The organism is Streptomyces paradoxus, assembly GCF_014202475.1.
GTDB classification, from domain to species: domain Bacteria; phylum Actinomycetota; class Actinomycetes; order Streptomycetales; family Streptomycetaceae; genus Streptomyces; species Streptomyces paradoxus.
On sequence record NZ_JACHGV010000001.1, the window covers coordinates 940,505 to 1,053,410 of the forward strand.

The following is a 112,906-nucleotide window of genomic DNA, read 5'->3' on the forward strand; positions in this document are numbered from 1 at the left end:
GGGCGCCCCCATCGGCGGCGGCAGGTTCCACGACACGCTCTCGGCCCCCGGTGCCGGCGATGTCGTCATCGCGGGCACCCCCGGCAACGACGTGACCTTCGCGGCCGTCCAGTACTACGACGGCTCGACCACGGTGGAGAGGGGCGCGGTCCTGCGCCTGGGCAGCGGCGAACGGGGCGGCGACGGCGGCCTGTACACCGGCGGCGCCCACTACCGGCTCGTCAACGACGGCTCCCTGGTCCTGCGCAACACGGCCAGGCCCCTCACCCTGTCCCGCATCGGCGGCAGCGGCTCCCTCACCCAGTCGGGGACCGCTACGACGACCCTGACGGGCCGGGCGGTCACGTACACCGGGGCGACGACGGTGTCCGGAGGCACCCTCGCCCTGCGCGGCGGAGCCACGCTCACCCAGAGCAGGTCGATCCGGATCACCTCGGCCGGCGCGAGGCTGGACGCGGGCCGGCCGGGTCTGCGCGTGGCGACGACGCTGACCGGCAAGGGCACGGTGAGCGGCACGGTCACCAACGACGGCACGGTGACGACGGGCCTCACCGTCGACGGCCCCTACAGCCAGGGCCCGAAGGGCACACTGGTCGTCCGGGACGAGCCGCTGACGGTGACGGGCCGGGTCCGGCTGGCCGGACACCTCGACGTGCCGGCCACCCTTCGCGCGGGTCGCGAGATCACCGTGATCGACCACAAGGGCGAGGCCGGAATCTCGGGAACCTTCACCGGCCTGAGGGAAGGCGCCCGTCTGAAGCGGGCCGGCACGACCTACCGCGTCAGCTACCGGGGCGGCGACGGCAACGACGTCGTCCTGACGGCCGTCACCTCCCCCAGCCGCTCCGCCACCGCCCCGTCCGCCCCGGCCCCCGCGGACCCGCGCAGTGCCGGGGCCTCGGAAGCCGTCGGTTTCGGCTGGTGGCCCTACGCCCTCGGCGCCGCCCTGACCATCGGCCTCGCGGTGCCGGTGGCGACGCGGCGGGGGCGGAACGGGCGCCGGGGCGGACGGCACGCGGGCCGCGCACGGCGTTGACCCGCCCGGTGCTCACAGCTCCGACTCGCCCCACACCGTCACCGTCACCTCGTCCCCCACCGCCACCCGGCCGGGCCGCAGTACCGCGTACTTGGTGCCGAAGGCGACTCCGCCCTGGGCGGCGCGGCGGTAGGCGGCGAGGGTGCGCAGGGGTTCCGGGCCCGCTCGGGTGCCGGTGTGCTGGTCGACCAGGGTGACCGCGCAGCGGATGGCGAGTTTGGCGTAGCCGAGGTCCGTGCCGCCGATGCGGAGGCGGTGGGCACGGTCCTCGGTGTGGGGGGCGTCCCAGCCGTCGATGACGACGTTGGGGCGGAAACGGTCCAGCGGGAGGGGGCGGGCGCCGCGGGCGGTCAGCCGGGTGTTCAGGAGGTCGAGGGTGGAGCGGGAGATGACGTGCAGGGCGCTGCTGTCGGCGTAGCCCGAGGTGCCGGGGGTCAGGCCGTCGGTCACCCGGTCGTGTTCCGGGGGTGTGCGGACCAGGCGGCTCGGTGCGCCGAGCACGGCCGTGAGCCAGTCCGCCGCCTCGTCGCCCTGGTCGATGCCCTGGTAAGCGGTTCCGAAAAGGTCGACCTTCCGGCGGGTGCCGGTGGCGTCCACCCGGAGGTGGAGGGACTGGGCCTCGGGTGCGGTGAGCGTGAGGTGGTCACCGTCGGGGGTGACGAGGGGGCGGATGAGGGACAGCAGTGGATCCCGGCGTTGCGTCCGGTACACGCCTTCCTCGCTGACGACCATGAAGCTGCGGTCGTGCGCCAGTCCGGCCGGGGTCAGCAGCGCCTCGTCCGCCGACGTGCCGGCGCAGCCCTTGACGGGGTAGTACGACAACTCGACGACGCGTGCCATGACCTTCCGTTCCGTTGCGCGGTTCAGCGGCCGCTGGGGGCTTCGGGGAACCCGAGCCGGGGAGCCAGTTGCCGTGCCTCGGCGGCCCATTCGGCCAGGAAGGCCAGGGCCAGGCCCCGTTCCCGGTAGCGGAGTCCGGCCGGCACGGTGCCCTCGTTACCGTAGGCCACCTGCTCCTCGTCCGCCCGCGCCAGCATCAGGGCCGTGAGCCAGTCGTACTTCACGGCGGAGGCGCACACGCCGAGCCGTACGAGCTGTTCGTCGCCGCGCCAGCCGCTCTCGCGCAATCCCTGCACATAGGCGTCGTACGCCGCCTTGGCCAGGCCGGGCAGCTCGGCGGCGGGCACGAACAGGTCGAAGACGGCGTCCGGGAGGTAGTTGCCGAGGTCCTCGCCGAGGGCGCCGTCGCCGGTGAACGCCCAGTCGAGCAGGACGCTGGTGCCGGCGCCCCCGGAGCGGACGTTCGCCGGCCACTGGTCGAGGTGGCTCAGGGCGCGGGGCAGTGACTCCATGACCGTGAGGAACCACTCGCGGTCGTGGCGGAGGCGGACCATGTCCTCGCGCAGGCCGGGCGGGAAGTGCTCCCGGATCAGCGGGCGTTGCCAGGCCTCGTCGTCGTCGAGCAGGGCCTCACCGGTGGTCCTGTCCGACGTGTAGTCGCGCAGGAAGCCCTGCGAGAGCCACGGGGCGTCCTCCCCCGCGCCGACCGTGCCCTGTGCGGTGCCCAGGCGGTGGGCGTGGTCGACGTGGCCGGTCAGGGTCCAGGTCGTCGCGGGTTCGCCCGGCACGTCCTCCAGCCACAACGCCACGTCGCCGTCCGGTCGTTCGGCGCATTCCAGCAGCCGGGGCGCGCGGATGCCGTGCCGCTGCCAGACCCGGGCGAGCCCGGACCGGTAGACGTACGCCTCGCGGCGCCAGAAGTTCCAGTGCCGCGGGTCGTTGGACGCCGCCCACGAGACGCTGGTCTCCTTCGTGCGCGTCAGCACCTTCAGGACGGCCGACCGGTCGCCGCCGGTGACCCGCCACACCCCGGCCGTGACGCCGTTCCACGGGTTGTGCGGGAGCGGCTCGAACACCGCCTCGTGCGCCGGGACTCTGAGGACCTCACGGACTTCGGCATGCGCTGCGGCGACGTCGGGCATCCCCCGATGCTATGCCGACGCCTGCGCCGTGTCCTTGCGTCCCCGCAGCCACACGTACACCGGGATGCCGGCGAACAGGAAGAGCACGCCCTGGTAGACGGCCGCGTACCCGGCTCCGGCGATCAGCCAGAAGGAGAAGCCGAAGGAGAGGACGGCGACGGTCAGGTCCCGGGCGAGTCCCGCGGGGCGGACGCGGTCGCGGGTGCCCCTGGCCAGCCAGTACAGCTGGGCGGCGGCGGACAGCAGGTAGGGCACGCAGCCGGTGAACGTCGTGATCAGGACGAGGACGCGGAAGGTGGTGTCCGGGCCGGCCGTGTAGTTGAGGGCGATGAGGAGGGTGCCGAGGACCGCGCAGGCCCACACCCCGAAGCCGGGGACGCCGCCCTTGCCGAGACGGGCGAACGGTGCGGGGAAGAGGCCGTCGCGGGCGGCGGCGTAGGGCATCTGCGCGGCCATGAGGATCCAGCCGTTGAGGCAGCCGGTGATCGAGGCGACGGCGACCACGGCGATGGCGGTGCCGCCCCAGGAGCTGCCGGTGATGGCGTTCACGGCGTCGGCGAAGGGGGCGCCCGAGTCGATGAGCCGGTCGTGCGGGACCAGCCCGAAGACGGCGATGATGCCGAGGATGTAGACGAGGGCGGAGGCCAGCGTGCCGAGGACGCTCGCCCGGCCGACCGTGCGCTCGGGGTCACGGACCTCACCGGCGCTGACGGCGGCCGACTCGACCCCGAGGAAGCTGTACAGCAGCAGGGCGGCGGAGGCGGCGAGCGCACCGGAGACGCTCTGGCCGGAGGCGTTGAACGGGCCGAAGTTGTCCGCGTCGACGAAGAACAGGCCGACGGTGGCGAGCAGGAGCAGCGGGACGAACTTCAGGATGGTGGAGACGACCTGGACCGTGCCGACCCAGCGCGTGCCCGCGAAGTTGGCGGCGGCGGGCAGCCAGAGGGCGGCCAGGGCGACGAGGGCCTGGAGGGCGTGGTTGCCGTGCAGGGGTATCAGGACGTCGACGTAGCCGACGACCGCGACGGCTAGGGCGGCGATGCTGACCCAGCACATCGTCCAGTACGACCAGGCGGACAGGAACCCGGCGAACTCGCCGAAGGCGTCCCGCGGGTAGACGTAGAGGCCGCCGGTGACGGGGCTGCGCCGGGCCAGCTTGCCGAAGAGCAGGGCGAGCAGGACGGCTCCGACCGAGAGCACGAGGAAGGCGAGCAGGCTGACCGTGCCGTAGGGGGCGACGGTGGCGGGCAGCGCGAAGATGCCGCCGCCGATGATGTTGCCCATGACGAGGGCCGTGGCGGCGGCGAGGCCGAAGGTGCGGCGGGGAGGGGGTGCCGCAGGGGTGGCCGGCTCGGCGGGTTCGGCGGCCTCGGTGGGGCTGGGGACGGTCATGAGGGTTCCTGTACAAGCGGAGGGGGAGGGTCCTGATCGTAAACCGTCATCCCATATGCTGGTCGACCTGTTCATGTAATGGACACATTCAGCTGGGGGCCGCGGGCGGATCTCGGCTACGGTCGTTCGCATGACGAGCACCATCACCCTCGCCGAAGCCCTCGCCGCCGGGACGGTCGTCCTCGACGGCGGCATGTCCAACCAGCTCGAATCGGCCGGGCACGACCTGAGCGACGAGCTGTGGTCGGCGCGGTTGCTCGCCGAGCAGCCGGAGGCGGTGACCGAGGCGCACCTCGCCTACTTCCGGGCCGGTGCGGACGTGGCGATCACGGCCAGCTACCAGGCCACGTTCGAGGGGTTCGCCAAGCGCGGGATCGCTCGGGAGCGGGCGGCCGAACTCATGGCGCTGAGCGTGGAGTCGGCCCGGGAGGCGGCCCGGCGGGCGCGTGTCCCGCGGCCCCTGTGGGTGGCGGCCTCGGCCGGTCCCTACGGGGCGATGCTCGCGGACGGTTCGGAGTACCGGGGGCGCTACGGGCTGAGCGTGGACGAGCTGGAGCGTTTCCACCGGCCGCGCCTGGAGGTGCTGGCCGCGGCCGGGCCCGACGTCCTCGCGCTGGAGACGGTCCCGGACGCGGACGAGGCCGCGGCCCTGCTGCGGGCGGTGCGCGGGCTCGGGGTGCCGGCCTGGCTGACGTACTCCGTCGCCGGTGGCCGCACGCGTGCCGGGCAGCCGCTGGAGGAGGCCTTCGCCCTGGCCGCCGAGGCGGACGAGGTGATCGCGGTCGGGGTGAACTGCTGCGCTCCGCAGGACGTGGACGGCGCGGCCGCGACGGCGGCGCGGGTCACCGGCAAGCCGGTCGTCGTCTACCCCAACAGCGGCGAGACCTGGGACGCCGGGGCCCGCGCCTGGACCGGCCGCTCCACCTTCACCGTCGGCCAGGTGAAGGGCTGGCAGCAGGCGGGGGCCCGGCTGATCGGCGGCTGCTGCCGGGTCGGCCCGGACGGCGTCGCGGGTATCGCGGAAGCCCTGGAGGCGGCGTAACGCGGCCGCGGCCCACACCGGTCCGGCAGTCCGCGCACACCCCCTCCTCCCCCCTCCCCGCGCTGCTGGCCTCCGCCATGGGAACCGGTTGCTACGGCGTTGCCGCGGTTCCCGCGGGGGTGGGCGCGTACCGGTGCCCGGGAGAGACGAGGCAGGCATGACGAGGAAGAGCGGGGACGCGAGCCGTAGCACCATCCGGGACGTGGCGGCGCGCGCGGGGGTCTCCGCGTCGACGGTGTCCCGGGTGCTGGGCGGCGAGTATCCGGTGAGCGCGGCGACGCGCGGGCGCGTGATGCGGGCGGTCCGCGAACTGGACTACGTGGCCGACGCCCGGGCGAAGGCGATCGCCGGGGCGGGCACGCCCACCCTCGCCTTCGTCCTGGAGGACATCACCGGCCCGTCGTTCGCGCACATGGCCCACGGGGTGGAGCGCGAGGCGACCCGGCTCGGCCATCTCTGCCTGGTGTGCAGCACGGAGGGCGACGTGCGGTACGAGCTGGAGTTCGTCGAGATGATGCGCGCCCAGCGGGCCGCCGCCGTGATCCTGGTCGGCGGCACGGCCGACACCCCCGAGTACCGCGAACGCACCCACCGCATGGCCGACTCCCTCGCCTCGGCCGGTTCCCGCCTGGTTCTCTGCGGCCGGCCTCCGCTGGACCCGGGTGCTCCGGTGACGGTCATCGAGTACGACAACGAGGGCGGCGCCTACACCCTGGTCGCCCACGTGCTCGCGCAGGGCCACCGCCGGGTGCTGTACCTCGGCGGCCGGGCGGACCACACCACGGCCCTGGGCCGCGAACGCGGCTACCTCGCCGCACACCGGGCCCGCGGCCTCGACCCGGACCCGTCCCTCGTCCTGCACGGCGACTTCACGCGGGACGCCGGCCACCGCCTGATGCAGCAAGCGCTCAAGGACGGCCTGGAGTTCAGCGCGGTGGTGGCGGCCACGGACATGGTCGCGGCCGGTGCCCTCACCGCCCTGCACGAGGCGGGCCTGACGGTGCCGGACGACGTCTCCCTCGCCGGCTACGACGACATCCCGTTCGCCCGCGACCTGCACCCCGCCCTGACTACGGTCCACGTCCCCTACGAGGAACTCGGCCGCCTCGCCGTCCGCACGGCGCTGGAGCGCACCCCGGGCGCCCCGGACGAGCACCTGCTGCTGGGGACGCACGTGGTCGTGAGGGACTCGGTGGGGCCACCCCGGGCGCGCTAGTCCCACGGCCGCTCGCGGGGGGGGTGAGCAGCCGTCAGTGCCGCCGCAGCGCGCCCGAGCGGCGCAACCGCCGTACGGCCGACCGCAGTTCGGTACCGCGGGTGGGCGAGACATCGGCCGGGACCGCCACGGGTACGGGTTCCGGGGGAGTGAGGGCATCGGCCTGCCAGAGGGCGAGTTCACGGTCCCGGGGGCCGTAGGCCGTGTAGGCCACACCGTCCTCGGCGTCCGGCGCGCGGTCTCCGAAGACGCGCACCGGATGCCGGTCGTCCCAGCGCTCCCAGCCCGGGGCGCCGTCCGTCGCGAACCGTACCCAGGCCGTGTGCATGGCGTCGGCCAGCTCCTGCGGCGCGCCCTCCCCCGCCAGCTTCTTCGACTCCGGGGCGTCCCCGGTGTCGAAGACGAAGCCCAGCTCCAGCGCGTGGCAGGAGCCGAGACCGGGCAGGTTCGAGGGCCAGGCGAATTCGTAGACGTACGACGGTTCCGTGCGGGCGTCGGCCAGGCGGTGCAGGGGGAGGCGGAGCAGGTGGTCGGTGACGAGCTGGCCGACGGTCTCCGCCGTGCCGGCCTCGGGGTGCAGGGTGCGGTAGCCGCGCGGGACCTCGCTGCCGCAGTGACAGCGGGCCATGGCGCCCGCGACGGCGACGGCCCCGAGGCGGTCGACGCGTTCCAGGAGGCCGCCCGGCACCAGCCACAGCCGGTACTCGTCGCGGGTCCAGCCCATCAGCAGCTCGACGCCGGGGGCCGCGCCGCCGTCCGTGAGGGCCTCCAGGGGGTCGCGGGGGACGACGTCGCCGTCGACGACGAGGCCGAAGGCGGGGCCGCCGACCACCGGGCTGCTCCGTTTTCCCACTTCGGCCTGGGTGCGCAGCAGCAGGTCGCGGTCGACGGCGGCGAAGGCCTCGGCGGTGGCGGGGATCTTCAGCCGGGCGGCCATCCGGCGCACCATCCGCCGCACCTTGGCCCGCTCGGACGCCTCGGGCGGTCCGCTCTGCAGGACGGCCCGGCGCACCAGCCCCTGGGTCTGCGGGGCGGCGACGAGGGCGCCGATGCTGATCGCCCCGGCGGACTGGCCGAACAGGGTGATGCGGCCGGGGTCGCCGCCGAAGGCCTCGATGGCCTCGTGCACCCAGGTCAGGGCGGCGATCTGGTCCCGCAGGCCGGGGTTCGCGGGCGTGTCCGGGAACAGGCCGTAGCCCTCGACACCCAGCCGGTAGTTGATGCTTACACAGACGACGCCGTCGCGGGCGAAGGAGTGGCCGTCGTAGACGGGAACGGCGGAGGATCCTCTGGTCAAGGCGCCGCCGTGCAGCCAGACGAGGACGGGGAGGCGGGCTCCGGGGCCGGGATGCGGGGTCCAGACGTTGAGGTTGAGGCAGTCGTCACCCGGCACGACCGGGTCGGACAGGTAGTGGGCGAAGGCGTCGGAGTACGGCGGTTTGGGCGGGGTGGGGCCGAAGGCGCCGGCGTCGCGGACGCCGTCCCAGGGCGGCAGGGGCACAGGCGGGCGGAAGCGGCGGGGGCCGAAGGGCGGGGCCGCGTACGGTATGCCGCGGAAGACCGCGACACCGCTTTCGTACCGGCCTCGCAGGGCACCGAAGGGCGTCCTCACCACGGGGTCCGTCTGGTCTTCCGTCATACGTCCACCAGCCTCCTCACCGCGCTCGTGCACCGTGAAGATCAGAGCAACTCATTCTGTTCCGGTATTCCGGTGCACGGCGGGTGGGAGGGCTGTTCGGGTTACTTAGGGCGAGCCGCAGCGCGGCCAGCAGTGGGAAGGGACCCGCGGACATACGGTGCTCAGCCTCGTCGAACGCGACGAGGCCGGCATGCGGCAGGCCGTTGTCGTCGAGGTGCCGGTGGACGGGCCGGTGACGCTGGGGGCGACGGTCGAGGGGGCGCAGGCGCGCTTCTGGTACGTACGTGACGGGGTGCGCACGGCGGTCGGGCCGGCGCTGGATTTCGGCCATGTCCGACGACCACGGCTCCCGGCTGCGGTTCAAGGGGGCGATGGCGGGGATCGATGCCCGGGACCTCGTGGACGCGGCGTTCACAGCGGGCTTCACCGGGTTTCGGCCGACCTGCACACCCTGCTGAGCGAGTTGTTCGGGGTTTCGAAAGTTTTGGCCGGCGTGAAGCGGTGAATTCACTTCTCTTCCACCCGTCCTGCGCCGCACCTACGATAGGAAGCGCTTTCTGCCCGGCGATCCCCGTGTCCGCCGTGCGCAGAGCTGGTCGAAACTTTCCACGGCCCTCGGGCGGGCCGGAGAGGTGGGTTCCCGATGGTCCGTACGGCGAGTGCGAGCGCGGCTGCCGGTCCGACGCTGGCGGTCGTGGCGCGCGAGGCGGGGGTGTCGGTGCCGACCGCGTCGAAGGTGGTCAACGGCCGCGAGGACGTGGCACCCGAGACCCGCCGCCGCGTCACCGAGGCACTCGACCGGCTCGGCTACGTGCGCAGACCCCGCTTCGACGCGGCGAAGGCACCCCGGCTGGTCGATCTGGTCGTGCACTCGCTGGAGAGCTCCTGGTCGGGCGCGGTGCTGCACGGGGTGGAGGACGCGGCGCACGACGCGGGCCTGGAGGTCGTGGTGTCGGCGGCCCTGATCCGTTCCCGGGTCGGCCGTCCGGAGCGCGGCTGGCTGGACAAGCTGGTCGCCCGGGGCTCCTCCGGGGTCCTCTTCAACCTGGCCGAGCTCAGCGACTCGCAGTACGCGTGGCTGGAGCAGCACCGCATACCGTTCGTGATGATCGACCCGGTGCAGGAACCGCCGGAGGGCGTGGTCTCGGTGGGCGCGGCGAACTGGCAGGGCGGTCTGACGGCCACGGAGCATCTGCTGTCCCTGGGCCACGACAGGATCGCGGTCATCGCCGGTCACCGGCGCACGATGTGCAGCAGCGCGCGGGTCGCCGGTTACCGTTCGGCGCTCGCGTCGGCGGGGGTCCGGCACCGCGCCGAGTACGTCCGGCACGCCGGTTTCGACGAGAGCGTGGCCCACCGTCGCACGCTGGAACTCCTCGACCTGCCCGAGCCGCCGACCGCCGTCTTCGTCTGCTCGGACCGGATGGCACTGGGTGTCTACGAGGCCTTGGCCGAAAGGGGGTTGAGGGTCCCGGACGACATCAGTGTGGTCGGCTTCGACGACCTGCCGGAGGCCCGCTGGGCCTCCCCGGCCCTGACCACCGTCCGCCAGCCGCTGTCCGAGATGGCCGCGACGGCCCTGCGGTCGCTGCTGCGCATGATGGACGGGCACCGTCCCGAGAGCACGCGCACCGAGCTGTCGACGCGACTGGTGGAACGGGCGAGTACGGCGGCGCCGGCCGACTAGGGGGTGTGCGGCCGGGCCGCGGGTGCAGGAGGCGCTGACGGCGGTGTCTCCGTGGGGAATGCGCCGACGTGTGCCGGGAGTTGGCCCCGTTGCCAGGCGCGCCGTCGGTGTGGCGGCGGCCGTACTCAGCGAAAGGAATGCCGGTCATGACGCGCGACTCGCGCACGATCAGCAACCCGCCCACACTCCACGACCCCACGCCCTTCGGATACAGCCACGCCGTGTCGGCACCCGGTGAAACCGTCTTCATCGGCGGTCAGTACGCCTCGGACGCCACCGGCGCGCCGGTGGCGGGTGACTTCGCAGCGCAGGTGGAACTGGCCTTCGACCGGCTGCGGTCGGCCTTGGAGGGGGTCGGCCTCGGCTACGAACACGTCGTACGGCTCGGCACGTTCATCGTGGACCACGACCCAGGCAGGCTGGAGATCCTGGGCAAGGCCCTGCACGCCCGCTTCGGGGAGCGGCTTCCCGCGCAGACGCTGAGCGGGGTCGCCTCGCTGGCGCTGCAGGGGATGCTGTTCGAGGTCGACGCGGTAGCGATGCGGCCCGCGGTGCCGGACGGCGCCTGACGGAGGCGGGGCGCGCGGGGCGGTGGCCCGCGGTCGCACGGACGTCTGCCGCACACCCCTGGTACGCGTCGCGCGCCCGCCATCGGGGGGAACTGGCCGGGACGGGCCGGCGTCGAACGGTGCGGTGGGGAGGGGCCGGTGTCCGGGGGCGGGGCGGCGGCGAGCAGTGGGGGGACGACCATGACACGCTGGCGGCCGCTTCCGGACGTACTGCCGAGGGAGGCGCGGCACCTCGTCGAGCAGCTGCGGGCCCTGAAGGACCGGACGGGTCTGAGCCTCGCCGAGCTGGCCCGGCGGACCGCTTACAGCAAGTCGTCGTGGCAGCGGTATCTCAGCGGGGCCAAGCAGCCGCCGCGGGGGGCGGTGCAGGCGCTGTGCCGGGTGGCGGGGGCCGACCAGGCGCGGCTGCTGGCGCTGTGGGATCTCGCCGACACGACGTGGCCCCACGGGGTGCCGGTGGCGGCCGGGCCCGCGGGGCCGATGGCGGACGCGCCGCCGGCCGGTGCCGAGTACCGGCGCTGGCGGGCGGCGGCCCTGGTGTCCTTCGGGGTCATCGTCGTGCTGCTGGCCGGGCTGTTGTGGATGCTGCCGGTGGGGAGCGGATGACCGTCACGGCCGGCCGCTCCCCCGGCGGTGGTGCGGCTCAGCCCAGCGTGCGGTAGTGGGCGTACTTCCACGGCCCGACGTTCTTCAGCTTCACCTGGTACTTGCCGCCCACGCGCTTGAAGTTGACGTTCCGCACGAGGCCCTTGTATTGGACGATGTTGCCCGGCTGGCCCTGCAGCCGGGTCTGGGCGAAGTCCCAGCTCTCGCTGACGACGGTGCCGTCGGTCTCGGGGAGGTTGTGCCGGTCCTGCCACCACTGTGTGGCCGACTCGGTCTCCGGCCCGAACGAGCCGTCGATCTGGCTCTTCCTGAAGGGCTGCCACTCGCCCTCGTCGTCCTCCCACTGGGCGCCGTCCGCCCACAGCACGGTCTCCCACAGGGCGATGGCGTTGCCCCGGGCGTAGGCGTCGACGCCGAGGTTCTCCTCGTCCTCCCAGTCGTTGGCCACAGCGCCCTTGCCGTCGATGCCGAAGTAGGCGGGTGCGGCGTTCGCCGACGGAGCCAGGGCGATACCGGTCCCCCCGGCCCCCAGCACCACGGCCGTCATCATCGCCACGGCCCGATTGCGCATGCTCATGCGGTTGTCCTTTCCGAACCGCCGTCCCCCGGCGGGTTTCCCCTGGGGCGGCTCGTCTCGTCTGGCACGGCACAGCCTCACGGGCCGGCGGCATCCGCGGCGAGCCCTGCCGGCGTCCCCGGACCGCCCTGGGACGGTTCACACGCGGTACGGCGGTGTCCCGGCCGGAGACGGGCCGCCGGGGACCCGCCCGGGCCGGGGCCGACGGGAGGGCCGTGTGGCGACCGAAATTTTCGGGTCGGGCGCAGCCGGCGGGCACCTCGGGCGTCCGGCACGGGGCGTCCGACACGGGGGTCCGACACGGGCGTCCGGCACGGGGCGTCCGTTTTCTTCAAGACCGGGCGGTGCGGTCCTGCCTACGGTGGCTCCATGACTGCACGATTCGATGCCATCGGCCTGGTCGTCTCCGACATGGCCGCCTCCGTCGCGTTCTACCGCCGGATCGGGTTCGCCTTCCCGGACGGTGCCGAGGACCAGCCGCACGCCGAGGCCGGACTGCCCGGCGGGCTGCGGCTGTTGCTCGACACCGAGGAGACGGTCCGCTCGTTCCTGCCCGGCTGGCAGCCGCCCGCGGGCGGGGGCAGGACCTCGCTGGCCCTGCGCTGCGACAGCCCGGAGGAGGTGGACGCGCTGTACGAGGAGCTGGTCAGCTCGGGGTATCACGGCGAGCTCAAGCCGTGGGACGCCTTCTGGGGGCAGCGGTACGCCGTGGTGGACGACCCGGACGGCAACGGGGTGGACCTGTTCGCCCCGCTAGCCACCGCGGCCGAGTAGCTCACCCAGCGGCAGACCTGCCAACTCCCTCACATCGCGGGCCAGATGGGCCTGGTCGGCGTAACCGGCCCGGGCGGCCGTCTCCGCGAAGGGCACACCGGCCCGGGCCAGTGAGAGAGCGCGGTGCAGCCGCAGGATACGGGCCAGTGTCTTGGGGCCGTAGCCGAAGGCGGACAGCGAACGGCGGTGCAACCGGCGTGCGCCCAGGCCGAGTTCGTCGGCGGTGGCGGCGACCGGACGGCCCGCGCCGAGGGCGGTGACGATCTGCCGGAGCAGCGGGTCGGGCGGCTCGGCACCGGCCGCCTGCCGCAGCGCCAGCTCCTCCAGGCCGCTCGCCGGGTCGGGGGCCGCGTTCACACGGCCGGACAGGCGCCGCACCTGCGCGGCCGGCCACAGGTCCGCGAGCTCGACGCGCCGGTCGCGCAGTTCGTGCGCCGGAACGCCCAGGAGCGCCGGGGCCGTGCCCGGGTAGAAGCGGATGCCTGCCCAGGGGCCGGTCACACCGTCCGGGAGATACGCGCGGGTGTCGGGACCGGCGACCATCAGCCGCCCGTCGTGCCACAGCAGATCCATGCACCCGTCGGGCAGGACCCGCCCCGCCCCGGGCCGCGTCGGGGTGTTGGTCCACACGACGGCCCCGGGCAGCCGCGACGCCCGCTCCTCGTACACGAAGGCCAGGCTACGCCGCGGCCCGGCGACAGACGCGAGGATCGGTGCCGGTGCGAGTGCCGCTACGCCGCCCGCCCCCGGTACTCCACGGGGCTCACCCCGTACGCCCGCTTGAACGCCGTCGACAGGGCGAACGCGCTGCCGTAGCCGACCCTGCGGGCCACCGCGTCGAGGGTGTCGCCGGTGTCGCGCAGGCGGTCGGCGGCGAGGGCGAGGCGCCAGCCGGTCAGGTAGGTCATCGGGGGTTCGCCCACCAGGGCGGTGAAGCGGCGGGCCAGCGCGGCTCGGGACACCCCGGCCTTGGCGGCGAGCGCGGCGACGGTCCAGGGATGGGCCGGGTCGTCCTGGAGCAGGCGCAGCACGCCGCCGACGACCGGGTCGGCGAGGGCCCGGTACCAGGCCGGGGCCTCCGCCTCGGGGCGTGCGAACCAGGCCCGCAGCGCGGCGATGACGAGCAGGTCCAGCAGCCGGTCCAGGACGACCTCCTGCCCCGGCTCGTCCCGGACGATCTCCTCGGCGACGTACGGCGTGAGCGGGCAGTCCCACACGTCGGACGGGAGGCTGAGAAGCGGCGGCAGGGCGTCCAGCAGCCGTCCGCCGACCTCGCCGCGCATCGGGTAGGTGCCGATCAGCATCACGGTGTCCCCGTCGGACCGGTCGCCCCAGGTGCGCACGCCCAGGTCCATGGAGCCGTTGAGGGGCCGTCCGTCGGGGTAGCGGCACTCCTGGTGCGGCAGGATCACCGCCTGCGGAGGCGTCCCGGGGTCGTCCGCGCAGGTGTACGGGTCCGGGCCGCGGGCGATCGCGAGGTCCCCGGCCCGCAGCCTCGTCCGCTCGCCCCGGTCGGGCACGATCCATGCCTCGCCGCGGACGACGAGCATCACGGTGAGCGGGGCCCGGTCCTCCACGCGCACCGCCCACGGCGGGTCGAAACAGGCCCTGATCATGAACGCGCCCCGTGCGCGGGGCCCCTCCAGCAGACCGGCGAGAGCGTCCATGCGGCCAGCGTAGACGCGGGCGTATGGGAATGAGCCGTTCAGCGATGGTTCCGTGCGGCGCAGGGCAGTTGACTCGACCGTATGACGAACACAGCGGAGAACACGGCACGGAACAGTGCACGGAACACGCAGGTCACGACGGTGGTGGTGACGGGCGCCACGGGGCGTACCGGGAGCCGGGTGGCGCGGGCCGCCGAGGCGGCCGGGCTCACGGTCCGGGCGGCTTCGCGGGCGACGGGCTTCGACTGGTGGGACGCCTCGACCTGGGCGGACGCCCTGCGGGGCGCCGACGCGGCCTACCTCGCCCACCCCTCGGACGTCGGCGCCCCGGGGGCCGCGGAGGTGGTCGGCGCGCTCGCGCGGGAGGCGGCCGGGCTCGGGGTGCGGCGGCTGGTTCTGCTGTCCGCGCGGGGCGAGGACCAGGCCCTGCCCACGGAGGAGGCCCTGCGCGCCTCGGGGGCGGACTGGACGGTCGTGCGGGCGGCCTGGTTCGCGCAGAACTTCAGCGAGGGGCCGCTGGTGGCGGAGCTGCGGGAGCGCGGCGAGCTGGTGTTCCCGGCCGACGAGGTGCGCGAGCCGTTCCTCGACGTGCGGGACATCGCGGACGTGGTGGTGAGCGTGCTGACTTCCGGCGACCGGTACGTGGGGCGGACCCTCACCCTCTCCGGGGGCCGGCTGCTGACCTTCGGGGAGGCGGTCGCGGAGATCGCCGGGGCGACGGGGCGCCCGCTGACGTACCGGGCCGTCTCGACCCGGGACTACGGCGAGGCGCTGGCCGGGTTCGGGGTGCCGCCGGAGGAGGTGGCCGGGATGACGGAGATCTTCGGCACGCTGCTCGACGGCCGCAACGCGCACCTCTCGGACGGTGTGCGGGAGGTCCTGGGCCGCGCGCCCCGGGACTTCGGCGACTTCGTTCGCGAGGAGGCCGCGGCCGGGACCTGGAAGGCCTGAGAACCCGGCGGCCGTCACTGGTCCTCGGGCGGGGGCCCCTCCCCGTTGACCTGGGTGCTCTTCACGTGGGTGTGCTTCACGTGGGTGCTCTTCACGTGGGTGCGCAGCCGGGCCGACACGTCTTCCGGCGGCAGGAAGCGGGACCAGCGTTCCGGGAACTCGGAGGGCATGTCCGGGTCGGCCTCGCCCGCGGCGCTGGCGCGGGCCACGTACTCGGCGACCTGGGCCTGCCGCAGCCGCTCGTTGGCCTCGCGGGCCGCGGCCGTGGCGGCGGCCGGCCAGACCCGGTCGATGGCGGCGTTGACCGCGGCCCCGACGAGCACGGCGAACGCGGACACACCGATCCACAGCAGCACGGCGACGGGCGCGGCGAGGGAGCCGTAGATCGTGGGGCCCTCGACGGTGCTGGTCAGGTAGATCCGCAGCAGGAAGCTGCCGAGCACCCACATGCCGAGGGCGACCAGCGCGCCGGGCACGTCCTCGATCCACGGGGACCGGACCGGGACGGACACGTGGTACAGCGTCGTCAGGAAGGCGATCGACAGGAGGATCACCGTGGGCCAGTACAGGACCTGCACGAGCGTCGTCGACCACGGGACGATCCGCACCACGGCGTCCGGCCCCGCGACCATCAGCGGCAGGGCGACCGAGCCGATCAGCAGGGCCACGATGAACAGCAGGAAGGCCAGCAGGCGGGTCTTGACGATGCCGCGGACTCCGTCGAGGCCGTACATCACGGTGATGGTGTCGATGAAGACGTTCACCGCGCGGGAGCCCGACCACAGGGCGAACAGGAAGCCGATGGAGATGACGTCGGGCCGGCCGCCCTTCATCACGTCGTGCAGGATCGGCTGGGCGATCTCGCGGACGCCCTGGTCGGACAGGACGGTGCGGGAGGCCTCCAGGAGGTTGGTCTGGAGGCTCTGGATGGTGTCGGCGCCGGTCCAGGCGTCGACGTAGCCGAGCAGTCCGATCATGCTGAGCAGCAGCGGCGGCACGGACAGCAGGGTGAAGAACGCGGCCTCGGCGGCGAGGCCCAGGATGCGGTACTCGACGCAGGAGTTGACGGTGTCCTTGAGCAGCAGCCAGGCGGTCCTGCGCTTGGAGACGTTCCGGTAGAGGGCTCGCGCCCGGTGGAGGCGCCCGGAGGGTGTGTCGGGGGTTTCACTTGCTGGCTGCACCCCCTAACGGTATCCGCCGTGACCGGCCCCACTCACCCACAGGCCGGGTCTTCGCGGACCGGGCCGGGTTCGCTGGTGACCAGGCTGCTACCGCGGGGTACTTTCGCACCATGGCAGGCAGCACGCACACCGTGACGAACCAGGTCCCGCCGCTGGTCGGGTACGACGTCTTCTCCGCCGACCGGGCCCTGGCCGACGCGGTCGCCCGGCATCTGGATCCGGACCTGCGCGAGGAGGTCCTCGGCGAGCTGACGGCGCTGGGCAGCACCTCCGGCTCGGCGCAGGTGCAGGACTGGGGCAGGCTGGCCAACGAGAACCCGCCGCGGCTGCTCACGCACGACCGGTACGGCAACCGCGCCGACGAGGTCGAGTTTCACCCGTCCTGGCACCGGCTGCTCGGCAAGGGCGTCTCCGCGGGTCTGACGGCGGCGTGGGACCGGCCGGCCGGGCACCTGCGGCGGGCCGCCGCCTTCGTGCTGTGGACGCAGGTCGAGGCCGGCAACGGCTGCCCGCTGTCGATGACGCACGCCGCGGTGCCCGCCCTGCGCACCGACCCGGACCTGGCCGCCGAGTGGGAACCGCGGCTGACGTCCATGGTCTACGACCAGGAGCTGCGGCCGGCGCACCTCAAGGCCGGGGCGCTGTTCGGGATGGGGATGACGGAGAAGCAGGGCGGCAGTGACGTGCGGGCCAACCGCACGTCGGCGCGGCCCCTGACCGAGGACGGTACGTACGAACTGACCGGCCACAAGTGGTTCTGCTCGGCGCCCATGTCCGACGGTTTCCTGGTGCTGGCGCAGGCTCCGCACGGGCTGACCTGCTTCCTGGTGCCGAGGGTGCTGCGGGACGGCACGCGCAACGTGTTCCGGATCCAGCGGCTCAAGGAGAAGCTGGGCAACCGGTCGAACGCCTCCGCCGAGGTCGAGTTCGACGGGACCTGGGCGCGCCGGGTCGGTGAGGAGGGGCGCGGGGTGCGCACCATCATCGAGATGGTCGCGTCGACCCGGCTCGACTGCGTGCTCGGCTCGGCCGGGCTGATGCGGCAGGCGGTGGCGCAGGCGGTGCACCACTGCTCGTACCGCGAGGCGTTCGGCGGGAAGCTCGTCGACAAGCCGCTCATGCGCAACGTCCTCGCCGACCTGGCGCTGGAGTCGGAGGCGGCGACGACGCTGGCGCTGCGGCTCGCGGCGGCCTACGACGACGGCGGCGAGCAGGAGCGGGCGCTGCTGCGGATCGCGGTGCCGGCCGCCAAGTACTGGGTGACCAAGCGGTGCCCGCCCCTCGCGGTGGAGGCGGCGGAGTGCCTCGGGGGCAACGGGTACGTGGAGGAGTCCCCGATGCCGCGGCTGGTGCGCGAGTCGCCGCTCAACTCGATCTGGGAGGGCGCGGGCAACGTCCAGGCGCTCGACGTGCTGCGGGCGTTGCGGCGGGAGCCGGGCGCGCTGGACGCGTATCTGCGGGAAGTAGGGCAGGCGCGGGGCGCCGATCACCGCCTCGACGGGGCGATCAAGGACCTGCTGACCGAACTCGCCGATCTGGAGGGCGTGGAGGGGCGGGCGCGACGGCTGGCGGAGCGGCTCGCGCTGGTGCTCCAGGGTTCGCTGCTGGTCCGTTTCGCGCCGCCGCAGGTCGCCGACGCGTTCTGCGCGGGGCGGCTCGGCGGCGACGGCGGCGCCGCCTTCGGGACGCTGCCGCACACGCTGGACCTTGCGTCGGTGGTGGAGCGGGCGCGGCCGGTGTGCTGATCCGGCGGGCCCTCGCGCGCGTGCGCGAAGGAGCGAGGGTGGTGCTGCGCCGACACGGCACCACCCCCGCCGCACTGGCCCGTTCGAGCCGCTGAACGCCGCTCGGGACGGCGCCGCTCAAGTTTCGGACACGGCCGGGCTGTCCACCAGGGTTGCAGGGGGTTGCAACTTGCTGCTGACTGTGTGCGGAGTCTGCGCGCGCCACCCGGGCAGAGGGCACTATGAGAAACACAGGAAGAAAGCGATTCCGGGGGGCGCACGCGTATGGACGTCACGCACTTGGCAGCCGTCGACAGCACGCGCGCGGCCCGGGTTCTCCAGCAGGTCCGCTCGGCGCGGCTGGCCGGGCAGCCCGCTCCGGTGGCGCCGCGGCCGGTGATCGAGCGGTCCTGGGAGCGGATGATGCGCAGCGGTGTGGATCCGGACCACGACGTCCGGGCGGATCCGCTGCCCCGCGAGGAGGTGCAGCGGCGGCGCGAGACGTCGGTTTTGCGCCATGTGCTGCCGGTGATGCGGGAGGGGCTGCTGGCGGCCGCGGACGTCGCCCACCACATCATGGTGGTGACCGACGAGGAGGGCCGGGTGCTGTGGCGCGAGGGCAGCCCGCCGGTGCTGCGCAAGGCCGACGGACTGGGTTTTGAACTCGGCGCGGACTGGCGTGAGGACGTCGTCGGCACGAACGGTCTGGGCACCCCGGCCGTGGTGCGCCGGCCCGTGCAGGTCTTCGCCTCCGAGCACTTCGTGCGCTCCCAGGCCGGCTGGACCTGCGCGGGCGCTCCCCTGACGGATCCGCGGGACGGCCGGCTGCTCGGCGTGGTGGACGTGAGCGGCCCTCTGGAGACGATGCATCCGGCCACGCTCGCCTGGGTCGGTTCGGTGGCCCGGCTCGCCGAGGCCCGGCTGCGGGAGATGCACACGGAGTCGCTGGAGCGGCTGCGCGCGGTGGCGGCGCCGGTGCTGGCCCGGACCGGCGGCCGTGCCCTGGTCGTCGACCCGGACGGCTGGACCGCCGCGGTCAGCGGGATGCCGTACGCGCGGCGCGTCGCCCTGCCGAAGTCGCTGTCGGCGGGCCCGAGATGGCTGCCGGCGCTCGGGCTGTGCTCGGTGGAGCCGGTGGCGGGGGGCTGGCTGGTGCGGGCGGCCGACGACGAGCCGGTGCCGCGCGGTCCGGCCCGGATCGTGCTGGACCTCAGGCAGGCGCGGCGCTGGTCGGTGGAGGTGCTCGGCGGGGCGGGCTCCTGGACCCGGGAACTGAGTCCGCGGCACGCGGAGTTGCTGTATCTGCTCGCCGTGCACCGCTCCGGCCGCAGTGCCTCGGGCCTGGCCGGGGACGTGTTCGGTGATCCGGCCCGCACGGTGACGGTGCGTGCCGAGATGTCCCGGGTGCGGCGGTATCTGGGGGCGTTTCTGGAGCACCGGCCGTACCGGTTCGCCGAGGACGCCGAGGTCGAGGTGCTGCTCCCGGACGACCCGCGTGATCTCCTGCCGCACTCGACCGCACCGGGCGTGAGCGGGCGGCGCAGGTCCGCAGCTGCGCCCTGAGGTTCACCGCGCGTGCCGTACAAGCCGCCGCGAGGGGTGCATCTTTCGCATATTTACGGGGTCTTCGTCCCGCGCGCCCCTCACCTGCCGTAGCATCCCTCTACGGGCCACCCCACCTGCTCCTCCGTCAACGTGCGGATCAACAGGCGCAGTTGGCCCGTCTCGGGAGGACGTTATGAAGCATCGCGGCAGACACCGGCGGCGCAGGCGGGGCAGGGCGCTGCGCGCGACCCTGGCCGGGACGGCTCTCGCGCTCACCGCCGCCGCCACCCTGATCAGCGCCTCGCAGGCCACCGTCGCCGACGCCCCCGGGGCTCTCAAGCCGGTCTCCGCGTCCGACGGCGCCGGCCGGTTGCCGCTGGCCGAGCACCGGGTGCCCGGGCGGTGGCTGGACCGGCTCGCGTCGGAGATGGGCCGGCCCGTCGGCGTCGGCACGGTACTGGACAGCGCCGACGTCCCACTGCGGCAGGCGGCGGACTGCCCGGCCCCCGAGAAGCACAGCCTGCCGGTGGAACCGGCGGCCACCCGCGCGTACTGCTTCGGCGGCTCCGGCACCCGGGGCTGGCGGGCCGGCGCGGTCACGACCTCGGGCGACGCGGACGACGACGGCCGCTGGGGCGCGAACCGCGTGATCCTGTCCGGCTGGACCCGGGGCGCCGAGGGCGGCTCCCTGGACGGTCCGGCCCCCGGGCAGGGCCTGGCCAAGGTCGCCTTCGTCGACGCGAACGACCCCGGCGCGCTGCGCTACACCTGGGCCCTGCTGGCCGTCCCGGTGGACGGCGGGCGGGACTACCGGGGGCTGGTCTCCCCGCTGTCCGGCATGGTCTGGTACCAGGACAAGCTGCTGGTGACGACCCGCGAGGGCGACCGGGACGCGCTGTACGTGTACGACATGGACCGCATCCAGCGCGCCACCGTCGAGTCCGACGCGGTGGGCCGGGTGCGGGGCGGCTGGGCGGCCCACGGCTCCCGGTTCGTACTGCCGGCCGTCGGCTCGTACACGCTGCCCGGCGGGGACGACGCGGCCCGCCCGGCCAGCGTCTCGCTGGACCGCAGCACCTCCCCCGACAGTCTGGTCGCGAGCGAGTGGGTACCCGCGGACGGCGACCGGCACACCCGGCTGTGGCGCTACGCCCTGAGCCGGGACCCGGCCCGCTCCGGGCTGCTCGCCACCGACTCCTCCGGGGACGCGGACCCGGTCGAGGCGTATGAGACGAAGACGGCCGACGTGCGGGGCGTGCTGGCCCACCGCACCGGCTGGTACCTGGACCGCGCGTCGGGCAGCCCGGGCGGGCACGGCACGCTGTGGCGCCAGGACGCGGACGGCGCACGGGCGACGGAGTGCGGCACGGACGAGACGCGGCACTGCTGGAGCGGCCGGTCGGGTTCCCTGTCCTACTGGGAGGAGACCGGCGAGGTCTGGTCCCAGTCGGGGCGGATGCTGTTCGCGCTGCCGCTGACGTCGATCGACCGGGCGCTGGGCTGACCGGAGCGGCCCGCCGGGCCCGGGGCCGATCGACAGATGAGCGGGTCGGATGATTTTCTGGCCCGCATGACCTCCATCGCCGTGACCACCTGGTCCCTGGAGCAGACCGCCCCGACCGACCTGCTGCCGGCCGTCGCGCCGGACGGGGACGTCCGGGTCGTCCGCTCCGAGGTGCCCTCGCCCGAGTTCAGCCGGTTCCTGTACGCGTCGGTGGGCGGCGACATCCTCTGGACGGACCGGCTCGGCTGGCCGTACGCACGCTGGGTGGAGCACCTGGAGCGGCCCGGCGTGGAGACATGGGTGGCCTACGACCGGGGCACGCCCGCGGGGTACGTGGAGCTGGAGGCGCAGGACGACGCGGTCGTGGAGATCGTCTACTTCGGGCTGCTCCCCTCTTTCCGGGGCCGGCGCATCGGCGGGCACCTGCTGTCGTACGGCACGGCCCGGGCCTGGGACCTCGCGGACCGCTGGGCGGGACTGGCGCCGACGAAGCGGGTGTGGCTGCACACGTGCAGCAAGGACGGCGAGCACGCGATGGACAACTACCTGCGGCGGGGCTTCAAGCTGTTCGACACCAAGGTCGAGGAGGAGGCGGAGGCCGCCGTTCCGGGACCGTGGCCTGGGGCGTTCCTCGTCTGACCTGGACGGACACCTCGGGAGCACCCGATGTGACCTACAACACCCTTGTCTTGCTGTGCGAGACAAGGGTGTCCGCATCTTGGACGAAGCTGGACTGTGTCCAGATCGCCGTGACACGCTTCCGTCATGTCTGGAACTGGAATTGCCTTGGTGAGTCGGCGGCACGTCGACCTCGGCCGCATGTCCAGCGCCATCTGTCCGGCGCACTGAGCGTACTCAGCCCGCGCCCGACATTCTTCTTTCCTGCCTCACTCCCCGCGCAATGACGCGCCCTATGCCCATGCGCCCGCGCGCGCAGGTCAGAGCCGCTTTCCCGCCTGTCCCGAAGGACGTATCAACCATGGCCGCCACCCCGCAGAACCCTGCTGCCGCGACTCCCCGCCGCAAGGTGAGCCGTCACCGCGGTGAGGGTCAGTGGGCCGTGGGGCACCACACCCCGCTGAACGGCAACGAGCAGTTCAAGAAGGACGACGACGGTCTCAATGTGCGGACACGCATTGAGACGATCTACTCCAAGCGGGGCTTCCACTCGATCGACCCCAACGACCTGCGCGGCCGGATGCGCTGGTGGGGGCTGTACACCCAGCGCAAGCCCGGCATCGACGGCGGCAAGACGGCGATCCTGGAGCCGGAGGAGCTGGACGACGAGTACTTCATGCTGCGCGTCCGGATCGACGGCGGGGCACTGACCACGCGGCAGCTGCGGGTCATCGGTGAGATCTCGCAGGAGTTCGCGCGCGGCACCGCCGACATCACGGACCGGCAGAACGTGCAGTACCACTGGATCCGCATCGAGGACGTCCCCGAGATCTGGAACCGGCTGGAGGGCGTGGGCCTGTCGACGGTCACCGCCTGCGGCGACACCCCGCGTGTGATGATCGGCTCACCGGTGGCGGGCATCGCCGAGGACGAGATCATCGACGCCACCCCGGCGCTGGAGGAGATGAAGCGCCGCGTCCTGAACAACCCGGCGTACTCGAACCTCCCCCGCAAGTTCAAGACCGCGATCTCGGGCTCGCCGGTACTGGACGTGGTGCACGAGATCAACGACGTCGCGTTCGTCGGCGTCCGGCACCCCGAGCACGGCCCCGGTTTCGACGTGTGGGTCGGCGGCGGCCTGTCCACCAACCCCAAGCTGGGCGTGCGGCTGGGCACCTGGGTGTCGATCGACGACGTGCCGGACGTCTACGAGGGCGTCATCTCGATCTTCCGTGACTACGGCTACCGCCGGCTGCGCACCCGCGCCCGCCTGAAGTTCCTCGTCGCCGACTGGGGCGCCGAGAAGTTCCGGCAGGTCCTGGAGGACGAGTACCTCAAGCGCAAGCTGGTGGACGGGCCCGCCCCGGAGCAGCCGTCCCAGCTGTGGCGCGACCACATCGGTGTGCACCGGCAGAAGGACGGCCGGTTCTACGTCGGTTTCGCCCCGCGCGTGGGACGCGTCGACGGCGCGACGATCACGAAGATCGCCGACCTCGCCGAGGCCCACGGCTCGGGCCGGGTGCGCACCACCGTCGAGCAGAAGATGATCGTCCTCGACGTCGAGGAGAACCAGGTCGACTCGCTCGTCGAGGCCCTGGAGGCGCTCGACCTCACCGCCCGGCCCTCCACGTTCCGGCGCGGCACCATGGCCTGCACCGGCATCGAATTCTGCAAGCTCGCCATCGTCGAGACCAAGCAGCGCGGCTCGCAGCTGATCGACGAACTGGAGCGCCGTCTGCCGGACTTCGACGAGCCGCTCACCATCAACCTCAACGGCTGCCCGAACGCCTGCGCCCGTATCCAGGTCGCGGACATCGGTCTCAAGGGCCAGCTCATGCTCAACGACCAGGGCGAGCAGGTCGAGGGCTACCAGGTGCACCTGGGCGGCGCCCTGGGCCTGGAGGCCGGTTTCGGCCGCAAGGTCCGCGGTCTGAAGGTCACCTCCGAGGAACTGCCCGACTACGTCGAGCGCGTCCTGAAGCGGTTCCAGGCCGAGCGCGAGGACGGCGAGCGGTTCGCCGCCTGGGCGGCGCGGGCCAGTGAGGAGGCCCTGTCGTGAGCGAGCGGGCCGCGCCCTTCTACTGCCCCTACTGCGGCGACGAGGACCTGCGTCCGAGCGAGGCCGCGGAGGGCAGGCACGGCGCGTGGGAATGCGCGGCGTGCAGCCGGGCCTTTCAGCTGAAGTTCCTCGGGCTGCTGTCCCGGGGAGCGAAGCGATCCGATTCCGGAGGGGCACAGATATGACGACCGCTCAGGAAGAGCGCACCACCGAGGACCTGAAGCAGCTCGCCGAGCAGGCGGGCCGCGATCTTGAAGGCGCCTCCGCGCTGGAGATCCTCCAGTGGGCGGCGAAGACGTTCGGCAAGCGATTCTGCGTGACCTCCTCCATGGAGGACGCGGTGGTCGCCCACCTCGCCGCCCGCGCCATGCCCGGCGTCGACGTGGTCTTCCTCGACACGGGCTACCACTTCGAGGAGACCATCGGCACCCGCGACGCGGTCGAGGCCGTGATGGACGTCAACCTCATCACGCTCACCCCGGTCCAGACGGTCGCCGAGCAGGACGCGGAGCACGGCCCGAAGCTGCACGACCGCAACCCCGACCTGTGCTGCAAGCTGCGCAAGGTCCAGCCGCTGGAAGAGGGCCTGAAGGACTACCAGGCCTGGGCGACCGGTCTGCGCCGCGACGAGTCCCCGACCCGGGCGAACACCCCGGTGGTCGGGTGGGACGAGAAGCGGCAGAAGGTCAAGATCTCGCCGATCGCCCGCTGGACGCAGGACGACGTGGACGCCTACGTCACCGAACACGGCGTGCTGACGAACCCGCTGCTGATGGACGGCTACGCCTCCGTCGGCTGCGCACCCTGCACCCGCCGGGTCCTGGAGGGCGAGGACGCGCGCGCCGGCCGCTGGGCGGGCCGCAGCAAGACCGAGTGCGGGCTGCACGGATGACGACGACGATTCAGGAGAGTGACGTGACGACCGGAGCCACCGTCTGGCTCACGGGTCTGCCGAGCGCCGGCAAGACCACGATCGCCTACGAACTGGCCGGCCGGCTCCGCGAGCAGGGCCACCGGGTCGAGGTGCTCGACGGCGACGAGATCCGCGAGTTCCTCTCGGCGGGTCTCGGCTTCAGCCGCGAGGACCGGCACACCAACGTGCAGCGCATCGGCTTCGTCGCCGAACTGCTCGCCCGCAACGGCGTGCTGGCCCTCGTCCCGGTCATCGCGCCCTACCAGGACAGCCGGGAGGCGGTGCGCAAGCGCCACCAGGCGAACGGCACCGGCTATGTCGAGGTGCATGTCGCGACGCCCGTCGAGGTGTGCAGCGAGCGGGACGTGAAGGGTCTGTACGCCAAGCAGGCCGCGGGCGAGCTCACCGGGCTCACCGGGGTCGACGACCCGTACGAGGCGCCCGAGTCGCCCGATCTGCGCATCGAGTCGCAGAACCAGACCGTGCAGGAGTCCGCGGCTTCCGTGTTCGCCCTGCTGACCGAAAGGGGACTGGCATGACGACCGTCGCCACCGTTTCCGAGGAGACCGGCAGCCCGTACGCGCTGTCGCACCTCGACGCCCTCGAGTCCGAGGCCGTGCACATCTTCCGCGAGGTGGCGGGCGAGTTCGAGCGGCCGGTGATCCTCTTCTCCGGCGGCAAGGACTCCATCGTCATGCTGCACCTGGCGCTGAAGGCCTTCCGGCCGGCGTCGGTGCCGTTCTCGCTGCTGCACGTGGACACCGGGCACAACTTCCCCGAGGTCCTCGACTACCGCGACCGCACGGTCGAGAAGCACGGGCTGCGGCTGCACGTCGCCTCCGTGCAGGACTACATCGACCGCGGTGTCCTCAAGGAGCGCCCGGACGGCACCCGCAACCCGCTGCAGACGCTGCCGCTGACCGAGAAGATCCAGGCGGAGAAGTTCGACGCCGTCTTCGGCGGCGGGCGCCGCGACGAGGAGAAGGCCCGGGCCAAGGAGCGGGTGTTCTCCCTGCGCGACGAGTTCTCCCAGTGGGACCCGCGCCGTCAGCGCCCGGAGCTGTGGAACCTGTACAACGGCCGGCACGCGCCCGGCGAGCACGTCCGCGTGTTCCCGCTGTCCAACTGGACCGAGCTGGACGTGTGGCAGTACATCGCCCGTGAGGGCATCGAGCTGCCGCAGATCTACTACGCGCACGAGCGCGAGGTGTTCTCCCGCAGCGGCATGTGGCTGACCGCCGGCGAGTGGGGCGGGCCGAAGGACGGCGAGACCGTCGAGAAGCGGCTCGTGCGCTACCGGACCGTGGGTGACATGTCCTGCACCGGCGCGGTGGACTCCGACGCCGACACCATCGAGAAGGTGATCGTGGAGATCGCCGCCTCCCGGCTCACCGAGCGGGGCGCCACCCGCGCCGACGACAAGATGTCCGAGGCCGCGATGGAAGACCGCAAGCGCGAGGGGTACTTCTAGAGATGAGTACGATCACCACCGAGGAACTCGCGGAAACGACGCTTCTGCGGTTCGCCACCGCCGGCTCCGTCGACGACGGCAAGTCCACCCTCGTCGGGCGGCTGCTGCACGACTCCAAGTCGGTCCTGACCGACCAGCTGGAGGCCGTGGAGCGCGTCTCCGCGAGCCGCGGCCAGGAGGCACCGGACCTCGCGCTGCTGACGGACGGCCTGCGGGCCGAGCGGGAGCAGGGCATCACCATCGACGTGGCGTACCGCTACTTCGCCACGCCCCTGCGGCGGTTCATCCTCGCCGACACCCCCGGCCATGTGCAGTACACGCGCAACATGGTCACCGGCGCGTCCACCGCCGAGCTGACGGTGATCCTGGTCGACGCCCGCAACGGCGTCGTCGAGCAGACCCGCCGGCACGCGGCCATCGCCGCCCTGCTGCGCGTGCCGCACGTGGTCCTGGCCGTCAACAAGATGGACCTCGTCGGCTACGAGGAGACGGTGTTCGCGGCCATCGCCGAGGAGTTCACGGCGTACGCGACCGAACTGGGCGTCCCGGAGGTCACCGCGATCCCGATCTCGGCGCTCGTCGGCGACAACGTGGTGGAGCCTTCCGCGAACATGGACTGGTACGGCGGCCCGACCGTGCTGGAGCACCTGGAGACGGTGCCGGTCAGCCACGACCTGAGCCACTGCCACGCCCGGCTGCCCGTGCAGTACGTGATCCGCCCGCAGAACGCGGACCACCCGGACTACCGGGGCTACGCCGGTCAGATCGCGGCCGGTTCCTTCCGCGTGGGCGAGTCCGTCACGGTGCTGCCGTCGGGCCGCGCCTCGAAGATCTCCGGCATCGACCTGCTGGGCGAGCCGGTGGACGTGGCCTGGACGACGCAGTCGGTGACCCTCCTGCTGGAGGACGACATCGACATCTCGCGCGGCGACCTGATCGTGCCGAGCAAGGACGCGCCCGCGACCACGCAGGACATCGAGGCGACCGTCTGCCACGTGGCCGACGCCCCGCTGACGGTCGGGCACCGGGTGCTCCTCAAGCACGGCACCCGCACGGTCAAGGCGATCGTCAAGGACATCCCGTCCCGCCTCACGCTCGACGACCTGTCCCTGCACCCGCACCCGGGACAGCTCGTCGCCAACGACATCGGCCGGGTGAAGGTCCGCACCGCCGAGCCGCTGCCGGTCGACTCCTACGCCGACTCGCGCCGCACCGGCTCCTTCATCCTGATCGACCCGAACGACGGCCAGACCCTCACCGCCGGCATGGTCGGCGAGTCCTTCGCGGCCCCGGAGCCGGTCAAGGACGAGTCCGAGGACGACGGGTGGGACTTCTGACATGACCTTCCCCGACTTCTACTCGATGTTCGCCAAGGAGGGCGGCCGCGTCGGCAGCGGTGCTCTCGGCAGCGGGCAGGGCGGAGTGGCGCGATGTGTGCGCTGACGTACGCGCACTGCCTGCGCGCCCTCACCCCCCACCGCCGTAGACGAAAACCTGCCGACCTCCCGGCCACGACCTGAGAGACCGTGACCGCCGGGCCTCCGAGAGGACCACCTCCCGTGCCTGCTTCATCCGCTCTGCGCCGCGGTTTCGCGGTCATCGCCGCACTTCCCCTGCTCACCCTGGCCGCCTGCGGCTACGGCTCCGAGGCCAAGGACGACGGCGCCGCCAAGGTCGCCGCCGGGGCGAAGAAGATCGACGGTCTCGACACCGTCAAGATCGGCTACTTCGGCAACCTCACCCACGGCACCGCTCTGGTGGGCATGCAGAAGGGCTTCTTCCAGAAGGCCCTCGGCGCCACCAAGGTCGAGTCGGCCGTCTTCAACGCCGGTCCCTCGGAGATCGAGGCGCTCAACTCCAAGTCCATCGACATCGGCTGGATCGGCCCCTCCCCCGCGATCAACGGCTACACCAAGTCCGCGGGCAAGAACCTGCGCATCATCGGCGGTTCGGCGTCCGGCGGCGTGAAGCTCGTGGTCAACCCGGACAAGATCAAGTCGCTGAAGGACGTCAAGGGCAAGCGGATCGCGACTCCGCAGCTCGGCAACACGCAGGACGTGGCGTTCCTCAACTGGGCCGCGGACCAGGGCTGGAAGGTCGACCCGCAGAGCGGCAAGGGCGACGTCACGGTCGTCCGCAGCGACAACAAGGTCACCCCGGACGCCTTCAAGGCCGGGTCGATCGACGGCGCCTGGGTGCCGGAGCCGACCGCCTCGAAGCTGGTCGCCGAGGGCGGCAAGGTGCTGCTCGACGAGTCGACGCTGTGGCCGGACAAGAAGTTCGTGATCACGAACATCATCGTGCGTCAGGACTTCCTCAAGGAGCACCCGAAGGTCGTCGAGGCCGTGCTCAAGGGCTCGGTCGAGACCAACAAGTGGATCAACGCCAACCCGGACGCGGCGAAGGAAGCGGCGAACAAGCTGCTGGAGCAGGAAACCGGCAAGGCGCTGCCCGCCGACGTGCTGGACCCGGCGTGGAAGTCGATCCGGTTCACCGACGACCCGCTGGCGTCCACCCTCAGCACCGAGGCGGAGCACGCGGTGAAGGCGGGGCTGCTGGAGAAGCCGAACCTGAAGGGCATCTACGACCTCGTTCCGCTGAACAAGGTCCTGAAGGCCGAGGGCGAGCCCGCGGTCGACGACGCCGGCCTCGGCGTGAAGTAAGCCCGCGTCCCGAAGCCGCATTGTGAAGAGTTCCCAGGAGGTGACGACCATGGCCACGACCCTCGCCAAGGCCGCCGACGGCACCGAGTCGGCCACGCACGCCGCCCGGATCGACCACGTGTCGAAGTCGTTCGCGGGCCCCGCCGGGCAGCAGCTCGTCCTGGACGACATCACCCTCGATGTCGCGCCCGGAGAGTTCGTCACCCTCCTGGGGGCCTCGGGCTGCGGCAAGTCCACGCTGCTCAACCTGGTGGCGGGCCTGGACCGCCCCAGCGCCGGCGAGATCGCCACGGACGGCCGTCCGGCGCTGATGTTCCAGGAGCACGCGCTGTTCCCGTGGCTGACCGCGGGCAAGAACATCGAACTCGCCCTGAAGCTGCGGGGCGTGCCGAAGGCCGAGCGCCGGGAGCGTGCCGAGGAGCTGCTCGAACTGGTGCGGCTGAAGGGCGCGTACGGCAAGCGGGTGCACGAGCTGTCGGGCGGCATGCGCCAGCGCGTCGCGCTGGCCCGTGCGCTCGCGCAGGAGAGCAAGCTGCTGCTGATGGACGAGCCGTTCGCGGCGCTGGACGCCATCACACGGGACGTGCTGCACGACGAGCTGACCCGCATCTGGCGCGAGACGCAGGTGTCCGTCCTGTTCGTCACACACAACGTCCGCGAAGCGGTGCGGCTCGCGCAGCGCGTGGTGCTGCTGTCGTCCCGTCCCGGGCGCATCGCGCGTGAGTGGACGGTCGGCATCCCGCATCCGCGCCGCATCGAGGACACCGCCGTGGCGGAGCTGTCCGTCGAGATCACCGAAGAACTGCGTGGGGAGATCCGCCGTCATGGCCAGCACTGATTCGACGACCGTCGCGAAGGACGGCAACGATCTCGCCGGGCTGGAGGCGGGCCTCGACGCGCTGGAGACGCGGCAGACGAGCCGGACCCCGTTCCGGCAGACCTTCACCGAGAAGATCCTGCCGCCCGTCCTCGCCGTCGCGCTGGTGCTGGCGGTCTGGCAGGCACTCGTCTCGTTCAAGGTCGTCGACGACCCGACCAAGCTGCCCGCGCCGTCCGCGGTGTGGGACGTCGTCCAGACCGCGTGGCTCCAGGGCGAGTTGCTCGACTACATCTGGACCAGCGTCTCGCGCGGTCTGCTCGGGTTCCTCTTCGCCCTGCTGATCGGCACGCCGCTGGGCCTGATCGTGGCCCGGGTGAAGTTCGTCCGCGCGGCGATCGGCCCGATCCTGTCGGGCCTGCAGTCCCTGCCGTCGGTCGCCTGGGTGCCGCCGGCGGTGATCTGGCTGGGTCTGAACAACTCGATGATGTACGCGGTGATCCTGCTCGGCGCGGTCCCCTCGATCGCCAACGGCCTGGTCTCCGGCGTCGACCAGGTGCCCCCGCTGTTCCTGCGCGCGGGCCGCACGCTCGGCGCCACGGGCCTGAAGGGCACCTGGCACATCGTCCTGCCCGCCGCCCTGCCCGGCTACGTGGCGGGCCTGAAGCAGGGCTGGGCCTTCTCCTGGCGCTCCCTGATGGCCGCCGAGATCATCGCGTCCTTCCCCGACCTCGGCGTCGGCCTCGGCCAGCTGCTGGAGAACGGGCGCAACGCGAGCGACATGGCCATGGTGTTCGAGGCGATCCTCCTGATCCTCGTCGTCGGCATCGCCATCGACCTGCTGATCTTCAGCCCGCTGGAGCGGTGGGTGCTGCGCAGCCGCGGCCTGCTGGTGAAGAACTGAGTCCTATGACGAACAAGCCCGTCCTCCTCGTCATCGCCCACGGCAGCCGCGACCCGCGCCATGCCGCGACGGTGCACGCCCTGGTACGCCGGGTGCGCGCGACGCGCCCCGACGTACGGGTGGAGACGGGCTTCCTGGACTTCAACGTCCCCTCGGTGCAGGGAGTCCTGGAGTCCCTGGCGGTGCAGGGCGTGCGCGACGTCGTCGCCCTGCCCTTGCTCCTCACCCGCGCGTTCCACGCGAAGGCGGACATCCCCGCGGTCCTCGCGAACGCGCCCGCGCAGCTGCGCATCCACCAGGCGGACGTCCTGGGCCCGTCCCCCCTGCTCACGGCGGCACTGGAACGACGCCTGTACGAGGCGGGTCTGACCTCCGCCGACAACTCCTCGACCGGGGTCGTCCTGGCCTCGGCGGGGTCCACCGACCCGGAGGCGATCGCAGTGATCGCAGAAATCGCGCGGGAGTGGCGGCACACCGGCTGGTGCGCCGTGCGGCCTGCGTTCGCCTCCGCATCCCTTCCCCGCACCGAGGACGCGGTCCGCGAACTGCGCGCGCTCGGCTGCTCCCGGGTCGCCGTCGCCCCGTACGTCCTGGCCCCCGGCTTCCTCCCGGACCGCATCGCCCGGGGCGCGGCACAGGCGGACGTCCTGGCGGACGTCCTGGGTCCGGCGCCGGAGGTGGCACGGGTGGTACTGGAACGGTACGAGGCTGCACGGATGCCGTTGGCGTCGGCCGTGAGCGCCTGATACCTCAGCGGGAGGGGCTGACCGTCATGCCGCCGGTTCCTCGTGGGGTTCCGGTTGGAGGGCGAAGGAGTACGGGGCCCAGGGGCCGGTGATCTCCACGCGGAGGCCGGGGACGCCCTGGGCGGCCGCGAGGACGCCCGCGCGGAAGGCGACGACGCGGTCGGCCGGGACGAGGTAGGCGTCGTTGGCGACGTTGGTGCCGGGGGCCGAGCCCGACAGGCTGCCGCGTTCGGGGGTGTGGGCGACGCGGTCGACGGCGAGGGTGCCGGCCGTTTCGGTGAGGCGGGCCGCGGCCTGGGCGACCGTGCGCCAGGCCTCCTCGTTCCTGCGTTGTCTGCGGCGGCGGATCACCTGGTAGGCGCGGCCCACTCCGAGGCCGGTGACCGGGTCCTGCGCGGGCTCCGGGTCCGCCTCGGGCGGGGTGATGTCCGGGGCCGCATAGATCTTGACGCCGAGTTCGACATGTCCTGTGAGGCGGTCGAGGAGGGAGAGGAAGTAGCCGCGGCGGGTGTCGAGGGCCTGCCGGGCGCGGTCCACGTCAGGGTAGACGGTGGCCAGGCGCAGGGGCAGCACGGCGGCGCCGGAGGCGACCAGGGCGGCCACCACGGCGTGGTGGGTGCGGACCGTGGACTCCAGCCAGTCCACGTCGTGGAGATGGGCCTGGAGGGGGATGTCGTCGTAGTCGGCGGGCGGGACGTGGCCGATGGCGAAGGCGAGCTGGTGGCCGCTGACGGCCGGGGCGACCAGGTGGATGGGCTCTCCGGCGACACCGCGCAGGTGGGCCGTGGCCGCCGCGGCCTCGGGGGTGCGGCGCAGGACCGCGTAGGTGTAGACGAGGTTCGTGTCGCTCATGACTGCGGGCTCCTGTCGGTGGCCGTGCGATTCCTCTCGCGAGACTCCGTTCTCGTGCCGTCCGTCCGTAGGTACGCAGGGGGCGACGGGCGCGTTCACGGGAACGGCCCACGGGTCGGCCCGGCCCCGGAGCGGAGGGCCGGACTGACGCCGTGCACGCCCTCCCCGGGGAACCGCCGGGTCAGGTTGCCCGTGCGCTGAACGGGGTCGCCTGGTGGAAGTAGAGCAGCCAGCGGCCCTCCGTGCGCCGCCACAGCGAACTGCGGTGTGCGCGGCTGCCGTCGTACTGGGTGTCGTAGGTGAGGTGGACCAGGTCCGGGGCGAGCTGCACGCCTCTCAGAGCGGAGACGGCGACGGGATCGGCACCGGGCTCGGCGGTGGCGGCGGCCAGGGAGGCGATGATGGCGGCCCGGCTCCAGTGTCGGCCGGAGGCGCCGAACTCGTGGAAGTCGGGGTGCAGCAGCGCCCCGACCCGCTCGGGCGACCGGCGGACCTCCGGGGTGAGCAGGGCGAGTTCGCCCTCCATCGCGGACTCGACGGCCGGGTTGCGCTCAGACACCCGTCATCTCCACCAGCTTGACGACGGTGTTCCAGTTGCGGGTCGTGGCGATCACGCCCTTGTTGATGCGCGGCTTCGCCAGGTGCTCGGCCAGCTTGGAGCGGCCCAGGCCGTTCGGGGCGTACAGGTACAGGGCCCGGTCGCCGAGGCGGAACTCCTCGGGGAGGTAGGCCTCCTGGTCGATCTCGGCGAAGCGGTCGGGGGTGACGGGCGCCGAGAAGTAGGTGAGGTGGAGCTGCTTGGGCTCCAGGTCGGCGGCCGGGAACGGGCAGGCGTCGGCGACGGCCCGCAGATAGGCGTGGTCGCGCACGATCACGTCGACGCCGAAGCCGAAGCGCTTCTCGATGGCCTGCGCGATCTCACCGGCCAGTGTCTCCTCGCCGCCGTGGCCGGAGGAGAACACGGCCTGGCCGCTCTGCAGGTACGTGCGGACGTCCCTGTGGCCGAGGTCCGCCAGGAGCGTGCGCAGATCCGCCATGGGGACCTTCCTGCTGCCGCCCACGTTGATTCCGCGCAGCAGGGCCGCGTATGTCGTCGTCATCCGCTCACGATAAAGCGGCCGTCGTGCCCCGTGGGGGTGGGCACGACGGCCGCCGCGGGCAACTGCCCGGCCCCGTAAATTACTCACCGGTCTTCGCGTGGCACAACCGTCTGCTCAGGATCCACACACCCGAGGAGCCCGGAATGTCTGGCGATAGGTGTAAGGGACCACAGTCCGCGGGCCTCCTCCCCAGTGGGGAGACGGCTCGCTCCATGGGGATGAGTCCGGGCCCCGTCACTTCACCGGACAGCACGACGAGATGGCTTTATCCGGCCCATACCTTCGAAGCGGAAGGGGGCGGCAGGGGGCCGCCACCGCATCTCGAGGGGGCAAGCCCGTCATGGGGAACGGAGACATACGGGTGCGGGGCCTCGCCGCCCGGGCCGGCGGCTGGAGCGCCCGGCACCGATGGGCTGCCGTCGGTATCTGGGTCCTGTTCGTCGTCCTGGCGATGGGGCTCGGTTCGGCAGCGGGCCGGGTCGACGTCAAGGACAGCGACCAGCTGAAGGGCGAGACGCACACCGCCGCGCGGATCATCGAGGACGCCGGGATCGACGAGCCGGCCAGTGAGAACGTTCTGATCCAGGCCAGGGGCGGTGACCTGAAGGCGACGGACGCCGAGTTCCGGGACGCCGTCGACGCCGTCGTGCGGGCGGTCGAGGGCACCGGCCGGGTCACCGGGGTGGCCTCGCCGTACGACACGAAGACGATCTCGAAGGACGGCCGCAGCGCGCTCGTGCAGTTCGACATGCGCGGCGAGTCCGACACGGCCGGCGATCGGGTCGAGCCGGTACTGAAGGCCGTCGAGGGCGTCCAGCAGGACCATCGGGCGCTGCGGATCGAGGAGATCGGCGGCGCCAGCATGATGAAGACGTTCTCCGACGCGTTCGGGGACGACTTCAAGAAGGCCGAGTACTCCGCGGTGCCGGTGGCCTTCGGCATCCTGCTGATCGCGTTCGGCGCGCTGGTCGCGGCGCTGCTGCCGGTGGTGCTGGCGCTCACCGCGATCATGGCGACGATGGGCCTGATGGGCGTCGTCAGCCACGTCATGCCGATGAGCGAGACCGCCAACTCCGTGATGTTGCTGGTCGGTATGGCGGTCGGTGTCGACTACTGCCTGTTCTACCTGCGCCGCGAGCGCGAGGAGCGCGAGGCCGGCCGGGACGCGCAGACGGCCCTCAGGATCGCCGCCGCGACCAGTGGCCGGGCGATCGTGGTCTCGGGTGTCACGGTGTGCGTGGCCATGGCGGGCATGCTGTTCACCGGGCTCGCCGAGTTCGAGGCGATGGGCCTGGCCTCGCTGATGGTCGTCGCGGTGGCGATGGTGGGGTCCGTGACCGTCCTGCCCGCGCTGCTGTCGCTGCTGGGCGGGCGCGTGGAGAAGGGCCGCCTGCCGTTCCTGCGCCGGCGCAAGCAGGGCGCCGGCCAGGACAGCCGGTTCTGGACGGCCGTGCTGCGGCGCGTCCTCGCCAGGCCGGTGATCGCGGCGGCGGTCGCGACCGGAGCACTGCTGGCCATCACGGCTCCCGCGCTCGGCATGAAGACGCAGCAGCTCACGCTGGACCAGGAGTTCGGCGACTCGCTGCCGATCGTCCAGACGTACAACCGGCTCAACGAGGCCTTCCCGGGCGGTTCCGAGCCGGCCGAGGTGGTCGTGAAGGCGGACGACATCAACGCGCCCGAGGTGAAGTCCGCGCTCGCCGACTTCCGTGACCGGGCGATCAGTTCGGGTGCCTCGCGCGGGCCGGTGGAGATCAAGCCGCACGACGCGCAGAACGTCGCGTTCGTCTACGTCCCGCTCGTCGGCGGTTCGGATCTGGACAAGGCGGGCGCGAGCCTGGACAAGCTGCGTGACGAGGTGCGTCCGGCCACGCTCGGCAAGGTCGACGGGATCGAGGCGCCCATCACCGGGCAGGTCGCCGGTTCCAAGGACTTCAACGACCAGCTGGCGGGCGCCGTCGTCCCGGTGTTCGCGTTCGTCGTGGTCTTCGCCTTCGCGCTGATGCTGCTGTCGTTCCGCTCGCTGACCATCGCGGTCACGTCGATCGTGCTGAACCTGCTGTCGGTGGGCGCCGCGTACGGCATCCTCGTCGCCGTCTTCCAGCACGGCTGGGGCGCGTCCCTGGTGGGCGCGGAAGGTGTCGGCGCGATCATCACGTGGCTGCCGCTGTTCCTCTTCGTGATCCTGTTCGGCCTGTCGATGGACTACCACGTGTTCGTGGTCTCCCGGATCCGCGAGGCGCGGCTGCGGGGGCTGGCGACGAAGGACGCGATCCGGCACGGCGTGGTCACCACGGCCGGAGTGGTCACCAGTGCCGCGGTCATCATGGTCGCCGTGTTCGCGATCTTCGGGACGCTGTCGATGCAGTCCATGAAGCAGATGGGTGTCGGCCTCGCGGCTGCGGTGCTCATCGACGCGACGATCATCCGGGGCGTGCTGCTGCCGGCCGTGATGGCGCTGCTCGGCGAGCGCAACTGGTACCTGCCGAAGTGGCTGCACCGGCTGCCGGACCTCACGCACGACGAGACGCCGCAGGCGGTCGCCGGACCGGCGGCGCGGGACGACGAGGGCGAGCCCCTCAAGGTCTGATCACCGCCGCGGAGTCCAGGGCCCGTTGGTTGCCGGTGCAACCAACGGGCCCTTCGACGCCCCGCGTCAGGCGCTTGGGGCAGGTGCCCTCGTCAGGTCAGGCGCCGCACCTGGAGGACCTCCGCGTCACAGCGCACGATCTCCAGCTCCCTCTCCGGGCGGGTGCCGCCGAAGGTGAGGGTGATGTGCCCCTCCGGCCCTGGCCGCCAGCGGCCGGGCACGGCGCCGGGGGCGTCGCCGCGACCCAGCGGATGGTCGACGAAGGTGCCGTCGGGCGCGAACTCCATGCCGCGGCGCCCGCGCGCGGGCGGGAAGGGGAAGTCGTCGGGCCGGTAGACCCGCACGTCCTCGTGGTCCTCCTCGTAGGAGTGGAGCCACGAGCGGAACAGGCCCGACGGGGCTTCTCGCATGACCCGGCCACCTCGCTCACCCATGCTGTCCACATTGCCGCCCTTATGGCGAAGTGACTAGAATTATCAGTGTATGGGTACGGAGGGAACGGGCAACCGAACGCTCCGCCCGGCGTCGCCCGGCCCTCGCGGCGCGTGACAGACGCGCAGTTCAGCCGCGTGCGCGGCACACCCAGCTCCCCCGGGGGACAAGCCATGTCCGATGCACAGGCATTCCTTCGCGCCACCTCGCCCGACTACAGCCGCTGGTGCGGCGCCATGGAGGTGCACCGCAGACTCCTCACCCTGAACCCGGAGTACGCCGAGAACCGGGCCCTCATCGAGAACACCGCCTTCGCCTACGAGTCGATGGAACAGCCCACCGCCCGGCAGGGCCTCATCGACATCCCCGTCGTCGTGCACGTCGTGCACAACACCCCCGAGCAGAACGTCTGCGACGCCCAGATCCACAGTCAGATCGACGTCCTCAACCAGGACTTCCGCGCGGCCAACCCGGACGTGAGCAAGGTGCCGGCGGTCTGGCAGGACCTGGTCGCCGACGCCCGCCTGCAGTTCCACCTCGCCCGGACCGACCCGCTGGGCCGCCCCACGGACGGCATCACGCGGACCCAGACCACGAACCCGGGCTGGGACACCGACGACCTGGTCAAATTCAGCCTGAGCGGCGGTCAGGACGCCTGGCCGGCGGACATCTACCTGAATCTCTGGGTCTGCCAGCTGCGCCGCGGGCTGCTGGGCTACGCACAGTTCCCGGGGGGCGCCGCCTCCACGGACGGCGTGGTCGTCACGCACACCGCCCTCGGGACCACCGGCACCGCCACCGCGCCGTTCGACGGTGGCCGCACGGCTGTGCACGAGATCGGGCACTGGCTGAACCTGCGCCACATCTGGGGCGACGACGACGAGGGCTGCAGCGGCAGCGACTTCGTGGCGGACACCCCCAACCAGGCCGGAGCGAACGCCGGTTCGCCCACCTTCCCCCATGTGACGTGCGGCAACGGACCCGACGGCGACATGTTCATGAACTACATGGACTACACCGACGACGCCGCGATGTTCATGTTCACCAAGGGTCAGTCGACGCGCATGGACGCCACGCTCGACAACGCGCGCCTGACCCTCACCCGCCAGGCCGTCGCGGTGTGACGACGGCCTGACACGGCGGGGCGGCTTCAGGGCCTCGGGGCGGCCAGTTCGGCTTCGATGAGGTCGGCGGCGCGCCTGGTGCCGCCCTCCTCGGCGGTCTGTGCCTGGAGTTCCTTCAGACGGGCGGCCACCTCCGGGTCGCCGGTCAGGGCGAGGGCCGCCGCACGCAGGGTCTCGCCGGTCGCCTCCTCCGTGGGCAGGTACCGGGCCACGCCGAGGCCCTGGAGCATCTCCGCGTTGCCGAACTGGTCGACGGCCTGCGGTACGGCGATCATCGGCGTGGCGGTGGCGAGGCCCTCCTGGCTGCCCCCGGCGCCCGCGTGCGTGACGAACAGGTCGGCCTGCTTCAGGATCGCCAGCTGCGGTACCCAGGTGCGCACCTCGACGTTGGCCGGGACGTCAGCGAACCCGGCCGGGTCGACGTGCTTGCCGACCGCGAGCACCAGGTGCCACCCGGGCAGGTCACCGAACGCCTCGACGCACTCCCGGTAGAAGCCGGGCTGCTTGGTGAAGGCGGACCCGAGGGAGACGAGCGCGACCTTCTCCGCACCGGCCGGCCGCTGCCAGTCCCCCTCGGCGGTGCGGTCGCCCTGGCAGGCGCCGACGAAGGAGTACACCCGTTCGTCGACGCGGTCCGCGTTCGGCTGGAGCGCCTTGGGGAGCAGGACGATCGAGCGGTCGGGCCGGCCCCCGAAGTCGTCGGGGTGCAGGGTGATGCCGTTCTCCTCCAGCCAGGCGTGGAAGCGGGCGTAGTAGGCGCGCCCCCGTTCGGTCTTCTTCGGCTCCTCCCACAGCGGCCGGGCGACCTCCTCCTCGTATCCCTCCCAGGCGACCATGGCCGGCGAGAGGGAGACCGCGGGGACGCCCCAGCGGTGGGCGAGGACACGGCCCGGGTAGGAGGCGATGTCGTGCAGGACGAGGTCCGGCTCGTCGCCCTCGTAGGCCGCGATCAGCTGCGGGAGGGCCTGGATCGCGTCGTCGAGGAACGGCTCGACGTTGTCCAGCAGCGTGCTCCCCCACGCCTCCGGGTCGTCGTCGGGTGAGGGCAGCGTCGAGTTCCAGGGTTTCACCTCGGCGCCGGTGCCCGCGACCTTGTCCGCGAAGACGGGCGGGATGGCGTAGGTCACCCGGTGGCCGCGCGCCACGAGCTCGCGGATCACCTCCAGACTCGGGTTCACGTGGCCGTGGGCGGCGATGGAGAACATGGCGATGTGCGCGCGACTGGTCATGGACCCGACCGTACGCGAGACGAGACGTCTCGTGCAACCTTTGGGGTCCTACGAGGTCAGGACTTCGTGCAGGCGCAGCCACCGCGACGGGGGCACCTCGCCCACCAGCACGCCCGGGTCAAGCCGCGCCGCCCGGAACGCGGCGTCCACCCGCCGCCCCGGATGGGCCCTGCGCAACGAGGCGTGCAGTGAGCCGCCCACCCCGGAGAAGCCCAGCTCGACCAGGGACCGCCAGCCGCCGAAGGCGTCGTCGTGGAGCAGCGGGGTCTCGCGCCGCTCGATGCGGAGCACACCGGCGTCCACGCGCGGCACCGGCCGGAAGCCGTGCCGGCCGACCCGGCCGAGCAGCCGCCACTCGAAGCGGGGCCAGCTGCGGACCGTCAGCAGCGTCCACCTGCCGTAGTCCCCGCTGCGTTTGCGGGCGTACTCCAGCTGGGTGAGCAGGGTGGCGTCGGTGAGGGCGGGGGCGCGCAGGCACCAGTCGACGACGTCCGCGGTCCGGGAGAACGGCACGTTCCCGGCAACGGAGAAGGCCTGCCGGGGTGGACGCGCGGCCAGGAAGTCCCCCTCGACGACACGTAGGTGCGGTGTGCCGGAGAACCGGGCGCGGAGCACGGGCGCGAGCCGCGGGTCGATCTCGTACGCGCGCAGCTCCCGGCAGCGCGCGGCCAGCGGGGCGGTCAACGCGCCCTTGCCCGCGCCGACTTCGAGCAGCAGGGGGACGGGGCCGGGCCGTGGGACGGCGAGCCGGGCGAAGCGTTCGGCGGCAGCGCGGTCGGTGAGGAAGTTCTGCGAGAGGGCGCGGGAAGGCGCGGTGGGGCGGGCCATGGCCTGCGGGTCCTTGTCTTCCGGAAGGTGGAGGAGGGCAGACGAGGGCCCTGACCGGAAGACAGGTGGGAACGAGGGGGCAGGCGGGACGCCGGGCTCAGTGGCTCAGCGGGCGTCGCTCCCCGGGCCGGTCAGGGCTCCGGGGCGGCGCGTCCTGGCGGACGGCGCACAGCCCCGGGCGTGACCGGAGATGTAGATCGCGTCGATACCCACGAGCAGCACGCTAGGCGGCGCCGTGCGCACGGGCAACGGGTTTTCCGCCGGGGTCAGCGCTGGTAGCGGGCGAGCACCAGGTTGCCGTCCTCCTCCAGCCGTTCGCGCAGTTCACCGAGGCCGATGGCTCCGCTGTAGTACTCCTGCAGAGCGGGGGTCGCCACCTTGTCCTTCCACTCCGGGTAGCCCCGGACCGTCTGCGCCGGTGCCGGGCGCAGGTGGGCGGCGAGGGCGGTGCCGGTGGCCCAGCCGTGCCGCGTGGTGCGCAGGGCGGGGTCCTTCAGCGCCTGCGTGCCGGTGGGCAGCATCCAGTCGCCGAGGGCGAGGCGGACCATGTTCTCCGGCCGCAGCAGGAAGTCGAGGAACTCCGCGGCCTCCTTCTTGTGCGGGCAGTCCTCGGCGATGGAGAGGGTCTGGGGGCTGACGCCCTGGGTGGGTCCGGCGGCTCCCGCCGGGGCGGGCAGCACCTGCCAGTCGAAGCCCTTCGGGGCCTGCTGGACGATCTGCTGACGGTAGGAGAACCCGAGCGGGACCATCGCGTACCGGCCGCCGAAGAAGCCGGGCAGTGTGTCGGAGCCGCCGCTGCCCAGGGTGGTGGGCGAGGCGCTGCGGTCGGTGTTGGCCTGGTCGTGGATGGTGCGCGGCACTGTCTGGTCGGCTGCCCCGAACCGGACCGTCACCTTGCCGTCCGGCCCGCGGTGGAAGAGCCGGCCGCCCGCCGACAGGGAGAGGTTGAGCGTGGCGGAGACGGGTTCCTTCAGCGGCCAGGCGACGCCGTACTTCCCCCGGCCGCTGAGGCGTTCGGTGATCCGGCGGAACTCCGTCCAGCTCCACGGCTTCTCCGGTGTCGGGATCCGCACGCCGGACTTCCCGAGCCAGGCGGCGTTGGCGATCAGCACGCGTGGTTCCTGGAGGAACGGCACGCCGTAGACGCCGTCCCCGAAGGTGGTGGTCTCCCAACTGCGCCGCGGGATGTCCGATCTCAGCCTTGCGGACAGCAGGCCGGTGAGGTCGGCGAGGTAGCCGCCGTAGGCGAAGTCCGCGAGGTCGTCGGAGGCGTCGTGGATGATGTCGGGTGCCTCGCCACCCTCGAAGGCGGTGAGGAGCTGGTCGTGGACGCTGTCCCAGGTGCCCTGGACGTACTCGACCCGGACGTCCGGGTGAGTGGCGTTCCACTCCTTCACCAGCTGCTTGTTCGCCTCGACGGACTCCTCCTGCCAGGCCAGGGACTGGAAGCGCAGGGTGATCCGGCCGTCGTCGCGGGTGCCGCCCGAGGAGCAGCCGGCGAGCAGCAGCAGGAGGACCAGGGCCAGCAGGCGGGCGCGCATCAGCTCTTCACCGCCCCGGTGAGCATGCCGCCCGTGATCCGCCGCTGGATGACCGCGAAGACGACCAGGGAGGGCAGGGTGGCGAGGAACGCGGCCGCCGCGAGCGGGCCGAGGTCGGCGACGCCCTCGGCGCCGATGAAGTGGGTGAGCACCACGGGAAGGGTCTGTTTCTCCGGTGTCTTGAGGAGCACGAGCGCGAAGAAGAACTCGTTCCACGCGGTGATGAACGCGAACAGCCCGGTCGCCACGATGCCCGGCGCGAGCAGCGGCGCGGTCACCGAGACCAGGGTCCGCACCCGGCCCGCCCCGTCGACCGCCGCGGCCTCCTCCAGTTCGGGCGGCACGGCCCGTACGTATCCGGCGAGCATCCACAGCGCGAAGGGCAGCGCCCACACCACGTACACCAGCACCAGTCCCGGCACGGAGTTGATCAGCCGGAGGTTCTTCAGCACCAGGAACAGCGGGATGATCAGCAGCACGAACGGGAACGCCTGGCTGACCACCACCCAGCCCGTCACCGCCTTGGCGAGCCGGGTGCGGCGCCGGGCGACGACGTAGGCCATCGGTGTCGCGATCAGCACGGCGACGACGGCCGCCGCGAGCGCGGCGAGCAGGGAGTTGAGGGCGGCCTGCAGCAGCGGCTGTTCGTCGAAGGCCTGCCGGAAGTTGCCGAGGGTGGGGTCCTTCGGGATCCACGTCGGGTGCAGGCTGCCCAGCTCGCGCGGCGGCTTGAACGCGGTGGAGACCAGCCAGAGGAACGGGAAGGCGAGGAAGACGAGGTACGCGAGCAGCGCGGTGTACTGGCCGATGCGCGCCGGGGTGCTGGTCCTCACGCGTCGTCACCTCCCCTGAGTCGGCCGACGAGGAACACGGCCAGGGCGATCGAGATCCCGGCCACCATCACGCACCCCATCGCCGCCGCGTAGCCGAACTGCCCGTATCGGAAGGCCTCTTCGTAGGCGAACAGCATGGGCAGCCTCGTCCGGCCGCCCGGGCCGCCGTTGGTCAGGACGTAGACCAGGGCGAAGGAGTTGAAGTTCCAAATCAGGTTGAGCGCGGTGATGGCGAGGGCGATGGGCCGGAGGGCGGGCCAGGTGACCGTGCGGAAGCGGCGCCAGGCGCCCGCGCCGTCGACCGCCGCCGCCTCGTGCAGCTCACGCGGGGTGTTCTGCAGCCCGGCGAGCAGGGCGACCGTCGTCTGGGGCATGCCCGCCCAGACGCCGACGACGATCACGGCGGGCAGTGCGGTCGCCAGTCCGCTGAGCCAGTCCCGGCCGCTGCCCAGACCGACGTCGCGCAGGGTCTCGTTGAGGATGCCCGCGTCCGGGTTGTAGACGAGCCGCCACATGATGCCGACGACGACCTCGGGCATGGCCCACGGGATGATCGCGAGGGCGCGGGCCAGCCAGCGCAGCCGCAGGCCCTGGTTGAGCAGCAGGGCGAGGCCCAGCGCGAGCAGGAACTGCGGCACGGTCACGCCGACCGCCCACACCAGCCCGATCCGGAACGACTCCCAGAACAGCGTGTCGTGCAGCAGGTCCCGGAAGTTGAGGGCGCCGATCCACCGGGTGGGCTCGGTGCGGCCCGACTGGGCGTCGGTGAAGGCCAGCAGAATGCCGTACAGCAGCGGTCCGGCGCTGAGGACGAGGATCGGGAGGAGAGCGGGCAGTACCAGGAACCAGGCGCCGTGGTCGACGGCCTTCCGGGGCCGGTCCCGGCCGGGTCTGCGGCCGGCCCGCCTCACCTGCGGCGAAGGTGGCGAGGCCTCGGTCACCGATGTCACGGAATCAGCCCCTTTGCACGCTCGGCCGGCCTGGTCATGCTCGTGAAGGCCGTGTGCCTCGTCAAGGCACCGCGTACGCCGCCCGACCTGTGCCGATGCGACACTGACCGGTGGATGGCCGGAACCCGACGGTCGAGGCGTGGACGACGGAGGCGGACGATGGACGAGGCGCGGGCTCGGGACGTACTGGCGGCGGCGGGGGTGCTGCCCGGTGCGGCCGGGGAGGCGCGGTTGCTCGCCCTGGGCGAGAACGCGGTGTTCGCCGCCGGTGACCTGGTCGTCAAGGTCGGGCGCGATGCCGAACTCCTGGACCGGGCGCGCCGCGAACTGGACATCGCGGTGTGGCTCGCCGAGGCGGGCGTGCCGGCGGTGCGGGCCGCGGAGCCGGAGGCGCTGCTGGCCGACGGGCATCCGGTGACGGTGTGGCACCGGCTGCCGGATGCCGTACGGCCCGCCGAGCCGCGGGATTTGGCCGAACTGCTACGGGTCGTGCACGCCACGCCTTCTCCTCCCTTCGGCCTTCCGGCCCGTGACCTGCTGGGCGGTGTGGAGCGGTGGCTGCGGCTCGCGGGGGACGCGGTCGATCCCGCGGACGCGGCGTATCTGCGCGAGCGGCGGGACGGGTTCGCCGCCCGGGCCGCCGCGCTCACGCCGCATCTGCCGCCGGGGCCGATCCACGGGGACGCGCTGCCGCGCAATGTGCATGTCGGGCCCGACGGGCCCGTGCTGGTGGACCTGGAGACGGTGTCGGCGGATCTGCGCGAGCACGACCTCGTGGTGATGGCGCTGTCCCACGACCGGTACGGGCTCGGGGACGAGGCCTACGCGTCCTTCACGCGGACCTACGGCTGGGACGTGCGCGAGTGGGAGGGCTGCGGGGTACTGCGCGGGGCCCGGGAGACGGCCAGTTGCGCCTGGGTCGCCCAGCATGCGCCGGGCAACCCGAAAGCGCTGGCCGAGTTCGAGCGGCGGGTGCGGTCCCTGCGCGACGGCGACGAGACGGTGCGGTGGTATCCGTTCTGACCGCCTGACCGCCTGACCGCCCGGTCGTCCGCTCGCCCGGTCGTCCGGCAGACGCCTCAGACCGTCTCGTCCGCCGGCTCCCGCAGGGGCCAGGTCCCGTCGACGGAGGCGGTCGGATCACCCTTGCCGCGCAGGAAGGCCTGGAAGTCCGCCGCCCACTGCGCGTACCACTCGACCTGGCGGTGGTGCAGGGCCGCCGGGCCGAGGGTGGCGATCTTGGGGTGGCGGTCGGCTATCGCGCCGGCCAGGCGGGCCGCCGCCAGGGCGTCGGCCATGGCGTCGTGGGCCGTGTCGAGGACCACGCCGTACTCGGCGCAGACCGCTTCGAGGTTGCGTTTGCCGCGGCGGTAGCGGTCCACCCAGCGGTCGATGGTGTACGGGTCGATGACCGGGGCCGGGTCCGCACCGCCCAGGCGGTCGCGCAGGGACGGCAGGCCGTGCCGCCGCAGCTCCGCGGAGAGCAGGGTGAGGTCGAAGGCCGCGTTGTAGGCGACGACCGGCACACCTGTCTTCCAGTACGAGGTAAGAACGTCGGCCAGCGCGTCCGCCACCTGGTCGGCGGGTCTGCCCTCGGCCGCCGCCCGCTCGTTGCTGATGCCGTGCACCGCCACCGCGTCCTCGGGGATCGGCACTCCCGGGTCGGCCAGCCACTCCCGGCGCCCGATCGGCTCTCCGCCCCTGACCTCGATCACGGCCCCCGTGACGATGCGCGCCTCGCGCGGATCGGTGCCCGTCGTCTCCAGGTCGAAGCCGACCAGCAGCTCCCGGTGCCAGCCCATGGGCGGTCCCCCTTCTTGTGGTGCGTTCCCCCAGTGGTCCCCACCTTCCCACGCACCACTGACAATCCGAGGACCGCGTTCCGGCTACCCGCGGCGGCGGGCCCCGGAACCACCCGGCATCAAGGCGCAGTTCAGGACACCGGCCGTGAATCCGCCCACATCACCTCGAATTCCTCGCGGTAAGTGGGAAAGAGGCCCGCTTCGTCCATCTCGCCCGACTTGACCACCTTGCCGCTGTTGCGCAGGACGAACACGGGTGCCTCCATGCCCCGGGTGCGGCGCAGATAGCTCTGCACGACCGCGATCCCGTCCGCGCCGTCGCCGTCCACGAGATACGCCGTGAAGCGGGGCGTCTCGTCGAAGACCTGGATCTCGAAGGCGCCCGGGTCGCGCAGCCGGGCGCGCACCCGGCGCATGTGCAGGATGTTCATCTCGACGGCCCGGCTGAGCTCACCGCGCTTGATGCCGAGCTCCCGCTCGCGGCGCTTGACCGCGCTGGAGGCCGGGTTGAGGAACAGCAGCCTGACCCGGCAGCCGGACTCGGCCAGCCGTACCAGACGCCGCCCGGAGAAGTTCTGCACGAGCAGGTTGAGGCCGATGCCGATGGCGTCGAGACGGCGGGCGCCGCCGAAGATGTCCTCGGCCGGGAACTGGCGCATCAGGCGCACCCGGTCCGGGTGGACGGCGACCACGTCGGCGTACCGGTCACCGACCAGGTCCTCGACCGCGTCTATGGGCAGCCGGCGCGCCGACGGCACGTCACCGCCCGCGCCCAGCATCTCCAGCAGCCGGGCCGAGGCCCGCTCGGCCTGGTTCAGCACGGCCTCGGACAGGGCCCGGTTGCGGGAGACGACGTTGCGGGTGACCTCCAGCTCGTCCAGGGCGAGCTCGACGTCGCGGCGGTCGTCGAAGTAGGGCTCGAAGCACGGCCAGTGCTGCACCATCAGTTCGCGCAGCTGCGGCAGGGTGAGGAAGGAGAGCACGTTGTCGTCGGCCGGGTCGAGCAGATAGCCCTTGCGGCGGCTGACCTCGCGGACGGCCACCGCGCGCTGCACCCACTCCTGGCCGGCCGGTCCGGCGGCCGCCACCACCCAGTCCTCGCCGTGGACGGGTTCGTAGACCGGCCGCAGCACTGCGGCGACCACCGCGCGCAGCCGCTGTTCGACGAGGTTGAGCCAGATGTAGGCCCGGCCGGCCCGCTGGGCGCGGGTGCGCACCTCGCGCCAGGCGTCGGCGTCCCAGTCCAGTTCCGGGCCGATCGAACCCGTCGCGTCCATCGGCCGCGCCAGGGACACGGCACCGGTCGGGACGTCTGTGGAGTTCCCCTCGTGACCCTCGTCACCAGGGGGCAGCTCCAGCCCTCCCGAGCCCACCCGCGCACCGCCTTCCGCTCCCCCGAGCACTCCCCTTGTCAACGATCAAGGAAGGGTACTCCGGGAGCGGTCGGCGGTGCAGCCGGATGGGCAGGGTCGATCTCAACGGCGGGGCCGCCAGTGCCCGTTCTGCCGGCCGAGCTCGGCCGGAGTGAGCGGATTCATGGCGGTGACGTCGCGCGGGGCGATGGAGAAGCCCTGCCAGTGGACGGGCATGGGCTGCTGGTCCTCGTCCCGGGCTATGTGGTGGAAGCCGATGTTCATCCAGACCACCGGGTGGGTCAGGGTCTGTCCGTTCACCCACTTGTCGACGGACTTCCCGGCTCCGGGGCCGCAGTTGCCGGGGTTGTGGCTGGCGAACAGTTCGCACTTGTTGTACTGCGTGACGTACAGGTCGTGCTTGGTGTAGCTGCGGCCCGGGTACTTGGTGGTGGGTCCGGGGACGATCTCGTAGGAGCGCGCGTGTCCGTCCTTGTTCTTGCCGGTCGCGCTGACCATGCGCCACCAGCGGTAGTTCTTGCTGTCCCCGGCCAGTTCCCTGGTCACCTTGGTGCGGGTGGTCTTGGTGGTGGGGGCGCGCTGGCCCCGGGTGGGCGCGCTGACGGTGGAGTCGTACTGCTCGACCTTGTTCTTCGTGGAGCCGTCCAGGGCGAAGTCGAGCCGCCAGAAGGCGTTGTGGCTGTGGCTGGTGGACTTGGCGCTCGCGCCCTTGCCGATGGGCCAGCCGCGGCCGTCACCGGCGTCGTAGTCGTCCCAGGACAGGCTGCCGGTGGCGCCGACGTTCATGGTGATGGCGCCGTCGTCCTGGAAGCGCCACTCGGTCATGTACTCGTACCAGCCAACCTGGTTGACCGTGTAGACGAGGAGGTCCTTGCCCTGGGCCTGGAAGACCTTGTTCGCGGTGTCGCCCTGCATGCGGTAGGCGTGGCCCCGGGAGCGGGTCGTGGTGCACAGGCCCTTGACGTTCGGGTCCTCGTTCCAGGAGTCCGGGACCTTGACGGTCTTGATGGTGCCGCCGGGGCACTCGCCCGGCGCCAGGTTCATCAGGCCCTGGGCGAAGTCGAAGCCGGTGAGGTCGTCGTACTCGATGTTGCCGTCGTCGTAAGGGACGTGGATCTGGCCGAGCCGGGCGCTGTTGAGGACCCTGATCGGTTTGGGCTCGCCCTTGGGCTGGTACGAGATCTTCTCCAGCACGAGGCCGGCCTTGCCGTCGTAGCGCCAGCACATCCGCCAGGTGGTTCCGGAGGAGAGCTTCTGCTCGATGCGGTAGGCGGCGCTGCAGTCGGCGGCCGCCGCGGCGGCGGGGGCGGCCTTCGGCTGGGCGGTGGCCGGTCCCGCGCCGGCCGTGGCGCCCGCGGCCAGCGCGGCCACGGTCAGGCCCGCGGCCGCCCGGGTGCGGGCCTTGGTGGTGCTGTTCACGCGCATGACGAGATGACTCCCTGACGAGGAGGAGCGGGGTGGACGGGTGAGCGAGGAGGGTGGGTCAGCGGTCGAGCCGGGCGACCTTGCGGGCGCTCAGGTCGATCACCAGCTGACGGGCGTCGACCCACGGGCCGTTCTTGATCTTCGGGAACAGCCGGACGCAGCGGTGCTCCCCGCATTTGTCGAGCACGGCGGGCTGGGCGCCCGGCGCGGCCCGGTAGACGGCTCCGCTGAGCTGGAGCTGGTCCGGGGAGGTGAGCGTCTTGCCGGTGGCGTCCTTGTAGTCGGCCTCGAGGCCCGAGCCGAGCGGGTCGGCGATCAGGAGAGCGGCCGCCTCGGCCTTCTCGGCGCGGCTCAGGGGCGGCTGGACGCCGTGCTGGGTGCCGGTCGCCACCACCTTGCCGGTGCCGAGGTCGACGGTCCGGGTGACGAGGGTGTCGTCCCGGTAGTCGTAGAACGTCACGTCGGCCCGGCGGGGCGCGTCCGGCTCGCCGACCTCGTCGGCCTCGGGTTCGGCGAGGTCGACGCCGAGGGGCTGCGGACCGCGGTCCCCGTCCACGTTCTCACTGCTGCGGAACAGCTGCCGGCTGAGAGCGATCTTCTCGGCCCGCTCCAGCTCGTCGTCGGTCAGCGGATCGCGGCCCTCGCCCCGCTGCCCTTCGGCGGGCGCCGCCTCGACGACCCCCGGCGCCACGGCCCGGCCGCCGGCCGCCGCATCGCCGGCCCCCGCGGCACCGGACTCCTGCGGGACGGACTGCCCCGCCCGGGTCCCGTTGTCGTCCGCTCCCGCCGTGCCCGGCAGGGTCACCGCCACCATCACGGCGGTCCCGGCCACCGCGATGGCCGTACCGGCCACCATCTTGCCCAGGTGGCGGTGCACTATGTTGCGCACATCTTCCCCCTACTCCCCCAAGGGCCCCGGGAGTATGCGTCAGCCCCAAGAGTTCGGCATACCGCGTATGCACTGGTCACTCGGTAAGAGGGAGATAAGTCATAGGAGGTTCCCTCACTTTCGGGGAGACTCGGGACCAAGGCGTCCCCACCGGCGCCGCACACCTGAAAGAGTCGTATCCATGCAGGTCTGGCCTGGCGAGGCGTATCCACTCGGTGCCACGTACGACGGCGCCGGAACCAACTTCGCGGTCTTCTCGGAGGCCGCGGACCGAGTAGAGCTGTGTCTGCTGCACGACGACGGCTCGGAGACGGCGATCGAGCTCCGGGAGAGCGACGCGTTCGTGCGGCACGCGTACGTGCCCGGCATCATGCCGGGGCAGCGGTACGGGTTCCGGGTGCACGGCCCGTACGCCCCGGAGCGGGGGCTGCGCTGCAACTCCGCGAAACTGCTGCTCGACCCGTACGCGCGTGCGATCAGCGGTTCGATCAACTGGGGCGAGGAGGTCTACGGCTACCACTTCGACGATCCCGACCGGCGCAACGATCTCGACTCGGCGCCGCACACGATGACGTCCGTCGTGGTCAACCCCTACTTCGACTGGGGCGACGACCGGCGGCCGCGTACCGAGTACCACCACACGGTGATCTACGAGGCCCACGTCAAGGGCCTCACCATGCGCCACCCGGGGCTCCCGGAGGAGCTGCGCGGCACCTACGCGGCGCTGGCGCACCCGGCGATCATCGAGCACCTCACCGAGCTCGGGGTGACCGCTCTGGAGCTGATGCCCGTACACCAGTTCGTGAACGACCACCGCCTGGTCGACATGGGCCTGAACAACTACTGGGGCTACAACACGATCGGCTTCTTCGCCCCGCACAACGCCTACGCGTCCTGGGGCGACCGGGGCCAGCAGGTGCTGGAGTTCAAGTCGGCGGTCAAGGCGCTGCACGAGGCCGGCATCGAGGTGATCCTCGACGTGGTCTACAACCACACCGCCGAGGGCAACCACCTCGGCCCGACCCTGTCCTTCAAGGGCCTGGACAACTCGCGCTACTACCGGCTGACGGACGACCCCCGCTACTACATGGACACGACAGGGACCGGAAACTCCCTGCTCATGCGCTCCCCGCACGTGCTCCAGCTGATCATGGACTCGCTGCGGTACTGGGTCACGGACATGCACGTCGACGGGTTCCGCTTCGACCTGGCGGCGACGCTGGCCCGGCAGTTCCACGAGGTGGACCGGCTGTCGTCGTTCTTCGACCTGGTGCAGCAGGACCCGGTGGTCTCGCAGGTGAAGCTGATCGCCGAGCCGTGGGACGTGGGCGAGGGCGGTTACCAGGTGGGCAACTTCCCGCCGCTGTGGACCGAGTGGAACGGCAAGTACCGGGACACCGTGCGCGACCTGTGGCGGGGCGAGCAGCGCACCCTCGCGGAGTTCGCCTCACGGCTGACCGGCTCGTCCGACCTGTATCAGGACGACGGGCGCCGCCCGCTGGCCTCGATCAACTTCGTGACCTGCCACGACGGCTTCCCGCTGCACGACCTGGTGTCCTACAACGACAAGCACAACGAGGCCAACGGCGAGGACAACCGGGACGGCGAGAGCCACAACCGGTCCTGGAACTGCGGGGTCGAGGGCGAGACCGACGACCCGGACGTGCTGCGGCTGCGGGCCCGGCAGATGCGGAACTTCATCGCGACGCTGATGCTGTCCCAGGGCGTGCCCATGATCAGCCACGGCGACGAGTTCGCCCGCACCCAGCGCGGCAACAACAACGCCTACTGCCAGGACAACGAGCTGGCCTGGGTGGAGTGGCCCGAGGAGGAAGAGGACGCCGAGGGGGGTGCGAGCAGGCAGCTGCTGGGCTTCACGCGCGCGATGGTCTGGCTGCGCCGCAACCACCCGGTCTTCCGCCGCCGGCGCTTCTTCCACGGCCGGCCCGTGGAGGGCACGCACGACGACCTGTCCGACATCGCCTGGTTCACCCCGGACGGCCGGGAGATGACCCAGCGGGACTGGGACTCGGCGCAGGCGTCCGCGCTGACGGTGTTCCTCAACGGCAACGCGATCTCCGAGCCGGGCGCACGCGGGGAGCGCATCACCGACGACTCGTTCCTGCTGATGTTCAACGCTTCGCCGAAGCCGCTGGAGTTCGTGGTTCCGGTCAATCACGGGCGCCAGTGGGAGGTCGTGGTCGACACGGCCCACCCGGACGGGGTGCCCCCGGACACCGGCCCGAAGGTGCAGGCCGGGGACCGGCTGACCCTGACGGACCGGAGCATGACGGTGCTCCAGCGGCCCGTCTGACCGCCCGGCGCGTGCGCGTCGCCCCGGAAGCCACTCGTCCGGGCGACGCGCGGCGCACCTGGCGCGGGGGATGACACGAACGGCGGCGGGGCGGGTACGTACGTTCCATGACACCTGAGCGACTTGACCCGGTGGTGCCCACGGCCACGTACCGGCTGCAGCTGCAGCCCGAGTTCCCGTTCGGAGCAGCCGCGGCCGTCGTGCCGTACCTGGCCTCGCTCGGCGTCTCGCATCTGCACCTGTCTCCCGTCCTGGAGGCCGTGCCGGGCTCGACGCACGGCTACGACGTCGTCGACCACGCGCGCGTGCGCGAGGAGCTGGGCGGCGAGGAGGGGCTGCGGGCCCTGGCGCGCACCGCGCGCGAGCACGGGCTCGGGCTGGTGGTGGACATCGTCCCGAACCACATGGCCATGGCCCCGCGCCACAACCGCGCCCTGTGGGAGGTGCTGCGCGAGGGCCCGAAGTCGCCGTACGCGCGGTGGTTCGACATCGACTGGGAGGCGCAGGACGGCCAGGTGCTGCTGCCGGTCCTCGGCGGACCGCTGGGCGAGGTGCTCGACGAGCTGCGCGTCGACGGTGACGTGCTGCGCTACTACGACCACGTCCTCCCGCTGCGCGAGGGCACCGAGGACCTGCCGCTGCCGCATCTGCTGGACGCCCAGTGGTACCGCCCGGTGTGGTGGCGGCTGGCCCGGACCGAGCTCAACTACCGGCGGTTCTTCAGCATCTCGGAGCTCATCGGGGTGCGGGTGGAGGACCCGGAGGTGTTCGAGGCCACTCACGACAAGATCCTCGAACTGCTGCACGAGGGCGTGATCGACGGACTGCGCATCGACCACCCCGACGGGCTCGCCGATCCCGACGGCTACCTCCGGCGGCTGCACGAGGCGACCGGGGGCCGCTGGACGGTCGTGGAGAAGATCCTGGCCGACGGTGAGCACCTGCCGGCGTCCTGGCCCGTCGCGGGGACCACCGGCTACGACGCCCTGCGGCAGGTGGACGGGGTCTTCATGGACCCGGCCGGGTTCGGGGACCTGCTCGGGCGCTACCGGCGCTTCGCGGCTCCGCAGACGGACCGGGGCGGGCAGTGGGACGCGACGGTGCGGCGGGCGGCGTACAAGGTCCTCACGCACGAGCTGGCGACCGAGACCGAGCGCCTGACACGGGTGGCGGCCCGGCTGTGCGCGACCTCGCCGGAGCCGGCGCTGCGCGACCGCGCGCCCTGGGCGCTGCGCACCGCGCTCCAGGAGCTCCTGGTCCGCCTGGAGGTCTACCGGCCCTACGAGTCCGTGGACGCCGCGTCCGTGGTGACCCAGGAGGCCGCGGCCGAGGCCCGGCAGGCCTTCACCGTGCCCGAGGAGGCCGGTGCGGTGGACGTCGTACGGGACCTGGTGCTGGGGCGGTACGGCGACGGGCCCGCGCAGTTGGAGTTCCGGACGCGGTTCGCGCAGACCTCGTCGGCGCTGCGGGCCAAGTCGGTGGAGGACACGGCGTTCTACCGGTACGTGCCGCTGTTGTCGGCGACCGAGGTGGGCGGCAATCCGGGCGCTCCCGCGCTGCCGCCGGAGGAGTTCCACGCGTACTGCGCGCGCGTGCAGCGCGACTGGCCCGCCACCGGGACGGTGGCCACCACGCACGACACCAAGCGCAGTGCCGACGTCCGGGCGGCGCTGCAGGTGCTCACCGAGTGCCCGGAGCGCTGGGCGGACGTCCTGGCGGAGGTGACCCGCACCGGGGAGGGGGTGCCGGACGCCCAACTGGCGTGGGCGGCCTGGCAGACGGTGTTCGGCCTCGGCCCGGCGTCCGGGGTGCGGGAGCGGGTGCAGGGGGCGCTGCTGAAGCACGTGCGGGAGGCGGGCCTGTACACGAGCTGGACCGAGCAGGAGCCGCCGTACGAGGAGGCGGTGGAGCGGTTCGTGGCGGCCGGGCCGTGCGGGGCGCCGGGCGAGCGGGTCGCCGCGTTCCGGGAGTCGCTGGCGCCCTACATCCGGGCCAACGTACTGGGCACCGCCCTGGTGCAGCTGACGATGCCGGGCGTCCCGGACGTCTACCAGGGCACGGAGGCCGAGTACCGGGCGCTGGTCGACCCGGACAACCGGCGGGCGGTGGACTTCCCGCCCGCGGAGTCCGGCGGCACGTCCGGGGAGAAGGCGGCGGTGACCCGGGCGGCGCTGGGGCTGCGGGCCCGGCGGCCCGACGTCTTCGGCGACACGGCGACGTACATGCCGTTGCCGGCCGAGGGACCGGCGGCGGCCCACTGCCTGGCGTTCGTCCGCTCCGGCGCGGTGCTGACGGCCGTGACGCGCCTGTCCCTGCGGCTCACGGAGTCGGGCGGCTGGCAGGACACGCGCCTGCCCCTGCCTCCGGGCCGCTGGGCGGACGCGCTGGACCCGGGGCGGGAGTTCACCGGGCACGCGCGCGTGGCGGAACTGTTCGCGGGGCTGCCGGTGGCGTTGCTGGAGAGGGTGGACGACTGAGCTCAGGCGACCGCTGAGCCGCCCTCGGAGCAGTCCTCGTAGGCGGGCCGGGGGGCTCGGGGGCGCGGCCAGGCCGTCCGCAGCAGGTCGACGAACCGCTGCGCCGCGCCGGTCGGCGGCAGGCGCGAGAAGACCGTCAGTGTGCGTCTCCAGGCCGGGTCGGGCGTGAGGACGACGCAGCCCCCGCCGACCGCGCCGCGGACCAGGTGGGCCGGCGCGACGCGGACACCGACACCGGCCGCGGCCATCCGTACCGCCGTCGAGGTGTGCTCGGTGAACACGGCGTGCGCGGGGTGAAACCCGCGCGGCCACGCCCGGTCGAGGAAGCGCTCGCCGTGGACGACGGGCTCCATGGCGCAGCGCACCCAGGGCCGGTCGGCCAGCTCCGGCAGCGTCACCGTCGCCCGGCCCGCGAAGCGGTCGTCGAGGCGTTCCTCACCTCGGCAGGGCTGGGGCTGCACCAGCAATAGGCGGCCGCCGGTGCTTCCGGGCGCCCCCGGGAGCCTCCCCCACGGCGCCCTTGACACCGCACCACGGCCGTGGGGTACTGCGATGGCGAACTCGGGCGGATGTGACGGGGGTGAGTGTCCTGCCGGAGCTGCGCTACCCGACGGTGACCGAACAGGTCTCTGCTGCCCGGGCGTTGACCGCTCAGCGTCCCGGCGTGTGCACCCTGCGGCAGGTGGGTACCTCGCGAGCGGGCAGGCCCCTGCACCTGCTGTCCGTGGGCCGCGCCCACCGCGCCGTACTGGTGGTGGCCGGTGCCCACGCCAACGAGCCGACCGGCTCCTGCACCCTGCTGGCGCTCGCCCGGCGGGTCCTGGAGCAACGGGAGCTGCGCGACGGCATCTCCTGGCACTTCCTGCTGTGCGCGGACCCCGACGGGGCGAGCCTGCACGTGACGCCGGCGCCGCGCAGCCTGTACGACTACCACCTCGGTTTCTTCCGGCCCGCGGGCCCGGAGCAGCCCGAGTGGGCGCCGTCCGTGCTGCCGCCGGACCGGCTGCCGCCCGAGACCCGGGCCCTGACCGGCGTCATCGACGAACTGCGCCCCTATCTGCAGGTCACCCTGCACGGCACGGACCTGGGCGGCAGCTGGGTGCAGCTGACGAAGGACGTGCCGGGGCTCGCCGAGCCGTTCGCGAAGTCCGCGGCGGAGCTGCACATCCCGGTGGAGACCGGCGCGTCGGACGCCGCGGGCTGGCCCGCGTCCGGGCCGGGCGTGCACGTCATGCCCGCGCCGGGGGTCGGCCCGGCGTACCCGAGCCTGCCGGACGACGCGCGGCACAGCACCTGGTACCACGCCCACCGCTACGGCGGGCTGACCGCGGTGGTCGAGGTGCCGATGTGGGCGAGCGACCTGGTGGACGACCCGGCTCCGCATCCCGCTCCGGCGGCGGCGATCGGGCGGCTGGCGCGCCGGCTCCAGCGCGACGCGCTGGAGGTGACGCGGGTTCTCGACGGTGCGCTGCCCCGGCTGGCCGAGCTGGACGGGCCGTTGCTGCGGGCCGCCCGGTGGGGGCTGGAGCTGGTGCCGGGTCTGGCCTCCGACCTGGTCCACACCCCGCCCGCCGACCTCACCCGGGCGTACGTCGGCAGCGTGGACGCGTTCGTGCGCCGCGTGCCGCTGCGGGCGGCGGCCATGCTGCTGCGGGTGCTGCGCGGGACGGATGACGAGGCGGCGAAGCAGCTGGAGGAGCTCGTCTCGACCTGGAGCGACGCCTTCGCGGAGCGCTTCCGCGCCCGCTGGGTGCCCTTGGAGCACCAGGTGGAGCACCAGTCCCGCACGGTCGTCGGGGCGGCGCTGCACGCGCGCGAGAGGGCGTCGTGACCTAGTCCCGCTGCATCGGCACCGGCTCGCCCGAGCCGGAGCACGCTCGCGCGCGGCGCCCGGCCAGTTCGAACGCGGCGAGCACCACGCGGGCCTGGTACTCGGCCTGGCGGGCCACCGGGATCCAGCGCGCCCCGCAGCCGTCGCGGTAGTCGGCGCACCACTGGTCGATCAGCCGGTCCAGCTCCGGAAGCGCCCCCGCCGGGTCGCGGCCGGCGGCCCGGACCAGCTGGTGCAGCAGCCCCGCCGTGCGCAGCGCCAGCCGGCGCCCGGAGATGCGCAGGGCGACCAGGTGGGCGGTGCTGAGGGGCGGCAGGGGATGAGCCGGGCTGTCGCCGGTGTCGGGATCCCAGGCGTCGGCGAGGCCGGGGCAGACCAGGAGGTAGTCGCCGACGGGGGCGAGCAGGCGGGCCGCGTCGGGAACGGTGGCCAGGTGCGGCCGGATCCGGGTCAGCAGGTGCCGCAGGAGGTCCGTGTCGTGGCGCAGGGTGCGGCTGACGGTCCGGAGCACGGCGTCCCGGTCCGCGGGCGGGGAGCCGTCCGCCACGGCCGTCACGCCCCACATCGGCGCCTCGACGACCGCGGTGACGGTGCCGTGCCGGCAGGGGTGGAACCACGTGGACTCGACGGCGGCCTCCGTGATGGCCGCGGCCAGATCGGCCCGGCGCGGCGGCGGGATCCGGTAGACGGCGGGCCCGAGGCCGGGCCAGTACAGGGCGTCGTACGCGCCGAGTTCGCGGGGGATGCCGAGCCGGGCGGCGATGTGGGCGAGGCGCCGGTCGAAGCCCGGCAGGTCGTGGGTGAGCTCGACGAAGCCGCCGCCGATGTCGACGCCGTGCAGCGAGCACTGGAGGAAGGGGCGCAGTTCGTCCTGGAGGCCGAGCAGGGCGCGGGTCTCCGGCAGGGCCGCGCCGGCCGCGCCGTCGGGCAGCCACTCGGGCTGCTCCAGGAAGCCGGGCCGGAAGAAGTTCCGGATGTAGCGGCCGAGCGTGTAGGGGCCGGGCAGCCAGCCCTCGTTGCGGCGCGACCCGTCCGGGTCGAGGCACAGCAGCAGGTTCCAGGTGGCGTCGGCGCCCTCGGTGAGCCGCGGGTCGGCCAGGGCGCGCTCGGCCAGGCGCAGCACGGTGGCACCGCCCACCGGTTCGTTGGCGTGCGGGCCGGCGACGACCAGGGCCTGGCGGCTGCCGTGGCCGACGGAGAGCAGCCACATGGGGGTGCCGGCGCGGGAGGTGCCCACCCGGCGCAGCCGGGCGTCACGGGGGTGGCGGGCGACGAGGGCGGCGGCCCCGGCGCTCAGTTCGTCGACGGTCGGGTAGCGCAGGAGGGGCGGCAGGGCACACCTCCCCTATGCGTGCCGTCGGTTCACCAGGTGTGGATGGCGTACGCACAGTGAGTCACGACTTCGGGGGTACGTCAACACCGTGGACCGCACGGGGATTTCAGCCACCCTCACGGGACCGACTTTCGGTAATGCCCAGGCCAGAGCTGAGGCGTGGCTCCGTTTCCGGTCAGCCGGACGGCAGCCGGGACATCAGCCGGACGACAGCCGGAACGTCATGCGGCCGAAGCCCACCTCGTCGCCCTCGCGGACGACGGCCGCGCCGACGACGCGCCGTCCGTTCACCGTCGTGCCGTTGGTGGAGCCGAGGTCGCGCAGGACCCACATCCCGCCCTGGTGACGGAGTTCGGCGTGCACCCGGGAGACGGTCTCGTGGTTGAGGCGCAGTCCGCTCGCCGGGTCGCGTCCTATGCGCAGCGGATGATCGAGCGACGGGTGGGGCAGCTGCAGCTTGGGCAGCCGCTCGGCCCGCCAGGCCCGGCGCAGCCGTACGGAGAATCCGGAGACCGCCTCGACGGTGCCGAACACCAGGCGCGCGAACCGGCTCTCCGTGCGCAGGTCGGCGGTGAGCGCGGCGAGTTCGTCCGGGCGTCGGGCGGCCAGCGCCAGCTCCATGCGGCGGACGAACGTGTCGTGGGACAGGCGGCCCACGGCGACGCCGTCGCGGAGCACCTTCAGCACCCGGTCGCGCTCCGCGTCGGAGAGCCGCGCGGGGAACGTGTTGAACTCGAAGGACGACGTCACTGGGTGATTGTCGGGCAGCGCGGCCGGGCTGTCCAGAAAACGGGAGATCGGCCGCCACGCGCGCGTACCCGGTGAGACCCGCCGCAAATGGGTGGATGCGCCAGCGGATTGATCTCTTTTGCCGCACCATGGACGGGCTACATCACGGTGAGCAGACGAAGGGGAACCGTCCGTGCAGTTCGAGGTGTGGGCACCACAGGCCGGCCGAGTGACGCTCCAGTGCGACGACGTCACCCACGCGTTGGAGCGCGATCCGGAACGGGCGGGGTGGTGGCGGGGCGAGGCCGGGGCGCGCGAAGGGTCCCGGTACGGCTTCGCGCTGGACGACGGGCCCGTGCTGCCCGATCCGCGTTCGCGGCGGCAACCGGACGGCCCGGACGGGCTGAGCGCGGTCGTCGACCACGAGCGCTACGCGTGGCGCGCGGCGTGGCAGGGACGGCCGCTGCCCGGGGCGGTGCTGTACGAGCTGCACGTGGGGACCTACACGCCCGAGGGCACCCTGGACGCGGCCGCCGGGCGGCTCGGCCACCTCGCCGAACTGGGCGTCACGCACGTGCAGCTGATGCCGCTGTGCCCCTTCCCGGGCACCCACGGCTGGGGTTACGAGGGTGTCTCGCTGTGGGCGGTGCACGAGCCGTACGGCGGGCCCGAGGCGCTGAAACGCTTCGTCGACCGGGCCCACGAACTCGGCCTGGGCGTGGTGCTCGACGTGGTGCACAACCACTTCGGCCCGTCCGGCAACTATTTGCCCGTCTTCGGCCCCTACCTCACGGACACCCACCACACCCCCTGGGGCGCCGCGGTCAATCTGGACGCGCCCGGCTCGGACGAGGTGCGCGCGTACCTGCTCGGCAGCGCGCTGGCCTGGCTGCGCGACTACCGGATCGACGGGCTGCGCCTGGACGCGGTGCACGCGCTGGTGGACACGCGCGCGCTGCACTTCCTGGAGGAGCTGTCGACGGCCGTGGACGCCCTGGCCGCGGAGACGGGCCGGCCGCTGTTCCTGGTCGCCGAGTCGGACCTGAACGACCCGCGCCTCATCACCCCCCGCACCGAGGGCGGCCTCGGGCTGCACGCGCAGTGGAACGACGACTTCCACCACGCCCTGCACACCACGCTGACCGGCGAGTCGCAGGGCTACTACGCCGACTTCGCGCGGGCCTCGCTCGGCGGGCTCGCCAAGACCCTGACCGGCGGCTGGTTCCACGACGGGTCGTACTCCAGCTTCCGTGAGCGGCACCACGGCCGCCCGCTGGACCGTACACGGGTGGCCGGGCACCGGCTGCTCGGCTACGGCCAGACCCACGACCAGGTCGGCAACCGGGCCCAGGGCGACCGGCTTTCGGCCCTCGTCTCCCCGGGGCTGGCCGCCTGCGCGGCCACGCTGATCCTGACGGCGCCCTTCACGCCGATGCTGTTCATGGGCGAGGAGTGGGCGGCGGGCACGCCCTGGCAGTTCTTCACCGACCACACCGATCCCGAGCTGGCCGACGCCGTACGGCGGGGCAGGCGGCGGGAGTTCGCGGCGCACGGCTGGAAGGAGGAGGACGTGCCGGACCCGCAGGATCCGGCGACCCGGGACCGTTCCTGCCTGGACTGGTCCGAGCCGGAGCGCGAGCCCCACGCGCGCGTGCTGGCCTGGTACCGGCAGCTCCTCGCCCTGCGCCACGGCCAGCCGGACCTGACCGATCCCGACCTCGCCGACACCAAGGTGGCCTACGACGAGGAGCTCCGCTGGATCGCCTTCCGGCGCGGGGACGTGCTCGTGGCGGTGAACCTGGCCCCCGAGCCGGCCGTCCTGCCGCTCGGCGTGCCCCACGCGCGCGTGCTGGCCGCGTGGGAGCCGGTGGAGACGCCCGGGGCGGACGGTGCGGTGCGGCTGCCCGGGGAGTCGGCCGCGGTGCTGTCCCAGGACTGAGAGCCGGGCGGGGTCAGCGGAGTTTCGCGCCCTGGGCATGTCCGCTACAGGGCGTCGTCCGCGTCCCCCAGGTCGGTCACCCGCTCCAGCAAGATCGGTTCCCAGGCGCGGCGCAGCCGGGTGCGCAGGAGAGCGGCGTTCTTGCCGGTGAGGTCCTCGGCGAGGCGGACTACGGTGTCGCAGCGGGCGAGCCACAGGCCGCGCAGGCAGGGGCGGGCGCCGTAGCCGGCGAGCGTGGCGGCGCGTACGGCGGCGGGTGAGCCGACGGCGAGCGCGAGGCCCGCGATGTCCTCGGCCGGGTCACCGACGACGGCGCCGGCCCAGCCGAGGACGCCGCGCACCCGGCCGTCGGCGCTCACCACGAGGTGGCCGCCCGTGAGGGCGTGGTGGGTGAGGACCGCCGAGCCGGGCTGGGCGGCGAGCTGGGACGCGGCGGGCGGGGTGAGCTGGTGCAGGCGTGCGGCGTCGAACTCGTCGGCCTTGGCGAGGCGTTCGGCGGCGCGTACGGCGGACCGGCGCAGCGCCTCCAGGGAGCGGGGCGCGGCGCGCGGCAGGCCGAGCGTCTCGGCCTGCCGGACGGGCACTTCGCGCAGGCCTGTCAGGAGCCCGGCGAGGTCGGCCTCGCCGACGGCGGACACGTCGTGGTCCTCCCCCGAGCCGCCGGGCAGCTTGGTGTCCAGCGTGTAGGTGAGTCCGGGGGCCCACTCGCCGTGTGCGACGCTGACGGGCACCGCCGTCGGGACGTGCGGGCGGACGAGGTCGCGCAGGCGCAGTTCCCGCCGCTGGCGCACGGTGGCCTCGCGGTCGGGGGCGAGGCGCAGTACGTGGCGGGAGCCGACCCACCAGGTGACGGGTTCGGCGCCCTCGGTGGCGGGCCGGACGTCGGGGCCGCCCCGGTCGTCTCCGGTGTCCTTGCCGTCCTTGCCGTCCTTGAGGAGGGACAGGACCAGCCGGCGGACGGTGTCCGCGGTGGGTGTGGGTGCCTGGGTCATGGTCGCGCCGTTGCCGTTCGGGAGGCGTGCTGGGGACATCGGGGCCTCACTCCACTATGACCAGCTCACGCGTGGTGGTGTTCAGGCGCCGCCCGCCGTCCTCGGTGACGGTCACGATGTCCTCGATGCGGACTCCGAACCGCCCGGGCAGGTAGATGCCGGGTTCCACGGAGAAGCACATGCCGGGCACGAGCGGCCGTTCCTCGCCCTCGATCATGTAGGGCGGCTCGTGGGTGGTGACGCCGATGCCGTGTCCGGTGCGGTGGATGAAGTACTCGCCGTAACCGGCGTCGGCGATGACCCGGCGGGCGGCCCGGTCCACGTCCTGGCAGGCGGCTCCGGGCCGTACCGCGCGGAAGCCGGCCTCCTGGGCCTCGCGCACGAGGTCGTGGACGCGGCGTTCCTCGTCGGTGGGCTCGCCGACGTGGACCGTGCGGGAGGTGTCGGACCCGTAGCCGTCCCGCAGGCCGCCGAAGTCGAGGACGATCATGTCGCCGCGGGCGATCACCCGGTCGCCCGCCTCGTGGTGCGGGTCGGCGCCGTTCGGACCGGAGGCGACGATGGTGAAGTCGACCTGCTCGTGTCCGTGCCGGCGCAGCAGCCGGTCGAGGTCCGCGGCCACCTCGGACTCCCGGCGGCCGGCGAAGGGGACGCCCCGGATCTCCTCGAACGTCGCGTCGGCGGCGGCTCCCGCGGCCGCCATGAGGCCCAGCTCGGCCGTGTCCTTGACGGCGCGCAGCATCGGCAGGGCCTCGGTGAGCGAGGCGTAGGAGCTGCCCGGCAGGGCCTGCTGGAGGGCCAGCAGGTGCAGGGCCCAGGCGTTGTCGCTGATGCCGAAGCGGCCGGAGACGCCGAGGAGGGCGGCGGTGGCGGCGTAGGGATCCTTGCCGTCGGTCCAGTCGCGCAGGGTCAGGGCGGCCGCGCCGGCCGCCCGGTGCGCGTCCGGGGCCTCCAGGGCGGGGACGACGAGGACGGGGTCCTGCCCGGCGGCGAGGACCAGCAGGGTGAGCCGCTCGGTGACCGCCGGGGGCGTGTAGCCGGTGAGCCACACCAGGTCCGGCCCCGGGGCCACCAGCAGACCGGCGAGACCGGCCTCGGCGGCCTCCAGCGCGGCGCGCTCCATGCGGGCCCGGTAGTCGTCGGCGGTGAAGGTCGCGGCCGTGCTTCCGGTCATCCGGGCCTCCCAGGACGGGCGATGGGGCTACGGGCAGCATCCTGCCCGGCCGGAGGGGTCGGCGCGAGCCGTCTGCGGGCATTCACCCGGGCAACATTGCCGTGCGGGCGTGCCTCACGCGGTGACGGCCGGTACGAGAATCAGCTGCTCGTAGCCGCCGCTGCGGTGGCGCACGGTGAGCCTGACCTCGGAGCCCGGGCGGGCGCGGGCCACGGCCCGGACCAGGTCGGCGGCCGTGTCGATCCGGGTCGCGCCGAAGGCGAGGAGCACGTCGCCGCGCACCAGCCCGGCGGCCTGGGCCGGCCCGGGGACGTGCAGCCCCACGACCTCGGCCCCCGGCTTGCGGGCGTCCATGACCTGCACGCCGAGGGTCGCGGCGGCGGGCGCGGAGGGAGTGGCGGAGGGTGAGGGGCCGGGGAGCGACGCCGTGTGCCACCCCCGCGGGTCGAGGCGCCCGCCCTTGCCGAGCACCGTGGCCCCCATCGCCCCGAGGCCGATCCCGGACAGCACCAGGACCGCGCCGGCGCAGCCGGCGAGCAGCACGTTGAGGAGCCGTCTCCCCCGTCGCCGGGCGGCGTGCGGGCGGGGCCGTGACGGGCCGGGCCCCGTCGCCGGCGCGGCTCCGTCGGGATCCTGCCCCGGCATCGGCTTGGGTCGCAGCGCGGTCTGTTCCATGGCTCGCCTCCGGAGGGTGCCGATCGCCTCCGGCCGGTTCCGGAACGATCACGGCAGGTGCTCTACCCGGCTCGTCGGCGGCCGACGAGCCACGAACGAGTGAGACTGACCGGGGCAGAGGCGGCCCGGAGACGGCCCGGACGCGGACACGGCTCGTACCGCACCCGGTCGCGGGGCGCGGTACGAGCCGTGGAGCAGGGAGCGGTCAGCGAAGAGCGGGCACGGCCGGCGGCCGGTCCGGGAGGAAGCCGTGGGTGCGGCGGGACAGCCACGCGTCCTTGTAGCGGTCCACCTCGCGATGCCAGTGGAGGATGCCGGACAGCCAGTTCCTGAGGTCCGCCACGTACGTCCCCATCGCCGCGCGCGCTTCGCCCGTGAGCTGTAAGTCGTCGTACAGGACGGGCAGTTCGTGCTCGACGACGTGCTCGAACTGGCGCATGCGCTGGCTCATCAGGTCGTGCACGATGCCGAGCCCGGTCGGGTAGTCGCAGCCGAAGAAGGACTGCACGACGAGGATCGCGTTGTGGATCTCGCCCTCGTACTCGATCTCCTTCTGGTAGGAGAAGACGTCGTTGACGAGGCACGCGAAGTCCATCGCGGCGTTCTCCAGGGAGCGGACCGGGCCGCTGCGGTAGACCTCGGGCGGGACGGCCGGGCCGTGCCCCATCCGGCACAGGCTCAGGGTCAGCTCGGAGCCGAAGGTCGCCCGGCGCATCTCCAGGTAGTCGACCGGGTCGGGCACGCGGTTCTGGAGATGGTTGGACAGCTCCCACACCCAGCTCTCCGTCATGACGTCGACCGCGGCCTTGAACGTGCGCTTTGCCTCGGGCGTCATGTCCGCGGTGGTGCGGGCCCACAGGTCGACCAGGCCGCGCTCCATGGCGTTGGCGGGGAGCAGTGGCTCCGCGCCGTCGAGCGGCATGCAGGCGGACAGGCGGGCCGTGGTCAGCCGGGCCGCGGCGAGGTCGCGGCGGTGGCCGTGGACCAGCGGGTAGTAGTCGTCGCCGTAAGTGCCCCAAGCCAGCCACTGCGCACTGAGGTCGAGGGCCTCGCGGGTTGCGTCCGGGTCGAGGCCGGCCGCGCAGAGCGCGAGGTCGTGGGCGCGGAGCCTGTCCTCGTCCCAGACGCCCTCGGCCAGGATGCCCGTGCGCTCCGCCCAGTGGCGCAGGCTCCGGCGGGTGTGGTCCAGGTGCGGGCTGAGCTCCAGCGGGAACGGCATGCGGATGTCGGGGATCCGCGCCGGGCCGACCTTCTGGTACGGCACGTGCGTGTACGAGCGCGAACGCTCGGCCCCGGCCGTCGCGAGCAGGGCGCGGACGTCGGCGGCGGAGGTGCCGATGCCGGAGCATCCCGGCCACGGGCTGCCGCCGCGCACCGCGTTCTCGTTCATGTAGCGGCTGGAGCGCAGATGCCACTCGTGGCCACCGGACTGCCAGTCCTGCAGCCCTTTGGTGTACGCCGCCACGGCCGCGAGTTCGTCCGGACCGAGCCCCTTCTCCAGGGCCAGTGCGGGCACTTCGGTGAACGCCGTGTGCTCGAACTGGTGGAGGCGGGAGGTGAGGACGTCGTTGACGGTGTCGGCGGCCGCCTGGGTGGTGCAGCCGAAGAAGGTCTCCAGGACGAGCACGCCGTTGCTGTTCTCGCCCTCGTCCTCGACCTCGCGCCGGTAGGAGAACAGGTCGTTGCGCAGGTGCACGGCGTCGGAGAACGTCTCCATCAGCACCCTCAGCGGCCTGGACCCGGCGACGGAGGCGGGCACTTCGGCGGTGGCGTACTCCACGAGCCCCGCCGACCAGGGGGCGCCGCCGACCTTGCGGCGCATCTCGATGTACTCGACGGGGTTGGCGATCCGCCCCTCGTTGATGTTGGACAGCTCCCACATCGACTCGTTGAGGAGGTGCTCGGTGGCCACGGCGAAGCGGCGGCGCCAGTCCTCGGACATCTTCGGCACCGTGCGCGCCCACAGGTCGGCCAGGCCCGCCTCGACCGGGTTCTCCGGCTCCGGCACGGGAGCGAACAGGTCCAGCGGCATGAACAGCGGCAGCCGGTCCAGGTGGGCCTTGCCGGCGACGCGGTCCTGGCTGCGCTTGTACAGCTCCAGGAAGTGGTCGTCGAAGAAGAAGACCCACACGTACCAGTCGGTGATGAGGGAGAGGGCGGGGCCGTCACAGTCGGGGTGGGTGTAGGCGCAGAGCAGGCCGTAGTCGTGCGCGTCGAGGTCGGCCCGCTCCCAGACTCCGGATCCCTCCAGCATGCCCATCTCGCGCGCCCACTGCGTCGAATGCGCCCTGGCCTCGTCGACGTGCGGGTTCAGCCGCGCGGGATGCGGCAGGTAGAAGCGCGGGAGTTCGAACGGCTGCGTCATGGCCGGGCCCTACCCCGGGCCCGGCGACGGCATCCGCCGCGTCGTACATGATCACACCAACGCGTGAATCAGGGGGCGCCGTCCCGTACCTGGATCAGTGCGTGCGTGCCGCTGGTGCGCCAGCGCTGGTCCTCCGCCGCGACCAGGGCGGCCTCGGTGGCCGCGTCGAGGCCGGTGATCACATCGGACTTCAGGGTGCGCAGGGCGGCGACCGGGCCGGGGAAGCAGGTGGCGACGTCGGCGAACGGCGTGGTGGGGTCCCAGAGCCGGTCGCCCACCAGACGCCGGTAGTTGAGGTCGCCCTTGACGATCGTGAGGGTGGCTTCGGCGAACTCGGCGCGCAGGTCGCCGGGCATCTCCGCGTACGGCAGCGGGGCACTGGAGAAGGGGTGGGCGCGCAGGGTGAGACGCCCGTCGCCCAGGGCGGACCACAGGTGCCGTCCGTACGCGGCGGCCGCTCCCCCGGCCCCGGTCAGCCGGCGCAGGGCGTCGACGACGTCGGCGGTGGTGGCGTCGGAGACGTAGTAGGGGTACGGCTTGACGTGCAGGACCGCCTGTCCGATGCGCCCGCTGTGCAGGAGGTGGGCGATGAGGAGGAGGTCGGGGACGAGTTCACGGCCCGCGTTGTCGGCGACCAGGTACAGGGTGCCGCCCCCGCCGGCACCGTCCAGCAGCGACCAGAGCCGGTCGCTGTCGTCGGCGACCAGGCCGGGCGCGGCGTCCGCGGCCCGCGCGCCCTCGGCGGAGAGGCGGAAGCCGAGGTCGGCGCGGTTGCCCCACAGGGAGCCGTGCAGCAGGGCCCGTGCCTGTTCGGCGGCGGGGCGAGCGGCGAGGTCGTCGAGTGCGGCGAGTTCCTCGTCGGTCTCGGCGGAGTCGAGTTCGGCGAGCTTGAAGGGACGGAAGGGGTCGATGCCCTGCCACGGGCCGGGGCCGAAGTAGCCGACGGCGTGGAGCAGCCGACGGTAGAACCAGCTCTCGGACCAGAGCCACGGCACGTCGAACCAGGAGCGGCCGGTGTACTCGCGCAGTCCCCAGGTCTCCCAGTGGTGCCGGTCGTGGGCGTCGGCGGGGAGGGGTTCGATCTCGCCCTCGGTGCAGTTGGCGAGCAGTGCGTCGAGGGCGCGGTGCTGCGCGGGTTCGTACGGGAAGGCCTCGCGGACCTGCTTGATGATGGCGGGGTGGCGCTCGGCCAGCACGCTGTGGGGGAAGGAGCCCGGCTGGTTGCCGAGGAGCAGGGGTGCGGAGGGGGTGTCGGGCATGGGCCTCACGGTAACGCGCGGGCGCCGTGCACGGGACGGTCCTCCGGCGCCCAGGTCACACCGGTACGATCTCCCGCTCCAGACGGGCCGCCAGGCTCAGATAGCGGGCCCGGCGGGTCACCGGGACCAGGCCGCGGATCAGTATGTTCCACATCTCGGCCGTGCGGCGGGGCTGGCGCGCGACCGGCTCGCGGGAGCGGCCCACGACGCGGGTGCCGACGAAGAAGCAGACCAACGAGTGGGCCACGACGTCGATATCGATGTCCGGGTGGACGTCGGACTCCTTGACCGCGCCGACGAGCCGGGCCGTGACGATGTCCAGCCACTCGGTGAAGGGGTGGCTCAGGGGCGGCTTGGGCCGGATCCCTCCCGTGGCAAGCCGCAGTCCGGCCCGCAGCACCGGGTCCTCGACGGACATGCGCGTGATGCCGAAGGTGAGGCGCATCAGCGCCTCCAGGGACGTGTGGCCGCGGTTGTCCGTCTCCGTCGCCATCCGGCGGGCGGTGTGCGACTGGATTTCGAGGATCGCGTGGGCGAGATCCTCCTTCGCCGCGAAGTGGAAGTACAGGGCGCCCTTGGTGACGTGGGCGTGCTCCACGATGTCGCTGAGACTGGTCGATTCGTAGCCGCGACGGTCGAACAGGTCAGCGGCGGCCGTGATGATCGTCGAGCGGGTCTGCTCGGCTCGCAACTGCCTCGCCATCGGCTGAACTCTCCCGGGACGGAAATGAACGGGTCATGCCGTTTGTTTTTACCCCGCGTACACGATAACTCACCCTGAGACGGCACTCACCACACCAGGGTGCCGGAGTGCGGGTGCACATCCGGCAAAACAAGCGCAACTGGTGAAAGAAAACAGCGCGTTCGGTATCTAACTGTGGGGGATGTGGGGCCAGACGTAAAGGCGGGCCGGCCGGTGCCCCATCCGCACCGGCCGGCCCGCCCGCTCGCGGCCTGCCTCGTTCAGAGTTCCCGAAGGAGAATCACAGGGATCAGAAGGTCAGCTTCCAGCCGTTGAGGGTGCCCGTGTCCTGGGCGGCGGTGTCCTGGACGCGCAGCTTCCACGTGCCGTTGGCCACCTCACTGGAGGCGTTCACCGTGTACGTGGTGTTCACGTTGTCCGCGGAGTCCGACGCGGCGGACTTCAGGCGGTACGCCGAACCGTCCGGCGCGACCAGGTCGATGACGAGGTCGCCGCGGTAGGTGTGGGTGATGTCGACGCCGACCTGGAGGGCCGAGGGGGCGTTGCCGCTGCGGCCGGTGACGCTGATCGGCGACTCGATCGCGGCGCCGTTGTCCGGGATGGCGACGGCGGTGGTGCTGGAGAACGTCGTGCCGGTGGACGTACCGCCCTTGACGGCCTGGACCGTCTTGGCGGCGTCCGCGAGGCCGGCGCCGCAGCCGCCGGAGCAGGTGCCCAGCAGGGCACGGGCATTGGCCTTGATGGCCGACTCGATCTGCGCCGGGGTGAGGGCGGAGTTGGCCGACTTCATCAGGGCGGCGAGGCCCGCGACGTGCGGGGTGGCCATGCTGGTGCCCTGGTAGTAGGCGTAGTTCTCGCTCGACGGCGTCTTGGAGCCGGAGTTCAGCGTGGAGAGGATGCCGTTGGCGGTCGAGGTGCGGGTCTCACCGCCGGGGGCGGAGATGTCCACGACCGTGCCGTAGTTGGAGTACGAGGCGCGGCTGCCGGCGCGGTTGGTCGCGGCGACGGTGATGACGTTGTTGCAGTTCGCCGGGGACGAGGACGAGGCGTTGGTGTTCTCGTTGCCGGCCGCGACGACGACCGAGGTGCCGCGGTTCACGGCGCCGTTGATGGCGCTCTGGGTCGCGCTGGAGCAGGCGCCGCCCCCGCCGAGGCTCATGTTGATGACCTTGGCGACGTTGGTGTTGGCGGGCACGCCCGAGACGCTGCCGCCGGACGCCCAGGTGATGGCGTCGATGATGTCGGAGTCGTAGCCGCCGCACTTGCCCAGCACGCGGACGGGGGAGATCTTCGCGCCGTAGGCGATACCGGCGACACCCTTGCCGTTGTTGGTGGCGGCGGCGATGGTGCCGGCCACGTGGGTGCCGTGCCAGGAGGAGGTGGAGGCCGGGATGCCCTGGCCGCACTCGTTGTCGTTGTACCAGTCGCCCGGGTCGGCCGGGTTGCTGTCACGGCCGTTGCCGTCGACGGAGACGGCGGTGTCGGAGATGAAGTCGTAGCCGCCGACGATGTTCGCGGCCAGGTCCGAGTGGGCGACGTAACCGGTGTCGATGACGGCGACGGTCACGCCGCTGCCGGTGGTGGTGTCCCAGGCGGCGGGGACGTTCATGCCCGCGGTGGACTCGAACAGGTCCCACTGCTTGCCGTACTCGGTGTCGTTCGGCGTGACGGCCGTCGGCTTGTTCAGGCGGTCCGGGACGACGTAGGCGACCTGCGGGTCGGCCTGGTACTGGGCGACGACGTCGGCGACGTCGGCACGGGTGGGGTCGCTGCCCAGCTCGACGAGGGCGGCGCCGGTGCCGAGGCGGCGCTGGAAGTCGATCTCCTCGCCGGTCTTCTCGGCCTTGGACGCGGCGTCGGCGGCGGCCGCCTTGTTCGACTTGGCCTCGCTCGCGCCGGACTTGTAGCCGACGATGAGGCGCTCGGCCTGGACGCCCGGGGCGGCCTCGGTCTGCGCGGCGGGGACGGCGGCCGGGCGGGGGGCCGGCTCCTGGGCGACGGCGACCGAGGCGGGGGCTGCGGTCAGCAGGGCGGTGGAGACGACGGCGACGGATATCAGCTTCCGTCTGAGCTCTGGGGAGATACGCACGGTCGTTGCCTTTCGTGGCCGGACTCCGGGCTGGGCGGAGCGGCGGTGGAGTCGCTTCTTCCTCGAAGCGGAGGGGGGTCGTTCGAAAAGCGAAGAGCGACGCGATGGCCGGCCAGGCGTGTGGGGAGCGGACCGTTCGGGGTTACCTGTGGGTCAGCTGTGGTCGAACGATAGGCAAAGGAAAGGTCAGCGGGATACGGGGGAAACCCTCGATCCACTTGCCCGCCCACCCTCTATGGCAGGGGTACAGCGCGCAGTTGGGCGTCCAATGGCCCCTTTTGCAGCAGGTCGTGGCGCGATGAACGCGTCGGGCCGTTTTCCCGTACTGCACTACCGAACGTCGCCGCCCGGGCCGAGGAGAAGCAGACGGATGCCTCGTACGACCGCACACCGCGCCGCACTCGCGGCGGCTCTGGTGACCCCGCTGCTGCTGCCGCTCGGGACGGCGGGGCCCGCCCGTGCGCACGGGGCACCGACGGACCCGGTGAGCCGGGTCGTGGCCTGTTCTCCGGAGGGCGGTGACCGGGCAGGCACGGCGGCGTGCCGTGCGGCCGTCGCCGCGAACGGCGCGCCCTTCACGGCGTGGGACAACCTGCGGGTGGCGAACGTGAACGGCCGGGACCGCGCAGTGATCCCGGACGGGAAGCTGTGCAGCGGTGGCCTGCCCGCCTACCGGGGTCTCGACCTCGCCCGCGCCGACTGGCCGTCGACCCGGATGGCCCCCGGCGCGAAGCTGACGATGCGGTACGTCTCGACGATCCCGCACACCGGCACGTTCCGCATGTATCTGACGAAGCCCGGCTACGACCCGGCCGGTCCGCTGTCCTGGTCCGACCTGCCGGAGAAGCCGTTCGCCGAGGTGACGGACCCGGCTCTGACCGACGGCGCGTACCGCATGGAGGCGACACTGCCGTCCGACCGGACCGGGCGGCATGTGCTGTACACGGTCTGGCAGAACAGCAGCACGCCGGACACCTACTACTCGTGCTCGGACGTGGTGTTCCCGGAGAAGGAGAAGGAGCCGCGGAAGACGGAGGAGCCGGAGAAGAAGGAACCGGCGAAGAAGGAGCCGGGGACGAAGGCTCCCGAGCGGAAGGGGGAGCCGGAGACGGAGGAGCCGGTGGCGAGCCCCGCCGTCGAATCCCCCGGCCCGCAGCCCCAGGGCGACCACACTCCGCTGGCCACCACGTCCGGCCCGGCCTCCGGCCCGTCCGCGCCCGTGCTGGCGGGCGGCGCCGCGGCGGTGCTGCTGCTCGCCGGCGGCGCCGCCCTGGCCCTTCGGCTACGGCGACGCTGAACTACGGGCGTCCAGGGCTAGTTGACGACGACGGCGACGCCGCCCTTGGTCACCGGGGCGTACTTGGCGGTGAAGAAGGCGTTGGCGAAGCAGAGCGACGAGCCGGACACCTTGGTGAACTGCTGGTTGGTGAAGGAGATGCTGTTGTCGGCGTTGCTCGCCGTGCCGGTCAGGCCAGGGGCCTGGTAGACGCAGGTGATGGTGCCGAGCAGGGTGCGCAGCTTGACCGTGGACTGAACGGCGGAGCCCGCAGCCGGAGTCACGGAGACGGTGCCGCCGGAGGACACGCTGGTGGTGTAGGGCAGGTTGTCGACGGTGATGCCGCTGACGCCGAGCACCCCGACGACGTTGGTGGTGCAGCCGCTGGTGTCGAAGCTGTGCGAGGTCAGGGACTCGGTGGCGGTGCCGGGGGCGGCGGGGTTGTCGGTGACGGCGGCGGAGAACGCCGACTTGGTGCAGGAGATGCCACTGGTGCCGGTCGCGCTGGAGTAGAAGGTGGCGGCGGTGCCGCCGGCCAGGGACGCGTCGAGGACGTCGCCGACCGCGACGGCCCCTCCGTCGGCGGTGGTCAGAACGGGGGTGTCGGCCGCGGAGGCGGGGGCGGCGAGGCCCAGGGCGGCGACGGCGGCGGTCAAGGTGAGGAGGGTGCGCGTACGCATGCGGGTGTACCTCTTTCCATAGCGGGGGGGGGTGAGGGGTGGGGGGTGCGCCGGGCGTCCGCCGTCGCCTGCCCGTCACGCCTTCTCCGTACGTGACGGGCCGGCAACGGCAGGCCGGTCACCGGCCGGAGGTTCACACGGGAAGGGACCTCCGGCCGGGCCGGGCGGGGGGTGGCTGGTGGCACGGCCGGAAGAAGCGGCCATGCCGTGGCGGGGGGAACTCAGGCGAGGGAAAGCCCGTTCGGACGCACCGGGCGACGAGATGCCCTGGCGGGGACGAGCGGGTCCGGGACACACGGGCGTGCCGCGTGGCGGACCCGGCGCCACGGATCCGGTGGGACGAGGAGAGTTGTAGACCTGCACCTGAGCCAACGTCAAGGCTTTGCAAGGGAGTTGTGCATGCGGTGAGCCTTTCGGGAAACCGGCGACTCACCCGTGCCGCACCATCACCACTCTTTGTTCACACTTCCCTTGACCCTTGATGTAACCCCCGGTAACTTCCTCGACGGCTACTGCGGCGTAACGGAAAGCCCTTGCAACCGCCGGGAGTTGCGGGAGACGTGCGTACGCGGTCGGTGTCCGCGCCAGGGCAACGTGCCACCGAAGTCCGATCCGCACCGACATGCACCTGGAGCAGACATGACCTCCTCCGCCGAGCACACCCCCGAAAGACCGGACGGCGCCGCCGCCCCGGACGTCCACGACGCCCCCGCGCGACGAGGACGGGTCCGGGCCCGCCGGGCCGCGGTGATGGCGGTGCCGGCCACCCTGGTCGCCGCGGGCCTCGCGGTCCTCACCGCAGAGGGGGCCCTGGGCGTGCAGTTCGCCATCTCCGGCATGCCCTTCACCGTCACCGCGACCGAGCTGGACGGCACCGGCTTCGCACAGTTCGGCGGTCTGGACGAGATGGCCGAGGGCAGCCCCAACGCGGGTGAGACCGGCGGTCAGGTACTGGTGGTCACATCCGTGATCAAGAACGCGACGCTCACCAAGCTCTGCCAGAGCGTGGACCTGGGCGGCACGAACCTGGTCATCAGGGCGGGTGAAGGCGCGCAGAAGGTGCGCGCCAGCGATCTGACGACCGACTCGACCGAGCTGTCCGGCGACGCCGCCTTCACCAACATCGAGATCGGCAACGACGCCAGCACCCTGAACAAGGCGGGCCCGAAGGGCCGTGGGCCGATCGGCGTGTTCAGCCAGCAGTCCGACACGGTGCACATCGCCAACCTGCGGCAGACCAACTACGCCACGACGGCCGGTGTGTTCAAGCTGCCGGGCCTGAAGCTGGGCTTCAGCGGATCGGGTTGCTGATGCCGCGCGGCCCGCACCAGGGATTCCGGCCCGCCTTCAGGCAGTGGCGGGCCGGCCGTCCGTTCTGGGGCGGGCTGCTGCTCGCCCTGGGCGGGGCGGAGGTCCTGCTCACCCTGAAGGCGTCGCTGGACGTCATCCTGCACGTCGGCATGCAGGGCCTGGCCGGCTATCTGCTCCCGGTGGTGATGCTGCTGTGCGGCGTGCTGATCCTCTTCAACCCCACCCAGCGCCTGTTCTACTCGGTCATCGGCGTCCTGGTCTCCCTGGGCACCTGGATGACCTCCAACCTGGGCGGCTTCTTCGTGGGCCTGCTCCTGGGCGTGACCGGCAGCTGCCTCGCCTTCGGCTGGCTCCCGGACCAGGAACCCCGCGTCAGCCGCAGACAGCGCCGGAAAGAGGCCCGGGCGGCCAAGACCCTGCCTCCGACGCCGGCGCGGCAGTCCTGAGGGGATTGCCGCGGCCGATCCGGACGACGGGCCCTAGCCATCGGCACCGGCATCCCGACCTCCCCCAACCTGCACGAGATCGCCCAGGCCGCGGCGCCCGGGGCGCGGGTCGTCTACGTCGACAACGACCCGCTCGTCCTCACCCTGTCGCGGGGGCTGCTGTCCGGCACGCCGGAGGGCAGGACGGCGTACGTCGAGGCGGACATGCGCGACCCGGCGGCCATCGTCGGCGCCCCCGGGTTCCGGGAGACCCTCGATCTGTCGGAGCCGGCGCGCTGACGGTGATCGCGATCGTGCACTTCATGCTCGACGAGCACGACGCCGTCGGCATCGTCCGCCGGCTCCTCGAACCGCTGCCCTCCGGCAGCTGTCTGGCGATGTCCGTCGGCACCGCCGACTTCGCCCCGGACGAGGTCGGCCGGGTCGCCCGGGAGTACGCGGCCCGGGGCATGCCGATGCGGCTGCGCACTCACTCCGAGGCGGCGGAGTTCTTCGAGGGACTCGACCTGGTGGAACCCGGCGTCGTCCAGGTCCACAAGTGGCGTCCGAACCGCACGGACGGTATGGAAAGCACAGGTGAGAGCATCCGCGACGAGGACATCGCGATGTACGGGGCGGTGGCCCGCAAGCCGTAACCGGAATCATGCTGTTCGACCGGTCGGACGGATCATCACGATGCGGCAGCATCAACTCACTGCATGTGGCCGCTCACTTGACGACCGGCGGTCACACACGGTTGGCTCCGGGCCAGCGAGAGTCATCAGGCCGGTGCACACCCAGCGGCACGGCACGCACTCTCACCCTGCTCTTGCTCGGCCGCACAGCGAGGTCCGCCCCTCATGAACACTCCTCCCCCGCCGCACACTTCCGCCGGACGCACCCGTGCCGCCGTCCTGGCGTCCGTGCTGTGCCTGCTGGTGTCCGGCTGCTCCGTCCTCGGCGCGGCCGGTGACGGGCCGGACGCGGGGGGCGGAACCGGCGGCGGGATGAAGGTCACCCTGGTGACGCACGGCGGCAAGGGCGACGCCTTCTGGGACCTGGTCCGCAGGGGCGCCGAGGCGGCGGCCGCCAAGGACGGCATCGACCTGACGTACGCCGGCGACGCGGACCCGGCCGCGCAGGCCGATCTGGTGCGGGACGCGGTGCGCGACGGAGCCGACGGCATCGCGGTGACCCTGGCCAAGCCGGCCGCGATGCGCGGCCCGGTCGCCCAGGCCAAGGCGGCGGGCATCCCCGTCGTCGGGCTCAACTCCGGCATCGACGCCTGGCGGCCGGCCGGGCTCCTGGAGTACTTCGGCCAGGACGAGTCCGTCGCGGGCCGGGCCGTCGGCGACAAGCTGGACGACCTCAAGGCCAAACACGCCCTGTGCGTGGTGCACGAGCGGGGCAACGTCGCGCTGGAGGCCCGCTGCGCCGGTGTGCGCATGGCGTTCGGCGGCGACACCGACAACCTGTACGTGGACGGCACCGACCCGGACGCGGTGACCGCCACCATCGCCTCCCGGCTGCGGCAGGACTCCAGCATCGACGAGGTCGTCACCAACGGCGCCCAGTTCGCACTGAGCGCGGTCGAGGCGGTGCGGCAGTCCGGCAGCCGGGCGAAGGTCGCCACCTTCGACCTCAACAAGGACCTGGTCGAGGCGGTCAAGGACGGCGAGGTGCAGTTCGCCGTGGACCAGCAGCCGTATCTGCAGGGCTACCTCGCGGTGGACGCCCTGTGGCTGTACCGGACCAACGGCAACGTCAGCGGCGGCGGGACGGCTCCGGTGCTCACCGGCCCCGCCTTCGTGACCAGGTCGAACGTGTCCGCCGTGGCACGGTTCGCGGCCGCCGGGACCCGGTGACCGGACACATCCTGTGACAGTGTCGCCAAAGAATCGGTCAGGCCCGGCCCGCGCGCCCACTTGTACGGATAACATCCTGCGCATCCCATGTGCCGTGTCCGGGACGGCACCACCCCCGCGCCCGTCCCCCGCACCCCCCTACCGCTCCGCCTCCCCGTTCCCCTCCCCCCGCTGATCGCCCTAGGACGACGATGTCTCGACGGACAGGTGCCCGGCGCCGCCTCGGTTCCATACGCCTCTCCCTGGTGCTCCTGGCCCTCGTGCCCAGCGTCACCCTCGCCGCCATGTGGGGCGTGACGACGATCCAGATGTTCTCGGAGGGACTCAGGCTGCGCGACCAGACGGAGCTCAGCCGGTCGACCGGCGCCATGGGCACCGACGCGACGCTGGCGCTGCAGCGGGAACGCAGCCTGTCGGCCGCCTGGCTGGCCTCGCCGAAGGGCTCCCGGGCCGCCCTGGACGCGCAGCGCGCGGAGACCGACAAGGCGGTCGCCAAGCTGGTCGGGCAGGCGGACGCGATCGAGAAGGCACCCTCCCGCATATCCGACCGGCTCTACTCGGTGCTGGGCTCGGTGGGCAGCCTGGAGTACTACCGGGACCAGGTGGACGACCCGACCGACATCACCGCGCAGCAGGCGCTGGACCAGTACTCCTCGATCATCGACGACCAGATCCACGCCTTCCAGGAGCTGTCCCAGGTCGACGACGGCGACCTCACCTCGCAGGCCGGCCCGCTGGTCGGACTGGAACACGCGGCGGAGCTGGTCTCCCGGGAGGACGCGCAGCTGACGCTGGCCTGGCCCACCGGGCATCTGGACGACAAGACGTGGACGCAGTTCACGGAGCTGGTGAACACCCGGCGCTGGCTGGTGAAGGACCAGGTCGTGCCGCAGCTGACGGGCAGCGCCAAGGCCCAGACCGAGCGGATCCTGGCGAGCCGGGACTGGCAGACGCTGCAGTCCGTCGAGGACCAGGTGCTGGCCTCGCGCAACGCCGGTGCCGCCGCCGACCGGATCGCCCTGCCGGACGCGCAGAAGCGGTGGTCCGGCGCCATGGACACGCTGTCCGAGCAGTACGCGGGCCTCATCCAGCAGCAGACGGCGGGGCTGCTGCAGCGCAGCGCCGACAAGGCGGACGCCCTGCTGCTCAAGGCGGCGCTGCTGAGCGCCGGCGGGCTGCTCGCGCTGCTGCTGTGCGTCGGCATGTCGTGGCGGATCACCCGCTCGCTGTCCCGGCGGCTGCGGGGCCTGCGCCGGGCCGCCGTCAGCCTCGCGCAGGAGCGGCTGCCCGACGTGGTGGCGCGGCTGGACCGGGGCGAGACGGTCGACCCGGAGTCGGCGACGACCGAGCTGGACTACGGCCACGACGAACTCGGCCAGGTGGCCCGGGCGTTCAACACCGCCCAGCGCACGGCCGTGCACACCGCGGTCGAACTCGCCGACACCCGGCGCGGCTTCCAGAAGATCATCCTGGGCATCGCGCGGCAGAGCCAGAACCTGGTCAACCTCCAGCTGAGCAAGCTCGACACGCTGGAGCGCGAGCACACCGACCCCGACATCCTCAAGGGCCTGTACGAACTGGACTCCACGGCCAGCCAGTTGCGCCGCTACGAGGAGAACCTCGTCATCGTCAGCGGCGAACGGCCCGGCCGCAGCTGGACCGAGCCGGTCGCGCTGATCGATATCCTGCGCAGCGCGGTCGGGGAGGTCGCCGAGTACCAGCGGGTGGAGGTGCTCACCGAGGAGGAGGTGTACGTCGCGCCGCCCGCGGTGGCCGACGTGATCCATCTGCTGGCCGAGCTCATCGACAACGCGACCGCGTACTCGCCCGCCCCGAGCCCCGTCACGGTGCGGGCCGGGATGGTGGCCAAGGGCCTGGCCGTCGAGGTCGAGGACCGCGGCCTCGGCATGTCGGAGGAGGACTACACGTCCTTCAACGAACAGCTGGCGGTGCCGCCGCAGTTCGACGTGGTGGCGCTCGCCGACGACCTGCGCCTGGGCATGTTCGTGATCGCCCAGCTGGCCCACCGGCACGGCATCGCCGTCACGCTGCGCTCGTCGCCGTACGGCGGGACCACGGCGATCGTGCTGCTCCCGCACGAGATCGTGGTGCGGGAGACTCCCGGCGGTGGCGTGCGGGACGCCGACGCACCTGAGGACGAGAAGGCGGCCGTGAACGGACGGGATGCGGCGGACGCCCAGCGGGGAGAGACCCCCCGGGGGACGGAACGCGCCGTCGGGCCCGCCGCGGAGCCCCGGCCCCTCGTCGCGGCCCGCACCGCCTCCGCCGTCCCGTCCGCCGCCCCCTCCGCCACCCGCGAGGTCCTCCCCCGGCGGGACGGTCTCGCCCCGCTCCCCCGCAGGGTGCCGCAGACCAGCCTGGTGGAGGAGTTGCGCGAGGAGTCCGCGCCCGCCGCTGACGACGACACCCTGGACGACTTCACCGCCGAGGCCGCCGCCTCCTCCCTGGCCGGCTTCCAGCGCGGCACGCTCCGGGCCCGTGACGACGAAGCCGAGCCGCCCCACGACGAGGAGGTGGCCGCAGTACCCCGGCAGGCCGCCGCCGGTCCCGTCCCCTCGACTCCGCCCGCCGACCGCTGACGAAGGACACCGCAATGACACGCCCCATCCCCGCCACGCACACCCAGCTGGACCAGCTGCTGACCGGACTCGTGGAGCGGGTCGCCGACGTGAACCAGGCCGTGGTGCTCTCCGAGGACGGCCTGGTGGTCAGCAAGTCCACCGGATTCCTGCGTGACGACGCCGAGCGGCTCGCGGCGACCGCCTCCGGGCTGATGAGCCTCAGCAAGGGCGTCAGCATGGACTTCCGGGGCGGTCCGGTGCGCCAGGCGCTCATCGAGATGGCCAACAGCTATCTGATCCTCACCTCCGCCGGACCCGGGGCACATCTGGTCGTGCTGACCGGGCCGGGCGCGGACGTCGGCGTGGTGGCGTACCAGATGAACATGCTGGTGAAGAAGATCGGCGAGCACCTCAGCGCGGCACCGCGGGGCACGGCCGGACCCGTCGTCGATCCCGGCGTGTGAGGTGACCGTAGGTGATCCGGCGGGCCGGCTCGTCCGGCTGTTCGCTCTGACCGGCGGCCGGACCCGCCCCAGCCGCGCCGACTTCACGCTCATCTCGACGGTCACGGCGGTCGATCCGCCGCCCGCCACGGCGGCCCGGTGCCAGCCCGAGCACACCCGGATCCTCCGGCTGTGCGCCGAGCCGGTCGCCGTGGCGGAGCTGGCCGCCCGGCTCGACCTGCCGGTGAGCGTCGTCGTCATCCTGCTGTGCGACCTGCTGGAGGCGGGCCGGATCACCGTCCGCCCGCCGCGCCTCGTCTCCCGTACCACTCCGGACCTGGACCTGCTGCAGAAAGTGAGGGACGGCCTTGGCCGGCTCTGACCTTGCCACAGACGCCTCTTCGGCACCCGACACGGTGAAGATCCTCATCGCCGGGGGCTTCGGCGTCGGCAAGACCACCATGGTCGGATCGGTCAGCGAGATCGTCCCGCTGCGCACCGAGGAACCCCTGACCATGGCCGGTCTGTGCGTAGACGACCTCGAGGGCATCGAGGAGAAGCGGGCCACCACCGTGGCCCTGGACTTCGGCCGGATCACCATCAGCCGGGAACTGGTGCTCTATCTCTTCGGCACGCCGGGGCAGCAGCGGTTCTGGTTCATGTGGAACGACCTGGCGCTCGGCGCGCTCGGGGCCGTGGTCCTGGTCGACGTGCGCAGACCCGAGTGCAGCTTCGCCGCGATCGACTTCTTCGAGCGCCGGGGCATTCCGTTCGTCGTCGGCGTCAACGGCTTTCACGGCGAACACCCGTACCCGCCCGAGGACATCCGGGAGGCGCTCGCGGTGCCGGAACACGTGCGGGTGCTGCTGTGCGACGCCCGGGACCGGGAGTCGTGCCGGGACGTGCTGATCGCCCTGATCGACCAGCTGATCGCGTCGGCGGTGCAGAGCTGAGGCGGAATCGCCTCAGCTCGGGCCGGGAGCGGCGCCGGGCCACCCGGTGTACGGCACCGGGCGGCCCGTGAACGCGTCCAGGACAACGCGGTCGCCGACCGGTCGGTCCAGCTCCACCGTCACCTTCTCGCCCCGCAGATCGCTCGTGCAGGGACCGTCCTCGATGCCCGCGACCGCGGCGGACAGCACCACGCTCCCGTTCGTCTCCAGCGCCGTCACGACGGGGCCGTCGTCACAGGAACCGTGGTGCGCCACCACGGTGACGGACCGGCCGTCCCGCGCCACCGTCATCAGGCCGCCGAGCGGCGCCAGCACGTCCTGGGGCATGTCCTGCCCGAGCGGCTTGATCGGCGGCGTGGGCAGTCCGGAGTCACTCACCGCGGCCCTCTTCAGCGGACCGGCGTAACCCTCCAGGGTGAACAGCCAGGCCGGGACGGTCGCCGGACCGCGGGCGGTGAGCACCGTCATGTTCCCCAACGCTGCCCGGGTGACGGTCAGTCGGGGTCCCGGGCCGCTGTCGCGGTCCAGGGTCCGGTAGACCCGGTCGGCCGCCATGAGGGGCCTGGTGAGCGAGCCCCCGTCCTTCCACGTCACCCGGCCGCTCTTGCCCTGGGCAGAGGGAAGGGGGGCCCGCAGCTCGAAGTTGCCGGTCGCGTAGGCGCGCCGGTCGTCGCCGCGCAGGCCCTCCGGGGGCGGTTGGACGACCGCCTCCACGGGGTGGTAGCCCTCGTGCCACTGTGCGGCTGCCCGGGAGCCGTCCCAGGCGTCGGCGACCTGCCGGGCACGGTCCTGCGTCGGGGGATCCGGCTCGCTGCCGCCGGCCTCCGCCGAGCCGCAGCCCGCGGCGGCCCCGGCTGCGGTGAGGGTCAGGGCGAGGACGAGCAGAAGACGGGCGGTTCGAGTCCTGTCGGTACGCATGGCTCTCCCAGGGAAACGCGATGCCGGGGTGGTTCCGTTCCTGTGACGCCCCACCACCGGCCCGCGTTCGGTCCCCTGCGGACCCGGCCCAGCCCGTTATCCCATCGTGACGGGCCGCCGGCTCAGGCCAGGCCCGCCGACTTCAGCCACGCCGTCGCCACGTCCAGCGGGTCCTTCTTCTCCAGCTGCACCTGGGCGTCCAGCTCCAGGAGCGTCTTGGTGTCCAGCTTCGCGGAGACCGCGTCGAGCGCGTCGACGCCCTTCTGGGAGAGGCCGTCCTTGTGGACCAGCGGGGTCACGTTGGCGAACCCGAAGAGGTTCTCCGGGTCCTTCAGGACGACGAACTTCTCCTTCACGATGGTGGGGTCCGTGGTGAAGATGTCGGCGGCCTGGACGGTGTTCCTGGTCAGCGCCGCCTGGGTCAGGGGGCCGCCCGCGTCGAGCGCCTTGAAGGACTTGAACTCCAGGCCGTACACGGACTTCAGGCCCTCCAGGCCCTGGTGCCGGGTCTGGAACTCGGGCGAACCGCCGATCACCAGGTCCGGGGCGGCCTCCTTGAGGTCCGCGAGGGTGGACGAGGAGGTGAGCTTGTACTTCTTGGCGGTCGCGGCGTTGACGGTCACCGAGTCCTTGTCCTCGGCAGGTGACGACTTGAGCAGCGTCAGCTTCTTGTCGAGCTTGGCCTTGACGGCCTCGTTCACCGCCTCGGCGGACTTCTGCTCGGCCTTGGGGTCGAGGTAGGCGAGCAGCGACCCGTTGTACTCCGGCAGCACGGTGACGGAGCCGTTCTTCATCAGGCCGTACGTCGTCTCGCGGCTGCCGATGTTGTGCTTGTAGGTGACCTTGATGCCCTTGGCCTTGAGCGCCTCGCCGTAGATGTCGGCGAGCAGGGTGCTCTCGGCGAAGTTGTTGGAGCCGACGACGACGGTGCCCGCCTTCGCCTTCTCGCCCGCCAGGGGGTCGTCGGAGGTGTCGCCGGACGAACAGCCCGCGAGCAGTGCCGCAGCGGCGGTGAGCGCGGCCACTGCCGCGCCGGTGTGCCTCGTCCTGGACCAGCTGCTCTTCGCGGTAGAAGTCATCCACCGATCCAATCCAGCCGCTTCACGATCAGTCAAGAGACGCCTGGTCACGGTTTCTTACAGACATCGTCAGGACGTCAGCGCCGGCGCACCCCCGGTGACACGGCCAGGCGGCCCACCGCCCAGAACACCGCCAGCGTGACGAGGGCCAGGACGGCCACGAGGGTGGCGCCGCCCACCACCTTCTCGTAGTTGCGCTGGTAGAGCCCGTCGACGATGTACCGGCCGAGGCCGCCCAGGCTGACGTAGGCGGCGATGGTGGCCGTCGAGACGATCTGGATGGCCGCCGAGCGCAGACCGCTCAGGATCAGCGGCAGCGCGACCGGAAGTTCGACCTGGAAGAGGATCCGCGACTCGTGCATGCCCATGCCGCGGGCGGCGTCCACCGGGGACGGGTCGACCGTGCGGACGGCCTCGTAGGTGGTCACCAGGATCGGCGGCACGGCGAGGATGACCAGCGGGATCATCACGGGCAGCAGGCCGAAGCCCATCACGATGACGATCAGCACGAGCAGACCGAAACTGGGCAGCGCGCGGGCGGCGGTGGCGATGAACGCGAGGGCGTTGCCGCCCCGCCCGGTGTGCCCGGTGATGAGGCCGACGGGCAGGCCGATCGCGGCGGCGAGGGCCAGCGCCAGGGCGGAGTAGTGGACGTGTTCGAGCAGGCGCTGCGGGATGCCGTCGTAGCCGTGCCAGTGGGCGCTGTCGCTGAAGAAGGCGTTGACGAAGTTCAGTACGTTCACCGGGTCACGTCCTGGGGGGCGGGGCGTCGCTGCCGCACGCCGGTCTTCGGGCGCCTGCGGGTGCCGTTCGGCATCCACGGGGTCAGCACGACGCGGAGCAGCACCAGCAGGGCGTCGCACAGGATGGCCAGGACGGCCGTCGTGATCACGGAGTTCACGGCCAGCTCGGGCCGGTCGTACTTCTGCGCGTCGGCGAGCAGGTTGCCGAGGGCGCCCTGGTTGCCGATGAGGGTGCCGACGCTGACCAGGGAGATGCTGGAGACGGTGGCGACCCTGAGCCCGGCGATGATGGCGGGCACGGCGATCGGCAACTGCACCTGGAGGTAGCGGCGTACGGGCCCGAAGCCCATGGCGGTGGCCGCGGCGAGGGTCTCCTGCGGCACGGATCGCACGCCGTCGACGATGGCCGGGACGAGCACCACGAGGCTGTACACGGCCAGCGGGATCATCACAGTCAGCTCGGTCTGGCCGGTGTAGTCGATGAGGACCACGAAGAAGGCCAGCGACGGGACGGCGTAGAGGATGGTGGTGGCGCCGAGCACGGGCGGGTAGAGCCAGCGGAAGCGGACGCAGAGCTGGGCGAGCGGCAGGGCGAGCAGCAGGCCGGCCAGCACGGGCAGCAGGGCCTCCCGCAGGTGCAGGCCGATCAGGCCCTGGTAGCTGTGCTGGAGGTCGCTCGGGATGTCGAAGAAGCCGTTCACGACGCGACCTTGGCCTCGTCGGCGTGGCCGCCGGCATGGGCGCTGCGGATCGCCTCGCCGATGGCCGCCTGCGAGACCACGCCGGTCACCCGGCCGGTGCCGTCCACGGCGACGGCGTGGCCGGCCGGGGAGAGCACCGCGCTGTCGAGGGCGGCCCGCAGGGAGTCGGTGCCGGGGACGAAGGGCCGTCCGTGCGGGACGAGCCGGTCGGTCCTGATGTCACCGGCCGTCAGGTCGCTCCGCTCGCCCCAGCCGAGGGGACGGCCGTCGGCGTCGGTGACCAGCAGCCAGGGCCCGTCGGGGGCGGCGAGCTGCTCGGCGGTGGCGTCGGCCGGGACCACCGGGCCGGTGGACAGCGGGAGTTCGGCGGAGGGGAAGAACGACAGCCGCCGGATGCCGCGGTCGGCCCCGAGGAAGTCCTCGACGAAGGCGTCGGCCGGGTCGGACAGCAGCTCGGCCGGGGGTGCGTACTGGGCGAGGTGACCGCCCTCGCGCATCACGGCGACCATCGTGCCGAGTTTGATCGCCTCGTCGATGTCGTGGGTGACGAAGACGATGGTCTTGCCCAACTCCTCCTGGATGCGGAGCAGTTCGTCCTGGAGCCCCTTGCGCACGACCGGGTCGACCGCGGAGAACGGCTCGTCCATGAGCAGCACGGGCGGGTCGGCGGCGAGCGCCCGGGCCACGCCGACGCGCTGCTGCTGGCCGCCGGAGAGCTGGTACGGGTACCGCTTGGCGAGCGCGGCGTCCAGGCCCACGCGTTCCATCAGCTCGGCCGCCCGGGCCCGGGCCTTCTGCTTGCCCCAGCCGAGCAGGCGCGGCACGGTGGCGATGTTGTCGAGGATCGTGCGGTGCTGGAAGAGGCCGGCGTTCTGGATGACGTAACCCATGGAGCGGCGCAGGGTGGTGACGGGCCGGCGCTGGATGTCCTCGCCGTCGAGGAGGATGGTGCCCTCACTCGGTTCGACCATCCGGTTGATCATCCGCAGGGTGGTGGTCTTGCCGCAGCCCGAGGGTCCGACGAGGACGGTGATCGAGCGGTCGGGTATCTCCAGGGAGAGCCGGTCGACAGCCACCGTGCCGTCCGGATAGCGCTTGGTGACTGATTCGATCCGTATCAAGGCGCCGGAGCCCTTCGGTTGGCGGAAGCGTTGGCCATGGTCGTACGGGCTGTTTCCGGACGAGTCTAGAGGGCGCCTCTCACCGGTCGGCGGGGTGTACGCCCGGCGCGGGCAGGCGCACCGTGAACACCGTCGCTCCCGGTGCGCTGTTCAGCTCGACGCTGCCGCCGTGGGCGCGGACCAGGGACTGGGCGACCGCGAGGCCCAGGCCGCTGCCGCCGCGGTCGCGGCTGCGGGCCTTGTCGACGCGGTAGAAGCGGTCGAAGACGCGCGCCCGGTCGTCGGGCGGGATGCCCGGCCCGGTGTCGGCGACCCGCACCTCGGCGGCGCCGGGTACGAGGGCGACCTCCACCGACACCTTCGTCCCGGCGGGCGTGTGCACCGCGGCGTTGGTCAGGAGGTTGTCGACGACCTGACGGATGCGCAGCGGGTCCATCGGCAGCCGCACCGGACCCGGACCCGTGAGGACGGTCAGCGGATGGCCGGGGCGGCCCGCGCGGAAGGCGTCAGCGGCCTGGCTCACCAGTTCCACCAGGTCGGCGTCCTCCATGCGCAGCGGCTCCTCCACCTCCGCCGCGTCCAGCCGGGCGAGCAGCAGCAGGTCGTCCAGGAGGATGCCCATGCGGGCGGCCTCGGCGCGCAGCCGGGCCAGGTGCCGGTCGCGTTCCTCGGGGGCGTTGGCGGCGGCGTACTGGAAGAGGTCGGCGTAGCCGCGCACGGACATCAGCGGGGTGCGCAGCTCGTGCGAGGCGTCGGCGACGAAGCGGCGCAGCCGCTGCTCGGCCTCGGCACGGACGGCGAGGGAGTCGTCGATGTGCTCCAGCATGGTGTTGAAGGCGGTGCGCAGTTCGTCCACCTCGGGCCCGCCGTCGCGGCCGTCGGCGCGCAGCGGCAGCCGGGCCGCCGACTCGGTCAGGTCGTGCGAGGCGATGCCGTGCGCGGTGGACGCCATGTCGCTGAGCGGCTTCAGGCCGCGGCGCAGCATCCGGCGGCCGAAGACGACCAGCGCGAGGAGCGCGAGGGCGAAGGTGACGACCTGGATCGTGATCAGCTGCCCGACGGTGTCCTCGATGTCCTCCAGGGGCGCGGCGCTGACCAGGACCACCCCGGGTTCGACCTGGCAGGCGCGCAGCCGGTAGGAGCCCGCGCCCCTGAGGTGCTCGGTGCGCAGGAGTTCGGTGTGCGCGGCGGTCTGCGCCCGGGCCAGGGAGGTGAAGTCGTCGACGTCCTTGGGCAGATCGGCCGGGTCCTCGGGCCTGCGGAGCTCGGTCTTGCCGTCCGACACGTCGTACACGGCGTAGAACCAGCTGTAGTACTTCTTGCCCGAGAGGGTGCCGTAGTCCGCGATGCTCTTGGACTGGGCGATCTGGGCCTGCGCGAGCTGGGTGTCGAGCTGGGCCGACAGGTAGTCCCGCATGTAGGTGGTCAGGGCCGTGCCGACGACGGCGAACACGACCAGGGACAGGGCGCCGAGGCCGAGGGCCATCCGGGTGCCGAGGCGCATTCCGCGGTAGGCCCGCCGCAGCCGGGCGATCACTCGGCGGCCTGCCGCAGCACGTACCCGAAGCCGCGCACGGTGTGGATGAGCGGCGAGCCGCCCTCGTCGGTCTCGTCGAGCTTGCGGCGCAGCCGGCTGACGACCAGCTCGACGACGTTGGAGCGGCCGCCGAAGCCGTACTCCCACACGTGGTCGAGGATCTGCGCCTTGGTCAGCACGGTGGGTGACTTGCGCATGAGGTAGCGCAGCACCTCGTACTCGGTCGGGGTGAGCGACAGCAGCCGCTCGCCGCGCCGGACCTCCCGGGTGTCCTCGTCCATGGTCAGGTCGCCGACCTGGAGCACGGACCGCTGGAAGGCGGGCCCGGCGCTGCGCCGCAGCACGGTCCGCAGCCGGGCCATCAGCTCCTCCACGGCGAACGGCTTGACCAGGTAGTCGTCGCCGCCCCGGGTCAGGCCCGCGACGCGGTCGGCGACGCCGTCGCGGGCGGTGAGGAACACCACCGGCACCATCGTGCCGGAGGCGCGCAGCCGGTCCAGGACGCCGAAGCCGTCCACGCCGGGCAGCATCAGGTCGAGCACCACGATGTCCGGGTGGAACTCGGCGGCCCGCACCAGCGCGTCCTCGCCGGTGTACGCCGTGACCGCGTCCCAGCCCTCGTAGCGGGCGACGGTCGCGACGAGATCGGCGATGGGCGGGTCGTCGTCGACGACGAGAAGTCGTACTTTTTCCACGAGCTCATAGTGCTGCACGGGCCGGGCGCCGCCATAGCCGCGTGCCCTCCCGCCGCGGGATCGATAAACACTTGAAAGTCGAGCGACAGCTTCCCGACAGCTCCTGCGCGCCAAGCTCGGTATCCCAGGAGCCGATCAAGGAGCTGCCGACCGTGACGACCCTCCGACAACCTCCCGTGGCGGCGACCCGCCCCGGTGTGCGCCCCAGAGTGGTGGGCCGCACCGGCCTGTACGCGGTGCTGCTGGCGAACGCGGTCGTGGTGGCCGTGTTCTTCGCGCAGGCCGGTTTCGCCTCGAACGCGCTGATCGTGCTGGGCCGGCTGACCGGGCTGTACGCGGCGCTGCTGATGGCGTTCCAGCTGCTGCTGGTGGCGCGGCTGCCCTGGTTCGACCGGCGGATCGGCATGGACCGGCTGACGTCCTGGCACCGCTGGACGGGCTTCTCCGTGCTGTGGTTGCTGCTGGCGCACGCGGTGTTCATCGTCTTCGGCTACGCGCGGGCCTCGTCCCTGGACCCGGTGAACCAGCTGGTGGACCTCGCCGAGACGGTCGAGGGCGTGCTGCGGGCGATCGTCGCCCTGGCGGTCATCCTCGTGGTCGGGGCGGTGTCCGCCCGCTCCGCCCGGCGCCGGCTGGCGTACGAGACCTGGCATTTCATCCACCTGTACACCTATGTGGCGGTGGTCCTGGCGTTCACGCACCAGGTCGCGGCGGGGACGACGTTCGCCTCGTCGCCGGTGGCGACGGCGTACTGGTACGCCGTGTGGGGCGTGGCCCTGGCCTCGGTGTTCACCGGCCGGCTGGTGCTGCCGCTGTGGCGCAACCTGCGCCACCGGCTCCGGGTGACGGCCGTCGTCCCGGAGAACGACCACGTCGTCTCGGTCTACATCACGGGCCGCGACCTGGACCGGCTGCCCGCCCGGGCCGGGCAGTTCTTCCTGTGGCGGTTCCTGACGAAGGACCGCTGGTGGCAGGCGAACCCGTTCTCCCTGTCGGCCGCCCCGGACGGCCGCACCCTGCGCCTGACCGCCAAGCGGGCCGGTGACGGCAGCGCCGCCCTGCGTCACCTGAAGGTCGGCACGCGCGTCTTCGCCGAGGGCCCCTACGGCGCCTTCACCACCCTGCACCGCACCCGCCCCGACGCCGTGCTCATCGCCGGCGGCGTCGGTGTCACGCCGATCCGGGCCCTGCTGGAGGAGCTGCACGGCCACGCGGTCGTGATCTACCGGGTGGCCACGGACCAGGACGCCGTGCTCTACGACGAGCTGCGCGAGCTCGCGCTCGCCCGGGGCGCCGAACTGCACCTGGTCACGGGGCCGTCCGTGCCCGACCGGCTGGCGCCCCGGGAGCTCGCCCGGCTGGTGCCCGACATCGCGGGGCGGGATGTCTACCTGTGCGGTCCGCCGCCCATGATGAACGCGGTGCTCGGCAGCCTGCGCGAGCTGGGCGTGCCGAAGCCGCAGATCCACTTCGAACGCTTCAGCCTGGCCGGATGACGAGGAGAGATTCGTGAAGCGAGCCATACCCGTCCTCGTCCTGAGCGTCGCCGGTCTGATCCCCGTCTGGCGCTACGCGCCCTCGCACGACACGGGATCGTCACCGGCCCCGGCGCAGGCGGCGGCGCCCGCGTCGACTCCCTCGTCCTCGTCGTCGGGCGGCACCCCGGTCACCGTCGTGTCGGGGTCCCTCGTCGAGACCGAGAAGGGACCGGTGCGGGTCGAGGTCACCTTCGACGGCGACGAGATCGCCTCGGTGCGCATGCTCCAGCAGCCCGACCATCCGCAGACCACGGCCGCCGTACCGAAGCTGATCGAGGAGACGCTCCAGGCGCAGAGCGCCGACATCGACACGGTGTCCGGCGCGACGGTCACCAGCGACGGCTACAAGGAGTCCCTCCAGGCCGCCCTCGACGCGAAGGGCTGACGGGGTGCGGCGCGTCGAGCACGTCATGGGGTTCCCGGTGTCGGTGCGGATCGACGACGAGGACTTCCCCGGGGCACCGGTGGACGCCCTGTTCGCCTGGCTGCGCGAGGTCGACGCGCGGTTCAGCCCGTTCCGCCCGGACAGCGAGGTGTCCCGGCTGGACCGGGGCGAGGTGCGCGAGCCGAGCCCGGAGCTCCGGGAGGTCCTGGACCTGTGCGAGGAGTACCGGATCGCGACCGGGGGCGCCTTCGACGCGCGCCTGCCCGGCCGCGGCCTCGACCCCTGCGCCGTGGTGAAGGGCTGGTCGGTGCAGAAGGGAGCGGAGCTGCTGAGGGCGGCCGGGGCGCGGCGGTTCTGCCTCAACGCGGGCGGCGACGTGATCGCCTCCGGCGGGCCCTGGCGCGTCGGCGTACGCCATCCCGAGCGGGCCGACCGGCTCTGCGCGATCCTGGACCTCACGGACCGGGCCGTCGCGACCTCGGCCCGCTACGAACGCGGCGACCACATCCTCGACGGCCGCACCGGCCGCCCCGCGACGGGGCTGCTGGGAGTGACCGTCGTGGCCCCGACCCTGACGGAGGCGGACACCGTCGCGACGGCGGCGTTCGCACTCGGCGTGGAGGGCGTCGCGTGGGCGGCGGCCCGGGAGCACTGCGAGGTGTTCGCGGTGGACGCCGGGCGGCGGGTGCTGCGGAGCGCGGGGTTCCCGGTGGCGGAGGGTCAACCGCCGGGCAGGGCTTCCAGGAAGCCCGCTGGCGGGATGAAGAACAAGCTGCCGGTGACGGCGCGCGAATAGTCCAGCAGCGGGTCGGGACCCGCGCCCGGCCCGCCCAGGAACATCTTGCGCAGCATCGTCTCTGGAATGCCGGGCGTTCGCGCGTAGGCCACGAAGTACGTGCCGAACTCCCCGTGCCCGGGCCTGCCGAACGGCATCGCCGACCGCAGTATCCTCTGCTCCGCACCGTCCGGGCCGAGGACGGTGTTGACGTCCTTGTGCGAACCGGGCGCGTCCAGTTCGAGGTTGGTGAGCTTGGTGCGGCCTATCACCTTCTCCTGCGCCTCGACGGCGAGGGCGTCCCACGCGTCCACGTCGTGCAGGTACTTCTGCACCAGCGCGTAACTGCCGCCCCGGAAGGCGGGATCCTCCTCCCCGACCAGCGCCGCGTCCGCCGCCGCCTGCCCGACCGGGTTCTCGGTGCCGTCGACGAAGCCGAGCAGGTTGCGCGAGTCGAAGTAGGAGAAGGCCTGCGTCTCGTCCCGCACGGTGACCGCGCCGCGCAGCCGCCGCACCAGTTCGGCGGCCAGCGCGAAGCACAGGTCGGTGCGGGCGGCCCTGATGTGGAGGAACAGGTCGCCGGGGGTGGACGGCGCGAGGTGCCGGGGCCCGGCCAGTTCGCGGAACGGGTGCAGCTCGGCGGGCCGCGGACCGTCGAACAGCCGGCCCCACGCCCGGGACCCGACCCCGGCGACGCAGCCCAGCCCGCCGTCGGGACAGGGGAAGCCGACGGAGCGCACCAGGCCGGCGAGGGAGCCCAGCACCTCCCGTACGGCGCCCTCCCCGCCGGGTGCGATCGTGGCGACCAGGAACACCGCGACCGACGCCGGCGGGTTCAGGACCGGTTGCGGCAGCGTCTCTCCCGAGGGCAGCGGTGACGTCATGTTTTCTCATCCCTTCGCCCGGACGGCACGGCCCGCCCGCTCCCCCTCCGGGACGGCGCGGCCCACGCCCCTGACACGATGCCCAGCGAACCGGCGGCCCGAACTCCCGGGAGCCGGAGGATGGTTGGCCGTGCTACTCCTGCCGCAGCACCTTGACGTCCCACGGTCCGAGCGGCACCGCGTCGGCGTACAGGGCGTCCGACAGCACATCCCGCAGGGCCTGCGGCACCGGTACGGACACCTCCTGCCACGACCAGTTGTGCAGGAAGCGCACCCGGCGGCCGTCCCGGGCGGTCGCCGAGGTGGCCGTGACGCTCGGGTGGGCCGGACGCCAGGCGCCGTCCGGGGCGTACCGGTCGAACAGGGCCCGGGCGAAGACCGGGTCGGGGACGGTGCCGACGTAGGTGATGCGCCCGGCGCCGTGGCGGTGGGTCGTGGCGGCGGGCCAGCGGCCGAAGTGCGGATGCTCGTAGGACGCGAGGGTCTCGGCGCCGCGCGGCGACAGGCCGTCCGCCCAGTGCAGGGCGTGCGCGCCGGGCGGAAGGGGGAGCGCGTCCGTGCCGGTGACGGGCAGCGGGTCGCGCAGGTTGCTGAACTCGTCGTACGTCACCCCGGCCGCCTCGGCCAGCCGGCCGGGCTGGAGATCCGTGCGCGCCCGGGCCTCGGTGTCGCCGTAGCCGGTGCGCGGGCCGAGGACGAGATGCCCGCCGGCCTCGGCGTGGGCCCGGAGCCGGTCGAGGACGGTGTCGTCGGCGGCGTAGTACGCCGGGACGACCAGGAGGTTCGGCAGGTCCGCGTCCGGGAGCTGCCCGGCGTGCAGGACGCGTGCCTGGAGCCCCGCGTCGAAGGCCCCCCGGTAGAACGCGTCGAAGATCCTCTCGTACGAGCGCCCGTCCGGGCCCCCGTGGGCACCGGCCAGCGGCGGCTGCCCCTGGAGCGCCCACTTGCTCGGCCCGTCGTAGAGGAAGGCCACGTCGGCGTCCGGGGTGAGGGCCGATACCAGGTCCCCGGCCCGCTCCAGCTCCGCTCCCAGGGCCGCCAGTTCGCGGTAGACGCGGCCGGGGCGGCCGTTGTGCGGGAGGATGCCGCCCCAGTAGGTCTCGGCACCGAAGTGCAGGGTGTGCCAGTGCCAGTACTCGATCATCGAGGCGCCCCGGGAGATCAGCGCCCAGGCTGCCTGGCGCCACTGGCCGTCGTAGGCGGGGCGGTTGTCCCAGGGTCCGCCGATGGCCTGCGCGTCGGTCTCCGTGACCAGGAACGGCTCCTGGCGGGAGGAGTACATGCGGTCGGCGCTGCGGTACAGCGCCCAGGTGCCGTTGGTCGTCCAGTCCTGCCCGCCGGCGCCCGTGTCCGGCAGGGTGAGGGCGTCCTGCATCGTGTAGTACGGGTTGCCCGCGGTGACGTCGAGGTGCTCGGTGAGCCGGTCGTCCTCGACGCCCTGGCGGTCGTAGGAGATGCACGTCGTGACGAACTGGCCGGGGCGGGCGTACTCGCGCACGATGCCGGCCTGCCAGGCGATGAACTCGGTGGTGAGCCGGGCCTGGAAGCGCCGCCACGCGAGGTCGTACTGCGGCTGGGCGTTACCGTCCGGGGTCCACAGGTCGGCCCAGGTGGACAGCCGGTGCGACCAGTAGACCAGGCCCCACTCGCGGTTGAGGGTCTCCACGTCGCCGTAGTGTTCGCGCAGTTCGTCGGTGAAGCGCTGGAAGACGCCGTGGTTGTGGAAGAGGTGCAGGCCGGGTTCGTTGTCGACCTGCCAGCCGATGACGGCAGGGTGACCGGCGTACCGTCCGGCGACCTTGCGGATGATCCGCTCGGCGTGGAAGCGGAACGCGGGGTGGGTGAAGTCCACCTCCTGCCGGGCGCCCCAGCCGATGCGCTCGCCCGTGCGGGACTCCCCCGCGATCTCCGGGTACTGCCGGGCCAGCCAGGGCGGCACCGCGTACGTCGGCGTCCCGAGGATCACGGAGATGCCCCGCTCGTGGGCGCCGTCCAGGACCGGCTGGAGCCAGTCGAGGTCGAAACGCCCGTTCTCGGGTTCCCAGGTGGACCAGACGGACTCCCCGACCCGGATGACGGTGAAGCGGGCCTCGGCCATCAGGTCGAGATCGACTTTGAGGCGGTCGTACGGCTGGTACTCGTGGTAGTAGGCGGCACCGAACAGAACGCGCCGGGGCAGCTCGAACATGCTCCTCCTAGAGGTGGGTTGATGGGACGTCAGCCCTTGACCGCGCCCGTGGAGAGGCCTTCGAGGAGCTGCCCTCGCAGCAGGGCGCGGCGGGTGGGAGGGGCCGGTGCTGGCGGGAGGTACGACACGTGACTCCCCACGTGGGGCGGCTACGGTCGGGCGGAGTGCGGTTGGCGTACCGGCCCGGTCGAGGCCCGTACGGTCAGCTCGACCGCCCGCTCGGCCGGTCCGGCCGGTGCGGGGCGGCCCTCGATCAGGGCGATCAGTACGTCGACGGCGTGGTCGGCGACGGCGGCGAAGTTCTGCCGGACGGTGGTCAGCGGCGGGGCGAGGTAGGCGGCGGCGGGGATGTCGTCGTAGCCGACGACGCTCACGTCGCCGGGGACGGCGCAGCCTGCTTCGGCGAAGGCGCGCAGCGCGCCGATGGCCATGTCGTCGTTGGCGGCGAACACGGCGGTGACGTCCGAGAGCCGGGCGAGCTGCCGACCGGCGGCGTACCCGGAGGCCGGGCTCCAGTCGCCCGGTGACGGCAGCGGCGGCTCGGGCGCACCGGCGGCGGCGAGTGCCTCGCGCCAGCCGCGCAGCCGGTCGCGGGCGGCCCACCAGTCCTGCGGGCCGGGTATGTGCCAGACGGTGCCGTGGCCGAGGGACAGCAGGTGCTCGGTGGCCAGCCGGGCCGCCGCGACCCCGTCGGCGCCGACCAGCGCCCCGGCACCCGGCTCCAGTTCGACACCCTCCCCGAGGCTGACGACGGGCACGTCCGCGGTCAGCCGCAGCGGGGGGCCGTCGTCGATCGGCTCGGACAGCACGATCCCGTCCACGCCCTGCTCCAGCAGCGCGTCCACGGCGACCGAGACCCGCTGCCCCTCCAGGGTGCTGGCGAGGGCCACGGAGTAACCGGCCCGCTGCATCGCCCGCTCCAGGGCGATGAGGAGCGTCGAGGGACCGTAGAGGGAACTGCCCAGCGAGACCACGCCGATGCGCCGGTAGCGGCCGAGGAGCAGGGCCCGTGCCGCGGTGTTGGGACGGTAGTCCAGGTCGCGGACGGCCCTCAGTACGCGGTCGCGCACTTCCGGGCTGACGTGCGGTTCGCCGTTGACGACCCGCGAGACCGTCTTCTGCGACACCCCGGCGGCCCGGGCGACCTCGGTCATGCCCGGCCCGCGGCGGCGCCGCCCGCCGGCGGCTCCGGTCGTCGTCATGAGGGCTCCCGGGGCGTCGGACTGCGGCGGTGGACTGCGTAGTCACACTTGGCGCAGTGCCGGGGAGGCCCTTTGTGACTACGTAGTCAGGCCAGTGTGGGGTTCCGGGCGGGCGGCGTCAATGATCCGGATGAGACAAGAGTTCGTGCATCACCCACTCACACCCCAACGGCACCGGTTAACCTCGTAAGTCACCGAAGGTAAACGGGGGTTGCCCATGGTGAACGCCGATCGCACGCCGCCGGACTGCCCTGGCGGCCATGACGGAATGCCGGAGAGCGACGCCGGGCGCCACCTCCAGAACCAGCTCGAAATTCTCATCCAGGACTTCCGCAGGAGCACCGAACCGCCGATGCCGGTGTTCGTCGTGCACGCGCAGGAGAACCGGGACGACGACGCGGTGGCCGGGATGGTCCGGCAGCTGTACGCGGGCCAGGAGGCGCACGGCACGCGCTGCGCGGTGGTCCAGGACGCCTACGAGGGCAGCACGGAGGTGCGCCGGGCCGCCGCCCTGGTGCGGGCGCTGAGCGACCCGCGCAGGTGGGGCGGCCCGAAGGCGGTCTACCGGCGCTACGCGTTCCCGCGACTGCGGCTGGTGCACGCGATCGACGACGCGGTCGCGGCCCTCGGCGACAGCTGGCCGACGCCCGCCCCGGGCACCCCCGAGGCCGGGCAGGACCAGCGGCAGCGGCTGCTCAACGAGCTGGCGCAGCAGCGCTGGCGGCCGAAGAACACCGCCCGCTGGCGTTCGGGCCTGCCGCTGTTCGACATGGCGCACATCCTCCCGGCGAGCCTCGTGACCGTGCTCGCCGCGCTCCTCGCCCGCAGCGAGTGGTACATGGCGGTGGGCTCCGGTCTCGTCTTCCTGCTGCTGCTGACCGTCCTCAACTACGTCCTGCCGGGGCGGGCCCCGATCTTCCTGTGGCTGCGTCGGGAGAGCCGCTGGTTCATGACGACGACGTTCCTGAGGGCGGCGGACCAGGAGGAGTCCACCGAGGTGTCGCTGCTGCGGCCGGTGCGCTCCTGGAAGGCGATCGCGGCCCGGGCCTACGACGTGGCCGAGGCGCTCACGGCGGGCGGCGACTTCCACCTCCAGCTGTGCGTGCTGGCGCTGCGCGAGGACCTGCGGGACAACCACCGCCGCTGGAGCTGGGACCTGCGCGGCTTCAAACGGCCGCGCCCCCCGATGCTGTTCCTGCCGCACGCGGACGACCGCAACGGCGGCATCGAGCTGATCCGGGCCGTCAGCGACGTCCGCAGCCGGCGCAGCGAGCTCGACCCGCTGCTCGTGGTCGCCGCGGTGCGCACGCACGACGTGCAGCGCCTGGAGCGCAGCGTCGTCCAGACGGCACCCGTCCCGGAGACGGCGCCGCCCACGTTCGGCGTCCGGCTGCGCACCTGGTACCGGGAGTGGGGCCGCAACCTGCGTGCCGAGCAGTCACCCAGCCGGGAACGGTCCGTCCTGCCGTGGGTGATGAAGATCCCGCTGCCGCACGACCAGCTGGGTCCGGTCGAGGAGGGCCGTCCGCATCTGCGGGCCTCCGCACGGCCGACGCTCGCCCGGCTGGTGTGGGCCCTGCACACCCTGGTCCTGGTGATCGCCCTGCTGTCCGCGGGCACCGTCATGCGGGCCGACGCCCTGCAGGACCGGTACTGCTCGGCGTCCGTGCTCACCGCCAACCGCGACTCCCGGCGTGAGCAGGGACCCGACGGCCGTACGGAGTGCATCGGCGTGGCGACGGACGAGGTCCGCTTCGCCGACTGGCTGCCCGCGCCCGAGCCGGGCGACGACGTCAAGGCGCTCACGGCCGGCGATGAAACGCCCTGGACGGTGGCCGACCTGGAGGGCCGTATCACGCGGCAGAACGCGGACGTCCTCGCGCGGCACGCCGGCAAGTACGTCACCGTCGTCTACGCCGGGCCGCTCAGCGCCGACACCTCGGCCGGCTCCTCCCTGGTGAAGGGCGCCGAGGAACTGGCCGGCGTGTATCTCGCGCAGGCCGTTATCAACGAGAACTCCAGTGTGAAGCTGCGCGTCCTGATCGCCAACGGCGGCGTGGACCTGGGCCACCAGGAGGAGATGGCGAAGGCGATCGCCGCCTACGCCGCCCACGACCCGACCGTGGTGGGGGTCGTCGGCACCGGCCGCGACCTGAAGTCCAGCCGGGCCACGACCCGCACTCTGATGGAAGCAGGCCTGCCGGTCGTCTCCGGCACGAACTCAGCCACCTATCTGCCCCGCGAGTTCGCCAACTGGTTCAGCCTGGCCGCCACGGACGAGTGGCAGACCCGGCAACTCGGCCTGATCGCCGCCCAGCTGCGCAGACCCGACCGGCGGCAGTACGCCCTCGTCCTGGCCCGTGACACGGCGAGAACCGACGACCTCTACACCGACGAGCAGGCGCGTTACGGTCAGGAGATGCTGCGGCGCCAGGGCTTCACGCCGCTGCCGCAGCGCCGCTACACCCTCAGCGGCGGCAAGCCGGAACTCCGCTCGCACGCCCAGGAGATCTGCCGGGGCGGCCGGGTCCCGTCCGTGGTCTACTTCGCGGGCCGGGTGGAGGACATCGACCCCCTGATGACCCAGCTGGGCACCGAGCCGGGCTGCGCCGGAAAGCCCCTGGCCATCCTCACCGGCGACGACCTGTCCAAGGCCGACTTCGCCGGCGGCGGCCACTCCGTCGCGCCGGAGGTCACGCTGTACCACGCGGCCCTCGCGGAGCTGGAGACGGCCGCCACCATGACGGCCTTCTACCAGGACGCCGCCCAGCACCTGCCGGGGGTGCGGGGCCACCGCCTGCGCTACGACAGCCCGGCCCTGGCCAGCGGCCAGACCGCCCTCGCCCATGACGCGACCCGCGCCCTGTTCTGGGCGGCCACCCGTGGCGACCGGCCGCAGAGCCGCGCCTCGACCTGGGTGAACCTGCGCAGCGTCAAGATCGAGGGCATGGCCACCGGCACCATCGACTTCACCGGCGCCCCGCTCTACGGCGACCGCACCGGGCACAGCATCGTCCTCAAGAAGGTCAGCCGCGCCCACGACGGCACGTCCGAGACCCGGGTGCTGTGCAATCGCACCGCGGGGGACACGAAGCGCCTCACCCGGCAGGAGTGCCGGATCCGCTGAAGCCGGCCTCAGCCCTGCTCGGGGGCCAGCCGCAGCGCGATGGAGTTGATGCAGTACCGCTGGTCCGTGGGCGTGGGGTACCCCTCGCCCGCGAAGACGTGCCCGAGGTGCGAGCCGCACCGGGCGCACCGCACCTCGGTCCGCACCATGCCGTGCGAGCGGTCCTCGATCAGCTCCACCGCGTCGGTGTCCTTGGGGTCGAAGAAGGACGGCCAGCCGCAGTGGGACTCGAACTTGGTCTCCGAGGTGAACAGGTCCGCGCCGCAGGCACGGCAGGAGTAGACGCCCCGGGTCTTGGTGTCGGTGTACTCACCGGTGAAGGCGGGCTCGGTGGCCGCCTTCCGCAGGACCGCGTACTCGCCCGGGCTCAGCTCCGCGCGCCACTGCTCGTCCGGCTTCTCGACGTCGTACGCCATGAGCTTCCAGCCCCTCAGTTCGACAGACGGTCCAGGATCTGCGGGCCGAGGTCGGTGACGTCGCCCGCTCCCATGGTGAGAACGAGATCACCCGGCTTCGCCATTCCCGCGACGGCCGACGGGACGTCCGCCTTGTCGTGCACCGGCGTCACGTCCGCGCCCGCGGACCGGGCCGCCTCGATGATCAGCTCGCTCGTCACGCCCGGGATCGGGTCCTCACGGGCCGGGTAGATGTCCAGCACGACCGAGGCGTCCGCGAGGGCCAGGGACTGCCCCATCTCCTTGCCGAGCTCCTGCGTCCGCGAGAAGAGGTGGGGCTGGAAGACGACCAGGATCCGGGCGTCACCGGCCGCCGCGCGCATGGCCTCCAAGTCGGCGGTCATCTCGGTGGGGTGGTGCGCGTAGGAGTCGATGACCTGCACGCCCGCGGCCTCGCCCTTCAGCTGGAGGCGCCGCTTCACGCCCGTGTACGCGGCGATCGCCGGGGCCAGCTCGGCCGCCGGGACGCCGAGGGCCACGCCCGCCGCCAGCGCGGCGACCGCGTTGTGCGCGTAGTGCCGGCCGGGGACGGAGACCGTGAAGGTCAGCTCCTGCCCCTCCAGCACCACGGTGACCTCACTCTTCAGCCCCTGCGGCACCACCGACAGGATGCGCACGCCGGCGTCCTCGGACTCGCCGTACGTCACCACGCGCACGCCGCGCCCGGCGACCCGGCGCGTCAGCTCCCGGGCGCCGTCGTGGTCGGCGGCGATCACCAGCGTGCCGCCCTCGGTGATCCGGTCCACGAACGTCTCGAACGACGCGTAGATCTCGTCCATGGAGGCGTAGTTGGCGTGGTGGTCGAGCTCGACGTTCAGGACGATCGCCACGTCGGGGGCGTACTTGTGGAAGCTGCGGTCCGACTCGTCCGCCTCGGCGACGAAGATGTCGCCCTCGCCGTGCAGTGCGTTGGAGCCGGGCGCGTCCAGGTCGCCGCCGATGGCGTACGAGGGCTTCAGGCCCAGCTCGCTCAGCGACACGGCCAGCATCGACGTCGTGGTCGTCTTGCCGTGCGTACCGGCGACGGCGATCGGCCGCAGTCCGTCCATCAGCGCGGCGAGCGCGTCGGACCGGTGGACGACGGGGATGCCGAGCTCGGCCGCGCGGGCCAGCTCGGGGTTGTCCTGCCGGATCGCCGACGACACGACCACACAGCTGGCGTCATCGGCGAGATGCTCCGCCGCGTGCCCGATGTGCACGGTCGCCCCGAGCGCCCGCAGCGCCTGGGCCGTGGCCGACTCCTTGGCGTCGCTGCCGGCCACGGCGGCCCCGCGCTGCGCGAGGATCTTCGCGATCCCCGACATCCCGGCCCCACCGATCCCGATGAAGTGCGGTCGGTCCATGGCGGGAGGAAGGCCGGCTGCCATGCAGATCTCCAAGAGCGAACGACGACGGTGAGCGCCCCCACCCTATTTCAGGAACGGGGTGTGCTGTGGCCGACCCGGGGGCGCGGAGAACGGCGCGAGCAACCACCACCGGCCCGCACCCGGCGAACCACGGCAACCCGCCCCTACGCCTTGCTGTGCGAGAACAGCTTCAGCACCGGCACCCCCACCTTGTGCCGGGCCCGGGAGGCCCAGTCCCGGTGGAAGAACTCCTCCACGTAGTGGGGGTCGGTCAGCACGATCACCTCGTCGGCCCCGGCCTCCTCCACCAGGGACTTCAGCGCGTCCAGCGGATGATCCTCGATCAGCCGTCCCTCAGCGGGGCTGCCCGAGGCGCGCAGCGCGGCGAGCGACACCTCCAGCGCCCGCTGCCCCACACTCAGCGCCTCCTCGCCCTCCGGCGTCTCGCCCTCGCGGACGGCCTCGTCCAGCTCGCCCAGCGCCACGTCGTCGATGGCCCGCAGCAGGCGGTCGGCCTGCTCGCCGCGCGGCTGCAGCAACACCTCGAAGGAGACCTGCTCCTCCCCGTGCAAGGTGGTGACGAACTCCACGTCGGCGGACGTCAGCGCCTTCTCGATCATCAATACGCTTGTGAACACCAGGCGCCCCTTCTGCTCACGGGGCCCGAGGCCCCTCTCCTCCGCGGGCCGTGCCGGGCCCTGCGGAAACCATCCTGCCCGTGCTCGCACGGGTACTGCCGGATCCAGTGTGCCCTCCGGAATCCAAACGGAACGGCACATTCAGCCGGTGAACGGACCAACGGCGACGTTCACCCCCGCTTCCGGACGTACCGGCCGGCCGGCCTCCCCGGCCGCCGACACCTTCTACCCCGCGCCGGACGTTTCAGTACGCCGTACGGGGCCGCCCGTACCGCGTGAACAGGAAGCCGTCCTCCTCCAGCATCGACACCAGCCCGAACCGGTGCGGGACCGTGACCGCCGGCCCTCCGGCGATGCGCTGCGCCTGGCCCGCCGTGAGCATCGGGGCGACGGTCAGGCACAGCTCGTCGAGCACCCCGGCCGCGACGATCTGCCCGAGCAGCCGCGGGCCGCCCTCGGTGAGCAGCCGGGTGTGGCCGAGATCGGCGAGGGCCCGGACGGCGCGGGCGGGGTCCACGCCGATGCCGTCTCCGGCGGTCACCACCCGGGCGCCCGCCCGCTCGGCGGCGGCGACCCGGTCCGGGTCGGCCGAGGCGCCCGTGAGGATCAGGGTGGGCACCAGGGGCGAGGTGAACAGCGGCAGCGAGAAGTCCAGGTCGAGGCCGGCGGTGACCACGGCGATCGCGGGTGCGGGCGGCTGCCCGGCCGCCTCCCGCATCGCCGCGAAGTCCTCCCGCGCGCGGGCCGGCCGGTACCCCTCCTTGCGCACCGTCTCCGCGCCGACGACCACGACGTCCGCGAGCGCCCGCAGCGTCCCGAAGATCCGCATGTCGGTGGCGCTGGAGATGGGCTGCGAACGGCCGTCGTGCTGGGCGGCCCCGTCCAGCGTGGACACCATGTTGGCGCGCAACCACGGCGCCGGGCCCCCGGGCCCCGGCTCGGGATAGGCGTACGCGGCGGCCAGCTCGTCCAGGCTCCACTCCCGCCCGGCGCCCCCACCGGACGCACCACCCGGCTCCGGAGCTGCTGTTTCATCGGTCACAGGGAACAGACGTCGCATGCGGTGCAGTGTTCCACGCGCCGTAGCATGGTGAACCGTGTCCTCTCCCCTGGCCCCCTCCGGAACCGGCCCCATAACCGACCCGGCCCCGCTGTCCCTGTGCGCCCGTGAGCCGCATGTCCCCGCGGACCGGCTGGTCGCCGAGATGGTGCCGCCGCCGCGGTTCGACTCCGTCCGCTTCAGCACGTACATCCCCGACCCGAACCAGCCCAGCCAGACCGAGGCCGTCCGGGTCCTGGAGGGTTTCGCGGCGGGCCTCGGCGCGGCCGAAGGTTCCGGCAAGCGGCGGTTGTTCGGTTTCGGCAAGGCGCCGAAGAAGGCCCCCGCCGGCCCGCGCGGCGTGTACCTCGACGGCGGCTACGGGGTGGGCAAGACCCACCTGCTGGCGTCCCTGTGGCACGCCACCCCGGCCGACCCCGGGCTGAAGGCGTTCGGCACGTTCGTGGAGCTGACCAACCTGGTCGGCGCGCTCGGCTTCCAGCAGACCGTCCGGACGCTGTCCGGCCACCGCCTGCTGTGCATCGACGAGTTCGAGCTCGACGACCCGGGCGACACCGTCCTGGTCTCCACCCTGCTCGGCAAGCTGGTCGACGCGGGCGTGGCTCTCGCCGCCACCTCCAACACGCTGCCCGGCAAGCTCGGCGAGGGCCGCTTCGCGGCGGCCGACTTCCTGCGTGAGATCCAGGGCCTGTCGGCCCACTTCCGGGCCCTGCGCATCGACGGCGAGGACTACCGCCACCGCGGTCTGCCCGAGGCACCGCCGCCGTACTCCGACGAAGAGGTGACCCGCGTGGCGCACGCCACCGAGGGCGCCTCCCTCGACTCGTTCTCGCCCCTCCTGGAGCATCTGGCCCGCGTCCACCCCAGCCGGTACGGCGCCCTGACCGACGGAATCAGGGCCGTGTGCCTCACCGGTGTGCGGCCGGTTCCCGACCAGTCGACGGCCCTCAGGCTGGTCGTCCTCGCGGACCGGCTCTACGACCGCGAGGTGCCCGTGCTGGCCTCCGGCATGCCCTTCGACCAGCTGTTCAGCGACGAGATGCTGAACGGCGGCTACCGCAAGAAGTACTTCCGGGCCATCTCCCGGCTCACCGCCCTCGCCCGCGACGCGGCCAAGCTGGCGAACCCCCGGTAACGACACACCCAATACCGCACCAACCCCCCGAGGGGAAGGGCCTGTTCAAGCCAGCCCACCCTCGGTTTTCAGGCTCTCTTCAGCTTGAAACGTTAAGTTAACCCTGCAAACGACCTTGCAGGGTTAACGTGTTTCTTGACCAGCCATTGACCAACCGTTGGTCCGCACTAGACGTGCGAATCACTTGAAGGGGGGCGCATGTACCGAGGTACGACGGCACGGACCGTGGTTTCGCTCCTCGCTGCCGCCCTGCTCGCCCTTCAGTTCTTCGCACCGACCGCGTCCTTCGCATCCGCGCACACACAGAGCCAAGCCGAGGCCAACGCTCAGCCCGGAACCAAGCCTTCCGGCAAGTCCTCGCGTCCCGGACACAAGTCTCCCGGGAAGGCCCTGCGCGACGAGATGGCCACCTGCCGCGCCGGGCACCACGGGGACCCGACCGGTCCCCTGCGGACCCGCGACCGGTCCCACACCGCCGACTCTGCGCCCTCGGCGCCCGAGCGGCCGCTGCGACGGCACATCCAGCCGACGGCACAGGAACCGGTCAGACCCGGCGCCGGGCATCACCGCACGTCGAGATCCTCGGCGTCGCACACTCCGGCCGCACTGCAGGTCTTCCGCTGCTGAGCGGCGGAGCAGTTCCCCCCACCCCCTGTCATGCCCGTCCGACGCGCCCCCACTGCGCGCCAGGAGGAGTCACCACACTCATGCAACCCCTCATCGACAACGCCCGCACCTTCGGACAGCGCCCTGAGGAGTTCGCCCACCTCGCCGAGGGCCAGTCCCCCGACGTCCTGTTCATCACCTGCTCCGACTCCAGGGTCGTACCGGCCCTGATCACCGGCGCCCGCCCCGGCGAGCTCTTCGAGCTGCGCACCGCGGGCAACGTCGTTCCCCCGCACTCCTTCGAGCACCCCACATCGGAGGCGGCCACGATCGAGTACGCCGTGGAGGTCCTCGGCGTCAAGGAGATCGTGGTCTGCGGCCACTCGCACTGCGGCGCCGTCGGCGCGGTGGTACGCGGCGACGACCTCGCCGCGGTACCGGCCGTGCGCGACTGGCTCGCCCGCGCGGCCGACGAGCCCGCTTGCTCGGACCCGGCCGACCCGACCGTCACCGAGGCCGTGCAGAACCACGCCCTCACCCAGGTGCTCCGGCTGCGGTCCTACCCCTGCGTCGAGCGCCGCCTGGCGGAGGGACGGCTCGGCCTGCGCGCCTGGTTCTACGAGGTCCACACCGGAGTCGTGCGCGAACACCGCGCGGACACCGACACCTTCGAGAAGCTGTGAGGGGCACCATGACCAAGTTCCCCCACCTCAGGCAGGACTTCACCGCCTCGCTCGTCGTGTTCCTGGTCGCGCTCCCGCTGTGCGTGGGCGTGGCCGTGGCCTCCGGTGTCCCGGCCGAACTCGGCCTGGTCACCGGCATCGTGGGCGGTCTCGTCACCGGATTCCTGCCGGGCAGCAGCCTGCAGGTGTCCGGGCCGGCCGCCGGTCTGACCGTGCTCGTCTTCGAGGCGGTCCAGGAGTACGGACTGCCCGCGCTCGGCATCATCGTGCTGGCCGCCGGTCTGCTCCAGCTCATCATGGGCGCGCTGAAGCTCGGCCGCTGGTTCCGCGCGATCTCGGTCTCGGTCGTCGAGGGCATGCTGGCCGGAATCGGTCTGGTGCTCATAGCCGGCCAGCTGTACGCGACGGCCGGGCTGAAGGCACCCGCCTCCGGCATCGACAAGATCCTGGGCCTGCCCGGTGCCGCCGTCGACGCGGCCGGCAGCACGGCGGCGCTCACCTCCCTCGTGCTCGGCGCGGCCACCATCGCGGTGATGGTGCTGTGGAAGAAGTTGCCGAAGCAGGCGCAGGCCGTGCCCGGCGCGCTCGCCGCGGTGATCCTGGCGATCGCCGCCACGGCCGTGTTCGACCTGCCGGTCGCCACGGTCGAGGTGAAGGGTCTGCTGGGCTCCATCCAGCCGCCCGGCCTGGACGCCTTCGGCGGCGTGGGCGTCGGCATCATCGGCACGATCATCGCCTTCACCCTGATCGCCTCCGCCGAGAGCCTCTTCAGCGCCGCCGCCGTGGACCGCCTGCACGACGGCCCGCGCACGCAGTACGACAAGGAACTGATGGCGCAGGGCGCGGGCAACACCCTCTGCGGTGTGCTCGGCGCGCTGCCGATGACCGCGGTCATCGTCCGCAGCTCCGCCAACGTCAGCGCGGGCGCCAGGACCAAGGCGTCCCGGGTGATGCACGGCGTGTGGCTGCTGCTGTTCGCCGCGCTGCTGCCGTCCACGCTGGCCCTGATCCCGCTGCCCGCGCTCGCCGGCATCCTGGTCCACGCGGGCTTCAAGCTGATCCCGTTCCAGAAGATCGTGCCGCTCTGGCGGGAGCACCGCGGTGAGGCGCTCATCCTGGTCGTCACCGCCGTGTCGATCGTCGCGGTGAACATGTTCGAGGGCGTGCTCATCGGTCTGGCCCTGTCGGTCGTCAAGACCGCCTGGGAGGCCTCGCACGTCAAGATGGAGATCATCGACAAGGGCGCCGGCCCGATCCAGGCGTACCTGTCCGGCAACGCGACCTTCCTGCGGCTGCCGAAGATCCTCGACAGCCTGGAGAGCCTGCCGCAGGACCGCCCGGTCGAGCTGGACCTCTCCGGCCTGCACCACCTCGACCACGCCTGCCGCACGGCCCTGGAGAACTGGGCCGCCCGCCACAGCGCGACGGGCACGGAGCCGGTGAAGGTCACGGAGCTCGAGGAGGCACCGGCGGAGAAGGTCACCGCCTAGCCGCCCGACCAAAATCGCCAAGCCCTGGTCCGGGGCGCGCACCCCGCGCGCCCCGGACCACGTGCGTCCGCCGCCGTTACGGCCCGGATCACCGGGCATGGCCCCACGCCCCGTTTCGGGCATATCGTTACATGAGCGGACGGATTCGGACCTCTGAACAAGGAGGTCGGCATGGTCGAAGAGCTGGTCGGCGTGGTGGCCGCCGTCGGGGCCGGCGCGCTGGTGTACGTGGTCGCCGCGGCGCGGGTCGTCAAGCAGTACGAGCGCGGGGTCGTCTTCCGGCTCGGGCGTCTGCACGGGGACGTGCGGCGGCCCGGGTTCAACCTCGTGGTCCCCGCGGTGGACCGGATGCGCAAGGTCAACCTGCAGATCGTGACCATGCCGATCCCCGCCCAGGAGGGCATCACCCGCGACAACGTGACCGTGCGGGTCGACGCGGTGGTGTACTTCAAGGTCGTGGACCCCGCGGCCGCGATCGTCAACGTCGAGGACTACCGCTTCGCCGTCTCCCAGATGGCCCAGACCTCGCTGCGCTCGATCATCGGCAAGAGCGAGCTGGACGATCTGCTGTCCAACCGGGAGAAGCTCAACCAGGGCCTGGAGCTGATGATCGACAGCCCGGCCGTGGAGTGGGGCGTGACCATCGACCGCGTGGAGATCAAGGACGTCTCCCTGCCGGACACCATGAAGCGCTCCATGGCCCGTCAGGCCGAGGCCGACCGGGAGCGGCGGGCCCGGCTGATCAACGCCGACGCCGAGTACCAGGCCTCCAAGAAGCTGGCCCAGGCCGCCCACCAGATGGCCGACACGCCCTCGGCTCTCCAGCTCCGGCTGCTGCAGACCGTCATGGCGGTGGCGGCGGAGAAGAACTCCACACTGGTCCTGCCCATTCCGGTGGAACTCCTGCGGTTCCTGGAACGGGGCCAGCAGCCCCCCGCGCAGGCCGCGGGACACGCCGGGGCGGCGGAACAAGCGGAGATCGCGGAGGGCGCCGTCGACCGCACGGAACAGGCCGAAGAGGCCATGGAGCAGCTGCGGCGCGCCGTAGAGCAGTGACCCGTGCTACGCGCGTGGTTCCCGCCGCCCGCACCAGGTGATAGACACAGCGGGATCACAGTTCCTGTCCGCCAGCAGGAAGGTTTCCCCATGACCGCATCCGGTCACTCCGCGACACGACGTCAGATGCTCGCCGGCACAGGCGCCCTGGGCGTCGGGATCGCGTTCTCCGGTGCCCTGTCCGAACTCTTCTCCGGCACCGCCGCCGCACAGGGCCTCGGCCGCACCGGCTACGGCCCGCTCGTCCCCGACCCGAAGGGCGTTCTCGACCTGCCGGAAGGTTTCGGCTACCGGATCCTCTCCCGCGAGGGGGACGAACTCCGCTCCGGGGAGGGCCGGGTGCCCTCCAACCACGACGGCATGGCGGCCTTCGGAGGCAGAGGCGGCCGGGTCCACCTGGTCCGCAACCACGAGAACCGCGCCGACGGCAAAGCCCCGGTCCCGACCGTCGAGGGCCTCACCTACGACCCGGCCGGCAAGGGCGGCTGTACGACCCTGACGCTGGACTCCCGCAACCGGGTCCGGTCGGAACGCGTCGCGATCGCCGGTACGGCCGTGAACTGCGCGGGTGGCCCCACCCCTTGGGACACCTGGCTGACCTGTGAGGAGACCGAGGACAAGGCCGGGACCAACGGCTACACCAAGGACCACGGCTTCATCTTCGAGGTCGACCCGGCCGACCCGCACCGCACCGGGGCCGTGCCGCTGACCGCGATGGGCCGCTTCGCGCACGAGGCGATCGCCGTCGACCCCCGGCGGGGCGTGGTCTACGAGACCGAGGACGCCTTCGAGAAGCCGTTCGGCCTCTTCTACCGCTTCCTTCCGGACCGGCCGCTGGGCGGCAGGGGTTCGCTGCGCGCGGGCGGCCGGCTCCAGGCCATGCGCGTGCCCGGGGTGCCGGACCTGTCCTCCATCCAGGACGTCGGCGCCGAGTTCGACCGCGTCGAGTGGGTCGACGTGCCGGACCCGCAGGCCGCGCAGACGCCGATCCGGTTCCAGGACTTCGGCCGCAAGGGCATCACGCACGCCCAGAAGCTGGAGGGCTGTTACTGGGGCGGCCGTTCGGTGTACTTCGTGTCGTCCTTCGCGCGCCGGTCGGACGGTTCGGCCGCCGACCACTTCGGGCAGGTCTGGCGCTACGACCCGGAGCGCCGCCGGCTCACCCTGGTGATCGTCTTCGGCCCGGACACCGATGTGCAGCTGCCGGGCGAGTCACCCGACAACATCTGCCTGGCGCCCAGCGGCGGCCTCATGGTCTGCGAGGACGGCGACGGCGCTCAGCACGTCTACGGTGTCACCCGGCGCGGCGAGGTCTACGCGATGGCGCGCAACCGGCAGAACATCGGCACCGAGCAGGCGCCCGAGTGGGGCGAGTTCGCCGGGGTGACCTTCTCCCCGGACGGCGACACGATGTATGTCAACTGCTACCGGCCCGGCACCACGTTCGCGGTGACGGGCCCCTGGCGCCGGTAGCCGGCACTCCGCTCCGGCCGGGGCGGCGGGTGCGAAGCCCGGCGCCCCGCCCGGACCACCGGGGCACACGACCTGCCGGTCAGGCCGCGAGCAGGGCGTCGATCTGGCCGACGGCCTCCTTCAGGCCCTCCTCCATGCCCATGGCGACCAGTTGCTCCATCTGCTCGCGGGTGTCGAACAGGGAGCGCATCTCCATCCGGGTGCCGCCGCCGTGCTCGCTGAGCCGCACCGTCACGGACATGGTCGGCATGTCGTCCTTGGGCTTGCCGTCGTCGTCGGCGAAGCCGTCGGTGAACTCCAGCGCCGTCGGCTCGCTGACCGAGGTGATCCGCCACCAGCCGCGGTGCCGGTCGCCCTCCGGGCCGGTCATGAAGTAGGTGACCTCGCCGCCCGGGGTCAGGTCGTGCTCCTCGACGGTCGCCGGGTAGGTCGGCGGGCCCCACCAGCGCTCCAGCTGCCGGGGGTCGGCCCACAGCCGCCACACCCGCTCGACCGGGGCGGCGAAGTCGGCGACCAGGGTGAGGGTGAGGTGGTCGAGGTCCTTGTCGACACTGGTGACACTCATCATTCGGGTCCTTCCGTCGTGTCGTTCTCTTCGGTTCCGGGGTCCTCGGCGAGCAGCCGGGCCATCCGGTCCACGCGCCCGCGCCACGCGGACTCCAGTTCGTCCAGGGCCTGGCGCGCGCGGCCCACCGCGTCGGGGTCGGTGCGCACGAGCTGCTCCCGTCCGCTGCGCTGCTTGGTGACCAGACCGGCCCGCTCCAGGACCGCCACGTGCTTCTGCACGGCGGCGAAGCTCATCGGGTAGGCCTCGGCCAGCCGGGACACCGACAGTTCCCCGCGCACGCAGCGGCGCAGTATGTCCCGGCGCGTGGTGTCGGCCAGGGCGTGGAACAACCGGTCCACCGTCTCGTCGCTCAGCTCACGTACAACCATTTGGTTGTACGTTATCCCTGCCCGCCGCGTCTGTAAAGCGACCCGCCCGACACTGAAGCGGACGGACGGGGGTACTCGGCGGCCATGAGCGAGAAGCAGCAGGTCAGCCGCTCGTATTGGCTGGAGACGGCACCGGACGGCCGCCACCCGGCGCTCACGGAGGACGTGGACGTCGACGTGGCGGTGATCGGCGCCGGGATCGCCGGGCTGTCCACGGCGTGGGAGCTGACGCGGGCCGGGCGGAGCGTGGCCGTGCTGGAGGCCGGGCGGGTCGCGGCCGGGGTCACCGGGCACACCACCGCCAAGGTCACCGCCCTGCACACGCTCGTCTACGACAAGCTGCGGCGCACCCGCGGCCCCGAGGGCGCGCGGCTGTACGCCCGTTCGCAGTCCGAGGCGATCGGGCACGCGGCCCGGATCGCCCAGGAGCTGGGCGTCGACTGCGAGTGGGAGGCGAGGAGCGCCTACACCTATGCCGCCGACGCGGGCCGCGTGGAGGAACTGCGCGCCGAGGCACGGGCCGCGGCCGAGGCCGGGCTGCCCGCCTCGTTCGTCACGGAGACCGGGCTGCCCTTCGAGGTGGCGGGCGCCGTCGAGGTCACCGGACAGGCCCAGTTCCATCCGCGCAAGTACCTGCTGGCCCTCGCCGCCGACCTGGTCGAACGCGGTGGGCACATCTACGAGGACACCACCGTCGTCGGCCTGGACGAGGGCGAGCCGTGCCGGCTGTCGACCACGAGCGGCGCGACGGTCCGGGCCCGGGACATCGTCGTCGCGACGCACTACCCGATCTTCGACCGGGCCCTGCTCTTCGCCCGCCTCTCCACGCGCCGCGAGCTGGTCGTCGCCGGGACGATCCCCGCGGACCAGGACCCGGACGGCATGTTCATCACGCCCGACGAGGACACCCGCTCGGTGCGCACCGCGCCCTACGAGGGCGACCGGCGGCTGCTCATCGTCACCGGTGAGCACTTCACGCCCGGCACGAGCGACCCGCGGGCCCGTTTCGAACGCCTCACCGCTTGGGCCACCGGCCACTTCCCGGACCTGGAGGTCACCCACCGGTGGGCCACCCAGGACACCGAGCCCACGGACACCGTGCCGATGGTCGGCCCGCTGCACCCGGGCGCCCGGCACGCCTATGTCGCCACCGGCTTCGGCGGCTGGGGCATGACCGGCGGCATCATGGCCGGCCGGCTGCTGACCGCCCAGATCACGGGCGAGGAGTGCGAGTGGAGCGGGCTGTACGACCCGCGCCGGGTGAAGCCCGCACTGCGGGAGGCGCCGGCGTTCCTCAAGACACAGGCCAAGGTCGCCGGGCACTTCGTGGGCGACCGGCTGCGGCCCGCGCCGCCCGTGGAGTCCCTGCCGCCCGGCGAGGGCGCCGTGGTCCGGGCCGACGGCCACCGGGTCGCGGTGTACCGGGACGACGACGGCGGGCTGCACGCCGTCTCCGCCCGCTGCACCCACCTGGGCTGCCTGGTCGACTTCAACGCCGCCGAACGCGCCTGGGAGTGCCCCTGCCACGGCTCCCGTTTCGACACGGACGGCAAGGTCATCCAAGGCCCGGCGACCAAACCGCTGGAGCAGCGGGACCTCTGACGGTCCTCCCCCGGCCTACGCTGGGCGTATGAGCGAGGACGACTACTGCCTGATCGACGCGACCAGGCCGCCCCGCGCGGACGGACCGCCGTACGCGGAGTGCGTGCTGTGCCGGGAGCCGACGGAGTACACCGAGTCGTACAAGGGCATCACGCTCTGCCCCGCCTGCGAATGGCAGGAGGCACAGCGCACCGCCTGCTCAGGGTGATCGCCGGGAGGTCAGGGCACCGGTCAGGGCCGGCGGGAACGGCTCGGGGACGCACTCCCCCACTGCCTGAACGGCGTGGGGGGACCCCCAGCGGGGCGGGCCGGTGACGCGGCCCTCACTGGGGGCGTCGATTGCCGGCGAGCAGCCGCAGCAGCGTGGACTTGCCGCCGCCGTTGGCGCCCTCGATGCGGACGAGCCGGCCCGGAGCCACCGCCAGGTCGACACCGCGCAGCACCCAGGGGCCCCGCAGACCGTAATGGCGGCCCGCGTTCCGCAGGCACAGGTCGGGTCGCATGCGGCCATCCTGCACGATCTTCCGGCTGGCACACTGGGATTCGTGAGCGAAGACCCGACGCCCGTGAGCGACAGTCCCTTCCGGTCCGAACCCTCGGCGCGCGACGAGGCACCGCAGTTCGTGCTGCCGCTCGTCGTGCGGATCGAGAAGGCGGAGCCGCCGGCGCGCACGGACGCGCTGGAGACGGCCGCGCGGGCCGTGCTGACGATCCTGGCCGACGAGCGGTCGGCCGGTGCGGGCGAGTGGGCCGGGGCGATGCGGGACTGGCAGGACGCCCGGATCCGCAAGGTGGTGCGGCGGGCGCGCGGCGCCGAGTGGCGGCGGGCCGAGGCGCTGCCCGGCATCACGGTCACCGGCAAGTCGGCCGAGGTGCGGGTCTTCCCGCCCGTCCCGCTGGACGGCTGGCCCAAGGACCTGGCCAGGCTCCAGGTGTCCGGCACCGACCTGGACGACCCGGAGCCGCCGGTGGACGCGGACCCGGCGGCCCCCGTGCTGTGGCTGAACCCGGACCTCGGCATGTCGGCCGGCAAGGCGATGGCCCAGGCGGGCCACGCCGCCCAACTGGCCTGGTGGGAGCTGTCCGACGGGGAGCGGGCCGCCTGGCACGACGCGGGCTTCCCGCTCGCCGCCCGCACGGCCGACCCGGCCCGCTGGTCCGAACTGACCGGCGCCGGGCTGCCATTGGTGCGCGACGCGGGCTTCACGGAGATCGCGCCCGGCTCGTGCACGGTGGTCGCGGACCACCCGGCGCTGCGCCGGGAGCCGCTCAGGCCCGGCCACGCGGCGTCCACCCGTTCGGAGTAGCCGCAGGCGCGCCGGTCCCGGACGAATGCTCCAGTGGGGTTACCAGCCGAACCGACCCCCGGAGGCAGCCATGACCAGCGCCGCGCCCCCTCCCCCCGCCCCGCCCGCCCCCGATGACCGGATGCCCGGCGGCTCCGGCCCGGGCGGTTCCGGCGACCCGCTGGCGGCCGGGGGGCTCGCTCTCGGCGGCATCCTGATGGTCGTCTACGGCCTCTTCGCGGTGCTCCAGGGCATCGCGGCGATCGCGGGCGACGAGGTGTACACGAGCTTCGGCCAGTACTCCTTCGAGTTCGACCTGACCGCGTGGGGCTGGATCCACGTGATCGTCGGGGCGCTCGTGGTGGCGGCCGGGCTCGGACTGTTCGCCGGAGCCGCCTGGGCGCGGGTCGTGAGCGCGGTCGTGGTCGGCCTGGCGCTGATCGCGAACTTCCTCTGGCTGCCGTACCAGCCGTTCTGGTCGATCATCATGATCGTGACCGGCCTGTTCGTCCTCTGGTCGGTGTTCAACTACCGCCCCTCCCGCCCGGTGTAGGGCCACCCCCCGGTCACGGCGGCGGCGGGCGCCTGTCGCGCTCCGCGACCACCGCGTGCATCCGCCGGGTCAGCGCGGTGGCCGCCGCCGTGAGGAAGACGAACGTGTAGAGGATCTGGGCGACGGCCACCAGCCGGGCCTCCTGCCCGCGCGGGGTGATGTCGCCGTAGCCGACGGTCGCGAGGGTGACCACGGTGAAGTACAGCGCGTCGACCCGGGTGCGCAGGCCGGTGAACTGTCCCGGCTGCTGCGCGAGGGCGTAGTACCCGGACGAGAAGACCAGCACGGCCAGGCACATCAGCAGCGAGATCATGATGCCCGACCGGGCCTGCGGCTTCTCCAGCACGATGTCGCGCACATGGCGCAGCAGCAGCGCCGCGACGAGCGCCAGGCACAGCGCGAACAGCGGCCAGCCCAGCCAGGGGCGGTCGGCGCCGAGGCCCTCCAGCGGCAGCAGGAAATAGGCCGTGACGCCTGCCAGGAGCACGGCTCCGGCCGCGATCCGCAGCCGGCGCACGGCGGCCGCCCCGGACTCCGTTTCCCGCTTCCGCGCGGGGCGGTGGGGCTGCTCGCTGCCTGCCGACATAGGTCCGGTCTACGGCGTGCCGGGGCGGGACGCGACCCGTGTGCCTCCGTCAGTGGGCAGAGGGGCCGGGACCGCGAACCTCAAATGTTGCTCTGAAGGAGGGCGGTGCGCGGTTCGGGGGCCGGCGGCTGGGCCATACCCCCCTCACGTTCGAGGAACGGGCCGGGCGGAGGAGGGGACGATGGAGCGACTGGGGACGGGCATCGGATGGCGGCCGGAGATCGCGGACGCCGTGGAGCGGATGCCGGGGATCGACTGGGTCGAGGCGGTGGCCGAGAACGTCTGCCCCGGGCACCTGCCCGACTCGCTGCGGCGGCTGCGCGAGCGCGGCGTCACCGTGGTGCCGCACGGCGTCTCGCTCGGCCTCGGGGGCGCGGACCGGCCCGACGCGGGCCGGCTGACCGCACTGGCCGAGCGTGCGGAAGCGCTGGGCTCCCCGCTGGTCACCGAGCACATCGCGTTCGTCCGGGCGGGCGGCCCGCTGACGGCGTCCCCGCACCTGGAGGCCGGCCATCTGCTGCCCGTCCCCCGGACCCGGGACGCCCTGGACGTCCTGTGCGAGAACGTGCGCATCGCGCAGGACGCACTGCCGGTGCCGCTGGCCGTCGAGAACATCGCCGCCCTGATCTGCTGGCCGGGCGAGGAGATGACGGAGGGCCAGTTCCTGTACGACCTCGCCGACCGCACGGGCGTCCGCCTCCTCATCGACGTGGCCAACCTGCACACCAACCACGTCAACCGCGGCGAGGACCCCGCCAAGGCCCTCGCGGAACTGCCCCTGGAGGCCATCGCCTACGTCCACGTCGCCGGCGGTTTCGAACGCGACGGTGTCTGGCACGACAGCCACGCCCACCCGGTCCCCCGGCCGGTCCTCGACATCCTCACCGACCTCGCCTCCCGCGTCAGCCCGCCGGGCGTCCTCCTGGAACGGGACGAGAACTTCCCGGCACCGGGGGAGCTGGAGAACGAGTTGACCTCGATCCGCCGGGCGCTGGAGGCGGGCGCCGTCGAACGCGTGAAGGCGGAACTCCGCGCGGCGGGCGCAACAGTCCCCGGGGGCCGCGGCAATGAGCTGCTCGCGGCTGCCGGGGCCGGACGGCGGGCTGCGGCCGGGGGCGTCGGCGGCAGGCTGCTCGTGGAGGCCGGGACCGGGTCGGTACGGCGGGGCGATGAGACCGGGGCGGCCGAGGCGACACGGGGCGCCTTCGGCCGGCCCCACCAGCAAGAGGAGGTCGACGGCGCCCGGCAGCGGCTCGCGCTGGCACAGGCGGCGCTGCTGTCGGCGCTGGTCGCGGGGACGCCCGTGCCCGAGGGGTTCGACCGGGTGCGGGTCGGCGTTCAGGCGCGGGCGCTCGCCGCGAAGCGGGCGGACGTCGTGGCGAAGGTCGCGCCCGAGCTGCCGGTGATCCTCGGCGACGGGTACCGCACGGCCTTCCTCGGCTACGCCCAGACCCAGCCCATGACCTCCGGGTACCGGCGTGACGCCCTGACCTTCGCCGAGCACCTGCTGTCCACCGGACGCCCCGGGGACCCGGGGGCGCGGCGGGAGCTCCGGGAGTGGTGGCTGGATCGGTCGGGCCCGGCGCCGCGCTCCCGGCGGCAGGCCCACCGGCTCGCCCGCGCCACGCGCCGGGTGCTGTCGCGGCGTTGAGGGGCCGGGCCCCGGGCCCTCACCCCTCCCCGGCAGGGCCTCCTCCGGACTTCGAACCGGCCTTCGCCGGCACGGCGTCACCCGCCGGGGCCTCGCCCCGGCCGTAGTGGTGCGTCGTGAACATGTAGAGCAGACCCGTCCCCACCACCACGCCGCCGCACAGCAGGACGATCCAGTTCTCCCACCAGGACTTCTCCGGGGTGCGGGCCCAGCAGATGTTGATGATGGCGAGGATGCCGTAGACCAGCGCTGCGATGTTCACCGTGAGGCCCCAGCGGCCCAGGATGAACTCCCCCGCCGGTTTCCAGCCCTTGAGCCGGGCGCGCAGTGCGGCCAGCACCACCATCTGGAACGAGCCGTAGATGCCGAGGATCGCGAACGAGACGATGTTGGTGAGGGCGTCCTCGGAGAGCAGTGAGGCGAAGGCGATGAGCAGCGGCACCGCCGCGGACACGAACAGCGCCCAGCTCGGCACCGCACGGGCGTGGACGAACCGCCGCAGCAGCCGGTGTCCGACGATCATCTCGTCCCGGGCGTAGGAGTAGATGAGCCGCCCGGCCGCGGCCTGGAGGCTGATCGTGCAGGACAGGAAGGAGATCAGCACCACGGCCATCACCATCCGCGCCCCGGTCTCGCCCATCGCGTCGAACAGCACGTCCACCACCGGGTCGGCCTGCTCGCCCGAGATGATCGCGTTGAAGTCCGTGACCGACAGCAGCAGCGACATGCAGGTGAACGTGGCCGCCGAGCCGCCGATGTAGATGGTGCGGCGCATCGCGCGGGGGATGACCCGGCCCGGGTGGGCGACCTCCTCGGCGGTGTCGCCGCACGCCTCGAAGCCGTAGTACTGGTAGAGGCCGATGATGCCGGCTGCCAGGAACGCCGGCAGGTAGGAGCCGTCTCCCTCGACGCCGTAGGTGTCGAAGATGACGCCGAGGCCGTGGTGACGGTGGGTGGCCAGCAGGTAGACGCCGACGACGAGGGCGCCGATGAGTTCGCCGGCGAAACCGATGAGCGCCGCCGCCGACAGTGCCTTGGTGCCCAGGTAGTTGATGAGGATGGCGACGACGATGAGCACGGCGGTGCACAGCACGGTGGTGTGCACGGTGGCTCTGAAGCCGAAGAGGATGGCGATGTAGGGGCCGGCGCCGTAGGCGACGGAGGTGATGGTCACCAGCAGCGCCCACATGTACACCCAGCCGGTCATCCACGCCCAGCGCTTGCCCCACAGCCGCCGGGCCCAGGGGTAGACACCGCCCGCGATCGGGTACTGGGCGACGATCTCGCCGAAGATCAGCGCGACGAGGAACTGGCCGCAGCCGGCGACCAGGAACGCCCAGATCATCGGTGGTCCGCCGTCGGCGATCGCGATGCCGAAGAGGGTGTAGGTGCCCACCACCGGGGAGAGGTAGGTGAAGCCGAGGGCGAAGTTGGCCCAGGGTCCCATGTCCTTGCGGAACTCGGAGCCCGGCTCCCCCGAGGGGACGCCGGACGCCGGTGCGGGAGGCTGTGTACCGGTCACTGCTGGGAACTCCGATCCGCGGTGATCAGGTCGGCGGCCCGCTCGGCGGCGAGCAGCACGGTCACCATCGGGTTGATGGTGGGCATCGTCGGGAACACCGACGCGTCGACGATCCGCACGCCCTCGAAGCCCCGCAGTCTCAGCTCGGGGTCGCAGACGGCCGCCGGGTCGTCCGCCGCGCCCATGCGGCAGGTGCCGGCCGGGTGGTAGACGGTGTGGGCCGCACGGCGTCCGTACTCCGACAGGTCGGCGTCGGAGACGACGTCCGG

General features: G+C 72.5%; 103 protein-coding genes and 3 pseudogenes (2 of these 106 cut by a window edge). 54 read left to right on the top strand and 52 right to left on the bottom strand.

The window, feature by feature from the left end; all coding sequences use genetic code 11:
• On the top strand, positions 1-1,036 hold the 3' portion of the coding sequence (locus HNR57_RS04185; protein ID WP_184555970.1) for an autotransporter-associated beta strand repeat-containing protein. The gene continues 1,058 nt to the left of window position 1, outside the view; the window shows 1,036 of its 2,094 coding nt (coding positions 1,059-2,094); its start codon lies off the left edge, out of view; its stop codon occupies positions 1,034-1,036.
• A 12-nt stretch (positions 1,037-1,048) separates the two neighbouring features.
• On the opposite strand, the gene HNR57_RS04190 is transcribed toward HNR57_RS04185, so the two are convergent.
• From HNR57_RS04190 to HNR57_RS04200, 3 genes are read right to left on the bottom strand one after another with little or no spacing between them, the layout of a single operon-like run.
• A complete protein-coding gene (locus HNR57_RS04190; RefSeq protein WP_184555973.1) occupies positions 1,049-1,876 on the bottom strand; it encodes an MOSC domain-containing protein in 828 nt (275 codons plus the stop codon).
• Positions 1,877-1,899: 23 nt separating this feature from the next.
• The gene (locus HNR57_RS04195; protein ID WP_184555976.1) at positions 1,900-3,018 is read right to left on the bottom strand and encodes an aminoglycoside phosphotransferase; all 1,119 of its coding nucleotides are present in this window, start codon (positions 3,016-3,018) and stop codon (positions 1,900-1,902) included.
• A gap of 9 nt (positions 3,019-3,027) precedes the next feature.
• Positions 3,028-4,410, bottom strand: coding sequence for an amino acid permease (locus HNR57_RS04200; protein WP_184555979.1), 1,383 nt, complete (start codon positions 4,408-4,410; stop codon positions 3,028-3,030).
• A gap of 130 nt (positions 4,411-4,540) precedes the next feature.
• Between HNR57_RS04200 and mmuM the strand changes: the two genes are divergently transcribed.
• Both mmuM and HNR57_RS04210 read left to right on the top strand, forming a co-directional pair.
• The gene (gene mmuM, locus HNR57_RS04205; protein ID WP_184555982.1) at positions 4,541-5,452 is read left to right on the top strand and encodes a homocysteine S-methyltransferase; all 912 of its coding nucleotides are present in this window, start codon (positions 4,541-4,543) and stop codon (positions 5,450-5,452) included.
• Positions 5,453-5,609: 157 nt separating this feature from the next.
• A complete protein-coding gene (locus HNR57_RS04210) occupies positions 5,610-6,668 on the top strand; it encodes a LacI family DNA-binding transcriptional regulator (protein ID WP_184555985.1) in 1,059 nt (352 codons plus the stop codon).
• Between the two features lie 34 nt (positions 6,669-6,702).
• Here the strand turns inward: HNR57_RS04210 and HNR57_RS04215 are convergent, their stop codons facing one another.
• Positions 6,703-8,307 carry a carboxylesterase/lipase family protein gene (locus HNR57_RS04215; RefSeq protein WP_184555988.1) on the bottom strand — a complete coding sequence of 535 codons (1,605 nt, stop codon included), beginning with the start codon at positions 8,305-8,307 and terminating at the stop codon, positions 6,703-6,705.
• A gap of 157 nt (positions 8,308-8,464) precedes the next feature.
• Here HNR57_RS04215 and HNR57_RS04220 point away from each other — a divergent pair, with 157 nt between their 5' ends.
• From HNR57_RS04220 to HNR57_RS04235, 4 genes are all read left to right on the top strand, one after another.
• Positions 8,465-8,812, top strand: a complete 348-nt coding sequence (locus HNR57_RS04220) for a hypothetical protein (protein ID WP_313672941.1) — start codon at positions 8,465-8,467, stop codon at positions 8,810-8,812.
• Positions 8,813-8,950: 138 nt separating this feature from the next.
• The gene (locus HNR57_RS04225) at positions 8,951-9,994 is read left to right on the top strand and encodes a LacI family DNA-binding transcriptional regulator (protein WP_184555991.1); all 1,044 of its coding nucleotides are present in this window, start codon (positions 8,951-8,953) and stop codon (positions 9,992-9,994) included.
• A gap of 146 nt (positions 9,995-10,140) precedes the next feature.
• Positions 10,141-10,563 (top strand): RidA family protein, encoded by a 423-nt coding sequence (locus HNR57_RS04230; protein ID WP_184555994.1) that lies wholly within the window; start codon positions 10,141-10,143, stop codon positions 10,561-10,563.
• A 180-nt stretch (positions 10,564-10,743) separates the two neighbouring features.
• Positions 10,744-11,169, top strand: a complete 426-nt coding sequence (locus HNR57_RS04235; RefSeq protein WP_184555997.1) for a helix-turn-helix domain-containing protein — start codon at positions 10,744-10,746, stop codon at positions 11,167-11,169.
• Positions 11,170-11,206: 37 nt separating this feature from the next.
• On the opposite strand, the gene HNR57_RS04240 is transcribed toward HNR57_RS04235, so the two are convergent.
• Complete coding sequence (locus HNR57_RS04240) at positions 11,207-11,746, bottom strand: peptidoglycan-binding domain-containing protein (protein WP_184555999.1); 540 nt, start codon at positions 11,744-11,746, stop codon at positions 11,207-11,209.
• 369 nt (positions 11,747-12,115) lie between these two features.
• On the opposite strand from HNR57_RS04240, the gene HNR57_RS04245 reads away from it, so the two are divergent.
• On the top strand, positions 12,116-12,520 hold the full coding sequence (locus tag HNR57_RS04245; RefSeq protein ID WP_184556002.1) for a VOC family protein: 405 nt from the start codon (positions 12,116-12,118) through the stop codon (positions 12,518-12,520).
• Here the strand turns inward: HNR57_RS04245 and HNR57_RS04250 are convergent.
• Positions 12,500-13,189, bottom strand: coding sequence for a helix-turn-helix domain-containing protein (locus HNR57_RS04250; protein WP_184556005.1), 690 nt, complete (start codon positions 13,187-13,189; stop codon positions 12,500-12,502). The two genes, HNR57_RS04245 and HNR57_RS04250, sit on opposite strands and share 21 nt — an antisense overlap.
• 62 nt (positions 13,190-13,251) lie before the next feature.
• A complete protein-coding gene (locus HNR57_RS04255; RefSeq protein ID WP_184556008.1) occupies positions 13,252-14,187 on the bottom strand; it encodes an AraC family transcriptional regulator in 936 nt (311 codons plus the stop codon).
• A gap of 81 nt (positions 14,188-14,268) precedes the next feature.
• Between HNR57_RS04255 and HNR57_RS04260 the strand changes: the two genes are divergently transcribed.
• Positions 14,269-15,138, top strand: a complete 870-nt coding sequence (locus HNR57_RS04260; RefSeq protein WP_184556011.1) for an NmrA family NAD(P)-binding protein — start codon at positions 14,269-14,271, stop codon at positions 15,136-15,138.
• A 14-nt stretch (positions 15,139-15,152) separates the two neighbouring features.
• Here HNR57_RS04260 and HNR57_RS04265 read toward each other — a convergent pair whose 3' ends face one another.
• Positions 15,153-16,319: a YihY/virulence factor BrkB family protein gene (locus HNR57_RS04265; protein ID WP_184556014.1), complete on the bottom strand. Its 1,167-nt coding sequence runs from the start codon at positions 16,317-16,319 to the stop codon at positions 15,153-15,155.
• 110 nt (positions 16,320-16,429) lie between these two features.
• On the opposite strand from HNR57_RS04265, the gene HNR57_RS04270 reads away from it, so the two are divergent.
• The 15 genes from HNR57_RS04270 (at position 16,430) to HNR57_RS04340 (ending at position 31,283) form a co-directional block, all read left to right on the top strand.
• Positions 16,430-18,064 carry an acyl-CoA dehydrogenase family protein gene (locus tag HNR57_RS04270; RefSeq protein WP_184556017.1) on the top strand — a complete coding sequence of 545 codons (1,635 nt, stop codon included), beginning with the start codon at positions 16,430-16,432 and terminating at the stop codon, positions 18,062-18,064.
• A 264-nt stretch (positions 18,065-18,328) separates the two neighbouring features.
• Positions 18,329-19,606: a GAF domain-containing protein gene (locus HNR57_RS04275; RefSeq protein ID WP_184556020.1), complete on the top strand. Its 1,278-nt coding sequence runs from the start codon at positions 18,329-18,331 to the stop codon at positions 19,604-19,606.
• Positions 19,607-19,781: 175 nt separating this feature from the next.
• On the top strand, positions 19,782-21,092 hold the full coding sequence (locus HNR57_RS04280) for a hypothetical protein (RefSeq protein ID WP_184556023.1): 1,311 nt from the start codon (positions 19,782-19,784) through the stop codon (positions 21,090-21,092).
• A gap of 66 nt (positions 21,093-21,158) precedes the next feature.
• Positions 21,159-21,731 carry a GNAT family N-acetyltransferase gene (locus HNR57_RS04285; protein ID WP_184556026.1) on the top strand — a complete coding sequence of 191 codons (573 nt, stop codon included), beginning with the start codon at positions 21,159-21,161 and terminating at the stop codon, positions 21,729-21,731.
• A 126-nt stretch (positions 21,732-21,857) separates the two neighbouring features.
• Positions 21,858-21,941 (top strand): putative leader peptide, encoded by an 84-nt coding sequence (locus HNR57_RS40540; RefSeq protein WP_311241247.1) that lies wholly within the window; start codon positions 21,858-21,860, stop codon positions 21,939-21,941.
• Positions 21,942-22,071: 130 nt separating this feature from the next.
• A complete protein-coding gene (locus tag HNR57_RS04290) occupies positions 22,072-23,769 on the top strand; it encodes a nitrite/sulfite reductase (RefSeq protein ID WP_184556029.1) in 1,698 nt (565 codons plus the stop codon).
• Entirely contained in the window at positions 23,766-23,954 is a 189-nt protein-coding gene (locus tag HNR57_RS04295) for a hypothetical protein (protein WP_184556032.1), read from the top strand. Before HNR57_RS04290 ends, HNR57_RS04295 begins: the two co-directional genes overlap by 4 nt.
• A complete protein-coding gene (locus HNR57_RS04300) occupies positions 23,951-24,661 on the top strand; it encodes a phosphoadenylyl-sulfate reductase (RefSeq protein ID WP_184556035.1) in 711 nt (236 codons plus the stop codon). Before HNR57_RS04295 ends, HNR57_RS04300 begins: the two co-directional genes overlap by 4 nt.
• 23 nt (positions 24,662-24,684) lie before the next feature.
• Complete coding sequence (gene cysC / locus HNR57_RS04305) at positions 24,685-25,221, top strand: adenylyl-sulfate kinase (RefSeq protein ID WP_184556037.1); 537 nt, start codon at positions 24,685-24,687, stop codon at positions 25,219-25,221.
• The gene (gene cysD / locus HNR57_RS04310) at positions 25,218-26,153 is read left to right on the top strand and encodes a sulfate adenylyltransferase subunit CysD (RefSeq protein WP_033306738.1); all 936 of its coding nucleotides are present in this window, start codon (positions 25,218-25,220) and stop codon (positions 26,151-26,153) included. The genes cysC and cysD overlap by 4 nt, the downstream gene beginning before the upstream one ends.
• 2 nt (positions 26,154-26,155) lie before the next feature.
• Complete coding sequence (locus tag HNR57_RS04315) at positions 26,156-27,490, top strand: sulfate adenylyltransferase subunit 1 (RefSeq protein ID WP_184556040.1); 1,335 nt, start codon at positions 26,156-26,158, stop codon at positions 27,488-27,490.
• A gap of 222 nt (positions 27,491-27,712) precedes the next feature.
• Positions 27,713-28,816, top strand: coding sequence for an aliphatic sulfonate ABC transporter substrate-binding protein (locus HNR57_RS04325; RefSeq protein WP_184556046.1), 1,104 nt, complete (start codon positions 27,713-27,715; stop codon positions 28,814-28,816).
• Between the two features lie 49 nt (positions 28,817-28,865).
• Positions 28,866-29,654, top strand: a complete 789-nt coding sequence (locus HNR57_RS04330; protein ID WP_184556049.1) for an ABC transporter ATP-binding protein — start codon at positions 28,866-28,868, stop codon at positions 29,652-29,654.
• Entirely contained in the window at positions 29,641-30,537 is an 897-nt protein-coding gene (locus HNR57_RS04335; RefSeq protein WP_184556052.1) for an ABC transporter permease, read from the top strand. Before HNR57_RS04330 ends, HNR57_RS04335 begins: the two co-directional genes overlap by 14 nt.
• 5 nt (positions 30,538-30,542) lie before the next feature.
• Entirely contained in the window at positions 30,543-31,283 is a 741-nt protein-coding gene (locus HNR57_RS04340; RefSeq protein ID WP_184556055.1) for a sirohydrochlorin chelatase, read from the top strand.
• Between the two features lie 24 nt (positions 31,284-31,307).
• Here the strand turns inward: HNR57_RS04340 and HNR57_RS04345 are convergent, their stop codons facing one another.
• The 3 genes from HNR57_RS04345 to HNR57_RS04355 all read right to left on the bottom strand — a co-directional run bounded on the left by HNR57_RS04345 (position 31,308) and on the right by HNR57_RS04355 (position 33,235).
• On the bottom strand, positions 31,308-32,135 hold the full coding sequence (locus HNR57_RS04345; protein WP_184556058.1) for a GvpL/GvpF family gas vesicle protein: 828 nt from the start codon (positions 32,133-32,135) through the stop codon (positions 31,308-31,310).
• Positions 32,136-32,316: 181 nt separating this feature from the next.
• Complete coding sequence (locus tag HNR57_RS04350) at positions 32,317-32,694, bottom strand: nuclear transport factor 2 family protein (protein ID WP_184556061.1); 378 nt, start codon at positions 32,692-32,694, stop codon at positions 32,317-32,319.
• Positions 32,687-33,235, bottom strand: a complete 549-nt coding sequence (locus HNR57_RS04355; protein ID WP_184556064.1) for a DUF1697 domain-containing protein — start codon at positions 33,233-33,235, stop codon at positions 32,687-32,689. Before HNR57_RS04355 ends, HNR57_RS04350 begins: the two co-directional genes overlap by 8 nt.
• A gap of 340 nt (positions 33,236-33,575) precedes the next feature.
• Between HNR57_RS04355 and HNR57_RS04360 the strand changes: the two genes are divergently transcribed.
• Positions 33,576-35,825, top strand: a complete 2,250-nt coding sequence (locus tag HNR57_RS04360; RefSeq protein WP_184556067.1) for an MMPL family transporter — start codon at positions 33,576-33,578, stop codon at positions 35,823-35,825.
• Between the two features lie 92 nt (positions 35,826-35,917).
• Here the strand turns inward: HNR57_RS04360 and HNR57_RS04365 are convergent, their stop codons facing one another.
• Complete coding sequence (locus tag HNR57_RS04365) at positions 35,918-36,235, bottom strand: hypothetical protein (RefSeq protein WP_184556069.1); 318 nt, start codon at positions 36,233-36,235, stop codon at positions 35,918-35,920.
• A gap of 195 nt (positions 36,236-36,430) precedes the next feature.
• Between HNR57_RS04365 and HNR57_RS04370 the strand changes: the two genes are divergently transcribed.
• Positions 36,431-37,381: a zinc metalloprotease gene (locus HNR57_RS04370; protein ID WP_184556072.1), complete on the top strand. Its 951-nt coding sequence runs from the start codon at positions 36,431-36,433 to the stop codon at positions 37,379-37,381.
• 26 nt (positions 37,382-37,407) lie between these two features.
• On the opposite strand, the pseudogene mgt reads toward HNR57_RS04370, so the two are convergent.
• The 5 genes and pseudogenes from mgt to HNR57_RS04395 form a co-directional block, all read right to left on the bottom strand.
• Positions 37,408-38,692 (bottom strand): annotated as a pseudogene (gene mgt, locus HNR57_RS04375) (macrolide-inactivating glycosyltransferase).
• The gene (erm, locus tag HNR57_RS04380) at positions 38,659-39,438 is read right to left on the bottom strand and encodes an ErmE/ErmH/ErmO/ErmR family 23S rRNA (adenine(2058)-N(6))-methyltransferase (protein WP_184556078.1); all 780 of its coding nucleotides are present in this window, start codon (positions 39,436-39,438) and stop codon (positions 38,659-38,661) included. The pseudogene mgt and the gene erm overlap by 34 nt, the downstream one beginning before the upstream one ends.
• A 266-nt stretch (positions 39,439-39,704) precedes the next feature.
• A complete protein-coding gene (locus HNR57_RS04385) occupies positions 39,705-40,979 on the bottom strand; it encodes an ABC transporter substrate-binding protein (protein ID WP_184556081.1) in 1,275 nt (424 codons plus the stop codon).
• Positions 40,979-41,812, bottom strand: coding sequence for a carbohydrate ABC transporter permease (locus tag HNR57_RS04390; RefSeq protein WP_184556084.1), 834 nt, complete (start codon positions 41,810-41,812; stop codon positions 40,979-40,981). The genes HNR57_RS04385 and HNR57_RS04390 overlap by 1 nt, the downstream gene beginning before the upstream one ends.
• Positions 41,809-42,762, bottom strand: a complete 954-nt coding sequence (locus HNR57_RS04395; protein WP_376772161.1) for a carbohydrate ABC transporter permease — start codon at positions 42,760-42,762, stop codon at positions 41,809-41,811. The genes HNR57_RS04390 and HNR57_RS04395 overlap by 4 nt, the downstream gene beginning before the upstream one ends.
• Before the next feature lie 159 nt (positions 42,763-42,921).
• Between HNR57_RS04395 and HNR57_RS04400 the strand changes: the two genes are divergently transcribed.
• Positions 42,922-43,785 carry a phosphotransferase enzyme family protein gene (locus HNR57_RS04400; protein ID WP_184556087.1) on the top strand — a complete coding sequence of 288 codons (864 nt, stop codon included), beginning with the start codon at positions 42,922-42,924 and terminating at the stop codon, positions 43,783-43,785.
• A 56-nt stretch (positions 43,786-43,841) separates the two neighbouring features.
• Here HNR57_RS04400 and HNR57_RS04405 read toward each other — a convergent pair whose 3' ends face one another.
• From HNR57_RS04405 to HNR57_RS04420, 4 genes are all read right to left on the bottom strand, one after another.
• The gene (locus HNR57_RS04405) at positions 43,842-44,564 is read right to left on the bottom strand and encodes a 3'-5' exonuclease (RefSeq protein WP_184556090.1); all 723 of its coding nucleotides are present in this window, start codon (positions 44,562-44,564) and stop codon (positions 43,842-43,844) included.
• 131 nt (positions 44,565-44,695) lie between these two features.
• Positions 44,696-45,937, bottom strand: a complete 1,242-nt coding sequence (locus HNR57_RS04410) for a DUF5919 domain-containing protein (protein ID WP_313672942.1) — start codon at positions 45,935-45,937, stop codon at positions 44,696-44,698.
• Between the two features lie 102 nt (positions 45,938-46,039).
• Complete coding sequence (locus tag HNR57_RS04415; protein WP_184556093.1) at positions 46,040-47,362, bottom strand: copper amine oxidase; 1,323 nt, start codon at positions 47,360-47,362, stop codon at positions 46,040-46,042.
• A gap of 58 nt (positions 47,363-47,420) precedes the next feature.
• A complete protein-coding gene (locus HNR57_RS04420; protein WP_184556096.1) occupies positions 47,421-48,251 on the bottom strand; it encodes a Tat pathway signal sequence domain protein in 831 nt (276 codons plus the stop codon).
• 181 nt (positions 48,252-48,432) lie between these two features.
• Between HNR57_RS04420 and glgX the strand changes: the two genes are divergently transcribed.
• Positions 48,433-50,565 (top strand): glycogen debranching protein GlgX, encoded by a 2,133-nt coding sequence (gene glgX, locus HNR57_RS04425; protein WP_184556099.1) that lies wholly within the window; start codon positions 48,433-48,435, stop codon positions 50,563-50,565.
• Between the two features lie 107 nt (positions 50,566-50,672).
• Positions 50,673-53,042: a malto-oligosyltrehalose synthase gene (treY, locus tag HNR57_RS04430; RefSeq protein ID WP_184556103.1), complete on the top strand. Its 2,370-nt coding sequence runs from the start codon at positions 50,673-50,675 to the stop codon at positions 53,040-53,042.
• Positions 53,043-53,044: 2 nt separating this feature from the next.
• Here the strand turns inward: treY and HNR57_RS04435 are convergent, their stop codons facing one another.
• Positions 53,045-53,503, bottom strand: coding sequence for a LysR family transcriptional regulator substrate-binding protein (locus HNR57_RS04435; protein ID WP_376772163.1), 459 nt, complete (start codon positions 53,501-53,503; stop codon positions 53,045-53,047).
• A 119-nt stretch (positions 53,504-53,622) separates the two neighbouring features.
• Between HNR57_RS04435 and HNR57_RS04440 the strand changes: the two genes are divergently transcribed.
• Entirely contained in the window at positions 53,623-54,873 is a 1,251-nt protein-coding gene (locus tag HNR57_RS04440; protein ID WP_184556106.1) for a M14 family zinc carboxypeptidase, read from the top strand.
• 1 nt (position 54,874) lies between these two features.
• On the opposite strand, the gene HNR57_RS04445 is transcribed toward HNR57_RS04440, so the two are convergent.
• Entirely contained in the window at positions 54,875-56,206 is a 1,332-nt protein-coding gene (locus tag HNR57_RS04445) for a M14 family zinc carboxypeptidase (protein WP_184556630.1), read from the bottom strand.
• 198 nt (positions 56,207-56,404) lie between these two features.
• Positions 56,405-56,956, bottom strand: a complete 552-nt coding sequence (locus HNR57_RS04450; protein ID WP_184556109.1) for an FHA domain-containing protein — start codon at positions 56,954-56,956, stop codon at positions 56,405-56,407.
• A gap of 172 nt (positions 56,957-57,128) precedes the next feature.
• Between HNR57_RS04450 and treZ the strand changes: the two genes are divergently transcribed.
• Positions 57,129-58,874 carry a malto-oligosyltrehalose trehalohydrolase gene (treZ, locus tag HNR57_RS04455; protein ID WP_184556125.1) on the top strand — a complete coding sequence of 582 codons (1,746 nt, stop codon included), beginning with the start codon at positions 57,129-57,131 and terminating at the stop codon, positions 58,872-58,874.
• A gap of 44 nt (positions 58,875-58,918) precedes the next feature.
• Here the strand turns inward: treZ and HNR57_RS04460 are convergent, their stop codons facing one another.
• The 7 genes from HNR57_RS04460 to HNR57_RS04490 all read right to left on the bottom strand — a co-directional run bounded on the left by HNR57_RS04460 (position 58,919) and on the right by HNR57_RS04490 (position 68,131).
• Positions 58,919-59,866, bottom strand: a complete 948-nt coding sequence (locus HNR57_RS04460; protein ID WP_184556633.1) for an aminoglycoside phosphotransferase family protein — start codon at positions 59,864-59,866, stop codon at positions 58,919-58,921.
• A gap of 46 nt (positions 59,867-59,912) precedes the next feature.
• The gene (locus HNR57_RS04465) at positions 59,913-61,040 is read right to left on the bottom strand and encodes an aminopeptidase P family protein (RefSeq protein WP_184556128.1); all 1,128 of its coding nucleotides are present in this window, start codon (positions 61,038-61,040) and stop codon (positions 59,913-59,915) included.
• A 114-nt stretch (positions 61,041-61,154) separates the two neighbouring features.
• Positions 61,155-61,715 (bottom strand): PDZ domain-containing protein, encoded by a 561-nt coding sequence (locus HNR57_RS04470; RefSeq protein ID WP_184556131.1) that lies wholly within the window; start codon positions 61,713-61,715, stop codon positions 61,155-61,157.
• A 205-nt stretch (positions 61,716-61,920) separates the two neighbouring features.
• Positions 61,921-64,080: a germacradienol/geosmin synthase Cyc2 gene (gene cyc2, locus HNR57_RS04475; RefSeq protein WP_184556134.1), complete on the bottom strand. Its 2,160-nt coding sequence runs from the start codon at positions 64,078-64,080 to the stop codon at positions 61,921-61,923.
• Positions 64,081-64,148: 68 nt separating this feature from the next.
• The gene (locus HNR57_RS04480) at positions 64,149-65,339 is read right to left on the bottom strand and encodes a damage-control phosphatase ARMT1 family protein (protein WP_184556137.1); all 1,191 of its coding nucleotides are present in this window, start codon (positions 65,337-65,339) and stop codon (positions 64,149-64,151) included.
• A gap of 55 nt (positions 65,340-65,394) precedes the next feature.
• Positions 65,395-66,042, bottom strand: coding sequence for a ScbR family autoregulator-binding transcription factor (locus tag HNR57_RS04485; RefSeq protein ID WP_184556141.1), 648 nt, complete (start codon positions 66,040-66,042; stop codon positions 65,395-65,397).
• Between the two features lie 289 nt (positions 66,043-66,331).
• Positions 66,332-68,131, bottom strand: a complete 1,800-nt coding sequence (locus HNR57_RS04490; RefSeq protein WP_184556144.1) for a S8 family peptidase — start codon at positions 68,129-68,131, stop codon at positions 66,332-66,334.
• A gap of 370 nt (positions 68,132-68,501) precedes the next feature.
• Between HNR57_RS04490 and HNR57_RS04495 the strand changes: the two genes are divergently transcribed.
• The gene (locus HNR57_RS04495) at positions 68,502-69,428 is read left to right on the top strand and encodes a lytic polysaccharide monooxygenase auxiliary activity family 9 protein (RefSeq protein ID WP_184556148.1); all 927 of its coding nucleotides are present in this window, start codon (positions 68,502-68,504) and stop codon (positions 69,426-69,428) included.
• A 17-nt stretch (positions 69,429-69,445) separates the two neighbouring features.
• On the opposite strand, the gene HNR57_RS04500 is transcribed toward HNR57_RS04495, so the two are convergent.
• Complete coding sequence (locus HNR57_RS04500; RefSeq protein WP_184556151.1) at positions 69,446-70,087, bottom strand: Tat pathway signal sequence domain protein; 642 nt, start codon at positions 70,085-70,087, stop codon at positions 69,446-69,448.
• A 639-nt stretch (positions 70,088-70,726) separates the two neighbouring features.
• Here HNR57_RS04500 and HNR57_RS04505 point away from each other — a divergent pair.
• The 8 genes and pseudogenes from HNR57_RS04505 to HNR57_RS04540 all read left to right on the top strand — a co-directional run bounded on the left by HNR57_RS04505 (position 70,727) and on the right by HNR57_RS04540 (position 77,666).
• Complete coding sequence (locus HNR57_RS04505; RefSeq protein WP_184556154.1) at positions 70,727-71,398, top strand: DUF6230 family protein; 672 nt, start codon at positions 70,727-70,729, stop codon at positions 71,396-71,398.
• Positions 71,398-71,844: a DUF6114 domain-containing protein gene (locus tag HNR57_RS04510; protein WP_184556157.1), complete on the top strand. Its 447-nt coding sequence runs from the start codon at positions 71,398-71,400 to the stop codon at positions 71,842-71,844. The genes HNR57_RS04505 and HNR57_RS04510 overlap by 1 nt, the downstream gene beginning before the upstream one ends.
• Positions 71,845-71,868: 24 nt before the next feature.
• Positions 71,869-72,479: pseudogene (locus HNR57_RS04515) on the top strand (SAM-dependent methyltransferase); the annotation flags it as partial.
• A 204-nt stretch (positions 72,480-72,683) separates the two neighbouring features.
• Positions 72,684-73,688, top strand: a complete 1,005-nt coding sequence (locus HNR57_RS04520) for a substrate-binding domain-containing protein (protein WP_184556160.1) — start codon at positions 72,684-72,686, stop codon at positions 73,686-73,688.
• A 191-nt stretch (positions 73,689-73,879) separates the two neighbouring features.
• A complete protein-coding gene (locus HNR57_RS04525; RefSeq protein ID WP_184556163.1) occupies positions 73,880-76,288 on the top strand; it encodes a sensor histidine kinase in 2,409 nt (802 codons plus the stop codon).
• A gap of 14 nt (positions 76,289-76,302) precedes the next feature.
• On the top strand, positions 76,303-76,734 hold the full coding sequence (locus HNR57_RS04530; RefSeq protein WP_030838918.1) for a roadblock/LC7 domain-containing protein: 432 nt from the start codon (positions 76,303-76,305) through the stop codon (positions 76,732-76,734).
• A 1-nt stretch (position 76,735) separates the two neighbouring features.
• A complete protein-coding gene (locus HNR57_RS04535) occupies positions 76,736-77,095 on the top strand; it encodes a DUF742 domain-containing protein (protein WP_184556166.1) in 360 nt (119 codons plus the stop codon).
• The gene (locus HNR57_RS04540) at positions 77,082-77,666 is read left to right on the top strand and encodes a GTP-binding protein (RefSeq protein WP_184556169.1); all 585 of its coding nucleotides are present in this window, start codon (positions 77,082-77,084) and stop codon (positions 77,664-77,666) included. Before HNR57_RS04535 ends, HNR57_RS04540 begins: the two co-directional genes overlap by 14 nt.
• 12 nt (positions 77,667-77,678) lie before the next feature.
• Here the strand turns inward: HNR57_RS04540 and HNR57_RS04545 are convergent, their stop codons facing one another.
• From HNR57_RS04545 to HNR57_RS04575, 7 genes are all read right to left on the bottom strand, one after another.
• Positions 77,679-78,584 carry a hypothetical protein gene (locus HNR57_RS04545; RefSeq protein ID WP_184556172.1) on the bottom strand — a complete coding sequence of 302 codons (906 nt, stop codon included), beginning with the start codon at positions 78,582-78,584 and terminating at the stop codon, positions 77,679-77,681.
• Positions 78,585-78,706: 122 nt separating this feature from the next.
• A complete protein-coding gene (locus tag HNR57_RS04550) occupies positions 78,707-79,663 on the bottom strand; it encodes an ABC transporter substrate-binding protein (protein ID WP_184556176.1) in 957 nt (318 codons plus the stop codon).
• A 77-nt stretch (positions 79,664-79,740) separates the two neighbouring features.
• Positions 79,741-80,406, bottom strand: a complete 666-nt coding sequence (locus HNR57_RS04555) for an ABC transporter permease (RefSeq protein WP_184556179.1) — start codon at positions 80,404-80,406, stop codon at positions 79,741-79,743.
• Positions 80,403-81,107 (bottom strand): ABC transporter permease, encoded by a 705-nt coding sequence (locus HNR57_RS04560; protein ID WP_184556182.1) that lies wholly within the window; start codon positions 81,105-81,107, stop codon positions 80,403-80,405. The genes HNR57_RS04555 and HNR57_RS04560 overlap by 4 nt, the downstream gene beginning before the upstream one ends.
• Positions 81,104-82,228, bottom strand: a complete 1,125-nt coding sequence (locus HNR57_RS04565; protein ID WP_184556185.1) for an ABC transporter ATP-binding protein — start codon at positions 82,226-82,228, stop codon at positions 81,104-81,106. The genes HNR57_RS04560 and HNR57_RS04565 overlap by 4 nt, the downstream gene beginning before the upstream one ends.
• 79 nt (positions 82,229-82,307) lie before the next feature.
• Complete coding sequence (locus HNR57_RS04570) at positions 82,308-83,765, bottom strand: sensor histidine kinase (protein ID WP_184556188.1); 1,458 nt, start codon at positions 83,763-83,765, stop codon at positions 82,308-82,310.
• The gene (locus tag HNR57_RS04575) at positions 83,762-84,460 is read right to left on the bottom strand and encodes a response regulator transcription factor (protein WP_062931671.1); all 699 of its coding nucleotides are present in this window, start codon (positions 84,458-84,460) and stop codon (positions 83,762-83,764) included. The genes HNR57_RS04570 and HNR57_RS04575 overlap by 4 nt, the downstream gene beginning before the upstream one ends.
• 209 nt (positions 84,461-84,669) lie before the next feature.
• Between HNR57_RS04575 and HNR57_RS04580 the strand changes: the two genes are divergently transcribed.
• The 3 genes from HNR57_RS04580 to HNR57_RS04590 are packed head-to-tail and all read left to right on the top strand — an operon-like array spanning position 84,670 to position 87,179.
• Entirely contained in the window at positions 84,670-85,956 is a 1,287-nt protein-coding gene (locus HNR57_RS04580; RefSeq protein WP_376772168.1) for a ferredoxin reductase family protein, read from the top strand.
• Positions 85,957-85,969: 13 nt separating this feature from the next.
• Positions 85,970-86,383, top strand: coding sequence for an FMN-binding protein (locus tag HNR57_RS04585; RefSeq protein WP_184556196.1), 414 nt, complete (start codon positions 85,970-85,972; stop codon positions 86,381-86,383).
• Positions 86,384-86,387: 4 nt separating this feature from the next.
• Positions 86,388-87,179, top strand: a complete 792-nt coding sequence (locus tag HNR57_RS04590) for an FAD:protein FMN transferase (protein ID WP_184556199.1) — start codon at positions 86,388-86,390, stop codon at positions 87,177-87,179.
• Here the strand turns inward: HNR57_RS04590 and HNR57_RS04595 are convergent.
• From HNR57_RS04595 to HNR57_RS04605, 3 genes are all read right to left on the bottom strand, one after another.
• Positions 87,104-88,042, bottom strand: coding sequence for a Dyp-type peroxidase (locus HNR57_RS04595; protein ID WP_184556202.1), 939 nt, complete (start codon positions 88,040-88,042; stop codon positions 87,104-87,106). The two genes, HNR57_RS04590 and HNR57_RS04595, sit on opposite strands and share 76 nt — an antisense overlap.
• A gap of 133 nt (positions 88,043-88,175) precedes the next feature.
• Positions 88,176-90,230, bottom strand: coding sequence for a beta-galactosidase (locus tag HNR57_RS04600; protein WP_184556205.1), 2,055 nt, complete (start codon positions 90,228-90,230; stop codon positions 88,176-88,178).
• A gap of 149 nt (positions 90,231-90,379) precedes the next feature.
• Complete coding sequence (locus HNR57_RS04605; RefSeq protein ID WP_184556208.1) at positions 90,380-91,432, bottom strand: LacI family DNA-binding transcriptional regulator; 1,053 nt, start codon at positions 91,430-91,432, stop codon at positions 90,380-90,382.
• A gap of 268 nt (positions 91,433-91,700) precedes the next feature.
• Here HNR57_RS04605 and HNR57_RS04610 point away from each other — a divergent pair, with 268 nt between their 5' ends.
• Positions 91,701-94,559 (top strand): ABC transporter substrate-binding protein, encoded by a 2,859-nt coding sequence (locus HNR57_RS04610; RefSeq protein WP_246554178.1) that lies wholly within the window; start codon positions 91,701-91,703, stop codon positions 94,557-94,559.
• 8 nt (positions 94,560-94,567) lie between these two features.
• Here the strand turns inward: HNR57_RS04610 and msrB are convergent, their stop codons facing one another.
• The 4 genes from msrB to HNR57_RS04630 form a co-directional block, all read right to left on the bottom strand.
• The gene (gene msrB / locus HNR57_RS04615; protein ID WP_184556212.1) at positions 94,568-94,975 is read right to left on the bottom strand and encodes a peptide-methionine (R)-S-oxide reductase MsrB; all 408 of its coding nucleotides are present in this window, start codon (positions 94,973-94,975) and stop codon (positions 94,568-94,570) included.
• Between the two features lie 14 nt (positions 94,976-94,989).
• On the bottom strand, positions 94,990-96,381 hold the full coding sequence (murC, locus tag HNR57_RS04620; protein ID WP_184556215.1) for a UDP-N-acetylmuramate--L-alanine ligase: 1,392 nt from the start codon (positions 96,379-96,381) through the stop codon (positions 94,990-94,992).
• A 143-nt stretch (positions 96,382-96,524) separates the two neighbouring features.
• On the bottom strand, positions 96,525-96,998 hold the full coding sequence (locus tag HNR57_RS04625) for a beta/alpha barrel domain-containing protein (protein WP_184556218.1): 474 nt from the start codon (positions 96,996-96,998) through the stop codon (positions 96,525-96,527).
• Positions 96,999-97,242: 244 nt separating this feature from the next.
• Positions 97,243-98,058 carry a pyrimidine reductase family protein gene (locus HNR57_RS04630; protein ID WP_184556220.1) on the bottom strand — a complete coding sequence of 272 codons (816 nt, stop codon included), beginning with the start codon at positions 98,056-98,058 and terminating at the stop codon, positions 97,243-97,245.
• Positions 98,059-98,095: 37 nt separating this feature from the next.
• Here HNR57_RS04630 and zapE point away from each other — a divergent pair, with 37 nt between their 5' ends.
• The 5 genes from zapE (at position 98,096) to HNR57_RS04655 (ending at position 104,501) form a co-directional block, all read left to right on the top strand.
• Positions 98,096-99,193 (top strand): cell division protein ZapE, encoded by a 1,098-nt coding sequence (gene zapE, locus HNR57_RS04635; RefSeq protein ID WP_184556235.1) that lies wholly within the window; start codon positions 98,096-98,098, stop codon positions 99,191-99,193.
• 707 nt (positions 99,194-99,900) lie between these two features.
• A complete protein-coding gene (locus HNR57_RS04640) occupies positions 99,901-100,482 on the top strand; it encodes a carbonic anhydrase (protein WP_161368061.1) in 582 nt (193 codons plus the stop codon).
• Between the two features lie 8 nt (positions 100,483-100,490).
• The gene (locus tag HNR57_RS04645; protein ID WP_184556238.1) at positions 100,491-101,972 is read left to right on the top strand and encodes a SulP family inorganic anion transporter; all 1,482 of its coding nucleotides are present in this window, start codon (positions 100,491-100,493) and stop codon (positions 101,970-101,972) included.
• Between the two features lie 171 nt (positions 101,973-102,143).
• Entirely contained in the window at positions 102,144-103,028 is an 885-nt protein-coding gene (locus HNR57_RS04650; RefSeq protein WP_184556241.1) for a slipin family protein, read from the top strand.
• A gap of 90 nt (positions 103,029-103,118) precedes the next feature.
• Positions 103,119-104,501, top strand: a complete 1,383-nt coding sequence (locus tag HNR57_RS04655; RefSeq protein ID WP_184556244.1) for an alkaline phosphatase PhoX — start codon at positions 103,119-103,121, stop codon at positions 104,499-104,501.
• Between the two features lie 79 nt (positions 104,502-104,580).
• Here the strand turns inward: HNR57_RS04655 and HNR57_RS04660 are convergent, their stop codons facing one another.
• Entirely contained in the window at positions 104,581-105,066 is a 486-nt protein-coding gene (locus HNR57_RS04660) for an SRPBCC family protein (protein ID WP_184556246.1), read from the bottom strand.
• Entirely contained in the window at positions 105,066-105,437 is a 372-nt protein-coding gene (locus tag HNR57_RS04665) for an ArsR/SmtB family transcription factor (RefSeq protein ID WP_184556249.1), read from the bottom strand. Before HNR57_RS04665 ends, HNR57_RS04660 begins: the two co-directional genes overlap by 1 nt.
• An 84-nt stretch (positions 105,438-105,521) precedes the next feature.
• On the opposite strand from HNR57_RS04665, the gene HNR57_RS04670 reads away from it, so the two are divergent.
• The gene (locus HNR57_RS04670; protein ID WP_184556252.1) at positions 105,522-107,039 is read left to right on the top strand and encodes an FAD-dependent oxidoreductase; all 1,518 of its coding nucleotides are present in this window, start codon (positions 105,522-105,524) and stop codon (positions 107,037-107,039) included.
• A 28-nt stretch (positions 107,040-107,067) separates the two neighbouring features.
• Entirely contained in the window at positions 107,068-107,247 is a 180-nt protein-coding gene (locus HNR57_RS04675; RefSeq protein ID WP_184556255.1) for a hypothetical protein, read from the top strand.
• A gap of 24 nt (positions 107,248-107,271) precedes the next feature.
• On the opposite strand, the pseudogene HNR57_RS40230 reads toward HNR57_RS04675, so the two are convergent.
• A pseudogene (locus tag HNR57_RS40230) lies at positions 107,272-107,542 on the bottom strand (ATP-binding cassette domain-containing protein); the annotation flags it as partial.
• Between the two features lie 42 nt (positions 107,543-107,584).
• On the opposite strand from HNR57_RS40230, the gene HNR57_RS04685 reads away from it, so the two are divergent.
• Positions 107,585-108,346: an aminoacyl-tRNA hydrolase gene (locus HNR57_RS04685; RefSeq protein WP_184556261.1), complete on the top strand. Its 762-nt coding sequence runs from the start codon at positions 107,585-107,587 to the stop codon at positions 108,344-108,346.
• A gap of 70 nt (positions 108,347-108,416) precedes the next feature.
• On the top strand, positions 108,417-108,878 hold the full coding sequence (locus HNR57_RS04690) for a DUF7144 family membrane protein (RefSeq protein WP_184556264.1): 462 nt from the start codon (positions 108,417-108,419) through the stop codon (positions 108,876-108,878).
• Between the two features lie 13 nt (positions 108,879-108,891).
• Here the strand turns inward: HNR57_RS04690 and HNR57_RS04695 are convergent, their stop codons facing one another.
• Positions 108,892-109,464, bottom strand: coding sequence for a potassium channel family protein (locus HNR57_RS04695; RefSeq protein ID WP_184556267.1), 573 nt, complete (start codon positions 109,462-109,464; stop codon positions 108,892-108,894).
• 181 nt (positions 109,465-109,645) lie between these two features.
• On the opposite strand from HNR57_RS04695, the gene HNR57_RS04700 reads away from it, so the two are divergent.
• On the top strand, positions 109,646-111,115 hold the full coding sequence (locus tag HNR57_RS04700; RefSeq protein WP_184556271.1) for an MbnB/TglH/ChrH family RiPP precursor modification enzyme: 1,470 nt from the start codon (positions 109,646-109,648) through the stop codon (positions 111,113-111,115).
• A 19-nt stretch (positions 111,116-111,134) separates the two neighbouring features.
• On the opposite strand, the gene HNR57_RS04705 is transcribed toward HNR57_RS04700, so the two are convergent.
• Entirely contained in the window at positions 111,135-112,637 is a 1,503-nt protein-coding gene (locus HNR57_RS04705; RefSeq protein ID WP_313672943.1) for an APC family permease, read from the bottom strand.
• Positions 112,634-112,906, bottom strand: partial view of a GMC family oxidoreductase gene (locus HNR57_RS04710; protein WP_184556274.1) — the end only. Its footprint extends 1,284 nt past the window's final position; 273 of the gene's 1,557 nt are visible here — the last part of the coding sequence; its start codon lies beyond the right edge, outside the window — the gene reads right to left on this strand; it ends in the stop codon at positions 112,634-112,636. The genes HNR57_RS04705 and HNR57_RS04710 overlap by 4 nt, the downstream gene beginning before the upstream one ends.

What these genes read in the sequence shown, in the direction of transcription:
- HNR57_RS04595 (WP_184556202.1), bottom strand. Translation starts at nt 88,042, where the DNA reads ATGACGTCACCGCTGCCCTCGGGAGAGACGCTGCCGCAACCGGTCCTG.
- glgX (WP_184556099.1), top strand. Translation starts at nt 48,433, where the DNA reads ATGCAGGTCTGGCCTGGCGAGGCGTATCCACTCGGTGCCACGTACGAC.
- HNR57_RS04370 (WP_184556072.1), top strand. Translation starts at nt 36,431, where the DNA reads ATGTCCGATGCACAGGCATTCCTTCGCGCCACCTCGCCCGACTACAGC.
- HNR57_RS04530 (WP_030838918.1), top strand. Translation starts at nt 76,303, where the DNA reads ATGACACGCCCCATCCCCGCCACGCACACCCAGCTGGACCAGCTGCTG.
- HNR57_RS04655 (WP_184556244.1), top strand. Translation starts at nt 103,119, where the DNA reads ATGACCGCATCCGGTCACTCCGCGACACGACGTCAGATGCTCGCCGGC.
- HNR57_RS04345 (WP_184556058.1), bottom strand. Translation starts at nt 32,135, where the DNA reads ATGAGCGACACGAACCTCGTCTACACCTACGCGGTCCTGCGCCGCACC.
- HNR57_RS04605 (WP_184556208.1), bottom strand. Translation starts at nt 91,432, where the DNA reads ATGACGACGACCGGAGCCGCCGGCGGGCGGCGCCGCCGCGGGCCGGGC.
- cyc2 (WP_184556134.1), bottom strand. Translation starts at nt 64,080, where the DNA reads ATGACGCAGCCGTTCGAACTCCCGCGCTTCTACCTGCCGCATCCCGCG.
- HNR57_RS04500 (WP_184556151.1), bottom strand. Translation starts at nt 70,087, where the DNA reads ATGCGTACGCGCACCCTCCTCACCTTGACCGCCGCCGTCGCCGCCCTG.
- HNR57_RS04510 (WP_184556157.1), top strand. Translation starts at nt 71,398, where the DNA reads ATGCCGCGCGGCCCGCACCAGGGATTCCGGCCCGCCTTCAGGCAGTGG.
- HNR57_RS04330 (WP_184556049.1), top strand. Translation starts at nt 28,866, where the DNA reads ATGGCCACGACCCTCGCCAAGGCCGCCGACGGCACCGAGTCGGCCACG.
- HNR57_RS04640 (WP_161368061.1), top strand. Translation starts at nt 99,901, where the DNA reads ATGCAACCCCTCATCGACAACGCCCGCACCTTCGGACAGCGCCCTGAG.
- HNR57_RS04400 (WP_184556087.1), top strand. Translation starts at nt 42,922, where the DNA reads ATGGACGAGGCGCGGGCTCGGGACGTACTGGCGGCGGCGGGGGTGCTG.
- HNR57_RS04335 (WP_184556052.1), top strand. Translation starts at nt 29,641, where the DNA reads ATGGCCAGCACTGATTCGACGACCGTCGCGAAGGACGGCAACGATCTC.
- HNR57_RS04405 (WP_184556090.1), bottom strand. Translation starts at nt 44,564, where the DNA reads ATGGGCTGGCACCGGGAGCTGCTGGTCGGCTTCGACCTGGAGACGACG.
- HNR57_RS04650 (WP_184556241.1), top strand. Translation starts at nt 102,144, where the DNA reads ATGGTCGAAGAGCTGGTCGGCGTGGTGGCCGCCGTCGGGGCCGGCGCG.
- HNR57_RS04270 (WP_184556017.1), top strand. Translation starts at nt 16,430, where the DNA reads ATGGCAGGCAGCACGCACACCGTGACGAACCAGGTCCCGCCGCTGGTC.
- HNR57_RS04240 (WP_184555999.1), bottom strand. Translation starts at nt 11,746, where the DNA reads ATGAGCATGCGCAATCGGGCCGTGGCGATGATGACGGCCGTGGTGCTG.
- HNR57_RS04210 (WP_184555985.1), top strand. Translation starts at nt 5,610, where the DNA reads ATGACGAGGAAGAGCGGGGACGCGAGCCGTAGCACCATCCGGGACGTG.
- treY (WP_184556103.1), top strand. Translation starts at nt 50,673, where the DNA reads ATGACACCTGAGCGACTTGACCCGGTGGTGCCCACGGCCACGTACCGG.
- erm (WP_184556078.1), bottom strand. Translation starts at nt 39,438, where the DNA reads ATGGCCCGCCCCACCGCGCCTTCCCGCGCCCTCTCGCAGAACTTCCTC.
- HNR57_RS04525 (WP_184556163.1), top strand. Translation starts at nt 73,880, where the DNA reads ATGTCTCGACGGACAGGTGCCCGGCGCCGCCTCGGTTCCATACGCCTC.
- HNR57_RS04275 (WP_184556020.1), top strand. Translation starts at nt 18,329, where the DNA reads ATGGACGTCACGCACTTGGCAGCCGTCGACAGCACGCGCGCGGCCCGG.
- HNR57_RS04230 (WP_184555994.1), top strand. Translation starts at nt 10,141, where the DNA reads ATGACGCGCGACTCGCGCACGATCAGCAACCCGCCCACACTCCACGAC.
- HNR57_RS04550 (WP_184556176.1), bottom strand. Translation starts at nt 79,663, where the DNA reads ATGACTTCTACCGCGAAGAGCAGCTGGTCCAGGACGAGGCACACCGGC.
- HNR57_RS04520 (WP_184556160.1), top strand. Translation starts at nt 72,684, where the DNA reads ATGAACACTCCTCCCCCGCCGCACACTTCCGCCGGACGCACCCGTGCC.
- HNR57_RS04285 (WP_184556026.1), top strand. Translation starts at nt 21,159, where the DNA reads ATGACCTCCATCGCCGTGACCACCTGGTCCCTGGAGCAGACCGCCCCG.
- mmuM (WP_184555982.1), top strand. Translation starts at nt 4,541, where the DNA reads ATGACGAGCACCATCACCCTCGCCGAAGCCCTCGCCGCCGGGACGGTC.
- HNR57_RS04300 (WP_184556035.1), top strand. Translation starts at nt 23,951, where the DNA reads ATGACGACCGCTCAGGAAGAGCGCACCACCGAGGACCTGAAGCAGCTC.
- HNR57_RS04465 (WP_184556128.1), bottom strand. Translation starts at nt 61,040, where the DNA reads ATGACCGGAAGCACGGCCGCGACCTTCACCGCCGACGACTACCGGGCC.
- HNR57_RS04245 (WP_184556002.1), top strand. Translation starts at nt 12,116, where the DNA reads ATGACTGCACGATTCGATGCCATCGGCCTGGTCGTCTCCGACATGGCC.
- HNR57_RS40540 (WP_311241247.1), top strand. Translation starts at nt 21,858, where the DNA reads ATGTCTGGAACTGGAATTGCCTTGGTGAGTCGGCGGCACGTCGACCTC.
- HNR57_RS04415 (WP_184556093.1), bottom strand. Translation starts at nt 47,362, where the DNA reads ATGCGCGTGAACAGCACCACCAAGGCCCGCACCCGGGCGGCCGCGGGC.
- HNR57_RS04630 (WP_184556220.1), bottom strand. Translation starts at nt 98,058, where the DNA reads ATGCGACGTCTGTTCCCTGTGACCGATGAAACAGCAGCTCCGGAGCCG.
- msrB (WP_184556212.1), bottom strand. Translation starts at nt 94,975, where the DNA reads ATGGCGTACGACGTCGAGAAGCCGGACGAGCAGTGGCGCGCGGAGCTG.
- HNR57_RS04365 (WP_184556069.1), bottom strand. Translation starts at nt 36,235, where the DNA reads ATGCGAGAAGCCCCGTCGGGCCTGTTCCGCTCGTGGCTCCACTCCTAC.
- cysD (WP_033306738.1), top strand. Translation starts at nt 25,218, where the DNA reads ATGACGACCGTCGCCACCGTTTCCGAGGAGACCGGCAGCCCGTACGCG.
- HNR57_RS04495 (WP_184556148.1), top strand. Translation starts at nt 68,502, where the DNA reads ATGCCTCGTACGACCGCACACCGCGCCGCACTCGCGGCGGCTCTGGTG.
- HNR57_RS04670 (WP_184556252.1), top strand. Translation starts at nt 105,522, where the DNA reads ATGAGCGAGAAGCAGCAGGTCAGCCGCTCGTATTGGCTGGAGACGGCA.
- HNR57_RS04700 (WP_184556271.1), top strand. Translation starts at nt 109,646, where the DNA reads ATGGAGCGACTGGGGACGGGCATCGGATGGCGGCCGGAGATCGCGGAC.
- HNR57_RS04695 (WP_184556267.1), bottom strand. Translation starts at nt 109,464, where the DNA reads ATGTCGGCAGGCAGCGAGCAGCCCCACCGCCCCGCGCGGAAGCGGGAA.
- HNR57_RS04485 (WP_184556141.1), bottom strand. Translation starts at nt 66,042, where the DNA reads ATGGCGAGGCAGTTGCGAGCCGAGCAGACCCGCTCGACGATCATCACG.
- HNR57_RS04290 (WP_184556029.1), top strand. Translation starts at nt 22,072, where the DNA reads ATGGCCGCCACCCCGCAGAACCCTGCTGCCGCGACTCCCCGCCGCAAG.
- HNR57_RS04355 (WP_184556064.1), bottom strand. Translation starts at nt 33,235, where the DNA reads ATGACGACGACATACGCGGCCCTGCTGCGCGGAATCAACGTGGGCGGC.
- HNR57_RS04255 (WP_184556008.1), bottom strand. Translation starts at nt 14,187, where the DNA reads ATGGACGCTCTCGCCGGTCTGCTGGAGGGGCCCCGCGCACGGGGCGCG.
- HNR57_RS04460 (WP_184556633.1), bottom strand. Translation starts at nt 59,866, where the DNA reads ATGACCCAGGCACCCACACCCACCGCGGACACCGTCCGCCGGCTGGTC.
- HNR57_RS04610 (WP_246554178.1), top strand. Translation starts at nt 91,701, where the DNA reads ATGCCGGAGAGCGACGCCGGGCGCCACCTCCAGAACCAGCTCGAAATT.
- HNR57_RS04660 (WP_184556246.1), bottom strand. Translation starts at nt 105,066, where the DNA reads ATGAGTGTCACCAGTGTCGACAAGGACCTCGACCACCTCACCCTCACC.
- HNR57_RS04195 (WP_184555976.1), bottom strand. Translation starts at nt 3,018, where the DNA reads ATGCCCGACGTCGCCGCAGCGCATGCCGAAGTCCGTGAGGTCCTCAGA.
- HNR57_RS04690 (WP_184556264.1), top strand. Translation starts at nt 108,417, where the DNA reads ATGACCAGCGCCGCGCCCCCTCCCCCCGCCCCGCCCGCCCCCGATGAC.
- HNR57_RS04545 (WP_184556172.1), bottom strand. Translation starts at nt 78,584, where the DNA reads ATGCGTACCGACAGGACTCGAACCGCCCGTCTTCTGCTCGTCCTCGCC.
- HNR57_RS04315 (WP_184556040.1), top strand. Translation starts at nt 26,156, where the DNA reads ATGAGTACGATCACCACCGAGGAACTCGCGGAAACGACGCTTCTGCGG.
- HNR57_RS04675 (WP_184556255.1), top strand. Translation starts at nt 107,068, where the DNA reads ATGAGCGAGGACGACTACTGCCTGATCGACGCGACCAGGCCGCCCCGC.
- HNR57_RS04200 (WP_184555979.1), bottom strand. Translation starts at nt 4,410, where the DNA reads ATGACCGTCCCCAGCCCCACCGAGGCCGCCGAACCCGCCGAGCCGGCC.
- HNR57_RS04480 (WP_184556137.1), bottom strand. Translation starts at nt 65,339, where the DNA reads ATGCCCGACACCCCCTCCGCACCCCTGCTCCTCGGCAACCAGCCGGGC.
- HNR57_RS04600 (WP_184556205.1), bottom strand. Translation starts at nt 90,230, where the DNA reads ATGTTCGAGCTGCCCCGGCGCGTTCTGTTCGGTGCCGCCTACTACCAC.
- HNR57_RS04225 (WP_184555991.1), top strand. Translation starts at nt 8,951, where the DNA reads ATGGTCCGTACGGCGAGTGCGAGCGCGGCTGCCGGTCCGACGCTGGCG.
- HNR57_RS04280 (WP_184556023.1), top strand. Translation starts at nt 19,782, where the DNA reads ATGAAGCATCGCGGCAGACACCGGCGGCGCAGGCGGGGCAGGGCGCTG.
- HNR57_RS04360 (WP_184556067.1), top strand. Translation starts at nt 33,576, where the DNA reads ATGGGGAACGGAGACATACGGGTGCGGGGCCTCGCCGCCCGGGCCGGC.
- HNR57_RS04505 (WP_184556154.1), top strand. Translation starts at nt 70,727, where the DNA reads ATGACCTCCTCCGCCGAGCACACCCCCGAAAGACCGGACGGCGCCGCC.
- murC (WP_184556215.1), bottom strand. Translation starts at nt 96,381, where the DNA reads ATGGCAGCCGGCCTTCCTCCCGCCATGGACCGACCGCACTTCATCGGG.
- HNR57_RS04385 (WP_184556081.1), bottom strand. Translation starts at nt 40,979, where the DNA reads ATGCGCGCCCGCCTGCTGGCCCTGGTCCTCCTGCTGCTGCTCGCCGGC.
- HNR57_RS04665 (WP_184556249.1), bottom strand. Translation starts at nt 105,437, where the DNA reads ATGGTTGTACGTGAGCTGAGCGACGAGACGGTGGACCGGTTGTTCCAC.
- HNR57_RS04260 (WP_184556011.1), top strand. Translation starts at nt 14,269, where the DNA reads ATGACGAACACAGCGGAGAACACGGCACGGAACAGTGCACGGAACACG.
- HNR57_RS04470 (WP_184556131.1), bottom strand. Translation starts at nt 61,715, where the DNA reads ATGGAACAGACCGCGCTGCGACCCAAGCCGATGCCGGGGCAGGATCCC.
- HNR57_RS04190 (WP_184555973.1), bottom strand. Translation starts at nt 1,876, where the DNA reads ATGGCACGCGTCGTCGAGTTGTCGTACTACCCCGTCAAGGGCTGCGCC.
- HNR57_RS04645 (WP_184556238.1), top strand. Translation starts at nt 100,491, where the DNA reads ATGACCAAGTTCCCCCACCTCAGGCAGGACTTCACCGCCTCGCTCGTC.
- HNR57_RS04235 (WP_184555997.1), top strand. Translation starts at nt 10,744, where the DNA reads ATGACACGCTGGCGGCCGCTTCCGGACGTACTGCCGAGGGAGGCGCGG.
- HNR57_RS04215 (WP_184555988.1), bottom strand. Translation starts at nt 8,307, where the DNA reads ATGACGGAAGACCAGACGGACCCCGTGGTGAGGACGCCCTTCGGTGCC.
- HNR57_RS04340 (WP_184556055.1), top strand. Translation starts at nt 30,543, where the DNA reads ATGACGAACAAGCCCGTCCTCCTCGTCATCGCCCACGGCAGCCGCGAC.